Annotated in this window: 90 protein-coding genes, 1 pseudogene and 1 other annotated feature (2 of these 92 cut by a window edge); of the genes and pseudogenes, 37 read left to right on the top strand and 54 right to left on the bottom strand. The window is 51.7% G+C overall.

The features are described 5' to 3' along the window. Positions 1–2,510: the 5' portion of an aminopeptidase N gene (pepN, locus tag BJJ97_RS14470; RefSeq protein WP_095994390.1), read on the bottom strand. The gene continues 106 nt to the left of window position 1, outside the view; 2,510 of the gene's 2,616 nt are visible here — the first part of the coding sequence; the start codon lies at positions 2,508–2,510; its stop codon lies off the left edge, out of view. 223 nt (positions 2,511–2,733) lie between these two features. On the opposite strand from pepN, the gene pncB reads away from it, so the two are divergent. The 4 genes from pncB (at position 2,734) to BJJ97_RS14450 (ending at position 8,620) form a co-directional block, all read left to right on the top strand. Then, positions 2,734–3,939: a nicotinate phosphoribosyltransferase gene (pncB, locus tag BJJ97_RS14465; protein ID WP_095994389.1), complete on the top strand. Its 1,206-nt coding sequence runs from the start codon at positions 2,734–2,736 to the stop codon at positions 3,937–3,939. 392 nt (positions 3,940–4,331) lie between these two features. Further along, positions 4,332–5,732 carry an asparagine--tRNA ligase gene (gene asnS / locus BJJ97_RS14460; RefSeq protein ID WP_095994388.1) on the top strand — a complete coding sequence of 467 codons (1,401 nt, stop codon included), beginning with the start codon at positions 4,332–4,334 and terminating at the stop codon, positions 5,730–5,732. A 295-nt stretch (positions 5,733–6,027) separates the two neighbouring features. Beyond that, entirely contained in the window at positions 6,028–7,101 is a 1,074-nt protein-coding gene (locus BJJ97_RS14455; protein WP_095994387.1) for a porin, read from the top strand. 328 nt (positions 7,102–7,429) lie between these two features. Continuing rightward, positions 7,430–8,620 (top strand): amino acid aminotransferase, encoded by a 1,191-nt coding sequence (locus BJJ97_RS14450; RefSeq protein ID WP_095994386.1) that lies wholly within the window; start codon positions 7,430–7,432, stop codon positions 8,618–8,620. A 99-nt stretch (positions 8,621–8,719) separates the two neighbouring features. Here BJJ97_RS14450 and BJJ97_RS14445 read toward each other — a convergent pair whose 3' ends face one another. The 7 genes from BJJ97_RS14445 to cmoM all read right to left on the bottom strand — a co-directional run bounded on the left by BJJ97_RS14445 (position 8,720) and on the right by cmoM (position 19,769). Further along, positions 8,720–9,367, bottom strand: a complete 648-nt coding sequence (locus BJJ97_RS14445; RefSeq protein WP_095994385.1) for an MBL fold metallo-hydrolase — start codon at positions 9,365–9,367, stop codon at positions 8,720–8,722. Between the two features lie 83 nt (positions 9,368–9,450). After that, positions 9,451–9,999 carry a YcbK family protein gene (locus tag BJJ97_RS14440; protein ID WP_039481274.1) on the bottom strand — a complete coding sequence of 183 codons (549 nt, stop codon included), beginning with the start codon at positions 9,997–9,999 and terminating at the stop codon, positions 9,451–9,453. Between the two features lie 179 nt (positions 10,000–10,178). Beyond that, positions 10,179–11,915, bottom strand: a complete 1,737-nt coding sequence (gene ldtD / locus BJJ97_RS14435; RefSeq protein WP_095994384.1) for a L,D-transpeptidase — start codon at positions 11,913–11,915, stop codon at positions 10,179–10,181. A 436-nt stretch (positions 11,916–12,351) separates the two neighbouring features. Further along, positions 12,352–16,791, bottom strand: coding sequence for a chromosome partition protein MukB (gene mukB / locus BJJ97_RS14430; protein WP_095994383.1), 4,440 nt, complete (start codon positions 16,789–16,791; stop codon positions 12,352–12,354). A 167-nt stretch (positions 16,792–16,958) separates the two neighbouring features. Next, positions 16,959–17,681 (bottom strand): chromosome partition protein MukE, encoded by a 723-nt coding sequence (gene mukE, locus BJJ97_RS14425; RefSeq protein WP_095994382.1) that lies wholly within the window; start codon positions 17,679–17,681, stop codon positions 16,959–16,961. Continuing rightward, positions 17,662–18,987, bottom strand: coding sequence for a chromosome partition protein MukF (gene mukF / locus BJJ97_RS14420; RefSeq protein ID WP_095699264.1), 1,326 nt, complete (start codon positions 18,985–18,987; stop codon positions 17,662–17,664). The genes mukE and mukF overlap by 20 nt, the downstream gene beginning before the upstream one ends. Further along, entirely contained in the window at positions 18,984–19,769 is a 786-nt protein-coding gene (cmoM, locus tag BJJ97_RS14415; RefSeq protein WP_095699263.1) for a tRNA uridine 5-oxyacetic acid(34) methyltransferase CmoM, read from the bottom strand. The genes mukF and cmoM overlap by 4 nt, the downstream gene beginning before the upstream one ends. Positions 19,770–19,936: 167 nt before the next feature. Between cmoM and elyC the strand changes: the two genes are divergently transcribed. After that, positions 19,937–20,785, top strand: coding sequence for an envelope biogenesis factor ElyC (gene elyC, locus BJJ97_RS14410; RefSeq protein WP_095994381.1), 849 nt, complete (start codon positions 19,937–19,939; stop codon positions 20,783–20,785). Here the strand turns inward: elyC and BJJ97_RS14405 are convergent. The 9 genes from BJJ97_RS14405 to betC all read right to left on the bottom strand — a co-directional run bounded on the left by BJJ97_RS14405 (position 20,737) and on the right by betC (position 32,412). Beyond that, complete coding sequence (locus BJJ97_RS14405) at positions 20,737–21,630, bottom strand: YcbJ family phosphotransferase (protein WP_039481293.1); 894 nt, start codon at positions 21,628–21,630, stop codon at positions 20,737–20,739. The two genes, elyC and BJJ97_RS14405, sit on opposite strands and share 49 nt — an antisense overlap. A 324-nt stretch (positions 21,631–21,954) precedes the next feature. After that, the gene (gene pelN, locus BJJ97_RS14400) at positions 21,955–23,268 is read right to left on the bottom strand and encodes a pectate lyase PelN (RefSeq protein ID WP_039481296.1); all 1,314 of its coding nucleotides are present in this window, start codon (positions 23,266–23,268) and stop codon (positions 21,955–21,957) included. Between the two features lie 304 nt (positions 23,269–23,572). Beyond that, positions 23,573–24,325 (bottom strand): 3-deoxy-manno-octulosonate cytidylyltransferase, encoded by a 753-nt coding sequence (gene kdsB, locus BJJ97_RS14395; RefSeq protein ID WP_095994380.1) that lies wholly within the window; start codon positions 24,323–24,325, stop codon positions 23,573–23,575. After that, positions 24,322–24,504 carry a Trm112 family protein gene (locus BJJ97_RS14390; protein ID WP_005967647.1) on the bottom strand — a complete coding sequence of 61 codons (183 nt, stop codon included), beginning with the start codon at positions 24,502–24,504 and terminating at the stop codon, positions 24,322–24,324. The genes kdsB and BJJ97_RS14390 overlap by 4 nt, the downstream gene beginning before the upstream one ends. 111 nt (positions 24,505–24,615) lie before the next feature. Further along, a complete protein-coding gene (lpxK, locus tag BJJ97_RS14385; protein WP_095994379.1) occupies positions 24,616–25,617 on the bottom strand; it encodes a tetraacyldisaccharide 4'-kinase in 1,002 nt (333 codons plus the stop codon). After that, positions 25,614–27,362: a lipid A ABC transporter ATP-binding protein/permease MsbA gene (gene msbA, locus BJJ97_RS14380; RefSeq protein WP_095995379.1), complete on the bottom strand. Its 1,749-nt coding sequence runs from the start codon at positions 27,360–27,362 to the stop codon at positions 25,614–25,616. Before msbA ends, lpxK begins: the two co-directional genes overlap by 4 nt. A gap of 37 nt (positions 27,363–27,399) precedes the next feature. Further along, positions 27,400–29,673, bottom strand: coding sequence for a ComEC family protein (locus tag BJJ97_RS14375; protein ID WP_095995380.1), 2,274 nt, complete (start codon positions 29,671–29,673; stop codon positions 27,400–27,402). A gap of 247 nt (positions 29,674–29,920) precedes the next feature. Continuing rightward, positions 29,921–30,868 (bottom strand): choline ABC transporter substrate-binding protein, encoded by a 948-nt coding sequence (choX, locus tag BJJ97_RS14370; RefSeq protein WP_095994378.1) that lies wholly within the window; start codon positions 30,866–30,868, stop codon positions 29,921–29,923. After that, positions 30,868–32,412, bottom strand: coding sequence for a choline-sulfatase (betC, locus tag BJJ97_RS14365; protein WP_095995378.1), 1,545 nt, complete (start codon positions 32,410–32,412; stop codon positions 30,868–30,870). Before betC ends, choX begins: the two co-directional genes overlap by 1 nt. Positions 32,413–32,518: 106 nt before the next feature. Between betC and BJJ97_RS14360 the strand changes: the two genes are divergently transcribed. From BJJ97_RS14360 to BJJ97_RS14350, 3 genes are all read left to right on the top strand, one after another. Then, positions 32,519–33,442 (top strand): LysR substrate-binding domain-containing protein, encoded by a 924-nt coding sequence (locus BJJ97_RS14360; protein WP_095994377.1) that lies wholly within the window; start codon positions 32,519–32,521, stop codon positions 33,440–33,442. 110 nt (positions 33,443–33,552) lie between these two features. Then, a complete protein-coding gene (locus tag BJJ97_RS14355; RefSeq protein ID WP_095995377.1) occupies positions 33,553–34,404 on the top strand; it encodes an ATP-binding cassette domain-containing protein in 852 nt (283 codons plus the stop codon). Between the two features lie 9 nt (positions 34,405–34,413). Beyond that, positions 34,414–35,244: an ABC transporter permease gene (locus BJJ97_RS14350; RefSeq protein ID WP_095699256.1), complete on the top strand. Its 831-nt coding sequence runs from the start codon at positions 34,414–34,416 to the stop codon at positions 35,242–35,244. A 138-nt stretch (positions 35,245–35,382) separates the two neighbouring features. Here BJJ97_RS14350 and tmaR read toward each other — a convergent pair whose 3' ends face one another. The 5 genes from tmaR to BJJ97_RS14325 all read right to left on the bottom strand — a co-directional run bounded on the left by tmaR (position 35,383) and on the right by BJJ97_RS14325 (position 39,510). Further along, positions 35,383–35,700 (bottom strand): PTS system regulator TmaR, encoded by a 318-nt coding sequence (gene tmaR, locus BJJ97_RS14345; protein WP_005967626.1) that lies wholly within the window; start codon positions 35,698–35,700, stop codon positions 35,383–35,385. A gap of 132 nt (positions 35,701–35,832) precedes the next feature. Continuing rightward, the gene (locus BJJ97_RS14340) at positions 35,833–36,591 is read right to left on the bottom strand and encodes an iron ABC transporter ATP-binding protein (protein ID WP_010277081.1); all 759 of its coding nucleotides are present in this window, start codon (positions 36,589–36,591) and stop codon (positions 35,833–35,835) included. Continuing rightward, complete coding sequence (locus BJJ97_RS14335) at positions 36,588–37,595, bottom strand: iron chelate uptake ABC transporter family permease subunit (protein ID WP_095994376.1); 1,008 nt, start codon at positions 37,593–37,595, stop codon at positions 36,588–36,590. Before BJJ97_RS14335 ends, BJJ97_RS14340 begins: the two co-directional genes overlap by 4 nt. Beyond that, entirely contained in the window at positions 37,582–38,544 is a 963-nt protein-coding gene (locus BJJ97_RS14330) for an ABC transporter permease (RefSeq protein ID WP_095994375.1), read from the bottom strand. The genes BJJ97_RS14335 and BJJ97_RS14330 overlap by 14 nt, the downstream gene beginning before the upstream one ends. Positions 38,545–38,565: 21 nt before the next feature. Continuing rightward, on the bottom strand, positions 38,566–39,510 hold the full coding sequence (locus BJJ97_RS14325) for a siderophore ABC transporter substrate-binding protein (RefSeq protein WP_405083410.1): 945 nt from the start codon (positions 39,508–39,510) through the stop codon (positions 38,566–38,568). A gap of 303 nt (positions 39,511–39,813) precedes the next feature. Here BJJ97_RS14325 and sbcB point away from each other — a divergent pair, with 303 nt between their 5' ends. Further along, positions 39,814–41,241 (top strand): exodeoxyribonuclease I, encoded by a 1,428-nt coding sequence (gene sbcB, locus BJJ97_RS14320; RefSeq protein WP_095994373.1) that lies wholly within the window; start codon positions 39,814–39,816, stop codon positions 41,239–41,241. 76 nt (positions 41,242–41,317) lie between these two features. Here sbcB and BJJ97_RS14315 read toward each other — a convergent pair whose 3' ends face one another. From BJJ97_RS14315 to BJJ97_RS14265, 11 genes are all read right to left on the bottom strand, one after another. Further along, a complete protein-coding gene (locus tag BJJ97_RS14315) occupies positions 41,318–42,688 on the bottom strand; it encodes an APC family permease (RefSeq protein ID WP_095699252.1) in 1,371 nt (456 codons plus the stop codon). Next, positions 42,678–42,884, bottom strand: coding sequence for a hypothetical protein (locus tag BJJ97_RS14310; protein ID WP_095994372.1), 207 nt, complete (start codon positions 42,882–42,884; stop codon positions 42,678–42,680). Before BJJ97_RS14310 ends, BJJ97_RS14315 begins: the two co-directional genes overlap by 11 nt. Before the next feature lie 409 nt (positions 42,885–43,293). After that, positions 43,294–44,049: a flagellar brake protein gene (locus BJJ97_RS14305; RefSeq protein ID WP_095994371.1), complete on the bottom strand. Its 756-nt coding sequence runs from the start codon at positions 44,047–44,049 to the stop codon at positions 43,294–43,296. Between the two features lie 466 nt (positions 44,050–44,515). Then, entirely contained in the window at positions 44,516–45,421 is a 906-nt protein-coding gene (gene citG, locus BJJ97_RS14300) for a triphosphoribosyl-dephospho-CoA synthase CitG (RefSeq protein WP_095994370.1), read from the bottom strand. Continuing rightward, positions 45,399–45,926 (bottom strand): citrate lyase holo-[acyl-carrier protein] synthase, encoded by a 528-nt coding sequence (citX, locus tag BJJ97_RS14295; RefSeq protein ID WP_095994369.1) that lies wholly within the window; start codon positions 45,924–45,926, stop codon positions 45,399–45,401. The genes citG and citX overlap by 23 nt, the downstream gene beginning before the upstream one ends. Before the next feature lie 26 nt (positions 45,927–45,952). After that, positions 45,953–47,482 (bottom strand): citrate lyase subunit alpha, encoded by a 1,530-nt coding sequence (gene citF, locus BJJ97_RS14290; protein ID WP_095994368.1) that lies wholly within the window; start codon positions 47,480–47,482, stop codon positions 45,953–45,955. 53 nt (positions 47,483–47,535) lie between these two features. After that, the gene (gene citE / locus BJJ97_RS14285; RefSeq protein WP_095699246.1) at positions 47,536–48,411 is read right to left on the bottom strand and encodes a citrate (pro-3S)-lyase subunit beta; all 876 of its coding nucleotides are present in this window, start codon (positions 48,409–48,411) and stop codon (positions 47,536–47,538) included. After that, complete coding sequence (gene citD, locus BJJ97_RS14280) at positions 48,411–48,701, bottom strand: citrate lyase acyl carrier protein (RefSeq protein WP_095994367.1); 291 nt, start codon at positions 48,699–48,701, stop codon at positions 48,411–48,413. Before citD ends, citE begins: the two co-directional genes overlap by 1 nt. A gap of 23 nt (positions 48,702–48,724) precedes the next feature. Further along, the gene (gene citC, locus BJJ97_RS14275) at positions 48,725–49,789 is read right to left on the bottom strand and encodes a [citrate (pro-3S)-lyase] ligase (RefSeq protein ID WP_095994366.1); all 1,065 of its coding nucleotides are present in this window, start codon (positions 49,787–49,789) and stop codon (positions 48,725–48,727) included. An 87-nt stretch (positions 49,790–49,876) separates the two neighbouring features. Continuing rightward, entirely contained in the window at positions 49,877–50,761 is an 885-nt protein-coding gene (locus tag BJJ97_RS14270) for a fumarylacetoacetate hydrolase family protein (protein ID WP_095994365.1), read from the bottom strand. A 116-nt stretch (positions 50,762–50,877) separates the two neighbouring features. Further along, a complete protein-coding gene (locus tag BJJ97_RS14265) occupies positions 50,878–52,248 on the bottom strand; it encodes a 2-hydroxycarboxylate transporter family protein (protein ID WP_095699243.1) in 1,371 nt (456 codons plus the stop codon). A gap of 419 nt (positions 52,249–52,667) precedes the next feature. Between BJJ97_RS14265 and BJJ97_RS14260 the strand changes: the two genes are divergently transcribed. From BJJ97_RS14260 to BJJ97_RS14245, 4 genes are all read left to right on the top strand, one after another. Then, positions 52,668–54,263, top strand: coding sequence for an ATP-binding protein (locus BJJ97_RS14260; protein ID WP_095994364.1), 1,596 nt, complete (start codon positions 52,668–52,670; stop codon positions 54,261–54,263). Between the two features lie 92 nt (positions 54,264–54,355). Further along, positions 54,356–55,057, top strand: a complete 702-nt coding sequence (locus tag BJJ97_RS14255; RefSeq protein WP_095994363.1) for a response regulator — start codon at positions 54,356–54,358, stop codon at positions 55,055–55,057. 470 nt (positions 55,058–55,527) lie between these two features. Beyond that, on the top strand, positions 55,528–57,462 hold the full coding sequence (locus tag BJJ97_RS14250) for a methyl-accepting chemotaxis protein (protein ID WP_095994362.1): 1,935 nt from the start codon (positions 55,528–55,530) through the stop codon (positions 57,460–57,462). A 340-nt stretch (positions 57,463–57,802) separates the two neighbouring features. Continuing rightward, positions 57,803–59,755 carry a methyl-accepting chemotaxis protein gene (locus BJJ97_RS14245; protein WP_095994361.1) on the top strand — a complete coding sequence of 651 codons (1,953 nt, stop codon included), beginning with the start codon at positions 57,803–57,805 and terminating at the stop codon, positions 59,753–59,755. Between the two features lie 108 nt (positions 59,756–59,863). Here the strand turns inward: BJJ97_RS14245 and BJJ97_RS14240 are convergent, their stop codons facing one another. Both BJJ97_RS14240 and BJJ97_RS22000 read right to left on the bottom strand, forming a co-directional pair. Next, entirely contained in the window at positions 59,864–60,706 is an 843-nt protein-coding gene (locus BJJ97_RS14240) for an SDR family oxidoreductase (RefSeq protein WP_095994360.1), read from the bottom strand. 240 nt (positions 60,707–60,946) lie between these two features. Beyond that, positions 60,947–61,375 (bottom strand): hypothetical protein, encoded by a 429-nt coding sequence (locus BJJ97_RS22000; protein WP_125460907.1) that lies wholly within the window; start codon positions 61,373–61,375, stop codon positions 60,947–60,949. A gap of 556 nt (positions 61,376–61,931) precedes the next feature. Between BJJ97_RS22000 and hisL the strand changes: the two genes are divergently transcribed. The 9 genes from hisL to hisIE all read left to right on the top strand — a co-directional run bounded on the left by hisL (position 61,932) and on the right by hisIE (position 69,230). Next, positions 61,932–61,979, top strand: coding sequence for a his operon leader peptide (hisL, locus tag BJJ97_RS21995; RefSeq protein WP_106389040.1), 48 nt, complete (start codon positions 61,932–61,934; stop codon positions 61,977–61,979). Continuing rightward, positions 61,955–62,076: a sequence feature (His leader region), on the top strand. (Overlaps the previous gene by 25 nt.) 49 nt (positions 62,077–62,125) lie before the next feature. Beyond that, positions 62,126–63,025 (top strand): ATP phosphoribosyltransferase, encoded by a 900-nt coding sequence (gene hisG, locus BJJ97_RS14235; RefSeq protein ID WP_044204795.1) that lies wholly within the window; start codon positions 62,126–62,128, stop codon positions 63,023–63,025. 5 nt (positions 63,026–63,030) lie between these two features. Beyond that, entirely contained in the window at positions 63,031–64,359 is a 1,329-nt protein-coding gene (hisD, locus tag BJJ97_RS14230; RefSeq protein ID WP_095995376.1) for a histidinol dehydrogenase, read from the top strand. Continuing rightward, positions 64,356–65,429 (top strand): histidinol-phosphate transaminase, encoded by a 1,074-nt coding sequence (gene hisC, locus BJJ97_RS14225; protein ID WP_095994359.1) that lies wholly within the window; start codon positions 64,356–64,358, stop codon positions 65,427–65,429. Before hisD ends, hisC begins: the two co-directional genes overlap by 4 nt. Positions 65,430–65,444: 15 nt before the next feature. Continuing rightward, positions 65,445–66,512, top strand: a complete 1,068-nt coding sequence (gene hisB / locus BJJ97_RS14220; RefSeq protein WP_039481352.1) for a bifunctional histidinol-phosphatase/imidazoleglycerol-phosphate dehydratase HisB — start codon at positions 65,445–65,447, stop codon at positions 66,510–66,512. Beyond that, positions 66,512–67,102, top strand: coding sequence for an imidazole glycerol phosphate synthase subunit HisH (hisH, locus tag BJJ97_RS14215; protein WP_014915086.1), 591 nt, complete (start codon positions 66,512–66,514; stop codon positions 67,100–67,102). The genes hisB and hisH overlap by 1 nt, the downstream gene beginning before the upstream one ends. Before the next feature lie 6 nt (positions 67,103–67,108). After that, positions 67,109–67,846 (top strand): 1-(5-phosphoribosyl)-5-[(5-phosphoribosylamino)methylideneamino]imidazole-4-carboxamide isomerase, encoded by a 738-nt coding sequence (hisA, locus tag BJJ97_RS14210; RefSeq protein WP_095994358.1) that lies wholly within the window; start codon positions 67,109–67,111, stop codon positions 67,844–67,846. After that, positions 67,828–68,604 (top strand): imidazole glycerol phosphate synthase subunit HisF, encoded by a 777-nt coding sequence (gene hisF / locus BJJ97_RS14205; protein WP_095994357.1) that lies wholly within the window; start codon positions 67,828–67,830, stop codon positions 68,602–68,604. Before hisA ends, hisF begins: the two co-directional genes overlap by 19 nt. 62 nt (positions 68,605–68,666) lie before the next feature. Next, complete coding sequence (hisIE, locus tag BJJ97_RS14200) at positions 68,667–69,230, top strand: bifunctional phosphoribosyl-AMP cyclohydrolase/phosphoribosyl-ATP diphosphatase HisIE (RefSeq protein ID WP_264372093.1); 564 nt, start codon at positions 68,667–68,669, stop codon at positions 69,228–69,230. 104 nt (positions 69,231–69,334) lie between these two features. On the opposite strand, the pseudogene BJJ97_RS14195 reads toward hisIE, so the two are convergent. The 6 genes and pseudogenes from BJJ97_RS14195 to serC form a co-directional block, all read right to left on the bottom strand. After that, a pseudogene (locus BJJ97_RS14195) lies at positions 69,335–70,591 on the bottom strand (IS3 family transposase). Between the two features lie 114 nt (positions 70,592–70,705). Continuing rightward, positions 70,706–70,990: an integration host factor subunit beta gene (gene ihfB, locus BJJ97_RS14190; protein WP_005967571.1), complete on the bottom strand. Its 285-nt coding sequence runs from the start codon at positions 70,988–70,990 to the stop codon at positions 70,706–70,708. Positions 70,991–71,079: 89 nt separating this feature from the next. Then, on the bottom strand, positions 71,080–72,753 hold the full coding sequence (gene rpsA, locus BJJ97_RS14185) for a 30S ribosomal protein S1 (RefSeq protein WP_095701896.1): 1,674 nt from the start codon (positions 72,751–72,753) through the stop codon (positions 71,080–71,082). A 116-nt stretch (positions 72,754–72,869) separates the two neighbouring features. After that, on the bottom strand, positions 72,870–73,547 hold the full coding sequence (gene cmk / locus BJJ97_RS14180; protein WP_010277170.1) for a (d)CMP kinase: 678 nt from the start codon (positions 73,545–73,547) through the stop codon (positions 72,870–72,872). Positions 73,548–73,768: 221 nt separating this feature from the next. After that, complete coding sequence (aroA, locus tag BJJ97_RS14175) at positions 73,769–75,058, bottom strand: 3-phosphoshikimate 1-carboxyvinyltransferase (RefSeq protein WP_095994355.1); 1,290 nt, start codon at positions 75,056–75,058, stop codon at positions 73,769–73,771. Positions 75,059–75,139: 81 nt separating this feature from the next. Next, positions 75,140–76,225 (bottom strand): 3-phosphoserine/phosphohydroxythreonine transaminase, encoded by a 1,086-nt coding sequence (gene serC, locus BJJ97_RS14170; protein WP_095994354.1) that lies wholly within the window; start codon positions 76,223–76,225, stop codon positions 75,140–75,142. Positions 76,226–76,554: 329 nt separating this feature from the next. Here serC and ycaO point away from each other — a divergent pair, with 329 nt between their 5' ends. From ycaO to pflA, 4 genes are all read left to right on the top strand, one after another. Continuing rightward, positions 76,555–78,318, top strand: coding sequence for a 30S ribosomal protein S12 methylthiotransferase accessory factor YcaO (gene ycaO / locus BJJ97_RS14165; RefSeq protein ID WP_095994353.1), 1,764 nt, complete (start codon positions 76,555–76,557; stop codon positions 78,316–78,318). Positions 78,319–78,757: 439 nt separating this feature from the next. Further along, positions 78,758–79,618 carry a formate transporter FocA gene (gene focA / locus BJJ97_RS14160; RefSeq protein ID WP_039481374.1) on the top strand — a complete coding sequence of 287 codons (861 nt, stop codon included), beginning with the start codon at positions 78,758–78,760 and terminating at the stop codon, positions 79,616–79,618. A gap of 57 nt (positions 79,619–79,675) precedes the next feature. Then, the gene (gene pflB / locus BJJ97_RS14155; RefSeq protein ID WP_095699232.1) at positions 79,676–81,958 is read left to right on the top strand and encodes a formate C-acetyltransferase; all 2,283 of its coding nucleotides are present in this window, start codon (positions 79,676–79,678) and stop codon (positions 81,956–81,958) included. A gap of 269 nt (positions 81,959–82,227) precedes the next feature. Next, a complete protein-coding gene (gene pflA / locus BJJ97_RS14150; RefSeq protein ID WP_010277183.1) occupies positions 82,228–82,968 on the top strand; it encodes a pyruvate formate lyase 1-activating protein in 741 nt (246 codons plus the stop codon). A gap of 90 nt (positions 82,969–83,058) precedes the next feature. Here pflA and BJJ97_RS14145 read toward each other — a convergent pair whose 3' ends face one another. From BJJ97_RS14145 to BJJ97_RS14135, 3 genes are read right to left on the bottom strand one after another with little or no spacing between them, the layout of a single operon-like run. Beyond that, on the bottom strand, positions 83,059–84,627 hold the full coding sequence (locus tag BJJ97_RS14145) for a hydantoinase/oxoprolinase N-terminal domain-containing protein (protein ID WP_095994352.1): 1,569 nt from the start codon (positions 84,625–84,627) through the stop codon (positions 83,059–83,061). A gap of 10 nt (positions 84,628–84,637) precedes the next feature. Further along, positions 84,638–85,747, bottom strand: coding sequence for a DUF917 domain-containing protein (locus BJJ97_RS14140; protein ID WP_095699230.1), 1,110 nt, complete (start codon positions 85,745–85,747; stop codon positions 84,638–84,640). A 26-nt stretch (positions 85,748–85,773) separates the two neighbouring features. Further along, positions 85,774–87,105 carry a cytosine permease gene (locus tag BJJ97_RS14135; RefSeq protein WP_095994351.1) on the bottom strand — a complete coding sequence of 444 codons (1,332 nt, stop codon included), beginning with the start codon at positions 87,103–87,105 and terminating at the stop codon, positions 85,774–85,776. 273 nt (positions 87,106–87,378) lie between these two features. Here BJJ97_RS14135 and BJJ97_RS14130 point away from each other — a divergent pair, with 273 nt between their 5' ends. After that, positions 87,379–88,320: a LysR family transcriptional regulator gene (locus BJJ97_RS14130; protein ID WP_095994350.1), complete on the top strand. Its 942-nt coding sequence runs from the start codon at positions 87,379–87,381 to the stop codon at positions 88,318–88,320. Here BJJ97_RS14130 and BJJ97_RS14125 read toward each other — a convergent pair. The 6 genes from BJJ97_RS14125 to lrp all read right to left on the bottom strand — a co-directional run bounded on the left by BJJ97_RS14125 (position 88,306) and on the right by lrp (position 97,484). Continuing rightward, positions 88,306–89,460: an MFS transporter gene (locus tag BJJ97_RS14125; protein WP_095994349.1), complete on the bottom strand. Its 1,155-nt coding sequence runs from the start codon at positions 89,458–89,460 to the stop codon at positions 88,306–88,308. The two genes, BJJ97_RS14130 and BJJ97_RS14125, sit on opposite strands and share 15 nt — an antisense overlap. A gap of 306 nt (positions 89,461–89,766) precedes the next feature. Next, a complete protein-coding gene (serS, locus tag BJJ97_RS14120; protein WP_095994348.1) occupies positions 89,767–91,062 on the bottom strand; it encodes a serine--tRNA ligase in 1,296 nt (431 codons plus the stop codon). 103 nt (positions 91,063–91,165) lie between these two features. Further along, positions 91,166–92,509 (bottom strand): replication-associated recombination protein A, encoded by a 1,344-nt coding sequence (locus tag BJJ97_RS14115; protein WP_095701894.1) that lies wholly within the window; start codon positions 92,507–92,509, stop codon positions 91,166–91,168. A gap of 7 nt (positions 92,510–92,516) precedes the next feature. Continuing rightward, a complete protein-coding gene (lolA, locus tag BJJ97_RS14110; protein ID WP_095699227.1) occupies positions 92,517–93,128 on the bottom strand; it encodes an outer membrane lipoprotein chaperone LolA in 612 nt (203 codons plus the stop codon). A 249-nt stretch (positions 93,129–93,377) separates the two neighbouring features. Next, positions 93,378–96,875, bottom strand: a complete 3,498-nt coding sequence (locus BJJ97_RS14105; RefSeq protein ID WP_095994347.1) for a DNA translocase FtsK 4TM domain-containing protein — start codon at positions 96,873–96,875, stop codon at positions 93,378–93,380. 114 nt (positions 96,876–96,989) lie between these two features. After that, entirely contained in the window at positions 96,990–97,484 is a 495-nt protein-coding gene (gene lrp / locus BJJ97_RS14100) for a leucine-responsive transcriptional regulator Lrp (RefSeq protein ID WP_005967536.1), read from the bottom strand. Between the two features lie 583 nt (positions 97,485–98,067). Here lrp and trxB point away from each other — a divergent pair. The 5 genes from trxB (at position 98,068) to infA (ending at position 103,842) form a co-directional block, all read left to right on the top strand. Beyond that, the gene (gene trxB, locus BJJ97_RS14095) at positions 98,068–99,030 is read left to right on the top strand and encodes a thioredoxin-disulfide reductase (protein WP_010277214.1); all 963 of its coding nucleotides are present in this window, start codon (positions 98,068–98,070) and stop codon (positions 99,028–99,030) included. A gap of 237 nt (positions 99,031–99,267) precedes the next feature. Continuing rightward, a complete protein-coding gene (cydD, locus tag BJJ97_RS14090) occupies positions 99,268–101,034 on the top strand; it encodes a heme ABC transporter permease/ATP-binding protein CydD (protein ID WP_095994346.1) in 1,767 nt (588 codons plus the stop codon). Between the two features lie 17 nt (positions 101,035–101,051). Further along, complete coding sequence (cydC, locus tag BJJ97_RS14085; RefSeq protein ID WP_167385225.1) at positions 101,052–102,773, top strand: heme ABC transporter ATP-binding protein/permease CydC; 1,722 nt, start codon at positions 101,052–101,054, stop codon at positions 102,771–102,773. 33 nt (positions 102,774–102,806) lie between these two features. After that, positions 102,807–103,511 carry a leucyl/phenylalanyl-tRNA--protein transferase gene (gene aat, locus BJJ97_RS14080; RefSeq protein WP_095994344.1) on the top strand — a complete coding sequence of 235 codons (705 nt, stop codon included), beginning with the start codon at positions 102,807–102,809 and terminating at the stop codon, positions 103,509–103,511. Between the two features lie 112 nt (positions 103,512–103,623). Beyond that, on the top strand, positions 103,624–103,842 hold the full coding sequence (gene infA, locus BJJ97_RS14075) for a translation initiation factor IF-1 (RefSeq protein ID WP_002211347.1): 219 nt from the start codon (positions 103,624–103,626) through the stop codon (positions 103,840–103,842). Positions 103,843–104,023: 181 nt separating this feature from the next. On the opposite strand, the gene clpA is transcribed toward infA, so the two are convergent. Together clpA and clpS are read right to left on the bottom strand one after the other, a co-directional pair. Next, positions 104,024–106,297 carry an ATP-dependent Clp protease ATP-binding subunit ClpA gene (clpA, locus tag BJJ97_RS14070; RefSeq protein ID WP_095699222.1) on the bottom strand — a complete coding sequence of 758 codons (2,274 nt, stop codon included), beginning with the start codon at positions 106,295–106,297 and terminating at the stop codon, positions 104,024–104,026. A 29-nt stretch (positions 106,298–106,326) separates the two neighbouring features. After that, positions 106,327–106,647 (bottom strand): ATP-dependent Clp protease adapter ClpS, encoded by a 321-nt coding sequence (clpS, locus tag BJJ97_RS14065; protein ID WP_095699221.1) that lies wholly within the window; start codon positions 106,645–106,647, stop codon positions 106,327–106,329. Positions 106,648–107,069: 422 nt separating this feature from the next. Here clpS and cspD point away from each other — a divergent pair, with 422 nt between their 5' ends. Further along, on the top strand, positions 107,070–107,291 hold the full coding sequence (cspD, locus tag BJJ97_RS14055) for a cold shock-like protein CspD (protein WP_095699219.1): 222 nt from the start codon (positions 107,070–107,072) through the stop codon (positions 107,289–107,291). A 116-nt stretch (positions 107,292–107,407) separates the two neighbouring features. Here cspD and BJJ97_RS14050 read toward each other — a convergent pair whose 3' ends face one another. Next, positions 107,408–109,072 (bottom strand): ATP-dependent endonuclease, encoded by a 1,665-nt coding sequence (locus BJJ97_RS14050; protein ID WP_095994342.1) that lies wholly within the window; start codon positions 109,070–109,072, stop codon positions 107,408–107,410. 311 nt (positions 109,073–109,383) lie between these two features. Here BJJ97_RS14050 and BJJ97_RS14045 point away from each other — a divergent pair, with 311 nt between their 5' ends. The 4 genes from BJJ97_RS14045 (at position 109,384) to BJJ97_RS14030 (ending at position 114,955) form a co-directional block, all read left to right on the top strand. Then, a complete protein-coding gene (locus BJJ97_RS14045) occupies positions 109,384–110,283 on the top strand; it encodes a lysine exporter LysO family protein (protein WP_095994341.1) in 900 nt (299 codons plus the stop codon). 188 nt (positions 110,284–110,471) lie between these two features. Further along, complete coding sequence (hcp, locus tag BJJ97_RS14040; RefSeq protein WP_095994340.1) at positions 110,472–112,124, top strand: hydroxylamine reductase; 1,653 nt, start codon at positions 110,472–110,474, stop codon at positions 112,122–112,124. 139 nt (positions 112,125–112,263) lie between these two features. Then, complete coding sequence (gene hcr, locus BJJ97_RS14035; protein ID WP_095994339.1) at positions 112,264–113,289, top strand: NADH oxidoreductase; 1,026 nt, start codon at positions 112,264–112,266, stop codon at positions 113,287–113,289. Positions 113,290–113,518: 229 nt separating this feature from the next. Continuing rightward, positions 113,519–114,955, top strand: a complete 1,437-nt coding sequence (locus tag BJJ97_RS14030) for a DUF2867 domain-containing protein (RefSeq protein ID WP_095994338.1) — start codon at positions 113,519–113,521, stop codon at positions 114,953–114,955. Here BJJ97_RS14030 and BJJ97_RS14025 read toward each other — a convergent pair. Then, on the bottom strand, positions 114,952–115,343 hold the 3' end of the coding sequence (locus tag BJJ97_RS14025) for an N-acetylmuramoyl-L-alanine amidase (protein ID WP_095994337.1). Its footprint extends 436 nt past the window's final position; 392 of the gene's 828 nt are visible here — the last part of the coding sequence; its start codon lies beyond the right edge, outside the window; the stop codon is at positions 114,952–114,954. The genes BJJ97_RS14030 and BJJ97_RS14025 overlap by 4 nt on opposite strands.

Genomic DNA, 115,343 nt, shown 5'->3' with positions numbered 1-115,343 from the left:
TCATAGCGTTTCAAGCGGATCAACGGTTCGATCACCCGCGCCGCGACCTGCGGGTTACGGGTGTTCAAGTCGCTCAGGATCTCCGTCAGGAAGCGATAGCCGCTGCCGTCTTCAGCATGGAACGCCGACGGATTAGCGGCCGCAAACGCTCCCACCAGCGAACGCAGGCGGTTAGGGTTGTTCAGGCTGAATGAACGGTGCTGTAGCAGCTCACGCACACGGGTCAGTACATCGGCTGCCGGGCTGGTGGCTTGCAGCACAAACCATTTATCCATGACCAAACCATCCTGATGCCAGCGGTTATCAAACTGCGTCAGCAGGTCATCACGCACCGGCAGTTGAGCCTCAACCGCCGCCGACAACGCCGCCAGCGAATCTGTCATATTATCCGCCTGACGGAACTGCGCTTGCACCAGTTTATCCGCCTGATCGGCATCGTTGAATGCCAGATAATGCAGGCAGACGTTGCGTAACGCGCGTTTACCCATATCTGCGTGTTCGATACGATATTGCGGCGCATGATTCGCGTGGTATACCGCCAGCCACTCATCCGCCATCTCTTTCGCCATCGTACGCGTCATACTCTCACGCACGGCAGCGATCGCCGTCGGATCGATGATGTCAAACAGCTCAGCAATCTCGTTTTCGCTCGGCAATGTCAGAATCTGAGAAGCCAGCATCGGATCCAGCTTTTCATCCAGCAACACGCCACGGAAAGCATCCACAACATGCATCGGCACAGAAAGCGGCTGTTTCTGCTGATAGCGGGAAACGTTCAGACGGATATAGTTAGCCAGCAGGCTCTGTGCAGCATCCCAACGCGAGAACGCATTGCTGGCGTAGCGCATCAGGAATGTCAGCTGCTCATCGCTCCACGCATAGTTCAGTTTTACCGGTGCAGAGAACTCACGTAATAAAGAAGGAATCGGACGGCAAGGCACCTGATCGAAAATGAACGTCTGTTCAGATTCGGTCACATTAAGCACCGACGCCAGCAGTTGGCCGTCTTTCTGTAGCGGAATGACCTTCCCTTGCGGATCGTACAGTTCGATATCCAACGGAATGTGCAGCGGTAGCTTCGGCTGTTTATCGGCACCGACTGGGGTCGTTTGGCTCACACTCAGCAGATATTGTTGCGTCTGCGGATCGTAATCATCACGCACAGTCAGCACCGGCGTGCCCGACTGGCTATACCAGCGACGGAACTGCGTGAGATCGACTCCGGAAGCCTCTTCCATCGCCAGCACAAAGTCATCACAGGTCGCCGCGCTACCGTCGTGACGCTCAAAATACAGACGAATACCGGCCTGGAAGCCTTCTTCACCTAATAAAGTGTGCATCATGCGGATCACTTCCGATCCCTTTTCATAGACCGTCAGCGTGTAGAAGTTATTCATCTCGATCACCTGATCGGGACGAATCGGATGCGACATCGGGCTGGCATCTTCAGCAAACTGCGCACCGCGCATCACGCGCACGTTATCAATACGGTTCACCGGACGCGAACCCAAATCGGAGCTGAACTCCTGATCGCGGAACACCGTCAGCCCTTCTTTCAGGCTAAGCTGGAACCAATCGCGGCAGGTGACGCGGTTGCCTGTCCAGTTGTGGAAATATTCATGGCCGATCACCGCTTCAATATTCAGATAGTCTTTATCCGTCGCAGTTTCTGCCTTGGCCAGCACGTATTTAGAGTTGAATACGTTCAGCCCTTTGTTTTCCATCGCCCCCATGTTGAAGAAATCAACGGCGACGATCATATAGATGTCGAGATCGTATTCCAGACCGAAACGTTCTTCGTCCCACTTCATTGAATTCTTCAGCGAAGTCATCGCCCAGCCGGCACGATCGAGGTTGCCACGGTCAACATACAGCTCCAGCGCCACATCGCGACCAGAACGTGTCGTGAAGCGATCCTGAAGGACATCAAAGTCGCCAGCAACCAGCGCGAACAGATAAGCCGGTTTCGGGAAGGGATCCTGCCATTCAATCCAGTGGCGGCCGCCTTCCAGCTCTCCTTGCGCGATACGATTGCCGTTAGAGAGTAAATAAGGATAGCGAGCTTTATCCGCGATGATGCGCGTCGTGAATTTCGCCAACACGTCCGGTCGGTCGAGATAATAGGTAATGTGGCGGAACCCTTCGGCCTCACACTGCGTACAGAGCGCATCGCCAGAAAGGTATAACCCTTCCAGCGCGCTATTGGCGGCAGGATTGATTTCCGTTTCAATGCTGAGCGTAAAACGTGCGGGTAATTGCGTCAGAATCAGGCCATCGTCCTGCTGCTGGTAATGTGTCCACGGCTGACCATCAACGCTCAGGCTAATCAGTTTCAGCCCTTCGCCATCCAGCTTCAACGGCGCGCCAGCGTCCCCCTGCAGCACCACCTGACTAACGGCTTTTACGTGAGTTTTTTCAGCATGGAGATCGAAATCCAGTGCAATATCAGTAATGGTGTAATCCGGCGCACGGTAGTCATGGCGATATTTTATTTGCGGCTGTTGATTCATATAAAGTTTCCACCTCGTCATAAGCATCAAAGATCAAGTCTAAGCCTGTTATCTTAATGTTACCACGACAAAATAATGAGGATAATCATCGTATCGCGGTTCACTCCCGCACGTCTCGCTATGTTGTCGTAATGTAATAAACGGATAATCAAGGTATACTGGCCGAACATTGCTGATTGTCCCAATGGTGGATAGGCATCTTACAAGGATGCTGTAACGCATTATGACTTTGCACACTTCCCCGATTCTGCACTCATTGCTGGATACCGATGCCTACAAGCTGCACATGCAACAGGCGGTGTATCATCACTATTATGATGTCGACGTTGCGGCTGAATTTCGCTGTCGCGGTGATGAGTTATTAGGCACTTACGCTGATGAGATAGCGCATCAGGTCGATCTGATGCGTTTCTTGTCATTAAGTGACGATGAGTTCACCTATCTTTCTTCTCTGCCGTTCTTTAAGCCCGATTATCTCCACTGGCTGCAGGACTTCCGTTTTAATCCGCAGCAGGTTTCGATCAAGAATCATGCTGGCAAGCTGGATATCCGCATCACTGGGCCATGGCGTGAAGTGATTTTGTGGGAAGTTCCCTTGCTGGCCGTGATCAGTGAAGTCGTGCATCGCGATCGCTCGCCCAACGTCACGACTGAGCAGGCGCTTGCCCAACTGTCAGCCTCACTCGAGAGCTTCCGCCAGAACAGCGCGGATGTGGATCTCAGCCAATTCAAGCTAATGGATTTCGGCACGCGCCGGCGTTTCTCTCGTGATGTCCAGCAGACGATTGTTACGACGCTACGAGCCGACTTCCCTTATCTCATCGGCACCAGCAATTACGATCTGGCACGCCGTTTGGATATCACGCCTGTCGGTACGCAGGCGCACGAGTGGTTTCAGGCACATCAGCAGATTAGTCCGACGCTGGCAAACAGCCAGCGCGCCGCGCTACAAATGTGGCTACGGGAATATCCCACACATTTGGGTATTGCGTTGACCGACTGCATCACTATGGATGCCTTCCTGCGCGATTTCGATTTGCCGTTCGCCGAAGCCTATCAGGGGCTGCGCCACGATTCTGGCGATCCGGTCGATTGGGGCGAAAAAGCCATTGCGCATTATCAGCGCCTGAACATCGATCCGATGAGCAAAACGCTGGTCTTCTCCGACAACCTGAATCTGGATAAAGCGCTGACGCTGTATCGTCATTTCGGGCAGCGCGTGAATCTGGTATTTGGTATCGGCACGCGCCTGACGTGTGATATCCCCGGCGTGAAACCGCTGAATATCGTGATCAAGCTGGTGGAATGTAATGGCAAGCCGGTGGCAAAACTCTCCGATAGCCCAGGGAAAACTATCTGCCAGGATCAGAACTTCGTGTGTGAGTTGCGTAAAGCGTTTGACCTGCCCCGCGTGAAAAAGGCCAGTTGAAACGTCCCTCTTATCCCCTAATACCCTAAATAATTCGAGTTTCAGGCAGGCGGCAAGAGAAGGAATCCCGATGAGCTTACTCAGGTAAGTGATTCGGGTGACAAATCTGCCGGGAGCAGATTTGAACGCTGCTTGCAGCGGCCCTTCAGGGCGAGGCCCACGATGGGCCGAGTATTTGAACGCAGCCAACGCACATGCAACTTGAAGGATGACGGGTATTGACCAACTTTGCAGCAGATTCACCCGCATGAGCGAAAACTTCGCGCCATTCCGGTGATTTCTGCTTGTGTCCTGTTGCATCGCAAGTAACATAGCAAATGGCTCGGATTGGGCCATTTAGCGTTTTAACCACGATATTTTTCTTAAACACGATTAATTAAAGAGAGAATTTTATGAGCGTAGTGCCTGTAGTCGATGTACTGCAAGGCCGTGTCGCCGTTGACAGCGAAGTCACCGTGCGCGGCTGGGTACGTACCCGGAGAGATTCTAAAGCCGGTATCTCCTTTATCGCCGTTTATGACGGCTCCTGCTTTAATCCATTACAGGCTGTCGTTAATAATAATCTCTCCAATTATCAGGATGACGTACTGCACCTGACTACCGGCTGCTCCGTTGAAATCACCGGTAACGTCGTCGCGTCTCCAGGTGAAGGCCAGAGCTTCGAACTGCAAGCCACCAACGTCAATGTTGTCGGCTGGGTTGACGATCCTGATACCTACCCGATGGCGGCAAAGCGTCACAGCATCGAATATCTGCGTGAAGTGGCGCACCTGCGTCCACGCACGAATCTGATCGGTGCCGTTGCGCGCGTTCGCCATACGCTGGCGCAGGCGATTCACCGCTTCTTCCACGAGAACGGTTACTTCTGGGTATCTACCCCGCTGATTACCGCATCGGATACCGAAGGCGCGGGTGAAATGTTCCGCGTTTCTACTCTCGATCTGGAAAATCTGCCGCGTACCGAACAAGGTAAAGTGGATTTCAGCGAAGATTTCTTCGGTAAAGAAGCGTTCCTGACTGTATCCGGTCAACTGAATGGCGAAACCTATGCCTGTGCGCTGTCCAACGTCTATACCTTTGGCCCAACGTTCCGTGCGGAAAACTCTAACACCAGCCGCCATCTGGCTGAGTTTTGGATGATCGAACCGGAAGTCGCCTTCGCCTCTTTGGATGACGTCGCGGCGTTGGCCGAAAACCTGCTGAAATATGTTTTCCAGGCCGTCCTGAACGAACGTGCCGATGATATGGCGTTCTTTGCTGAGCGCGTTGATAAAGAAGCCATCACTCGACTGGAGAAATTCGTCAGTTCCGATTTCGCACAGGTGGACTACACCGACGCTGTCGAGATCCTGCTGAATTGTGGGCAGCAGTTCGAGAACCCAGTTTACTGGGGCGTTGACCTCTCCTCCGAACACGAGCGTTATCTGGCGGAGCAACACTTCAAAGCACCGGTTGTCGTTAAAAACTACCCGAAAGACATCAAAGCCTTCTACATGCGCATGAATGAAGACGGTAAGACCGTTGCTGCAATGGATGTTCTGGCACCGGGAATTGGTGAAATCATCGGTGGCTCTCAGCGTGAAGAGCGTCTGGCTCAGTTGGATAGCCGTCTGGAAGAGATGGGACTGAATAAAGAAGACTACTGGTGGTATCGTGATTTACGTCGTTACGGCACCATTCCACATTCCGGTTTCGGTTTAGGTTTTGAACGATTGATTGCCTATGTTACCGGTGTACAAAATGTGCGCGATGTTATTCCTTTCCCACGCACACCACGGAACGCCAGTTTCTAAATAAAAATTTAATATAAGTAAAACAAATATGTAGAAAAGAAGAGTCGGGTTTCCCGGCTCTTTTTTTTTAATTTTTGTTATGTCTCACAAAGTTCCCTGAATTTTACATTTAGATACACATTATTTCCATTTGTTACTCGATTGCGAACTTTGTAGCATCTTTAGGGTGGATTAACTGGCGAGTGAATGGAAAACTGCGTTCAGACACAGGAAGACACCAAACTTTCAGGAATAGTTCCGTAAAGAATTATTTATGGCAGTGGCAGGTGTCTAAATAACACCAATGAGGGTAATAATGATGAAACGCAACATTCTTGCAGTAGTAATCCCAGCTCTGTTAGTCGCAGGCACAGCCAACGCAGCAGAAATCTATAATAAAGACGCCAACAAGCTGGATCTGAATGGTCGTGTACATGCTGGTTATACTTTCAATAACCAAGACACAGACAACGAAGACAATACCTATGCACGTCTGGGCTTTAAAGGACAGACTCAGATCAACAACGATCTGACTGGTTACGGTACTTTCGAATACCAATTCGATGCCAAGAAAGCCGAAGATAGCAATGGCAGCGCAGGAAAAACCCGTAAAGCGTTTGCTGGTCTGAAATTTGGTGATTTCGGTTCTTTCGACTACGGCCGTAACACAGGCGTAGCTTATAACGGTATGGCTTATACCGACGTGCTGCCGGAAAACGGCGGTGACAGCAGCATCACCGATACCCTGACTGGCCGTATCGGTAACGCCGCAACTTATAACACCTCTAACTTCTTTGGTCTGGTTGACGGCTTAGGTTTCGGTCTGCAATACGTTGCTAAAGACGATACTTCTTCTACCGTTAGCGCAACTGGCAAGAACATCGAACGCAATCACGGCGATGCGTGGGCGACGTCTCTGTCTTATGATACTGATTTCGGCGTAGGCGCGGTTGCTTCTTACGGCTCTTATGAGCGTACCGCTGCTCAACGTGCATCAACTGCTGGTGGTGATCGTGCAGACGTATGGTCAACAGGCCTGAAATACGATGCAAATAACATCTACGTTGCAGCCACTTACGGCGAAGCTCGTAATTTCTATGCACCAATCGATGGCGTTATTGCTGATGAGAGCAAAATCTTCGAAGTGGTTGCACAGTACAACTTTGATTTCGGCCTGACTCCGACAATTGCTTACGTTTCTCGTAAAGACAAAATCAGCAATGTTGTAAACGACTATGGCGTTAAGTATGCAAGCATTGGTGCAACCTATGCATTCAACAAGAACTTCTCTACTTACGCTGAATACGACATTAGCCTGTTGGACAAAAACAACAATTATGGTATCGAAAACAACGATATCGTGAACGTGGGTGTTGTTTACCAGTTCTAAGTTGGCATTGCATAACGTAACGAGTTAATCGTTCGTATTGCATGAAAAGACAGGGCTTCGGCTCTGTCTTTTTTATTGCGTGCTGGGTAGCGATAGCTCTCCACTTTTACGAACCGTCGCCTGCAACGTTGAAAAACGCTCTCCCGCATTTTCTGTTTCTGCTTTACGCCACGCTGCGCCAATTATTCTCGCCTAACCAGTCTTTTATTTCGTCTCTCTCCTTCTCCCTGTTATTTCCCTTTCTTTTTGACATCAACGGTTGGCAAAGCCTTTTACTGACGGTACTCTGAGAATTCTTATTTCATCTCAGTTATGGAACATTCTGGCAATGTTTGAAAATATCTCTGCCGCACCGGCCGATCCTATTCTCGGGCTGACCGATCTTTTCCGCGCCGATGACCGCGCGAATAAAATCAATCTGGGTATTGGTGTCTATAAAGATGAAACCGGTAAAACTCCGGTTCTGACCAGCGTAAAAAAAGCAGAACACTATCTGCTGGAAAATGAAACCACCAAAAATTATCTGGGCATTGACGGTCTGCCAGCATTCGGTCAGTGCACGCAGGAGCTGTTGTTTGGCAAGCAGAATGCCATCATTGCCGACAAACGTGCCCGCACGGCGCAAACGCCAGGCGGAACAGGTGCGTTGCGCGTAGCCGCTGATTTCATTGCAAATCAAACGTCTGCAAAACGCATTTGGATCAGCAATCCAACCTGGCCAAATCACAATAACGTCTTCTCTGCTGTCGGTTTGGAAGTATGTCAGTATGACTACTACGATGCCGCGAACCACGCGCTGGATTTTGATGGCCTGCTGAACAGCCTGAATGCCGCACAAGCCGGTGACGTGGTGCTGTTCCACGGCTGTTGCCACAACCCAACCGGTATCGATCCTACCGCTGAGCAGTGGGCTACGTTGGCCGAACTGTCTGTAGCAAAAGGCTGGCTGCCGCTGTTTGACTTCGCCTATCAGGGCTTTGCTCGTGGGCTCGAAGAAGATGCGGAAGGCCTGCGACTCTTCGCCGCGAAGCACGATGAACTGATCGTATGCAGCTCGTACTCTAAAAACTTCGGTTTGTACAATGAGCGCGTCGGTGCCTGCACGCTGGTTGCTGCAGATGCCGCAACAGCAGACACCGCATTCAGCCAGGTGAAAGCGGCTATTCGTGCAAACTACTCCAACCCACCGTCACACGGCGCAACCGTTGTTGCGACCATTCTGGGCAACGATGCACTGAAAGCCGTCTGGGAACAGGAATTAACGGCGATGCGTGAGCGTATTCAACGCATGCGTCAGCTGTTCGTGAATACCTTGCAGGAAAAAGGGGCAAATCAGGATTTCTCCTTCATCATCAACCAGAATGGGATGTTCTCATTCAGTGGCTTGACCAAAGAGCAGGTTCTGCGTCTGCGTGATGAATTCGGCGTTTACGCGGTGAATTCTGGCCGTATCAACGTTGCAGGAATGACGCCGGAAAACATGGCTCCACTCTGCGAAGCGATTGTTGCCGTACTCTAATCGTTCTGCGATTAAAAAAGCCGACACACTGTGTCGGCTTTTTCATTTCTACCTTTTATTGATAAATTCCTGTCATTTACTGATAAAAGAGTACAGAAATTACCAAATCGCGGCATCTTCACGCAGGAAAGGGTTGGTCTTGCGTTCATGTCCTAACGTCGACATCGGGCCATGTCCTGGAATAAACGTCACATCGTCACCCAGCGGCAGCAGCTTATTTTTGATAGACGCAATCAACGCCTGATGATCCCCCTGTGGGAAATCGGTACGCCCTACGCCACCGTTGAAAATAACATCGCCTACCTGTGCCAGGCTCGATTCTGCATCAAAGAAAACAATGTGGCCCGGTGTATGGCCTGGGCAGTGGAAAACCGCCAGCGTTGTCTCGCCCACGCTAACCTCATCACCTTCCTGTAGCCAACGCGATGGCGTCAGCGGCGCGCATTCTTCCAGACCAAACATACGGCTCTGTGCCGGCAGCCCTTCTAACCAAAAAGCATCTTCAATCTGTGGACCAATAATCGATACCTGATAGTGCTCGGCCAATTCCGCCGCTGCACCCACATGATCCAGATGGCCGTGCGTCAATAGAATCTGCTTAACTGAAATGCCTGCATCCGCGACGGCACGTTTGATTTTTTCTGCATCGCCACCGGGATCGACAATCGCCGCTTCATTCGTTTTTTCACACCATAACAATGTGCAGTTCTGGCTAAATGCCGTCACCGGGACAATTTGATATTTCATATCACTCCATGTTGAATAAACTGAGCGGTTCACTCTGCATTAGCGAACCGTATCAGAAAAAAATTTAACGCTGTGGTAGCGAATTACCAGGTGCGGACGGGGCCGGTATCGATGTGAACGAAATCACTGCGTGGGTAGTAGCCAACGCCGCCGGCACGCATTTTCATCGCCGCTTTACGAATGTTAGCGAGTTGAACGCCTTCAATATGGAAATCCATCGCCTGCCCTTTCGTGTGGTAGCTCTGCTTTGCCACACCTCTGCTATGCGCGCGTAATTCGTTATTCGTATCTATCGCGCGATAACCAGAAATCAGCTGTACGGGCTTGTTGGTGCCCAACATGACCTGTAAGCGATAGAGCTGATCGAAAAGTTGAGGATCAATCGTTTTGACTTTATTGGCGCGATAGTCGCGGAAAAAGTGATTCAGGCGGGAAAGTTCTGACTTGTTATACCGTTTGCCATCAAAGAATTCCGTTTTCAGCAGCTCTCCGGTATTCAGATTGTTCAGCGTCAAAATTCGTGGTCGGGGTGTAGATAACGTCGCAAATGCCTGACCGGGAAGGAGTGCGATACCCAACGCGGCACCACCCAGTGCAAGCCACTTACGGCGATGATTGTCAATGTGATCCATAGAACAAGTACCCTGGCTAAAGAACGGTATAAAAGGAGGCACAAAACGTGCCGCCTTGAACCTTAACTGCCAGAGAAAAGTGAGTCAACCCGCTTTGCTTACGGGTTTGCGGGAGATCGCATCGATCCCCCGCAAAAACGATAAAATACCGATACCGCTAATGCCCGTGTTTTCAATACTTACTGAAGCAACAGCCCTGCTCTGGACAGCACTTTCGTCCCGGCACGAGCGGTGTCATCATAATTGTAAATATCTGTTCGGAACTGTGGTCTGCCATCTTCGGCCACCCACGCGGTCAGGTAATAGAGGTTGACCGGAATCCGATGTTTCATTGACACAAAGGTGGTATTTCCCTGATCCAGCGTGGAAGAAATACGGTTATTATTCCATCCCGCATCCTGCAATAGCATGCTAGCCAGTTCCGATGCCTTATTAACCCGCACGCAGCCGGAGCTCAGCGCACGGATATCACGCTGGAATAGATTGTGATTAGGCGTGTCGTGCAGATAAATCGCTTCTGAATTCGGCATATTAAATTTGTAGCGTCCCAGCGAGTTATTCGCACCTGGGGCCTGACGCAGGCGATAGGGGAAGCGCTCTGCTGAGACCATCGGCCAATCGATCATGGAAGGATCGATCGCTTCAGCATCCTGACTCCAGCCGGACAACACCGTGTAGCCATGGCGCTGTAGATAACCGGGGTCGCGCACCACTTTCGGAATGATGTCCTGCCGAGTCAGCGTCGTAGGAACATTCCATGGCGGATTGACCACGACGTTATACAGCGAGCTGCTCATCAATGGCGTTTTGCGTTTAGGCTGCCCAACAATCACGCGCGATGATAAGCGTTCAGCGCCATCTTGATAATAGATCAGTGAATAATTGGGGATGTTCACCATGATACCGGTGTGAACATTGTCCGGTAACAGGCGCAGACGCTGGATATTCAGCGCTAGCAGCGTTGCGCGCATTTGCGGGGACACATTGAGCCAATCGCGCGTACGCTTACCAATAACGCCATCACCCTCCAGCCCTTGCCAATGCTGGAAGCGTTTAACCGCGTCAACCAGTTCGCCAGTATAACGATCGTCGATAGCGGCGCCCTCGACCAGCGGAGCCTGTCCTGTCGATACTGTCGTCACTGCGGTATTTTCGTTAAATAGCGTAATGCTCTCCGTTGAAGACAGCATGCCAGTACGTTGCAGAATTTCACGCAGTACCGCCAGTTCCCGACTCTGCTGTTCCGGGCGCAAAGACTCCGCCAGATTCAGGCTCGGCCACGGGCGATTGTCCGTCAGCATGGTCTTCAGCGCTTCATGCATTTTGGCGTATTGCGAATGCTGGGGTGCCAGCGAAACGACATAAGCCGCGCTGGTGCCGGATTTCACGGCCTGTTGCCATTGCGCAACGATATTGAGCGCCGGTGATTGCAGACGGTAAGGTACGCTGCTGTACAGCCAGTCGTTACCGCTGCGTTCTACACCCGAGACGAACTGCAAATAGCCCAGCATCGCATCCGATAGTACGACATCACGCGCAAATCCGGTCAATTGCGGATCGGTCAGCCAGGTTACCCACGTAGTGAACTGCGGCTGTACGCCAGCTATCGCCAATTCGGCCAGCTGTTGTTGAAACTGTTGAACCGCACGGTTATCTGCCCACATAGGTTGCATCTGATGTTGGGCATAAAGCGATGATAAATCAGAGAGATAATGTAACGACATACCGTGCGGCAGCGCGGCCAGAAGCCCTGCACGGCTATTTTCTACAGACACCACGCCCGAGCTTTGCGATAAGCCGGATACCACCGTCGGAGATGCTGCCAGCACCGAAAACGAAGGAGACAGGCTTCCGACCCAAATACAACCCACGCGTAACAGCAGCCTGACCATTTTTCGTTTATGTAACAACAACATCCATTTATCCCCTGTACTCATTAATCACTATGCTTTCACGACAATCCACGTTGGATATGGAAATAACAAACCGAATTCGCTCGTATACGGTCATACTGGCGTAAGCACATTCTTTAGGTTTTCTTGTGTAGAAAATGAGAAAGAATGAAATATGATCATTTTTATATCGCGTCCGTTATTACGGTACGCCACCTTGCAACATAAAACCGCAAATCCTTCTACGGTCTGTAATCGCTTCATCGTCAGTATATAAAGAGAAAAATATTTTTGCTTCTTCTTCTGGTTATTATCTTACGCGTTTGATGAAGCTATTCGTATTCAACATTCCCTTTACGCAACGCTTTACGAAAAAAATAAAGCCGCTTAAAAAAGCGGCTTTATCATTATAGAGGAAAATAGCGGCAAGGTTTACAACGATAAAATTTACCGCTCCCCGCTATGAGGCTTGCTCTTGTGTCTCTGGCGCTTCCGTTCCGAAGCCACGCAGCCCGACCACATGGACGTGCTCGTTGTTCTGGTAGACTTTACGCACCAGCTTATAGGTGGTTCCCTTCTCGGGGCTGATATTTTCCGGTGCAGCGATGACCAGCTGCATTTCCAGACGATCGCAAAGCTCGAACAGCGTCGCGATCGACTTGGCATCCAGACGCGCCGCCTCATCGAGGAAGAGCAGACGACACGGAATAATATCTTTGCCACGCAGGCGCTTCGACTCTTCTTCCCAGCTCTGTACCACCATGACCAGAATCGACATCCCGGTTCCGATGGCTTCCCCGGTCGACAGCGCCCCACTTTCTGCTCGCAGCCAGCCATCCGCGCCACGGTTAACCTCAACTTCCATTTCAAGATAGTTTCGGTAATCCAGCAGCTCTTCACCGATGGTTTGCGGCGTGCGCTGTCCCATATCAATTTCAGGATTCAGGCGCTGATACAGTTTTGCCAACGCTTCCGAGAAGGTCAGACGGTTGCTGTTAAACAGATCCTGATGCATTTCCTGCTGTTCGGACAACACGTTGAGTAGCGTGGTATGCGTTTCGCGCACGTTAACGTTGAGGCGAACACTCTTCACCTGACCAAACGCGACCGCTTGCAGCCCCTGATTCAGCATCCGAATACGGTTCTGCTCACGCTGGATCGTTTTACGGATGATGTTTGCCACGCTACGAGAGCTGATGGCCAGCATCTGTTCACGCGCCGTCAGTTCTTCAGTCAGGCGGTTAAGCTCGATTTCCATCTGCTCAATGGCTTCTACCGGATCATCGGTGCGAATAATATCCTGACGGATACGCTCGCGCAGATGCTGGTAAACGGCGATATAGAACTGGATTTTGCGTTCGGGCCGCTTCGGATCTTCCGAAAGCCGCAACACATCGCGCAGATGTTCGTTATCCGCAACCGCCAGACGCAGCGCACCCAACGCCTTATCCGACATGGAACGCAGTTCATCGCCTTCCATATATGCGAGTTCACGACGGTGCAGACGACGCTCGACGCCGTTGTCTTTCACCAAACGCATGACGGCACACCAGCCGGCTTTCGCCGTAACAACCTGCTCACGCATCTGGTGATAATCACGTTCCAGTTTGCGCAGTTTCTTCTGCAAACTGTCCATTTCTGCTTCACAGAACGTAATCTGTTTTTCCAACTGATTACGCCGCGAGCGGTTGGTGCTTAATGCCGCATGCAGCTCATCACGGCGCTGACGGGCGCGCACTTCGGCATCAGCGTCCGCACGTACACCGATATCCTGAAGCTCTTGCGTCAGTTCCTTCAGCATGTCCTGCTTGGCATCGTAAGAGCTTTTCAGCGATGCCTGAACCTGGCTGTACTGCGTCAGCTGTGCCTGATGCTGACGTAGCTGTTCACGTGCTTTTGTCCGTTCTGCCTCAGCCTGTTCCAAACGATGGCGCAGTTTGTCATTCAAGCCAGCATTCTCACCCAGCATTCCAGCCGAATCGGCATAGCTGAAGTGCGCGCGACGCTGCACCACCTCAGTCAAAGCAAACGCCTGCTGTTTTGCCTGCCGCTGTGCGTTCTGCGCCTGCGTATAATCTTCCTGCAACTGCTCATGCTGCTGCGGATCGCTTTGCAGGACAGAAACCAACGGTTCCAGCTTAGCCAGCGTTGTACCGTGCTGCTGAATGAAGCGAGCAGACTCTTCGGTTTCATCCAATTCCGCACGAATCTCTTCCACGCGATCCTGCAATGTCTCATCACAAAGCAGGCTAATGCGCGGAATCAGTTTATTCAGCTGTGCGCTGGCTTCTTTCGCTTGTTCGTACTGCTGACGCTGCTGCTGATTTTCGCCATCAAAGCTGGCCATCGCACGATCCAGCTCGCCGCGACGGGAACTGAGCGTACGGATTTCCACTTCGGGATCGTCATCAAAAACGACTGCCAGATGGGTACCGATAAAGCGACCAAAAGACTGGTGCAGGCGCTGCGTTTTCTGCACGTCAAACGACAGCGTTGCGTACTGTTCCGCCAGCGCTTCGCGCTCATCACGCAGGCTTTCCAGGCGCATTTCCCGCGCGGCGCGGCCAAACAGCGGCACCTCAGGGAAACGAGAATAACGCCACTGACGCTCCGCGACTTTCACCACGACAGCACGTTCCAGCTCGTCAACGGCAAATACGCTGTCATCAAACGACTGTGGGTCCCCCTCGATCAGATACAGATCTTCAGGACAGTCTTCGAGACCAGCAAGCTGATCGCGCACCAGCGAGAGATCGGACACCACAATCGCATGGCGGGAAGGACCATAAAGCGCCGAGAAGTACGGCGCATCATCCAGTGTCACATCATCATAAATTTCAGACAGCAGCACGCCGCCAAAACGTTCCGCCAGCGCGTTCAGGCGCGGGTCTTCTGAACCGCCAGGCTGGCTGAGTCGCTCAACCTGCGCTTCAATCTGGCGTTTGCGGGCGGCGATGTCATCACGTTCAACCGTAGTTTCACGCTCGCGCTCCAGCAGTTGCTGCATGAACTCCGTTACCTGACGGCTATCTTCAAACGTTTCGCCGCTCTGCTCGCTCAACTGCGTCAGCATTTCCTGTGCGGCCAGCCAGACTGGCGCTCGCGCCGTCAGCTTCTGAATGCGCTGCTGGGTTTGCTCCAGCTCTTGGCGTAGCGCCATACGGCGCTCGCCCGCTTCTGCCACCAGCGATGACAGCGTTTCGATGCGGGCATCAAGTTCTTGCTGGAGGGATTCCAGCTCTTCCGGTTGATAATCCTGACCGTTGCGTTTGCTGAAATCCTGCAATAACCGCTCGGCATCCTGCTGTTCGCGTAGGCGCTGTTCCAACTCAGACAGACGCATCCGCAGCGGCTGTACCCGCTCCGCCTGATAGCGTTGTGAAGAGCTGTCACGCAGCAAATCGCGCGCAACCTGCCAAGCTTCGTTGCGATTCACCGCACCGGCAATCTTAGTCACCAGTTGATAGGCTTGTTCAAACTGGCCGTGCGCCGCATCGGCCACGCTCAGTTTCTGCTCCAGCATCAGCAGAATTTCTGTCGCTTCCTGCTCTTTCGCCTGATAGCTGTCCAGCCACTCATCCGCATTGTCTGCCGTTAAATCTGGCAACTGACACAGCGTGCGGGCACGTTCCAGCGCCTGCTGAGCCTGCTGGTACTGAATGGCACGTGTTTGCTGCACGTCCAGCGCCTGCTGATAATCGGCAAGCTGGCTTTTCAGCTCATCCACTTCCAGCTCGGTCGCATCGGCGCGTTCTTCATTTTCCGCCTGCTGCTCCCGCGCTTCTTCCACCACCTCGTTCTGTTCTTCGAGGCGATAGCTCAATTCTTCCAGGTCGGCGTTATAGCGCTCGATTTTTTCCTGCTGGCGCATGGCGGTCTGCACCAGATTCAGGTGATCGCTGGCCGCCTGATAATCTGTTTCCAGATCGCCTTCGGCACCACTCTGCTCCGCCAGTTCTCGCGCCATTTCTACATGGCGATATTGCTCGCTCGACAGTTGCTTACGGCTGGAGAACAGGTCACGACGCAGTTCCAACGCCCCATCCAGATGAATACGGCGCTCATTGGCGTGCCGCATGTAGTCAGCAGCAACATAGGACGTCGCTTCAGAGATCAGGTGCTTAAACAGATCGCGATCGGACTGAGTAACGCGAATCGCTTCCAGCGTCATGCGGTTTTCACGCAGCGCCGCTTCCATATCCTGAAACGCTTTACGCACGCCGCTATTTTCCGGCAGCAGGTAGTCACGCAGCGAGCGAGTAATCGCACTGGAAATACCGCCGTACAGCGAAGCTTCGATCAGACGATAGAACTTACTGCGATCGGAAGCAGAACGCAGGCGACGCGGCACCACGCCCAAATCAAACATCAGCGAGTGATAGTCGGTGATGGAGTTAAACTGCTTGAACTGAACGCCTTCCATCTCCTCGACGCGATCTTTCAGCTCCTGCAATGAGAGCACGCGCGCCTGACGATCGCCGACCACCTGCGTCAGAATTTGCGTCGGCTGTATCGCCGTCGGTAATCCCTGAATGGTAAAAGGTTTGATATCGACTTTACGGTCGCGTCCTGCAACCTGCTGGAGACGAACCCCAACCAGCACGCGCTGATGACGCGAGTTGACGACATCCAGCGTGGAGTAGCAGACGCCGGCGCGCAATTTACCGTGCAGGCCTTTATCGCGCGAACCGCTGGTGGCACCGGCTTCGGTGGTGTTCCTGAAGTGCAACAGCGTCAGGTCAGGGATCAGCGCCGTAATAAAGGCGGCCATCGTGGTGGATTTCCCAGCACCGTTACCGCCGGATAGCGTGGTAACCAGTTCATCCAGATCGAAGGTGCGGGCGAAAAAGCCGTTCCAGTTGACCAGCGTTAGTGAGCGAAATTTACCGCGTTCAATCATTCCTGTTCATCCTCAACACGTAGAGCCCATCCCAGTAGGCGTTATTGGTGCAGTCAGTTTGGACACGGACAGCGCGCAGAAACCGGAGCGTACACGTAGCACGTGAGGATTTCGAGCACTGCCCAGGTTCAAAATGGCAAATGAAATAGCTCTAATGGGATAAGCTCTTATTCATCCTCGCCCGTTTCTGGCGCGGTATCATCGGTGCGATCATTGTCGTCGCTGTCATCTTTCAGCGACAAACTACCTTCAACAGGCATCGCTTCACCATCGCGAATCATGCGTAGCTGTGCTTCGCGGGCATCATCGCCGCTGCGCACATCAGCTCCGAAGCGGAACACCGATTCAGTAATTCTGAATTTGCTGCTGTCATTGCCCATAAAGTAGATCATGCCTAACCGACGTAAGCGGTTAAGCGACGTTCTGACTTTTTCCTGCAATTTTTGGCGATCCAGATCGGAACCGGTAGAACGCTGGTTAACCAGCTTCAGCAGTTTGCTTTCATCCGCCAGACTCAGCAGCTCTTCATACAGCTCCTGCTGGCTGAAAATGCCTTCGTGCGCCAAACGCTCTGGGCTCAGATAGAGATAGCAGAGAATTTTCCCTACCATCATATCCAGCTCAGACAGTACCGAGCGCGGGATCAGCGTGGTAGAACGCGGACGCAGATAGAAGAATCCTTCCGGCGCGCGAATCAGCTCTACGTTGTAACGGCTGTAGAACTCTTCCAGCACGTCCTGGAAATCCATCAAAAATACATGGTTCTCCAGTTCTTCAATGCCAACATGACGCCCGGCGCGCAAGTGGCTGTCCAGCGCAGGAAAGAGGTTATTCGACAGCGCGGTTGCCAGCTTCACTGGCATAAATTGTTCAATATTTGTCGATGACATGGGCCTGTACCTTGGCTCCGTAATCATTGATCGCCTGCCACAATGCAGGCAATCCGGTGAAATCTGTTTCGGCTACGCCCAGACGTACTGCCTGGTCGACCACGATTCGGGCAACATCAAAATGCCGCGAGCGAGGATGCTGCGCGAGGTACTCACGCATCACTTCACTCAAATCCAGCGGAATCTGTTGCGCTTTATATTTATGCAACGCCTGCTCGACTAGCGCGATCAGCTGCTCGCGCATTTCACTAAATTCTTCGTATTCCAGTTCCGGCGGCAGTTCACCGGTGACTTCTTCACTACGCAGCGTCAGTTCTTCGTCGCGCATATCCAGCAGGCGATCCGCGTTGGCGAACGTCAGCGCCCAAGGGCTATCGAAATAGCTCTGCACCGACTGACGCAACCGCTGGGCAAAGACGCGGTTTTTATCCATATCAATCGCGGTACGGATAAACTTATGTACGTGGCGGTCGTAACCAATCCACAGATCTATCGTCTGCTGTCCCCAACTCACAATGCGGTCGAGTTTGTTTTGCAGGTCAAACACCAGCTTGTCGACAAACTCCAGATTATGCGGATTATTCATAATCGCATCCTGAATGCTCAACAGGCTCGTCTGCAATTTGTCGCCTGCGGCTTCCAGCGTATCCTGTAGCTCACGCAGCGTCGATGACGTTTCCGTCAGCAGTTGTTCACAGCTACTGATCGCGGCTCGCCAGTCCTGATTTAACAGCGCGGCGATATCATCTTTAACGCCCTGCTGCTGCTCATCCATCACACGCTGTGACAGATCGATACTGTCAAAAATTTCTGCAACGGAATATTTCAGTGGCGCAAATACGTTGCGGTGCCAGTGAAATTCATCGCCGTCTTCCTCCGCCGCATCGGCTGCGCGACTGAGTTCTTGCGCCACGATAGAGAGCTGCATGGAAAGGCGCAGCGTCGAGAACTCACGCTGCCGAATGTAATAATCGGTAATGCCAATCCCCAGCGGCGTCAGACGATAAATCGCATTACCTTCGGCCTGCTCGCTGGTAAAGCGGTTAAGCAAGCGCTGGCGCACCAGATCGTTAATCGCGTTATTGGCGCGAAGGGTAATGGTTTCGTTCGTCTGATCAAATCCCTGACTCACATGACGGAAGGCATCAATCAGCTCACCTTCACTCATTTCACCATCCATGCGTTCGCCGTTAAGCGTGGCAATCGCCATCAAAAACGCCAGGCGTTCGGTGGGAAGGGAAATGGAGAAATCGTTTTTTCGTGCCCAGGCGACCAGTTCGGGTACAGTCTGGGAAAAATCACTCATAATGCATCCTTCAAATGGGGTTTATGCGCCATGACATGGATATAACGGCCCAAACTCACAAAAGGCTCTTGCCGACAATACCGCTGTTCAATCTCCAGAATGTCGTCAAATTTCTCAACTTGCTGCTGTTTGTTTTTCAAGTAGTCATGAAACACGCGCACGCCCGTTTTCCCGCTAATGGTCAGCCCCATCTCATCAAGCCAGCCGTACACGTCTTGCGGGTTCAGCGGGTGATCTGGCGAGAGCGAGCGCCGTTTGCCCTTAGGCATTCCGGCCTGAACATAATCAAAGTTGCCCACCACCATGTTACGCATCAACAGCCCATGATGGTTATAGAACATCAGGGACAATGCGCCACCCGGCGACAGGCTATCGTACAGTGTTTTCAGCACCTGCTGCGGTTGCGCGACCCATTCCAGCACCGCATGGAACAATATCAGATCGGCGGGGCTATCCATATATTGCGCGATATCCTGTGCGGCACACTGCACAAAACGCATATTATGGGTAACGCCCTGCTCCGCTGCCGCATTTTTGGCGCGCTGAATCATCTCACCGGAAACATCGCACAACAATACCTGATGTCCTAAAGCCGCCAAACGACAGGCCATCTGCCCTTCACCGCCTCCCGCATCAAGGATGCGCAAAGGCCGTGCCGGGAGTCGGGTCAAAAGATCGCTAAGATCCTGCCACAATACCGCCAGCCGAAGTCTCCCCTTCGTCGTGCCATAGATATTCTGAGCAAATTTTTCGGCGATATCGTTAAAATTGCGATCCTGCATCAGTCATTGTTCCGCATCATATAAACGGGGATCTCGTGCAGGACATGTCTGCGCGATGCGATTTTTTTCCAGCCTGCCATTTTGGCACAGGCTGGCTTAGAATAAATGGCCTTACCGCATGATATCTTCCCGGATGCGGTTTTTTCACTCAAAAGGAATGCAATTTTATGCTTTTCACACTCAAAAAGTTCGCCGGTGGCCTTCTTCAGCCCCTGCCATTGCTATTACTTCTGATGGGTGTTGGTCTGTTGCTGCTTTGGTTTACCCAGCGGCAGCGCACGGGAAAAGCGATAATATTAGCCAGTTGGCTGATGCTTATTCTGCTCAGCCTACAGCCTGTTGCCGATCGACTGTTGTTACCACTGGAATCACACTACCCAACCTGGCGGCCAACGCCGCAGACGAGCAAAGCCGAATATATTGTCGTGTTAGGCGGGGGATATACCTATAACGCGGAATGGGCACCCAGTTCTAATCTCATCAGCAACAGCCTCCCGCGCGTCACGGAAGGCGTTCGCCTTTATCATGCCAATCCCGGCGCAAAGTTGATTTTTACCGGTGGAGCCGCACAGGGTAACCCTGTTAGCAGTGCGAAAACCGCGGCGCTGGTCGCCGAAAGTTTGGGTATTCCCCAGCAGGATATCGTCATTCTGGATACGCCAAGAGATACGGAAGAAGAAGCGGCTGCAACCGCTAAGATTGTTGGCGATCGCCCTTTCTTGCTGGTGACCTCAGCCAACCATTTGCCTCGCGCCATTCGATTCTTCCAGACTCAGGGGTTAGCGCCGATTCCTGCGCCAGCAAATCAGATGGCGATTACCTCTGCGCTTAACCCGTGGGAAAAAGTATTCCCTTCCGCTTACTATTTATCGCACAGCGAACGAGCCTGGTACGAAACGCTCGGTCGCCTCTGGCAGGCACTGAAGGGAACCTCGGCAGCACCCCACGACGCGGAACAACCGCAGGCTCACTCCAACCAGGGAGATAGCTCTCGGGAAGCCACATCAAATAGCTGACGGTCTAGCTGTCCCGTGTGGATATAGCGGGAGACGGCTTCCCAAATGACATATAGCCAGCGCCGGTAGACAAAGGACTCTGATACTGGTGCCTGTTTCAGATAGTGATAAAGCAGCTGCTCCGGCATACCGGATTCACAAAGCCGGAAGAGTTCATACTCTCTCGGTGCCCACAGCATCATTCCCGGATTGATCATTGCCAATAGCTGATCGCTACGTGCATCCTTCAACATACTGCGCAGCGACAGGTTACCGTGAACCAACACACAGCCATCTTCGAAATCGTCAAACAACATCTCTAAGCACTGGCGCGAACGATAAAGTACGCTCCGATCCTGCTGCGTAAGCTGCGGCGCATTGACATTGAGCAACGTGGACCACAGGACTTCCAGACGCTGTTGGTACCAGCTGAACCAATCATTGTCCTGCGTACTGTCCACGGAACCGACGCAGCCATGGCTATCAATTCGGTGCCAAGCCAATACATTCTCAACAATTTGGTCCATCAGCAGCGTCCAGCGCTGGCCGTTTCTTGGCGGCGCTTCCACCGACACGCCGCGCAAGCGCTCAATCAGCAGCAGTTCCCGATAAGGCTGCTGTTGCGTCAACACCAGTCCATAAACGGTTGGCAAACGTACGTCGCCTTCACGCGCCAGCATCGAAAGTTTGTAGGCTTCCTGCTGCGCCACGCCCTGACAAACATAACTTTTAGCCAACAAAGGCATCGCGTTGCCTTCTTTATCATACAAGGCATACAGATCCGCATAGGGCTGTTCGCTTATGCGCTCAAGCCGGCTGAGGCTTTCCCCCAACACCGTACTGAGTTCCGATTTCAATTGTTCCATAAACGGCTATACCTGAGTTGAGCCAAATAGCTCCATTCACCATGATGCGGCGAGCGGATGACAAATACTTCAACGCAGATCAAATATACTCGTCATACTTCAAGTTGCATGTGCGTTGGCATCGTTCAGTCACCCGAATCACTTACCTATGTAAGCTCATCGGGATTCCTTCGCTTGCCGCCTGCCTGAAACTCGAATTATTTAGAGTATAAGCGAGGAGTAATGACGGCAGGCGCACGCTCTGTTGAGGTTGTTGCAGCGATATTCCCTGCTCGTCAGCAGGGAATATCGTGAGTGACAGGCTAGTGCGTTAACACACTGCCATTATTCGCGTTCGAAGGCACCCAGGTCTGGGGCTGAACCTTTGTAAGGTAGTTTGACATCCCCACCCTTGTTGATCAGCGCACTGCCTGAAGCAAGACGCAGGCTCTTCAGTACTGGCAAACTGCCGTCAGCCTGACGCGGTGCGTCCCATCCGGTCACGGAAACGCTCTCGAAGTCAGAATCTGATACCGCAATTTTCAGATCCCACGAGTTATAGCGCATGTTCGCGCCATCAGAGAACGACAGGTCTTTCCCACCGTGAGAAACGTTGTTGCGTAGCGTACCCAGCCCAATCGCTTTTCCGTTTGCATCGATGCCGCGGATATTAAAGTTCGGGTTATTTTTATAGCCCGTGTTGTTGAAGAAATCGTTCGCTACCGGATGGTGATTGGCATAAAAACCGGCCGCTTTATTTAAAAATGCAACCGAGTTACGCACGGTATGTTTCACCGCATTCGCCACATAAACGCCGCCGTAGCCACCGATTTTAAAACCATTGCCGTTACCCGCAGCCAGTGATTGTGTCGTCCCCGGTAAATAACCGTGTGACCAGGCCCAGGAATTTTCAATCAATACTGGAGAATAGGCATTAATTAAATCGAAGCCATCATCCGAGTTTGACCATGCCCGGCAACCGCGGAAAATATTACCCGGTTGGTTAGCTGGGATATGCGCACCAAAACCATCTCCGCTTTGGCCAGCACCATTAGAGGTCAATGGATCGTAATTATGGTGAGAGTCACTATTCAATACCAGGTTATTCCCCCCACGCTGGATGAACAGCCCCGTTCCCATAATATGGTGAATATTCAACTGCTCGAATATATTATTGCTGCCCCTTATCCACACACCCCAGGACTCATGGTTAAGGTTATTACGCTGTGGGACACCGGTTATTTCCAGTCCTTTTACGGAAACCCAATCTGCAACGACGTTGAACCCTTTAACTCGGCAATCATCCTGCATCTGGCTGAAATCAAAAATCGGCACTTCCCCGCTAGATGCCCAATACTCAATACGCTTACCTTCAGTGCCGCTCTTACTCAGCGTAATCGCATTCACCACATCGGTACGCGTCGTACAGACGTTTAGCCCTTTGGTAAACACGTATTTACCGCCACGGATCCACAGGCGGTCGCCAGGGTTTAATGTTTTCTGTGCGCGGTCGATTGTTTTCCAGGGGGAATTTTTACTGCCGTTATTCGCGTCGTTGCCGTTGGGGGCCATGTAATAAACCGCCGCGCTGCTGCCCGCGGCAGCCCCCATTAACATACCGCCGAGAAGAATTTTTGCGATGTAACGTTTAGCATTCATATCATTACCGTCCTTAGTTGAAATAACAAAAACGCCATGCGAAAACATGGCGAATTGATAGTAGCATTTAACTATGAAAATAAAAGTTCCACTCGCGACGATTTAATTCATCATGGGAATAAGCCATCCGCATGAATAAAGCGACGTAGCGTAATTTGAGAATTTTTAAGAATACTTATCTAAATAAGTGCTAAATAATTTAAAAGATAATATGTCGTATTAAGACAGACGTTATAGGGAAAATCTATTCCGGAAAGAATAGATTCCCCCATGACGTGCTTATAACAGGCGGGTGTGGCTGGTGTTACTGACCTGCCATGACCTGCCGTACACGGGCTAAATCTTCTGGGGTATCCACGCCGACGCTAGGAACGGCTTTGGCTACCGCAACATGAATCTTCTCGCCGTACCACAGCACGCGCAGTTGCTCCAGTAGCTCGATTTGCTCCAGTTGACTCGGCGCCCAAGTGACATAACGACGCACAAAACCCGCACGGTAAGCATAGATACCGATATGACGCAGGAAGTGATCGCCAATGGTTTCCTTAGACTGAGCAAAACGCTCTCTGTCCCAGGGAATCGTCGCTCGGGAAAAATACAGAGCGTATCCCTCAGCGTCAGTAACGACTTTTACCGCATTCGGGTTAAATGCTTCTTCGCTGGTTTCAATCGGCACCGCCAGCGTTGCCATTCCTGCTTTACTGGCAGCGAGATTTTCTGCCACCTGACGAATGATAACGGAAGGAATAAGCGGCTCATCGCCCTGAACGTTCACGATGATGTCATCATCGGTAAAACCGTAACGCTCGATGACTTCAGCCAAACGCTCTGTACCAGAATTATGATCGGCGCGGGTCAGGCACACTTCGCCACCAGCTTGCTGTACGGCAGCCGCGACGTCGGGATGATCGGTGGCCACAATAACGCACTGTGCTCCCGACTCCAGCGCCCGCTCCATCACATGGACGACCATCGGTTTGCCATTGATGTCCGCCAACGGTTTACCCGGCAGTCGGCTTGACGCAAAACGCGCAGGAATGATCACAGTAAAGGTCATTGTGTTATCTCATCAGCCCCGAGTTTACGCGCTTCGTTTTCCAGCAGCACAGGAATACCATCACGAACCGGATAGGCCAAACCATCGACCTTGCATATCAGTTCCAGTTTCTCTTTATTAAAGTACAGCCGACCATTACAAACAGGACAGGCAACAATCTCAAGTAAACGGTGATCCATGCTTCCTCCATCTTTGACCGATCTATGACCGATATTTTCTTTCTCGCTACAGCAGCGATCTAATAAGGTGATACCCACAAGGGATATCTGAAACCGTGGTAGCAGACCAATTTATGTTCTACTGCCCGCATTCCGATTAAGCACATTTTCCAGTTTGTCGAGCAATTGCGCGCCGTAGGGCTCAGCCAGCACGGCATCGACGGGCAGATACCACCAGTTATCCTGAGCAAATGCCTTACATTTTACGGCATCTTTTTCCGTCATCAGCAGCGGCTGCATCGCATCCTGAGTCAGCGGTTCTAGCTGTTCTGGCTGGTACGATTGATGGTCAGCAAAGGCGACTTCACGTGCAATGCTAACACCGGCATCACGCAGCGTCGCAAAAAAACGCGGGGGATGTCCGATGCCCGCCATCGCAACGACATCATGCAGTTGGCGCAGCGGTCGTGATTCACCAGAAAGCAAGTTAACCGCCATACCCGCCGTTAATGTCATGCCTATCTCGTTTGCTCGCGGCGTACCGCCGTTAACAATGACTGCATCCACTGACGCCAGACGGCTTTCTCTTTCCCGCATTGGGCCAGCAGGCAGCCACCATCCATTGCCAAAACGCCGCATCCCGTCAATCACAACTAGCTCGATATCTCTTTCCAACGCATAGTGCTGTAATCCATCGTCGGTGATCACCACATCTAGCGTGTGCTGTGCCAATAATGCGCTCACCGCATCCCGCCGACGCGGGGCGACCGCAACAGGCGCACCAGTACGCTGAAAAATCAGCACCGGCTCATCACCGGCCTGCGCCGTCGTTACCGACTCATCCAGCAGCAGCGGATAACGTTCAGCTTTCCCACCGTAACCGCGTGACACCACACCGACACGATAGCCTCTGCGTTGCAGCTGTTCGACGAGCCAAATGACGACCGGTGTTTTCCCATTCCCGCCTGCCGTCAGATTCCCCACAACCACGACGGGAACAGGAGATCGCCAGCTTTTCCGCCACCCCAGTCGATAGCTCTGGCGAATCAAGAACGTGATGAGCCCGTATAGCCACGCAAGCGGCAGCAGCAGGTAATAGAGCCGCGACCGCCCAGACCAGATGCGCTCAATCATTCGCCAAACTGCATTCTATGCAACTGAGCATAAGCACCGTTCGCCGCCAGTAACGCAGCATGGTTACCACGCTCAATGATTCTGCCATCTTCAACCACCAGAATCTCATCTGCTTTTTCAATCGTGGAAAGACGGTGTGCAATCACAACCGCAGTACGATCTTTTTGCAGCTCGTCTAATGCAGCCTGAATCGCACGCTCAGATTCCGTGTCCAGCGCCGACGTCGCCTCATCCAATATCAGGATCGGGCTATCCCGCAACAGCGCACGGGCAATCGCAATACGCTGCCGTTGTCCGCCGGAAAGCATGACACCATTTTCACCAATGACCGTATCCAGACCGTGATCCATCTTATTGATGAAATCCATCGCATACGCCATTGTCGCCGCACGCTCAATTTCCTCACGGCTATAGTGCTCATTACGGGCATAGGCGATGTTGTTCGCTATCGTATCGTTGAACAGATGGACGTTTTGAGAAACCAGTGCCACCTGATTACGTAAGGACGACAGGTGATACTCACGTAGATCGTGACCATCGAGCAGAATCTCACCTGACTGAATATCGTAAAAACGCGTGATCAAACTGGCAATCGTTGATTTACCCGAACCAGAACGACCAACCAATGCCACCGTTTTTCCTGCTGGAATATGCAGATTGATATTCTTCAGCGCCAGATTTTCTTTCCCAGGATAAGCAAAATTCACCTGACGGAATTCGAGTTCGCCTTTCGCTCGCTCAATTTCCCGTTTACCGGTGTCACGCTCTTGCTCCATATCCAGAATCGCAAACAGCGTCTGGCACGCGGCCATACCACGCTGGAACTGTGCGTTCACGTTGGTCAGTGATTTTAACGGGCGCATCAATGCGATCATGGAAGAGAACACGACCGTGATTGTCCCAGCCGTTAGCGTTTCCATCACGCTAGGGAAACTGGCGGCATACAGCACAAAGGCCAATGCCAGCGAAGCGATTAACTGAATGATAGGATCGGAAATTGAAGAGGCGGAAACCAGCTTCATGCCTTGTTGACGCATCCGGTTGCTAACCTGATCGAAACGTTTAGTCTCAACGTCCTGGCCGCCAAACATCAGCACTTCTTTGTGGCCTTTTAGCATTTGCTCCGTGCTGGTGGTGACATGCCCCATCGTGTCCTGCATATTTTTACTGATATTGCGGAAGCGCTTGGATACCACGCGCATAGCGATCGACACGATCGGCGCAATCACAATCAGAATGATGGACAGCTGCCAGCTATAGTAGAACATCAGAATGAACAGGCCGATAATCGATGCCCCTTCCCTGACGACCGTCACCAATGCGCCGGAAGCAGAGGCCGCAACCTGCTCTGAGTCATAAGTGATGCGGGAGAGCAGCGTCCCGGTTGATTGCTGATCGAAGAACGACACCGGCATGCCCATGATATGGGAGAAGAGACGGCGGCGCATATTCATCACCACTTTGCCTGAAACCCAAGCGACGCAGTAGCTGGATATAAACCCTGACACGCCACGCAGTATCATAAGACCAATGACAACCAGCGGCATCCAGATTAATACGGCACGTTCCGCCTTGCCAAATCCGTCATCCAATAAGGGTTTAAGCAGAGAGAGCATGAGTGTATCGCTAGCTGCATTAATGATGAGTGCAATTGCAGCAACAGCAAGCCCTGCTTTAAAAGGAGAGATCATCGGCCAGAGGCGACGAAAGGTCTGCCAAGTGGAGAGATCTTTATCATTCAGCATGTAGTAAACCTGAATCGGGAAGAAATAGCCGACCATTTTACTCATTATACCGTCCTACGCCAAACCACTGATGATACCAACGAGGCGATATGTGATCCCTGAACCGCAGAATGTGCCATGAATCGCTGAAAAAACGTGCACTTAACTGCCCGAATGACGCAGTATCCAGCCATGAGTAACCGTATTGCTGGTATCGCTCAACAATTTTTACAGAAGGCAGTCGCCACGGGTTATAGCGCGCCGCTGAAGCCATAGCAAACTCGGCATTAACCGCACGAATAAAGGAAGGCGACGAGGATGTCTTACTGCCATGGTGAGGTATTTGTAACAAATTCGCACGCAGGGTACTGCGATCTAACCTAATCAATGCCTTTTCCGCATCTGACTCCAGATCGCCCGTCAGTAGAACACTGTATTTTCCATCATCAACGCGAATAACGCAGGAGTCGTTATTTTCCGCTCGTTCTACGAGCGCCAACGGCCACAGCACGGTAAACGTGAGATCTTGCCAGCGCCAACGTTCGCCGCGTTGGCAAGAACGATGATTCATCGCATTGGTCGCGCTATATATCGTTGCTTCAGGGTAAGCAAGCTGTAGCGTTTCCAGCCCCCCAATATGATCCATATGGCTATGGCTCAGGATAATGTTTTCCACGTCGACACCCCGCCATCGCAGGTAAGGTAGAATTTCTCGCGTCGCCATATCGCTCCCTTCCCAGCGGTTTCCCGTGTCGTATAACACCGCTTTCCCACGCTGTTCGATCACAATCGCCAGACCATGACCGACATCCAACATGTCCACACGCCAATCCGGTTCATCACTCTTTATGCGAAAGACCAGTAAAACCACAATCAGAGCACCGACACTCGCGGGATAAATTCGCCACCAGCTAAAGCGCCATATCACAACCGCGCCCCAGCCCGCGACGCTCGCGAGCAGCAGCGATGCATCAAGATACACCCACCCCGTTTGTAGATACGTCAACGGGGCGAATACCACTCGTAGCGAAATATCCGCCAGCCACCAGAGCATTTCACTCAGCGGCGCGAATGCCAGCGTGCTCAATGCCAGCAAAATGAGTGGTGTGGTAACGAAGGACACCAAAGGCACAGCCCAAAGATTTGCGGGCAGCGAAGTGATACTGAAACCGTGAAAAATATGAAGCTGCAAGGGCATCAGTAGCAGCGTGATTCCGGTTTGCAGGTGGATCCAGCGCATCCAGAACCAACGCCGTCGGGTCTGTAGACGATGAGGAAGCGGTGCCCATTGAAACCAGAAAATCAGCGACGCAACGGCAAGGCAAGATAGCCAAAAACTGTCTGACAGTACGCTCAATGGATCGCTGACCAGAATCAACGCGACACACCATAGCCAGACCTGCCAGGCTGAGCCATTGACGTTCCACACTTTTAGGCAAATCCATACGCTAAGCGCCAGTGCCGATCGCACAGCAGGCGGATTTCCTCCTGCTAACCAGACATAGCCCCAGGCAACCACAGCGCTCGTCAGTAATGGGAAGCGATAGCCAATCCACTGCACGGGAAAGCCATACTGTAACGCCCGCGCCATTCCCCAACCAACCAGACCCGCAAGCACGATATGGAGGCCAGAGATCGCCATCAGGTGCATCGTCCCGGTATTCTGAAGTAGCGCCTTGAGTTCCGGGCTAACCGTTTTCATCTCACCAAACGTCAGCGCCAGTAAAATAGAACGCCACGCTAATCCCTGCACCTGCCGCTCCGCCTGTACGATCGTGCGCTGGCGAAAGTCACAATGACTATCAACCGCCTTTGCCGTAAGCACACGACCCGACAACGGTTGCCGTTTGGCTATCGCCCAACGCTGACTATCAAAGCCGCCTTCATTGAGTCGACTGTGAATGGGTCGCAAACTGGCGGTGATTGCCCAACGTTGACCACCACACCAGTTTTCCATAGCCGGAGATAAGGTCAGTTGGGCATATAATGGAGGGAAGATCCGGCGCTGATTGATCTCTTCCAGCCGAACCGTGATCCAATCATCATCATGCTCATTGAATCGTATGCTGCTGATCGTCACGACAGCGTTAACCTGACCCTGCGTAACGCGCTCGATTTGTAGCAGTAAGGTTTGAGCATTCAACGATGCCCAGCAAAAACTCATGACAACCAGCGCCACACAACGTATCCCCGCGTGACGATATCCAACGAGCATCACGCAGGTGGATAGCCCAATGCCCCACCACAGCAGCATTTGCGCGGGAATCTGCGGTAAGAAAAGCAACGGCAGAATACCCAGCACGCTCGCCCAAGCCAGACTATTTACGGACATCATCCCTTTGACTAGCATCGTCCCTTGCCATAACACACCCTTCCCTCTTTCCCTGTGGTTCGTCCTGGCATGTTGCAGTAACTCAAACTGATGCAACAGAACGAAAATTTCAGGTGGGGAAACGCTTCGCAAGAAAACGGCTACATGTCAGTAAATGACATCCGCGCTGTGAGCCTGATTCCATTTTCTGCTTCCTGCGTTTCCCCCAGACGGTGCGATGACAACAATCTGGCTGCGGCGTACCACATTAAATCCCGAGCGCTTTTTTCACGACAGCTTCGGCAGGCTGGCCTTCGCGGTTGGTTACGCCGTTAAGCCAGCTTGAAAGCCGTTCTGGGTGCTTCGCCAGTTCTGCGCGCGCGGCTTCTTCGGCAGTTTGTTTATCATCCAGAATGCGGGTAATGATGGCATTCTCCAGCGCGACATCAAACGTTAACTGACTGAAAAAACGATTAATATTCGGACACTGCGTGGCGAAATCCTTACGCGTCACCGTATTCACCGTAGCGCTACCGTAGTTAGGGCCGAAATAGGCATCCCCACCACTTAAATACTTAAGTTTGAAGCGCGTATTCATCGCGTGCGGTTCCCAACCGAGGAAAACGACCCACTGATTGCGGCTCGTCGCACGGGTCACCTGCGCGAGCATCCCGCTCTCGCTGGACTCCACGAGGTTCCAGCCTTGCAGCCCAAAATCCTGTTTATCCAGCATCTTTTTAATATTTTGGTTAGCTGGCGCACCCGGTGCGATACCGTATATTTTGTGGTCGAACTTATCGGCGTATTTTTGTAAATCGGCAAAGTCTTTTACACCTGCCTCTGCAACATATTCCGGCACCGCCAGTGTGAATTTAGCGGCCGGGAGATTCGCCCCGAGCACCTTGATTGAACCATCCGCAATATATTTGCTGATAACCGGTTCCTGCGCGGGCATCCAGTTACCGAGAAACACATCAACCTGCCCGGTTTTCAGCCCCTGAAAAGCCAGCGCCACGGAAAGATTCTGCACCTTTTGCTGATAGCCCAGCGCCTTGAGCACCACGCCAGACACGGCGTTGGTTGCCGCGATGTCTGTCCAGCCGGGATCGGATTGCGTAACCACCGCACAGCGTGGGTCTTCCGCGGCGAAACTGGTCACAGGCAGTAGCGCAGCACTGGCCAACAGCATGAATACCGACAATGATTTCTGCTTCATTATTCTTCCCCGATTGGTTTTTTTAACGGCTGTGGGTAGCGAGCAAAGGCTTCCTGCTCATCCAGTGTTTGATGGTTGCGAATATAGCGTTGCGAGGCTGCCTGATGAGGCTGAAAATCCCATTTAGGAATCGCGTCACGGCCTGCTATACGGGTTAAAAACAGTCTCTTTTGCTGGCTCGCCAGCACCTGTTGATTCAGGTCGTCCAACTGCCAGCGCTCGGCCACTTCTTTAACAAAATCCTGAACGATAGCCTGATATTCGCTGTCTGCCGCAAGATTGCGCTTTTCATCCGGGTCTTCTTGCAGATTAAACAGCTGTGGCGCTTCACTCAGGGAGTGAATGTATTTCCACGTCCCACGCCGTATCATCACCATTGGGCCTATTGCCCCCTCAGCCAGATACTCGCTGTATACACCATCTGGGCCAACGTCTCCACGCAGATGCGGTACTAAGCTGCGTCCATCCAGCGGCGCAATCGCCTGCGCTGAGCGATCCTCACCGCTCGCCAGTTCGCAGAGGGTGGGCAGCAAATCGACCAGCGAAACGTTCTCTGTGACACGACGCGGCGCGAAGCGTTTCGGGTTATGCACAATAAACGGAATGCGAACCGCATTTTCGAAAAACGTCATCTTGTACCACAGACCGCGTTCGCCCAGCATTTCACCGTGATCGGCAACCACAAAAACAATGGTGTCTTCTGCAAGCCCGGTTTCTTCCAGCGTGCGCACAATCTCACCAAAACAGTCATCCACGTAGGCCATCGCGCCGTAATAGGCATGACGCGCCCGGCGAATGTCATCTTCGCTAAGCAGCCCCTCCTCCAGTTGATACATTGCCCGCAGGCGGGTGGAATGGCGATCGTCCTCAACGTCGCCAGCCTGTGTTTTCGGCAAATCGATGTCCTCGGCGTTGAATCGGTCGAGATAGCGGCGGGGAATGGCGAACGGGTCGTGTGGATGCGTCAACGACAGCAGCAACAGGAACGGCTGATCCTCGGGGCGACGAGCGGCGTCATACAGCCGTTGTCGCGCTAAAAACAGGGCTTCATCATCAAAATCAAGCTGGTTGGTTCGCACGCATTCGCCCGCCTCCAGCACTGAACTCATATTGTGATACCAGTCCAGACGCCGCTCGGGATGACGCCAGTCAGGCGTCCAGCCAAAATCCGCAGGATAGATATCCGTCGTCAGCCGCTCATCGAAGCCGTGTAGTTGGTCGGGGCCGCAGAAATGCATCTTGCCGGAAAGCCAGGTACGGTAACCCTGTTCGCGCAGATAGTGGCATAACGTCGGCGAATCGGCGTGAAACTCGGCTGCGTTATCGAATACGGCATTCCGCGAGATGAGCTGGCCCGTCATCAATGATGCCCGCGACGGCGCACACAACGGACTGTTGCAATATGCGGATTCAAATACCACGCCTTCACGCGCCAGCCTGTCAATATTCGGGGTCAGGCTGACATTATTTCCATACGTTCGTAATGCCGATGCCGTTAATTGATCGGCCATGAGAATAACGATATTCGGTTTATTTATAAGCATAATTAACCAGAAATTAAAATTGATTAAATGAATCGTGATATTTTTATCGCACGCCCCTTTCATTCTGTGAAGGGGGTATTTTATTATCATGGGATAAGGTCAGGTTATGGCAAATAAATTACAGTTACCGCCGTTACAAGTATTAGTAGTGTTTGAGGCGGCGGCGCGCCATGGCAATTTTACCGCAGCGGGAAATGAACTTAGCCTTTCTCAACCTGCCGTGAGTCAGCGCATTCAACTGCTTGAAAATCTGTTGAATACACCGTTATTTGAACGTCGTCACCGTGGTGTAGAACTCACCGAATCAGGTAATGGGCTTTATCAAATTGTTCGCTCTTGTCTTAACGATATCAGTGAACAACTGGAACGCACGCGCTACCAGCGGAGCACATTGCGAATCGATACCGATATGGGGTTCGCCAGTTACTGGCTGCTGCCACGCCTGAACGACATTCAGGCACTGATTCCCGGTGTAGAGGTACAAATTTCCACCTCGCCCAACGACTACAACTTCCGCGACAACAACGCCCATCTGGCCATCTATTTTGGCAACGGAAACTGGCCGGGTACGCAGGCGCAGCGCCTGTTTCCCGAAGACGTCGTTCCCGTTTGCAATCAAAATCTTATCGATGAAATCGGAGCCAATGCCTCGCCTGACAAACTACTGGGATATCCGCTAATAAAACTGCCAGAAACGCATCCGCAGCGCTGGTTAACGTGGGAAGACTGGTTCCGACAGCATCAGGTTGTCAGCCAGCAGCATACGGCATCGCGTACGTTTAACGCTTACTCTCTGGTGATTCAGGCCGCGATTGAAGGTCAAGGCATTGCCCTCGGCTGGCGCCCCTTAATTGACTCGTTTCTCGCCAGCAAACAGCTTTTCCGCTGCGGGCCAGAAATGCGAACCGAGCGGGGATATTACTTAATCTCTGCCAGTGGAAAACCGTCATCAGCTCAGCAGGAAAAAGTAAAAGCGTGGTTATTAGATGAGGCATGGAATTTCCACCTCAAAAAAAGTGCATTGCAATAATATCGCTAAACTAATGCGGAATACTTCTATTCTCTGCAATGAAATCTTTAACTTGGCCTGGTTATTTTAGGTTAGCGTATAATGATTCTCAGAAAATAGGTGATATGGCCATGTCAGAGCCAATTATCGAATTGCGTGCAATAAATAAAAATTATTCCAGAAAAGAAAAAGGCAGTCTTTTTTTTCGCGCTAAACAGCAACCGTCGGTTAATGCCTTGAATAATATTAATCTGCAAATTTATCCGGGCGAAATTTTTGTCATCGTTGGCCTTTCAGGTTCAGGAAAATCAACGCTTTTACGCACGCTGAATTTTCTAATTCCCCCTACTGACGGTTCGGTGTTATTTGACGGCCAGGAACTGGCGTCGCTCTCGTCCGCCCAAATGATCGCCCTGCGTCGTCAAAAAATGGGCATGGTCTTCCAGTCTTTCGCGCTTTTCGATGAGCGCACGGTATTGGATAACGTGGCATTCGGTCTGGAAGTCGCCGGAGTGAGTCGTGTAGCACGTCATCAGAAAGCACAGGACATGCTGGAACAGGTCGGGCTCGGTCAGGTCGCAAGCCACTATCCCCACCAGCTTTCCGGTGGGATGCAACAGCGTGTCGGGCTTGCCAGAGCGCTGGTGGTGAACCCGTCAGTGCTGCTAATGGATGAGGCGTTTTCCGCGCTGGACCCCATCATTCGTCGGGAAATGCAGTCGCTATTGCTGACATTACAGGCGCAGCAGCGACGCACCATCGTGTTTGTCACTCACGATATGGAAGAAGCGCTACGGCTGGGAACACGCATTGCCATCATGGAACAGGGCAATCTGGTGCAGGTCGGTCAGGCGGAAACCCTTATCAATACCCCAGCGACACCCTACGTGCGCCATTTTTTCTCCGGCGTGGACACCTCACGCTGGCAACTCGCGGAAAATTATGCGGAAAGCTACGCCGATACCTCGGCAACGCACCGATAAGGTCAATGTATGCGTTATCCACTCGATTTTAGTCGCCAGATTGACAGCGCGATCCACACACTCTTGTCACAAAGCGGGGGCTTTTTTGACGCGCTGGCAGCGAGTATTGATGCCTTCGCGGGGGGCATGGAGACGCTCACAGGATGGTTAACGCCGTGGGGACTGGTGATCCTGTCCGTGGGTATCGGGTTCTGGCGCATCGGAAAAGGGTTCGCCCTGTTCGCATTGCTTGCCACGCTCTACATCATCTATAGCGGATATAGCGAACACGCATCGATCACTCTCGCGCTGACGCTCTCTTCCACGTTTTTCAGCCTGCTGTTCGGTATTCCTCTGGGCATCTGGAGCGCACGCCGCGCGGTAGTGGGCAGCATAGTGCGTACGCTGTTGGATTTTATGCAGACCATGCCCGCCTTTGTTTATCTGATTCCCGCGACGATCTTGTTTGGGCTGGGTCGACCGCCCGGTATTTTCGCCACCATTTTATTCTCCATGCCGCCAGTCGTACGTCTGACCGATTTAGGGATCCGTCAGGTAAATGCTGCCCGCATTGAAGCGGGTGTCGCCTTTGGCTGTACGCCGTGGCAACTGCTGTGGAAAGTACAGTTACCTGCCGCTCAACCATCGATCATGGCGGGGGTGAACCAGACCATTATGATGGCGATGTCGATGGTGATCATTGCCTCCATGGTCGGTGCAGGCGGGCTTGGCAATGACATTCTCAGTAGCATTCAGCAGCTTGATATCGGCTTGGGTTTACAAAGTGGAATGGTAGTGGTGCTGATGGCAATTTTACTCGACCGGCTTTCCGCCAGCTTTGTTCGCCATAGGGAGCGCTAGCGTGCTGCTTTAGTCAGGCTCGCAAACAGGCTTTGTTAAGCGCCTGACGCACTGAAAAAGAAAAAGGACCGCAGAAGCGATCCTTTTACAGCAGAGCCGTTTACCGTAGCTGTTTACCATAAGAAATGGCGCGTCAGGTTACTTAACTTCGCCCATCGCTTTCAGCTTTTTAGACAGTTCACGGCGCTCTTTCGACAGATCGGCGTTTTTGATGATGTAGTCATCAACGCGGTCTTCATAATCACCGCGCATGTTGGCGATGATATTCTGTACGTCCTCAATGGACATGCCAGGTTTAAGATATTCGCTCAGGTTGTCCAGCAGCAGAACGCGCTTCTGGTTATCACGAATTTTCTTCTCGTTGTCGACGATTTCACGCTGAAGTTTGTTTTTACGACGAAACATGCGCACGAATTCCAGCACATCCTGGAAACACGGCTTAGTGTCCTTATCCATCTTTTACCCTTACCTTAAGTCATACATAAATTTTTTATGTATTCACCATACAGGTTATACCCAGCGTCTTTCAAGCAGTGCTTGCGCCCTTTGCGCAAACACCTCGCTGAGCGGATAATCTGTCATCAACCATCAACGATAATATACCGCGATACGCTGATTATGAACCTGCTCGATGGCCACTTCCGTATCGAAAATATCTTCCAACACCTCGGACACCATAATGTCTTCCGGTTTTCCCGTGTAGATAATCTGCCCTTTGCGCATCGCAATAATGTAATCCGAATAGGCGGAAGCAAAGTTGATATCGTGGATAACCAGCACGATGGTTTTACCTAGCTCATCGGCCGCACGGCGAATCTGTTTCATCATCGCCACCGCGTGCTTCATATCCAGATTATTCAGCGGTTCATCCAGTAGTACATATTCCGTGTCCTGACATAGTACCATCGCGACATAGGCTCGTTGACGCTGGCCGCCGGAAAGCTCATCTAAAAAGCGATCTTTCAATTCGGTCAGGTTGAGGAATGCCAGCGCGGCGCTGATGCGTTCACGATCGTCAGCATTCAGCCGCCCTTTGGTATAAGGGTAGCGGCCGAAGCCCACCAGCTCTGCTACCGTTAAGCGGCTGGTAAACTGGTTTTCCTGCCGCAACACGGACAAACACGTCGCCAGCTTATCGCTTGGCGTGGTCATCACGTCCATGCCATTAACTTTTACCTGTCCGCGATCCGCGTCCAGCAGGCGACTAATGATGGACAACAATGTCGACTTCCCTGCACCATTCGGGCCGATAATCGACGTGACGCCACCGCGGGGCACCGTCGCGGTGACATTATCTAATACCTTAACGTTATTATACGCTTTGGTTACATTGCCGATCTCAATCACACGGAAACCTTTTTCAGTAGCAACACAATAAACAGCGATCCACCCACAAATTCGATCACGACCGACAGCGCCCCAGACATATCCAGCAGATGCTCAAGCACCAGTTGTCCACCAACCAGTGAAATAACGCCCAGCAGGAAAGCCGCGGGCAGCAACAGGCGATGCTGGCTAGAACCAATCACTAAATAGGCAAGGTTCGCAACCATGAAGCCCAAAAAGGTGAGCGGACCGACCAATGCCGTTGAAATGGCAACCAGCACGGAAACCAGCAGCAGAATGATCGTGACGCTGCGTTTGTAGTCGATACCTAGGTTAATCGCGTTATTACGCCCCAGCGCCAATACATCAAACCGAAAGCGCATACGCCAGATCACCACCGCGACCACCAGCGTAATTCCAACCGACAGCGCCACCAGTTCAGGCACGGTACGGGTGAAGGTGGCAAACATCCGCCCCTGTAAGATGGCAAACTCGCCGGGCGTAAGCAGACGCTGCATTAAGCCCGCCATGCTGCGAAACAGCGTGCCGCAGATAATCCCGACCAGTAAAACCAGATGCAGGTTATTGCGGCTGCCGGTAAACAGCCAGCGGTACAGCAGCGCGGAGAAGAGAATGAGCAGCAGCGTCTCAAGAACGAATTTGCCTTCAACGCCCAGCCCCGGAATGCCACTAATGCCGAAAACAAATACCAGCGAGGTCTGAATCAGGATAAACAGGGCTTCAAACCCCATAATCGACGGCGTCAGCACTCGGTTATTCGTCACCGTTTGGAACAGCACGGTCGACGCACTGGCGGCAAACGCCACCAGCAGCATCGTCGTTAGCATCAGCCCGCGGTGCTTCAAAATGTAGCGCAGGTTACTGCCTAAATTGATGGTCATAAACAGCACGATCACCACAGCAGCCGCAACAGCCAGCCACATCAACCGCTGCGTCGGCGATAACCCCGCACGTTTTTCGCTGACGGGTCCGGTCAGCACCGTATTACGTTCATTGACTGACATGGCGTTTCTGGCTTAGCAATAAGAGAAGGAAAACGGCAGCGCCAATGACGCCAAGAATCACACTCACTGGAATCTCGAAAGGATAGCGAATCACGCGGCTGATGATATCGCAGCACAGCACCAGACCACCGCCGAGCAGGCACACCCACGGGATCGTTTTGCGCACATTGTCGCCCATCATCATGCTGATCAGGTTCGGCACGATCAGTCCGATAAACGGCAAGCTGCCGACCACCACGACGACCACGCCACTGACGATGGCGATAATGCTCAGCCCCATCATCATCACCTGCCGATAGTTAAGGCCGACATTAACGGAGAACTCGCGCCCCATGCCCGCAACCGTGAAACGGTCAGCGATCCAGCAAGCCACCAGCGTTAACGCACCGACCAACCAGAGCAGCTCATAGCGCCCCTGCAAGACACCGGAGAAATCACCGGATTCCCAACTGCCAAGCGCCTGTAGCAGATCAAAATACATCGCGCCAAACGTGGTAATTGAACTGATAACTGCACCCAGCATAATGCCGACCAGCGGCACGACTAGCGCGGATTTCAGCACAATCCGCTGGAGCAGCATCATGAACAGGAAAGTACCCGCTAAAGCGAACAGGCTCGCCACCACCATCTTGGTGAAGATCGTCGCACCGGGCACGGCGATCATCACCACCAGCAAACCTAAGCTAGCCGACTGTGTGGTCCCCGCCAGAGACGGTTCAACAAAACGGTTTTGCGTCAGCAACTGCATGATGAGGCCAGCCACACTCATGGCGCTGCCTGCCAGCAGCAAAGCTAGCGTGCGAGGAACGCGGCTGATAAAGAAAATATCGCGCATTTCCGGGTCGTTCCACACAGCCTGCATATTCAACTGCCCTGCCCCAACAAACAGGCTGACAACGATCATGCAGGTCAGAAAGACAAGACCCAGCGAATAGTAAAAAGACTTCATTGATTCTGCCGTAACCTGCCGTTATTGCTTATCTAACGCGTCACTGACGGTAGTCACGAGGTTTTTATAGCTTTGCAGCCCCCCAGCGATATACAGCGATGCAGAATCCAGATAGATCACTCGATTATTTTTCCAGGCGTTGGTTTTGTGAATCAGCGGATTATCCAGCACCTGCTGGGCCGACTCGCCACCAGGGCGACCAATCGCACTGTCACGATCGAGAATGAACAGCCACTCTGGGTTTACGCTCAGCAAGAATTCAGAGGTCACCACGTTGCCATGACGGCCAGAATCAGGGAACTCGGTCGCCGGTTTAAAGCCCAGCTCATCAAACACGAAACCAAAGCGCGATTTAGGACCGTAGGCAGACATTTTGCCGCCGCTGACCATCAGAACCAGCGCATTGCCTGCATTTTCCGTTTTAGCGCGCGTTTGGGCGATCTGCTGTTTGAAATCATCAATCTGTTTCTTCGCTTCATCTTCTTTACCGAAGATGGTGCCCAGTTGCTCAATGCGTTGGATAAAGCTCGTCATAAACTGGTGCTCATCCACGTCCATTGAGATCGTCGGCGCAATACCGCTCAACTTGTCGTAGGCGTCGCGCGTACGTCCACCAGCAATAATCAGATCGGGTTTCGCGCTGCTGAGCGCTTCATAAGCAGGTTCAAACAGCGTCCCGGCGTTCAGGTAAGTATCGCTGTTGTATTTTGATAAAAACGCAGGCAGCGGCGTGCTGCTTTTCGGTACACCGGCAATCCCTTCGACCTTCAACGCGTCCAGCGTATCCAATGAGGCAGGATCAAACACAATCACTTTTTTCGGCGGCTGTGGAACCTGAGTGGTGCCCTGCGCATGCTCAATGCTGACCGTGTGACTTCCTTCTGAAGACGATGCCTGCTGATCGCAGCTGGCCAGAACAAACATAGATGCCAATAACGTCGCCTTCACTGCAAACGTTGCATTCAATCGCACCGCATTTAACCGCATAAGTGTGTTCTCCATTTCGCTGTTTGTTGCCGAATGCCACCCCGCAGAGTGATCTACGAGGCAATAAAGAATTTAATTATCATTCGCATTAGAACGAAAATTGTAACCGAATGGACACAGTCATGCCTAGCGATTATGTCTACCCTCCTATTGATGTAAGTCAGGGAAGTGATGCAAATCAGGAAAGCGCCACAGAAAAGTGGATTCAATGGTATCCTTGCCGTTTTCCAGATTGTTTTGCCTGATTTCAGGCTCAGCGCGCACACGTAGCTAACTGCATATATGGCCGAGAAAACACAACCCACTTTTTTCATTCATGACTACGAGACGTTCGGTAAACATCCGGCGCGCGATCGCCCCGCGCAGTTTGCGGGTGTCCGTACCGATATGGATTTCAATATTATCGGTGAGCCGCTCGTCATTTATTGTCGTCCGACGGATGATTACCTGCCGGAACCGGAAGCGGTGATGATCACCGGAATTACGCCGCAGGTCGCGCTGGCAAAAGGCGTCAATGAAGCGGAATTTGCCCGTCAAATCCATGAAGCGTTCAGCGTGCCCGGCACCTGCATTATGGGCTACAACAACATTCGCTTTGATGATGAAGTCAGCCGCAATATTTTCTATCGCAACTTCTACGATCCTTACGCCTACAGCTGGCAAAACGGTAATTCTCGCTGGGATTTGCTGGATGCACTACGCGCCTGCTATGCCCTGCGACCGGAAGGTATCGTGTGGCCGGAAAACGATGACGGCTTGCCTAGTTTTCGCCTTGAGCATCTGACGAAAGCCAATGGTATTTCGCACGAGCAGGCGCATGATGCGATGTCCGACGTTTATGCCACTATTGCTATGGCAAAATTGTTTAAGCAGGCGCAGCCCAAGCTGTTTGAGTATCTGTTCCCGCTGCGTAACAAAAACAAAATTTCCGCGCTGATTGATATCCCACAAATGAAGCCGCTCGTTCACGTGTCTGGTATGTTTGGCGCGGCGAGGAGTAACACCAGTTGGATTGTACCGCTCGCCTGGCACCCAGATAACCGTAATGCGGTCATCATGTGCGATCTGGCTGGCGATATGACGCCGCTGCTGGAGCTGGACAGCGCAGCATTACGCGAGCAGTTATATACCCGCCGTGATGCGTTAGAAGCGGATCAGAGCGCAGTTCCACTCAAGCTGGTGCACATCAATAAATGTCCGGTCTTAGCACCGGCCAATACCTTACGGCCTGAAGATGCGGAAAGATTGGGCATCGATCGTCAACGCTGTCTGGACAATCTCGCGCTGCTGCGTAACAACGCGAACGTCAGAGAAAAAGTAGTGGAGCTGTTTGCTGAAGCCCCCGCGTTCACCGCATCTGATGATGTCGATTTACGACTTTATGATGGCTTCTTTGGCGATGCCGACCGCATGGCGATGAAAATTATTCAGGAGACCGCCCCGCAGAACCTCCCCGCGCTGGATCTCACGTTTGCCGATAATCGCCTGGAACCGCTGCTCTTCCGCTATCGCGCCCGTAATTTCCCCGGCACGCTGGACGACCGCGAACAGCAGCGTTGGTTACAGCATCGGCGTGCGGTATTTACGCCGGAGCGCTTGCAGGACTATCTGTCAGAACTCAGCAACCTTTATCAGCTCCATGAAGACGATAAAGAGAAGATGGCACAGCTAAAAGCGCTGTACGCCTATGCACAGGAACTGGTGGGCTAAGATAGCCGCCTAAAGCCATAAAAAAAGCGGAGCACATGGGCTCCGCTTTTTTCTTTCATGCAAGTCGTCGGTTTACTTAAACCGGTTCTTCGCTACATTGCGGCACTGGCTGACGGAAACTGCGCGTCACAAATGCCAGATAGAGCAATCCAATTGTTGCCCACACCAGACCCAGCGTCATCGAGCTGGCTTCCAGATTCACCCACAGTGCACCTACCGTCAACGCGCCCAGCACTGGCATCACGAGGAAGTTAATGGTGTCTTTCACGGTGCGGTTACGGCGCTCACGAATATAGAACTGTGAAATGACCGACAGGTTCACGAACGTAAACGCCACCAGCGCACCGAAGTTGATCAGCGCAGTGGCCGTCACCAGATCGAACGACACCGCAGACAGTGCAATCACGCCAACCAGCAAGACGTTCAAAGACGGCGTACGCCATTTCGGGTGGATATAGCCGAAGAAACGCTCTGGGAATACGCCATCACGACCCATGACATACATCAGGCGAGACACGCCTGCATGTGCCGCCATACCGGATGCCAGTACGGTGACGCAGGAGAACACCAGAATAACGGACTGGAAGAATTTACCCGCAACGTACAGCATGATTTCCGGCTGAGACGCATCCGGCTCTTTAAAGCGAGAAATATCCGGGAAATACAGTTGCAGGAAGTACGCCACGGCAACAAAGATCACGCCGCCGATCAACGCCGTCAGGAAGATGGCTTTTGGAATCACCCGACCGGCATCCTGCGTTTCTTCCGACAGCGAACTGATGCCGTCGAAACCCAGGAACGAGAAGCAGAGAATGGTTGCACCGGTAATCATCGGCACCACGTGGGCGTTCTCAGACCAGAACGGACGCGTACTGGTCAGCGTACCGGCCCCTTCGCCCAGATAAACACCGTGAATCACCAGACCGAGGAATACCGCCATGATCGCAACCTGCACAACCACGATAATGGAGTTCAGGTTAGCAACCAGACTGATGCCACGCAGGTTAAACAGCGTCATCAAACCGACCAGCGCCGCGACAAAAATCCATGACGGTACGCCGGGGAAGATCGCTTCAAGATAGATTTTCGCCAGCAGGATGTTGATCATCGGCATGAACAGATAGTCCAGCAGTGACGACCAGCCGACCATAAACCCGACGTGCGGGCTGATCGCTTTTTGCGCGTAGGTATAAGCAGAACCCGCAGATGGGAAACGTTTTACCAATTTGCCATAGCTCAGCGCCGTGAACAGAATGGCGACCAGCGCAAACGCATAGGCCGTCGCCACATGACCGTCGGTCAGGCCAGACACGATACCGAAGGTATCAAAAATGGTCATCGGCTGCATGTACGCCAGCCCCATCATAACGACAGGCCACAACGTGAGCGTTCTTTTTAATTGAGCACGTTTTGCGCCAGCATTAGGCAGCTGAGAATCAAGCGACATGGCGCACACCTCCGTTCATCACGGCAGGCGCATACGCACCGAAAACAAATGAATGGATACAGGACTCGCCTGAATCACGATGAGAAGAGGTGGCTGTAACAGCACCAGAGATAACTTGCGACTGCGTCGCGCCATAACCAATACCTTTGCAGCACAAACCGGCGGGCACCGGTGCGAAACGTGTTAATTGCCCCATCTTTCCTTTCCTCACTGTGCTCACAGGCACACACAAATTATCTATCCGGATCGTTGTCCGGCCTCTTTGGTTGAAGACCCTATACCCAGCAAACCTGAGTCACAGAGAAAGGCAAAAAACCACACCAATACCCCTGTAACCTGAAGTATGACGAGCATAAATGTAAAAAAATAACCGACGCTATTAGACGTCGGTTATTTGCAAGGCGCGTATTCTGCACCACTCGATCTCATCTGACAAGGCTCTGAGAACGTTGGAAACCATTTATTTATCCCCACCCTTCTTCGTGCTGCCTATACGTTGGCTTTTCGCATGAATTATGGGTAATAAGTAGGATAAATAAGCGAATACTCGTTATAAAAACGTTGCTGTTATGTGTAAAGCCCAAACAAAAAGCTGTGCTTAAAAATTACAACTCCTGGAACCGCTTTTTCTTTTCGTTTTGTAATCTTTCCAACTCAAAAATCACCTGCTGAAGATCGCGTTCCTGCGCCGCGTTCAGTGAAGGGAATTTGAAACTCAAACGCTGCGTCAGCTTAAATTCACCTTTGTTGTCGACGATCTTCACCATTGCCTGACCGACGAACTGCAAATCAACGCAGAAGAAACCGTGGTCAGCCAGGTCCATCTCCACGCTCTTAATGATATCACCGTCAGTCAACAGCCCCGTGGTATCACGGTCGGTATACAGGCTCAATCCACCCAGAGAGAGATCTTTGATGGTGAACAGGAAAACACTCTCATCCGGCAGTTCGCCACGGCACGTCAACGGCGGCCACAGCGGCGTGTTGATGCGGAAATAGGTTCTACGTTGGATAAGATAAAGCAGTTCAGGAATCTGCGCGCTAAAGGCTGGCAGCCCGTCGTAAGTGACCGTCTTCGCAATTTCAGCATTAAATTCAACTTTTGCACCGGCAGGCTCAGCAACAAAAGACAGCGCTCCCGCATACAGTGCGCGGTTGTTTTCACGCTCAATGCCGCCTAAATCGAAGACAAACAGGTTGTTATCGGGTACAACGTCAAGAATTTTACTGATGAACTGTCCGTGAGGATGATGAACCATCAGAGACGTATCATTCTTCTTTAACTCGCGCAGTGTTGCACAGATGGCCAGTTTGTTGCGCTTAACAAACTGCTCTTTCAAATTTTCATTCACCGCTTTCATCCCCACCATTGTTTACACAGAATATGTGTCAATGGCTTATATTGATGCACGCCTCTTCGTTATCTTTCAAGTCCCATGTGTGCCAACACGATGCACTGCACTGGCTGCATATTGAAAACGATTACTCGGAGTACCTGAAACAGCATGAAACCTACCTTAAATACCTCGAGTGACAGGACAAAACGCTCTCGTTTTGAACAACGTAAACGTTGGCCCTTAGGGCGAGGCACACTTATGCGCCTCGTCACGTGACAAGCGAAGAACAAACTCGTGGAAAGGAATTTGAGCAGCCAGCACGTACGTAACTTGAAGTATGACGGGTAGAAGTTGGTGAAAACGATATCGGCAATTTTCTCAATAACTTTAGTGGAACAAGAGGAAAAGTGTTAAGGCGCGGTCAAATAATAAAATGCACCGCGCCCCCATCGCAAGGCCTGCCGCGCCTTTTATCGCACCCGTTCATTTGCTATTCGGCAGGATAGTGATACAGCAGCCAGGTTAACGCCAGTAAATCGGCGCTGCCGCCGGGGCTAAGATTTCTGGCAATCAGCGCGTCGTCCATCTCTCTCAGCGCCTGACGATCCAGCGGACCAATCAGCAATCTCCGTGCGTAATCCTGCACAAACGCTAATCCGTCCATGCCGCCGCGTGAAACGACATTGGTATCAGGATTGTGAGCCATCAGTACCAGCAACGTCCGTAACAGCGCGGTGTCGTCATCTGCTCCGGCAGCAATCGCCTGCTGCAAGGCAGGCAACGCATACTGGCATACGGTACTAAAACCGCTGGCGGCTTCTCCCCTCGCCCCTGTCAGGCCATGGCGCTGATAGAGATGTTCGCCCGCCGTCGCCGCACCAGAACACGTCTCCAGCTCATTTCGCACCAAATCGTGACACATTGCCGCGACGCTATCGCACAGGCTGCGCTGTGTTACACGCTCTCCCCGCCCTGCCAGCCAACCGGCTGCGGTACACAGCAGGCCAAATGCGAAAATCCCACCTTTATGGGTATTCACACCTTTCGTCGCTGACAGCATCGCCTGTTCACAGGCGATGCCGATAGGTCGAACCTGAGACAGCAGCTGCGCTAGTGGTGTGTTAGCGTGCTGATAACCCGCGTTGGTAAAATGCCGAAACCAGGGGGAAATCGCCTGAATGCTGATCTGAAACAGCGCGACATCCATATCGCGGTGAGATCCGTTATTGGCGCGATCCACCAGTCCAGGCTTCGGCGTCAACATCACTTCCATCGTCAGCGCATTCGCCACGCGCCGGTCGATATCCGGTAGCGCGTCGCGCTCCCGATAATCACCGACTGCGGAACGGGATACCGCAGCCGACAGTACACCGTCAGGCTGGCGTAAAGTAGGCATTAACCTTTTCCTCAATGTGCTCAAGTAGCTCAGGCAGCGAATGACGGCGTGAACGGCTACAGGCGTGTGCCATCTGGTCGCACAATAGGCACGTTCGCCCGCTGTGCGCCAGCATCGACCGGCCAATCGATCCCTCTTCCGGGCTGAAGATGTCGAAATCCCATAGCCGTCCCAGTTCATGACTATCTTCCAGCGCAATGGTCGCTGCCTTCACGGACAGCGCATCTTTGGTGATCGCCCACAGCCCTTCCGCCCCCGTTGCCAGCCAGCATGTCTGCTGTTCCAGCACCGTCCAACCTCTGGTCTGACATAGAAACGTGAATGCCTTGATAGCTTCGGCCATCACCTGCCGATAGCCTTCGCTATCTTTTACCGGCCCCGGCGTGACCAGCGTCAGCGACACCAGCGTCGCACCGTGGCGGGCAAGCCATTCTTGTTGGCGAACTGCGCGGCGTTCCTTCGCCGCGAGTAAGGTTTCCAGCGAGATGGAAACAGTCTTTGTCATCGTCGATTCCCTCATGCGTTTACCGCTTATTCGTCGGCTTCTTTCACCTGACGAACGACGTCAATCACGCTGCCATCGCGATAGCGAATAACGCCGACGATGCGATCGTGAAACTCGATAGCACGTGGTTCACCCACCAACGCAATCGCACGCTGATACAGCGCTTCAATCGTCATCACCGTCAGCCCCGCCTGTTTCAGACGTTCAGCAACCTCAGGTCGAGCTGGGTTGACCGCAATCCCATGATCGGTCACCAGTACGTCAATACTTTCTCCCGGCGTAACCCGCGTCGTCACCTGACGCACCACGGTAGGGATGCGGCTACGAATCAGCGGCGCAACAACGATGGTCAGGTTTGCTGCCGTTGCGACGTCACAGTGTCCGCCGGACGCACCGCGCATCACACCATCTGAACCGGTGATCACGTTGACATTAAAGTCGGTGTCAATTTCCAGCGCGCTGAGAATTACCATATCCAGTTGATCGCAGCAGGCCGCTTTAGAGCTGGGGTTGGCGTAAACGTTAGTGGAAATCTCGACGTGATTCGGGTTCTTCGCCAGCGATGCGGCCGCATTGGCATCGAAACATTGGGTATCGATCAGTTTTTCGATCAGCCCTTTTTCGTGCAGATCGACGATACCGCCCGTGATGCCGCCGAGGGCAAAGCGCGCCACGATGTTCTGCTGACGCATTTTATCTTCGAGGAAACGCGTACAGGCCGTCGAGGCTGCGCCGGAACCGGTCTGGATCGAGAAACCATTTTTGAAATAACCAGCATGTTCAATCACGTCTGCCGCAGAACGAGCAATCAACAGCTCGCGCGGGTTGCTGGTGACGCGTGCCGCGCCTACGCTGATTTTGGCCGGATCGCCAACTTCATCGACCTGAACGATGTAGTCCACCTGATCCTGCACAATGCTGGCCGGCATGTTCGGGAACGGCACCAGCGCTTCGGTCAGCAACACCACTTTACGGGCAAACTGCGCATCGACCATCGCATAGCCCAACGAGCCGCAGCTTGATTTCCCTGCGGTGCCATTGGCGTTGCCAAATTCATCGCTGCACGGAACCCCCAAAAAAGCGACGTCGATATTCAGTTCGCCGCTTTGCAGCAAATGAACGCGACCGCCGTGGGAATGAATTTGTACCGGTTCTTTCATTAATCCGTGAGAAATGGCATCAGCCAGCTTGCCGCGCATCCCCGAGGTGTAAATCCGGCTGACTACGCCCGCTTTAATATGGTCGATCAGCGACGCGTTACAGCTCATCAGCGAGCTGGATGCCAGCGTCAGATCGCGAAACCCCATCCGTGCCAGCGTATCAATCACCCGATTAATGACTTTATCGCCTTCGCGGAAATGGTGGTGGAAAGAGATCGTCATCCCGTCTTTCAGTCCGCTGTGACGAATCGCCTCTTCCAGATCGGCGCACAGTTTGCGTTCATGTTTTTGTGCGACATCATTCAGCCACGGCGTATGTTGATTAGCGTTGACGAAGGGTTGCAGATGGCGTTTTTCTGGGTACTGCTTTTGCAGTGCTTCAATAAAATGACTCATTGTCTAATCCTGTGATTCCTGAAAGCGGCAATTGCGGTGCAATCACGCAATGGCTATTTGCGAACGCCGGAGGCCTGAGCACGTCCCAGCACGCTTCTGGCGTGGGCGATAATCGGCCCGTCGATCATTTTCCCGTTCAGGGAAATAACGCCCAGACCGGCACGTTCGCCCTCGTCGGCGGCTTTGATCACCAGATGGGAATAGTCCACTTCATCCTGTGTTGGGGCATAAGCGTTGTGTAACAGCTCAATCTGGCGTGGGTTGATCAGGGATTTGCCGTTGAAGCCCAGTCTGCGGATCAGATCGACCTCTTTCAGGAAGCCCGCATCGTCATTCACGTTGGGATAGACCACGTCGAAGGCGTCGATACCGGCAGCACGAGCCGCGTGCAGCACCGCGCAACGAGCATAAAACAGCTCTGTGCCGTCACCGCGTTCCGTCTGCATATCCATGACATAGTCGAACGCCGCCAGCGCAATCCCAATCATGCGCTCGGAAGAGCGTGCAATCGCAACGGCGTTAATCACGCCCACCGCCGACTCAATCGCGGCCATGATGCGCGTAGAGCCAACTTCACGGCCACAGGCTTTCTCGATACGAACCAGATGGTGTTCCAGCTCATCGACATCGTCGGTGGAATCGGTTTTCGGCAGGCGAATCACATCGGCACCGCCGCGCACAGCCGCTTCCAGATCCAGCAGGCCAAACGGCGTACTGAGTTGGTTGATGCGTACCACGGTTTCAATATCACGGTACATCGGGTGTTGGAGCGCATGGAAAACCAGCAGGCGCGCGGTATCTTTCTCGCGCAGGGAAACGGCATCTTCCAGATCGAACATAATGGAGTCAGGCTTGTAGATAAACGCATTGGACAGCATGGCGGCGTTCGCGCCCGGGAGGAATAACATACTGCGGCGAAGTTTATTCATTACAATTTCTCCCATTCAATCTGCTGTCCGTCTGCGGCGCGCAGTACCGCGCTTTGCACGCGAGCACGGATGACACAATCCAGCGCGCCTTTGTCATCCACAATGATCGTCCCTTCCTGTACGCCCAGCTCTTTCAGCGTGTCATTCACGACCTGTTTGATTTGGTGACCGAACTGCTTCATCACTTCACTGTTGATGATCACGGTGAGTTTCCCGTCAGCCGGTGCCACTTTGACCAGCAAATCGCTGGATTCAAAGGTACCCGCTAAGGACTCCTTAACAATCTTCATAGACTTATCCTGATTAATTTTAATTACGCGTATTCGGGTTCGTAATAGCGCTGTAAATGCGCAAAGGTTGAGGCTGGCACGATGTCCTGAATACGGCTGTACTGCCGAAGTTTGAGTAATTTCCTGACTTCCGAGGCGGAAATAGCCAGTCCTGAGGTTTGCCGTTTACGTTCAATTTCAACCACGTTTAACGCCGGGGAAGACACCGTCTGGTCTTTCTCCAGCCAGTAGTGCATGTCCTGGTTGTACTGATACGTCACCGGGCAAAAGGGTTCGGTGCCGACAAAGCGCTGGGTAATGCCGAGCGCCGGTGCGATATACTTCCTGAAAATGATTAAATCCAGCGCCGCATGGGCACGGGTGATGAGTTTCTCTTCCTTCAGGAAATAGCCGGGAAAGGTCGCCTTAGAGATCATGTAGTTCGAACCGGCATGTACCGTCACATTGCGGATGTGTTCCACGCCACGCTGCACCATCTCCAGACGTTCACTGAATGGGAAAAAGGACACGTCTTCCCGCACTACGAATACGTGCAGCCAGTCACACGACTGTGCAGCATGCTCCGCCAGATAGCGGTGACCCAGCGTGAAGGGGTTCGCGTTCATCACGATCGCGCCGATGTTTTTATCTGTTCGCGTGGCAAGCGGTTCAGGGTGCGCAAAGGCTGCCAAAGACTGGCAATACTGCTGGATGCCAATCGGCGTGTTTTCCATCAGCACCGCGCTGTCCTGATAGCACGCCAGTGGGTAGAAGCCACATCCGCGAAAGATGTCGACATTTTCCGGTCGGGTATAGAGAAACAGGTGGAAGTGACCGCGCTGCGCTGCCTGCTGCATCACTTCATTCACCACCTGCACGCCCAGATTGAGGTGTCTGAATTCCGGATCGACCGCAACACACTTAATGGTGTTGGCGGCCAGTCCCGCGCAGGCAATCAGCCGCCCGCCCCGTTTACCAACCACCACGATGTCAATATCGTCATCCATGCCGAGCTGGCAGTGTGCAAGGAACTGGCGCACCGCGTCCCTCTCCTGCTCCCGAAGGCGCACATCCAGCGTGTCAAAAAAGACGGAATCATTGGCATACATCGCGGTTCTTCCTGCAACTCGAATTATTTAGACAATCTATTGCAGGCTGCCGATTTAGTGCCGGCAGCCTGGTACTGACACGGATATTCAGTGCGCGACGGCTTCAGCGGCTGCCGGAACTGATTTCACCGGCGCAGCGGCATCCACTATCGTGTTACGCAAATGGCCAATGTTTTCGATTTCAACTTCAATACAGTCACCCGCTTTCATAAACAGCGGCGGATTGCGTTTTTTACCCACGCCGCCCGGTGAACCGGTAATGATCACGTCGCCTGCGCTTAGCTCGGTGAAGGTGCTGATGTATTCAATCAATTCCGCAACTTTGTGGATCATGCTGCTGGTATTGTCGTCCTGCACCATGCGGCCATTCAGATACGTACGGATTGCCAGCACATGCGGATCGGGAATTTCATCCGTGGTAGTCAGATAGGGGCCGAACGCACCAGTTTTCTGCCAGTTCTTGCCTGCGGTAAACCAGCTGTGCTGCCAGTCACGCGCAGAACCATCCATGTAGCAGCTGTAGCCTGCAACATGAGAGAGCGCGACATCCTGAGCAATATTCTGTCCACCTTTACCGATAACGACCGCCAGCTCGCCTTCATAATCGAACTCGCTGGAATAATGCGGTTTGATCACCGGCGTCGCATGTCCGGTTTGTGAATCCGCAAAGCGCACAAATAAGGTTGGCGCGGGATTCTCTTCATTAAATTCCTGACGCTTAGCGGCGTAGTTCATCCCCACGCACAGTATTTTCCCTGGTGCGGTAATAACCGGTAAGAACGTCACATCCGCGACCGGAATATCCGGCGTGCTCATACTGAATTCGTGTGCCACGTGTAGCGCATTCTGCGCCAGCAGTGTTTTCAGATCGGGGTAACGGTGGCCAATTTTACCGCCGAGATCGATTAATCCCGTTGGTGTATAAATGCCGTAACTGTCCTTACCGTTATAACGATAGCTTGCAAGTTTCATAATATTTCCTGTGCAAAATAAACCCACGTGCAGTGGCGGTTTTTATTCTGTTAGCTCAGCTCATTTTTCAACGTAATACTTATTTAGCTCCGCGCCTTTTTATTTTCTGAATGACATCAGACTAAAAAGTTGGCGAGCACGAGCAGTGAAATCGAAACGTTAATCGCACCGCCGATACGCGTCGCAATCTGCGCGAATGGCATCAGCACCATACGGTTGCCTGCCGTCAGAATCGCGACGTCACCAGTACCACCCTGTCCGCTTTGGCAGCAGGAAATAATGGCAACATCAATCGGATGCATACCGATTTTTCTACCCACAAAGAAGCCGGTCGCGACCAGCGTCACTACGGTAGAAATAATCACCAGCAGGTTTTGAATCGTAAAAGCGTTCACCAGCTCCTGCCACGGCGTAATCGCCACGCCAACGGCAAACAGAATCGGATACGTCACAGAGGTCTGGAAGAACTTGTAAACGACCTGAGAACCTTCCAGCATTTTCGGTGAAACACCGTGAGCCAGCTTCACCAGCACCGCCGCGAATAGCATGCCAACCGGTGCAGGCAGGCCAATGACTTTGTGACCAAGCATACCCACCATATACAGCAGGATGGCCAGCAGTGCGCCAGAGGCAATCGTCGTGACGTCGGCTTTGCCGCTAAAGGCAGAAACCGGTGTGCTGCTTGCGCCACCGCCCAGATTATTGTCTTTATTCGGCATCAGTTCGCCTTCACCAGTCAGGTGTGGAAAGCGTTTACCCAACTGATTCAGAACACCGGCAAGGATGATCGCGGTCAGGCTACCCAGCATAACGATAGGCAAGACGCGCCCCAGTGCAACGCCCTGATCCATATGCAGAATCGTGGCATAGCCGATGGACAGCGGGATAGCGCCTTCACCCACCCCACCTGCCATAATCGGCAGAATCAGGAAGAAGAAGATTTGGAATGGATCCAGGCCGAGCGCAATACCGACGCCCATGCCCACCAGCATCCCAGCGATTTCACCGCACAGCATAGGGAAGAAAATACGCAGGAAGCCCTGAATCAGCGTCTGCCGATTCATACTCATGATGCTGCCGACAATAATGCAGCAGATGTAGAGATACAGGATGTTGGTACTTTTATAGAACTTGGTCGTGGATTCAACGACAACGTCCGGCAGCAGGCCATAATGCACCATCGCCGAGGGGATAAAGGTCGCACAGATTGCCGCCGCCCCCATCTTGCCGATAATCGGCAGACGTTTACCAAACTCGCCACAGGCAAACCCGAAGAATGCCAGCGTCGCCACCATCACGACGATGTCGCTCGGCAATTTGCCACTCAGGCAGTCGATGCCGATTAATACCCCCGCCAGCACAAAGAGTGGCACAGGGATAATACCTACTTTATAGGTATCCAGAACGTGCCACCATTTTTCCTTTAATGAGGCCTTCCCAGCCGCCTCATTATTTACCACAATATATGAATCATCAGTCGTACTCATCACTCTGTCCCCGTTTTATTTTGTCCGCGAATGATAGGGGGCGATTACCTATTATTATGTGATTCCCTTCAAATTAAAAAACGAGTTTTAAAGGCGTTTATGGTTTTTATGATTTATATTCAAAAATCGTTTATTACGCAGGCGGTTAGCTGATTTTACGCTCAAAATAAACTTTACGGTTTCTATGGAGTTTATGGTTTTTATTTCCTAAAAATGACTATGTTGATAAAACGTAATTAAGTTGTTTATTAAAGAAAACAGATGCGTTTAATTTTATCTATTTATTACCATCATCATATTGGTAGCAACATATTTAAACGTGTTATTGCTCACAAGTTTTTTCCTCTCAGCCCATTCTTATTACCATTCGTGATAAATTCATCAGCTATTTTTCGTTCACCAGCAGGCTACCGCACATCATGAGAGTGAGACTTTCCTTTCATATCAAATTATTTATCTATTTGATCGTCTTCTTCTCTTCGTTACTTCTGATGACGGGTATTTATTATTATCACGATATCGATAAGCAGCTCTATTCCGAGCTGGGTACACGAGCGCAGGTACAGGCCAGAGAAATCGCCATCATTCCGTCCCTAATTGAGTCGGTGAAGAATAAAGACATTAAGCAGATAAGCACGCTCGTCCAGCAATTGAAGCTGCGCAGCGACGCCAGCTATATCGTGATCGGGGATAATCAGGCGCATCACCTGTTTCATTCTGAAGATGCCAGCCTTGTCGGCACGCAGATGGTGGGCGGTGATAATGTTGAGGTTCTCGCTGGGAAAAGCACGATCACCGTGCGCCGGGGCGGTATTGGCATTTCTCTACGCAGCAAAGCGCCGATCGTGGCTGACGGTCAGGTTATTGGTATTGTCTCCGTCGGCTATCTGAAAACCCATATCGATAACCTGACATTCAGTAAACTGGCGCATATCCTACTGGCGATTCTGGCAATGTTTGTTGCTCTGTTTATCTTCTCCTGGTGGTTCTCGCGTAATCTGAAGAAACAGATGTTTGGCCTCGAACCGCTTGAGATTCGTATGCTGGTCAGGCAGCAGAAGGCGCTGCTTGAATCGATCTATGAAGGGGTGATCGCCATCGATAAGCAGCACCGCATTGCCGCCATTAACCATGCCGCCAAAGAAATCCTAGGGCTGAACGAACCGTCCTATCTGTTGCGCGGCAAGCCGATTGATACCGTCATTAAACCCGTGCCCTTCTTCTCCGGCGAGACCATGTGGAACAGCGACACCCACGATGAAATCTGTCGTTTTAACCACGCCACCGTGATTGCCAGCCGGGTGCGGATTATGCTGGAGGATGAACTTCAGGGTTGGGTCATCAGCTTCCGCAGTAAAAACGATATTCATACGCTTAGCATGCAACTCAGTCAGGTGAAACGTTACGCGAATAGTCTGCGCATTTTGCGCCACGAGCAGCTGAACTGGACGGCGACGCTGGCCGGACTGCTGCACCTAAAACGCTATGACGAAGCCATCAAATATATTGAAGCGCAGTCGGAAAGCGCGCAGGTGGTGTTGGATTTTGTTTCGCGCCGCTTCTGTTCGCCGGCGCTGTGCGGGCTGCTGCTGGGCAAGTACGCGACAGCACGGGAAAAAGGCATTGAGATTGTTTTCGACCCACGCTGCCAGCTCACCCACATTCCCCCCGCGCTGAGCGAAACGGAGCTGATGTCCATCATTGGTAATTTGCTGGATAACGCGATGGAAGCCACATTAGCCACCACCGCGCCACACTATCCTGTCGAGGTGTACATCTATAACAGCGAACAAGAGCTGGTCATTGAAATCGCCGATCAGGGAACGGGTATCGATCCGGCCATTGCCGATAGCCTGTTTGAAATGGGCGTGACCAGCAAAACGCAGGGCGATCACGGGCTGGGGCTGCATCTGGTCGCCAGCTACGTCAATCAGGCTCAGGGAATGATCGAAGTCTCGGCCAACCAGCCGAATGGCAGCATATTTTCCCTATTTATTCCGATGTCCCCCCCATAATTTGAGCGGCAGCGTATTGAATAACGCACAGACCGCTTGAGGTATAGCGGACACACTATTTTATAATTCAGAGACTAACAGGGATTTACACCATGCAGCACACTGAACATTTCGATGTTTTAATCGTTGAAGATGAAAGTAAGCTGGCAAATATTCATGCTGAATTTATTGAGAAACATTTCAATCTGCGTGTCGTAGGGATTGCCGCTACGCTTTTTGAAGCCAAAAAGCTCCTTCAGCAGCACAGGCCGCGCCTGATCCTGCTGGATAACTATTTGCCTGACGGCGAAGGGGTGTCGCTGATTGAAAGCCAACTACTAAAAGGGATGGATTGTTCCGTCATCTTTATTACCGCCGCCAGCGATATGAATACCTGCGCTCAGGCGATTCGCTGCGGGGCCTTTGACTACATTATCAAACCGCTTTCCTACCCACGGCTGCGCTCTTCGCTGGAGCGATTTATTCAATTCGTGAAAACCCAGCACACTTACAAAATTGTCGATCAGCAGAACGTCGATATTCTCTATCAGCTGCAATCGTCCGGCACAGCCACCTCCTCATCAGCAAAAGGCATTGAAGAGAACACGCTGGGGCTGATCAAGCAGATTTTTGCCAACGATGGCGGCGATACACTCTTTTCTGTCGATGATATCGTCGAAAAAACCGGACTCAGTAAAACGACGGCGCGCCGTTACCTAGAGTTCTGCGTTGAAAATCAGTTCCTCGATATCGAAATGCGTTACGGCAAGATTGGTCATCCACGTCGGCTGTATCGCACAAAAAGCAGCGGCTAGATCTTGTAGCCCTGTCCTATGACGGCGAGGTTAGCCGTCATAGGGCATCCAGCGCAGCCAGACGATGATGTACGATAAAAATTGAGATAAAAGTCAGATAAAGTAATAACGTCATTCACTACTTGGGTACGCGTCAGCAATATTACGTCCAAACTTAACTATTCGTTATTTTCATCCTACTTATATTTCAATATATGTCTAAATTAACCCATTTCCTCTCAAGTTTTTAAAAATTAAAAAAACAATCACGATTTTCTGTGTTTATTCTTATAACGGTTAACATAACGCAGATTGGTAATTCAACCGGTGCCTGCTGTGCAGTTGTCCAAAAATAAGAGAGAAGCCTCACAAATTATTATTAGTTTCTTCACTCACACTAAAAAAAACCACTATAAATCCGATAAGCATTATGGGTCATACCTTGATTGATTTTTTACCTGACACCAGTAATTCATCCCCGGAGAGACGTCATGTTCTTAGCCAAAAAAATTAGAAATCTTAAAATATCCCAAAAGCTGTATCTTGGGTTTGGGGTGATCCTGCTACTGGTCATCATTGCATCGCTACTGAGCGCAGGTCGCTTCAGAGAAATTCGTGATATCTATGAAAAAACCAATCTTATTTACAACATCAACATCGAAGTCTTTCAGGCCAAAATAAACCGCCTGAAGTATTTTTATTCGTATGAAGAGAAGTCGCGTGAAACCATGGCGGGCTTCGTTAAACATGCATCGGAGTTAACCACGGAAGCGAAAACGCTCTCATGGAGTCCAGAAGGCGCGCCCCTCGTCAACGATCTCGGCCAGAATCTGACCGAATTCCAGAACGCGATCACCGAGATGGGGAAAGCCACGCAGCGCGTGGTAGAAAATCGCGACAAAATCAGCGCCGCCAACGGTCAAAACATTACTACGGATTTTTACGCCAAACTGCGCCAGCAGCCTTCTGATAGCACGACGCAATATCAGGCTGAAGATTTGGCAGCGCAGGTTTCAGAACTCAAGCAGTTATCCTATGAACTACAGCTTAAGCAAAATGCCGATGCCGCGAAGAAGCTTGATGAGGCTTTTGGTCGCTTTGACAGCAGCTATCAGGCCGCCACTGCGGCACTGACGCCTGAACAACAGGTCGCCGCCGAGGGCCTGCGAAGCTATGTCACCAGCTATAAAAAGCTCAACGCTGACTACTTCCAGAGCATCAACGGCCTGAAAAAAGCCGAAGACGGCGTGAAGGTCGGCGGAGATAAAAGCAGCGCCTCCATTAAAGCGCTTATCGCTATCGTCAAAGAGAAGAATGACGCACTGGCATACGGTTCCGCGACTATCACGATGATCATTGGCCTCATCGCCATCGTGATCGGCATTATCATCTCGCTGCTGATTACCCGCCAAATCACCCGCCCTGTGATTCACAACCTTTCTCTGGCGGAAAAAATCGCCGCAGGCGATCTAACCTCAACCATCGTGGCCGATCGCGATGATGAGCTGGGTCAGCTAACGGCCGCCATGGGGAGAATGAACGAAAAGCTGCGCCATATGATCAGCGATGTGCGTGACAGCGTGGACAGCGTGTCAACCTCTGCGGCCAAGATTGCCGCGGGTAATAGCGACCTCTCCTCGCGCACCGAGCAGCAGTCTGCCGCCGTAGTAGAAACCGCCGCCAGTATGGAAGAACTGACGTCGACCGTGAAAAACAACGCCGAGAACGCCAAACAGGCGAGCCAAATCAGTACCGAAGCCTCGCAAAATGCGCACAAAGGCGGCGAAGTGGTTCGGAATGTGGTTGATACCATGTCAGGCATTTCAGACAGCTCACGGAAGATTGCCGACATTACTGCCGTTATCAACAGCATTGCGTTCCAGACCAATATTCTGGCGCTGAACGCCGCGGTAGAAGCCGCGCGAGCCGGTGAGCAAGGCCGTGGATTTGCCGTGGTTGCCAGCGAGGTGCGGACACTTTCTCAACGCACCTCGCAAGCCGCAAAAGAAATCGCCAGCCTGATATCTGAATCAGTGTCGCGTATTAATGTGGGTACGCAGTTAGTCGCCAATGCGGGAACGGCGATGGATCAGATTGTCTCCTCTGTCTCGCGGGTTAACGACATCATGGGGGAAATTGCCTCCGCCTCCGATGAGCAAAGCCGCGGCATTGAGCAAATCTCCCGTGCCATCAGCGAACTGGACACCACCACACAGCAGAATGCAGCGCTGGTGATGGAATCCTCGATCTCCGCTAACTCGCTGGAAGAACAGTCTGCGATACTGGAAAGCATGGTAGCGAATTTCCGCCTATCCGATCACGAAGGGCGCAAATCCAAAACAAGTCTCTCAGGTTTACCGCCACAGCAGAAACGCCTGCCGCCTGCATCAAAACAGTCGCAGGACTCAGGCTGGACAACGTTCTAACTCCTAACTTCTAACGTTCGATCCCTCAGCCCTGATATGACGTCAGGGCTGAATTCACCAATAGAATATTATTTCAATGATAAATAAATCGTTAAATAATCAGTAAGCTACGTTATTTTGGCCGTATTCCCATAAAAGACTATGCATTTGCACAGCCCGCTTTGATACCCATCACAAAATGTTATTATCCCCTACTTTGGCTCTAACATCGTGATAAGAAAACCCGATAACTCATAGTAGTTACAGTAGTTAGAAACGACATCGTCGTTAACAGTGAAATAATCGTTAGCAATAAAACCGTAGTCATTATTACTAAAATCGTTATACATGGAGAGTTATAATGCAGAATCTTGCTAGTCGAATCCGTAACACAAAAATCGCACATAAACTGTATGCGGGATTTGGCATTATTTTATTACTCGTTATTGTTGCCTCATCGCTTAGTACAAAAAGATTTAAAGACATCAAAGATATCTATGAAAAAACCAATCTTATTTACAGCATCAATATTGAGGTATTTCAGGCAAAAATAAACCGCGTGAAATATTTCTACGCCCCCGATGAGAAGACAAAAGATATTCTGGCGAAATTTGTTAAAAGCGCGACAGACTTAACAGACAGCGCAAAAACTCTGGCCTGGAGCGCCGATGAGTTAGGCCACATCAATAGCTTAAAAGAAAACTTAGAGGGCTTTCAGACATCGGTATCCGGTATGTCTGTTGCAACACAAAAAGCGGTTGGGATTCAGGGAAAAATGAATCAGCTGCATGCACAAGCCACGCTGGAACCTGTTGCACAGACCATTCATAGCACCAGCTCATTCCCCGATAACGATGCTTATTACGCGATGAGCAGATTGGCTTTCTTGTTAAGTGAAGTGCAAAAGCTGAGTTATGAGCTGCAAATAACAAAAGATGAGAAAACAATCACTGCACTGAATAACCGTTATGCGGAAACGGAATCAGCCTATCAGGCCTTACCGATTTTACCTGCCGATCTGAAAGGTCAGGCTGACGCATTGCGAAATTACATCAAGCAATATCAACAGATTAATGCAGACTATTACACCGCTTTTGATGACGTGAAAAAAGCAGAATATCTGGTCATGAGAGCAGGAACGAAAAGCAGCGCAGACATCAACGCGCTGACGGCCATTATCAAAGCGAAAAACGATGAACTGGCCTATAACTCCGCCACCATTACCATGATTATCGGTCTCATCGCCGTCATCATCGGTATCATTATTTCGATCTACATCACCCGGATTATCACCAGACCCATCATCCATAACCTGTCGCTGGCGGAACGTATTGCCAGTGGCGATCTAACCACCTCAATTCAGACCGATCGCCACGATGAACTGGGGCGACTCACTCACGCGATGGGGACGATGAATGAACAGCTGCGTCACGTTATCTCCGAAGTGCGGGATAGCGTCGGTAGCGTCAGCCAGTCGGCAAGCAAAATTGCCACAGGCAATAGCGATCTATCATCGCGCACCGAGCAGCAGTCGGCAGCCGTCGTTGAAACCGCGGCTAGCATGGAAGAATTGACGTCAACGGTGAAAAACAACGCCGACAACGCCAAACATGCCAGCCAGATCGCTGCCGATGCCTCCAAGAATGCGCTGAAAGGCGGCGAAGTCGTGAAACAGGTTGTGACGACCATGGACAATATCGCGGCCAGCTCCAAAAAAATCGCCGATATTACTACCGTCATCAATAGCATTGCTTTCCAGACCAACATTCTGGCGCTGAACGCGGCGGTGGAAGCCGCGCGTGCCGGTGAACAAGGACGTGGTTTTGCCGTGGTCGCAGGCGAAGTTCGCAGTTTATCGCAGCGCAGCTCTCAGGCCGCCAAAGACATTGAGTCCCTGATCGCAGAGTCCGTTGAGCGCACCAATGCGGGGAGTCATCTTGTGGCGGTTGCAGGAGAAACCATGGAGCAAATCGTCGATTCCGTTTCCCGCGTGAACGACATCATGGGAGAAATTTCCTCCGCCTCTGAAGAACAGAGTCGGGGAATTGGGCAAATTGCACAGGCGATCAGTGAACTGGACACCACGACGCAGCAGAACGCCTCGCTGGTAATGGAATCCTCCATTTCTGCCAACTCGCTGGAAGAACAGGCCGTGCTGTTGGAGAAGCTGCTTGAGCACTTCCGAGTGTCCCAATCGGATAACCGCGCGGGCTCACGCCCATCATCCTCTACGTCACGACACGCGCTGCCAAAACGTGTGTCAACGACAGACAAAAAAGCCGCATCGTCAGAAGGCGACTGGACGTCGTTTTAACACCTCTCGCCCGGATGCTTCACACACATCCGGGCGTATCAGAACCCCTGTTGCGGTATCAAAAAATCGTGGCAAACATCGTGGCAAATAAAGCAGCACGCATTGCGGTTAGCGCGACAAACCCTCGTTCAGCGGCATCGTTGAAGGATTAGGGTACTGATACTCAAACCCAAGTTCATGGCAGATACGCTGCCCATCAACAATCTTCCCCTGATCGCTGTCGGTTACGGGTGCAAACTGCGGCGGAGACAGGTGCAATCTGCGCGCCTGCTCAGGGTAAAAATCCTGTTTGGCCGGATGTTCTGGCGCACACAGGTTATAGATATGCCCACCGTTTGGTAGCTTAAGTAGCAGCAGGATCGCCGCCAGCACATCTTCCTGATGCACCAGATTCACGCCCTGGTTACCGCGCGGCAGATTGGTTTTGCCCGCAAGGAAACGCCCAGGATGGCGTTCACCGCCGACCAGCCCCGCAAGACGCAAGATATCCACGGAGGTATCAGGTAGATGCTGCAACCACTGTTCGAGGGACACCAGCGTTTTCCCTGCTACCGTCGTCGGCTGTAGCGGCGAGTTTTCTTTTGCCGTGCCGCTGCTATCGCCATAAACCGAGGTTGAACTGGTGAAGATAATACGCGGGACATGAAACACACGCGCCATATTCACCAGTTGCTGTACCGCTTGCGCATACCCTTCGCCCCCTTCCGCCGTTCGGCTGGCGGGCAAGGTCACGATCAACACGTCAACCTGTAATAGCGCGCTAAGCTCGTCTGCGTCGCATTCCAGTTCCGGCGTCAGCGCCAGTTGATAGCACTCAATGCCGCTCATTCGCGCCGCTTCCACGCCATCCTGAGTGGTTTTCGTCCCTGTCACGTGGTAGCCGTGCCCATTCAGCGCCAGAGCCAGTGGCATACCCAACCAGCCCAATCCAACAATCGATACTTTTTTCATTGCCATCCCCCTCATGAGGAATCATCTTACTTCGGCTATCGTGGTGCTAATAAGATAAACGATGCTCACCCTATGATGCTAAACCGTCATTATAGCTGTTCATCACCTTTAGCAGGAGAGCGATAATATTTGATGGGACAAGAGACAACAACTTGATGGGATAACATGCAGCGGTTAATCAGAGAAAACGTTGGGGCGTGCATTAGCATCCCCAACGTGAATAGAATGAACGATTAATCATTAAAACATTGATATGTCCATAGTGAATTCGTATGGTTTGCTATATCGAGGATAGATGCTAATTGAGCAATATGCACCTGACGTTAGTTTCTCTGCCGAAGAACTAAACACTGGGCCAATATTATTTAACACATATCCCGCTGTAAATTTACATTTCTCTCCAGCTTTGTTTTGATATGTAACATTTGTCGAATATTGGCTGTAGGTATTGTACATCGGAAAAGAGCCTGTTTGCGTGGCACCTTTAGTTACTAAAGATGGGAATGTTGCATTCCAATCCTGTGCGACTCTTACCAGTTCTTCACCTCCATAAACAGAATATTTAATTACTGCTGGCCTTGTTGTTTCAGCGATAACATCAGCAATGGAGAAAGAACCATAGAGCGCCAGCGCTCCTATCATTAAGCAAGATCGTACACTGTATTTCATTTCTATATCCTTATATTAATCACATAAATTAACTTCTACTTTTTATTAGCAATGGGAAATATTTCTCCACACTACGACCTTAACGTTATAAAAAACCAATCACACTATTAGTTTGATAGCTATATCATTCCAGCAATAATTTAAATACACATTTCAGACAGTGACTATTATGTCGCATCACTAATTTTTCTCGTTCTCACAAGAATCATTAAATTAGTGATGCGTATAAGACCAACTCTTATGAAATATCTTACAACTTCCCCAAAGAGAATTAAATTAGCATTTAATAAAAAAACAAAATCATGCATTCATAGAATTATCATTTATTATCCTTATCGTTAACTTCAATATAGTTTATATCCATTATTATCTATTAGATTTTGATACTCATGTGCTTTGTTCGCCCCCCGCTCTTTCAACTCAACTGCTCACACAACAATGCGTACCCCCAATCAGCGCTAAAAAAGAGTTGCACGAGGGCCCATACATGGTTTAGGTTATCTAGTAAGCAGCAGCTATTGATTTAACAATCATTGACACAACAAAGAGACAACTTATGACACGCGTTCTGTTTAACCACCATCATCACCATCATCCTGATTAGTCTTTCGGGCAGTTGGTGCTGGAAGACGTTAAGATCTTCCAGTGGCGCAGAACACAAAGAGAGCCCTCGGAAGATCAACTTCCGAGGGTTTTTTTATGCGCGCTCTATTTCCAAAAATTTAAATTTGACAGGTTAATGAGGTTTCCATGCTGGATAAAACACGTTTACGGATAGCAATGCAGAAGTCAGGCCGCCTGAGCGACGATTCACGCGAACTGCTGGCACGCTGTGGGATCAAAATCAACTTACAGCAACAGCGTCTGATCGCGTTCGCAGAGAATATGCCGATTGATATCCTGCGCGTACGCGATGACGATATCCCCGGTTTGGTGATGGATGGCGTGGTCGATCTGGGCATCATCGGCGAAAACGTGCTGGAAGAAGAGCTGTTAAACCGTCGTGCACAGGGCGAAGATCCGCGTTACTTCACGCTGCGTCGTCTGGATTTCGGCGGTTGCCGCCTGTCGCTGGCGATGCCGCTGGACGAAGCCTATACCGGTCCTGAATGTCTGCAAAACAAACGTATCGCCACCTCTTATCCTCACCTGCTCAAACAATATCTCGACAGACAATCTGTCAATTTCAAATCCTGTCTGCTCAACGGTTCCGTCGAAGTAGCACCGCGTGCCGGTCTGGCCGATGCTATCTGCGATCTGGTATCAACCGGTGCCACGCTGGAAGCCAACGGACTGCGCGAAGTCGAAGTTATTTACCGTTCCAAGGCCTGCCTGATTCAGCGCGACGGTGAAATGCCAGCAGAGAAACAGCAGCTAATCGACAAACTGCTGACCCGTATGCAAGGCGTAATTCAGGCACGTGAATCAAAATACATCATGCTGCACGCGCCTAGCGAACGTCTGGACGAAATCATTGCCCTGTTGCCTGGTGCCGAGCGCCCGACCATTCTGCCGCTGGCCGGCGATCAGCGTCGTGTTGCCATGCACATGGTCAGTAGCGAAACGCTGTTCTGGGAAACCATGGAGAAGCTGAAATCATTAGGTGCCAGCTCCATTCTGGTCCTGCCTATTGAAAAAATGATGGAGTGATGACGATGGCTGACAACACCAAAAGCACTGGCAGCTTCAGCACGCTCGTTGACTGGCAGCGCTGTTCAGTAGAAGAGCAGCGTCAGCTACTGACTCGTCCGGCGATTTCCGCGTCAGATCGCATTACCGCTGTCGTGAGCGATATTCTGGCAAACGTGAAAAGTCGTGGTGATAACGCCTTACGCGACTACAGCGCGCAGTTCGATAAGGTTCAGGTGAATGCGATTCGCGTCACCGAGGCTGAGATCGCTGCCGCCTCCGCCCGTCTGGGCGATGAAGTAAAACAGGCGATGGCGATCGCCGTGCGTAATATCGAGACATTCCACAACGCGCAAAAGCTGCCAGTTGTCGATATCGAAACGCAGCCAGGCGTACGTTGCCAGCAGCTCACTCGCCCCATCGCAACCGTCGGACTGTATATTCCTGGGGGCTCTGCCCCGCTGCCGTCAACCGTGCTGATGCTGGGAACGCCTTCACGCATCGCTGGCTGTGGTCGCGTGGTGCTGTGCTCACCGCCGCCGATTGCCGATGAAATTCTGTATGCCGCACAGCTGTGTGGCATTAAAGAAGTCTTTCAGCTCGGTGGCGCGCAAGCGATTGCCGCGATGGCGTTTGGCACCGAGAGCGTGCCAAACGTGGATAAGATTTTTGGCCCCGGCAACGCATATGTGACGGAAGCCAAGCGTCAGGTTAGCCAGCAGCTTGATGGCGCAGCCATTGATATGCCCGCTGGGCCATCCGAAGTTCTGGTGATCGCCGACAGTGGTGCAACGCCTGCGTTTGTCGCTTCCGACCTGTTATCACAGGCAGAGCATGGCCCGGACTCACAGGTCATTCTGCTCACGCCTGACGCAGCAATGGCTAAGGCCGTGGCGGACGCCGTTGAAGAACAGCTCAAGCAGCTGTCCCGTGCAGACATCGCGCGTCAGGCGCTTGCCAGCAGCCGCGTCATCGTTGCGCGTGATTTGGCACAGTGCATTGAAATCAGCAATCAATATGGCCCAGAGCACCTGATCATCCAGACGCGCGACGCCGAGTCACTGGTTGATAGCATCACCAGCGCAGGTTCCGTGTTCCTTGGCGACTGGTCACCGGAATCCGCTGGCGACTACGCCTCCGGCACCAACCATGTTCTGCCGACCTATGGCTATACCTCGACCTATTCAAGCCTGGGTCTGGCAGATTTCCAGAAGCGCATGACCGTACAGCAGCTCACGCCGCAGGGGTTACTGCAACTGGCGCCGACCATAGAAATATTGGCACAGGCCGAACAGCTGACCGCCCACAAAAACGCCGTTACCCTGCGTGTTGCAGCACTGAAGGAGCAAGCATGAGCAGCATTGAAGAACTGGCACGTGCCAACGTCCGTGCGTTGACCCCCTACCAATCTGCCCGTCGTCTGGGTGGGAACGGCGATGTCTGGTTGAATGCCAATGAATATCCTCAAGCGCCGGAATTTCAGTTAACGCTGCAAACGCTGAACCGCTACCCAGAATGTCAGCCGGTCACCGTGATCAGCCGTTACGCCGAGTATGCTGGCGTAACGCCGGAGCAGGTTCTGGTCAGCCGCGGTGCCGACGAAGGTATCGAGCTGCTGATCCGCGCGTTCTGCGAACCGGGGAAAGACGCCATCCTGTTCTGTCCGCCAACCTACGGCATGTACGCCGTCAGCGCCGAAACATTTGGCGTGGAACGTCGCACCGTAGCCAGTAAAGCAGACTGGCAGTTGGATCTCGACGCGATTGAAGCGCAGCTGGATGGCACGAAGGTCATTTACGTGTGCAGCCCGAACAACCCGACCGGGAATCTGATTGCACGGGAAGATTTACGCCAGTTGCTCACGCTGGCACAGGGCAAAGCGCTGGTCGTTATCGATGAGGCCTATATTGAATTCTGTCCGCAGGCGACCACCTCAGTCTGGCTGGCCGAGTTTCCTCATTTGGTGATTCTGCGTACCTTGTCAAAAGCCTTTTCACTCGCTGGGCTGCGCTGTGGCTTCACGCTGGCAAACCCTGAAGTGATTCAGCTTCTGCTGAAGGTGATTGCCCCTTATCCGCTGTCCACCCCAGTGGCCGATATCGCCGCACAGGCGCTGAGCCACGAAGGGATCGCTAAAATGAAGGCGAATGTTGAGGAAATTACCTCCGCTCGCCGCTGGCTAAGCGGTGCCTTAAAAGACATTCCCTGCATTGAAGAAATCTTCCCCAGCGAGAGTAACTATCTGCTGGTGCGCTTTACCGCCTCCCCTTCTGTATTTAAAACGCTGTGGGATCAAGGCATTATTCTGCGTGACCAAAATAAGCAACCGAGCCTCGCTGGCTGTTTGCGCATTACTATCGGCAACCGCTACGAATGTGAACGCGTTGTTGCTGCATTACAATCATTGCCGGGCATCAACGCTTAATTTTAAGGAGCTCACGTGGGCCAGAAATACCTCTTTATCGACCGTGACGGAACATTGATTGCTGAACCGCCTGAGGATTTTCAGGTTGACCGTCTGGATAAACTGGCGCTGGAACCAGATGTCATCCCCTCACTGCTGGCGCTGCAAAAAGCGGGCTATACGCTGGTGATGATCACCAATCAGGATGGTCTGGGAACCGATAGTTTTCCGCAGGAAACCTTCGATCCACCGCACAACCTGATGATGCAGATTCTGACATCACAGGGTATCCATTTTGAGCACGTGCTGATTTGCCCGCATTTACCGGCGGATAACTGCACCTGCCGCAAACCCAAAACCGAACTGGTGACCGCCTATTTGAATAATGGCCTGATGGATGTGGCGAATAGCTACGTCATCGGCGACCGCCAGACCGATATTCAACTGGCGCAGAATATGGGCATAACCGGCCTGCTCTACCAACGCGGTGGACTGAACTGGCAAGCGATTACCAACCAGCTGACCAAGCGTGACCGTCATGCGCACGTCAACCGCGTCACGCGTGAAACCGCGATTGATGTGAACGTCTGGCTGGATCAGGAAGGCGGCAGCAAAATCAACACCGGCGTCGGCTTCTTCGATCACATGCTGGATCAAATCGCCACACACGGCGGGTTCCGCATGAACATTGAAGTGAAAGGTGACCTGTACATTGACGATCACCACACGGTGGAAGATACCGGTCTGGCGCTGGGCGAAGCCTTGAATAAAGCGCTGGGCGACAAACGCGGCATTGGTCGCTTTGGCTTCGTCCTACCGATGGATGAGTGTCTGGCACGCTGTGCGCTGGATATTTCAGGCCGTCCGCATCTGGAATACAAAGCGGAATTCAGCTACCAGCGCGTCGGCGACCTGAGTACGGAAATGGTCGAACACTTCTTCCGCTCGCTGTCTTATTCCATGGCCTGTACGCTGCACCTGAAAACCAAGGGGCGTAACGATCATCACCGCGTGGAAAGCCTGTTTAAAGTCTTCGGACGCACGTTGCGTCAGGCCATTCGCGTCGAGGGTGATACGCTGCCGAGCTCTAAAGGAGTGCTCTGATGAAGGTCGTCATTCTTGATACCGGCTGCGCTAACCTCTCTTCGGTGACCTACGCCGTGCAGCGGTTGGGGTATACGCCCGTTGTAAGCCGCGAGGCCGAGATTGTCCTGCAAGCGGACAAGCTGTTTCTGCCGGGCGTTGGTACTGCGCAGGCCGCGATGAATCAACTGGAAGAGCGTGACCTGATTGCGTTGATCAAGGCCTGTACCCAGCCCGTTCTCGGCATTTGCCTCGGCATGCAGTTGCTGGGCACAAACAGCGACGAAAACGGCGGCATCCCTACACTAGGGATTGTCGATACGCCAGTGAAAAAGATGGTTGACCACGGCTTGCCGCTGCCGCATATGGGCTGGAATCAAGTCATTCCAAAGGCCGGACATCGCTTGTTCCGCGATATCGATGACGGTGCCTATTTCTATTTCGTTCACAGCTATGCCATGCCGGTCTGCGAAAACACGATTGCACAAGCCAACTATGGCGAAGCCTTCACCGCCGCGCTGGAAAAAGATAACTTCTTTGGCGTGCAGTTCCACCCTGAGCGTTCGGGTGCTGCGGGCGCGCAGCTGCTGAAAAACTTTCTGGAGATGTAGAACGTCATGATTATTCCCGCATTAGATCTGATTGATGGACAGGTTGTCCGTCTGCATCAGGGTGATTATGGCCAACAGCGCCAGTACGGCAGCGATCCGCTCCCCCGCTTGCAGGATTACCAGCAACAAGGTGCAGGTGTACTGCATTTGGTGGATTTGACCGGTGCAAAAGATCCTTCTGCCCGCCAGATCCCGCTGTTAACCACGCTGCTGGCTGGCGTTAGCGTACCGGTTCAGATCGGCGGCGGTATCCGCACCGAGCAGGACGTAGAAGCGCTATTAAAAGCCGGTGCCAGCCGTGTCGTTATCGGCTCCACCGCGGTTAAGCAGCCGGAACTCGTTCAGCAATGGTTCACCCGCTACGGTGCAGAAGCGCTGGTGCTGGCCTTGGACGTGCGTATCGACACCAACGGCACGAAGTTCGTCGCCATCAGCGGCTGGCAGGAAAATTCAGACGCCACGCTTGAGCAGGTCGTCGAACAATATCTGCCGTTTGGCCTGAAGCATGTACTCTGTACCGACATTTCCCGTGACGGTACGCTGAGCGGCTCCAATGTCGAGCTCTATCGTGAAATCAGCCAGCGCTACCCGCAGATTGCCTTTCAGGCATCCGGCGGCATCGGTAATCTGACAGATATCGCCAATTTACGCGGCAGCGGTGTGCAGGGCGTGATCGTGGGTCGTGCGCTGCTGGAAGGTAAATTCAACGTCGCGGAGGCTATTTCATGCTGGCAAAACGGATAATTCCCTGCCTGGACGTGCGTAACGGTCAGGTTGTTAAAGGCGTACAGTTCCGCAATCACGAAATCATCGGTGACATCGTCCCGCTGGCGCAGCGCTACGCGCAGGAAGGGGCCGATGAGTTAGTCTTTTATGACATCACCGCCTCTTCCGATGGCCGTGTGGTCGATAAAAGCTGGGTATCCCGTGTCGCGGAAGTGATTGATATTCCTTTCTGCGTGGCAGGCGGCATTAAAAGCGTGGAAGAAGCAGGTCAAATCCTCTCTTTCGGCGCGGATAAAATCTCCATCAACTCACCGGCGCTGGCCGACCCTGAGCTGATCACTCGCCTGGCCGATCGCTATGGTGTGCAGTGCATCGTCGTCGGGATTGATACCTGGCACGATGCGGCGACGGGCCTCTACCATGTCAATCAATACACAGGCGATGAAGCGCGCACCAAAGTCACCACCTGGGAAACGCTGGATTGGGTAGAAGAAGTGCAGAAGCGCGGTGCGGGTGAGATTGTCCTGAACATGATGAATCAGGACGGCGTGCGCAACGGCTACGATTTACACCAGTTAAATCTGGTGCGTGATGTCTGCAATGTCCCGCTTATTGCTTCCGGCGGCGCAGGCACCATGGAACATTTTCTGGATGCATTCCAAACCGCCCACGTTGATGGCGCGCTGGCCGCATCGGTGTTTCACAAGCAAATTATTAATATTGGCGAACTGAAACAATATCTTAAGCAACAGGGTGTGGAGATTCGAGTGTGTTAAGCGAAGCAGTTTTTCTAAACGACGAACAACGAAACCAACTCGATTGGGAAAAAACAGACGGCATGCTGCCAGTTATCGTGCAACATGCGGTGTCCGGTGAAGTGTTAATGCTGGGCTACATGAATCAGGATGCCTTACAGGCCACAGAAGAAAGCGGTAAGGTCACGTTTTTCTCGCGTACCAAGCAGCGGTTGTGGACGAAAGGCGAATCTTCCGGCCATTTCCTGAATGTCGTCTCTATCACGCCAGACTGCGATAACGACACGCTGCTGATTCTGGTTAATCCTATCGGCCCAACCTGTCACCTTGGCACCAGCAGCTGTTTCTCGCCTGCTGCCAGCGACTGGACGTTCCTCTATCAGTTAGAGCAACTGCTGGCCGAACGTAAGCATGCTGACCCGGATAGTTCTTACACTGCACGTCTGTATGCCAGCGGCACCAAACGCATTGCGCAGAAAGTCGGTGAGGAAGGATTGGAAGCGGCATTAGCAGCGACGGTGCATGACCGCGAAGAACTGACCAACGAAGCCGCTGATTTAATGTACCACCTGCTGGTGCTGTTGCAGGATCAGGATTTAGATCTGGCGACCATCATCAATCGCCTCAAAGATCGCCACAATAAGTAAACCTGTTCCCGCGTTATCAGTCGTTGATAGCGCGGGATGATATATCCGATGTCAGATAACCACGTCATAACGACGGAAGTGCGGAGAAGATGATGGTTATAAGACTAGTCCTGATATAGATTGACAGTTTTCTGCCTGTAAAACGCCTGATGAACCTCATCGGGCGTTTTGTATTTCAGGGCCAGATGTGGCCGCTCATGGTTATAAATCGCCACAGATTCTTTTACCATTTTCCTCGCTTGTGCCAGATTAGCTGGGCGCGAGAGTAAAAACTCATTTTTCAGGATGCCGTTTATCCGTTCAGCCAGCGCATTCTGGTAGCAGTCATAACCCTCTGTCATTGAACAGGTTATCCCATTGCTCTCATGTACCGACTGGTAAAGCGCTGAACAGTATTGTAGCCCTCTGTCAGAGTGGTGTATCAACAGCCCTTTTGTTTTTCTTTGTCGTAATGCCTGTTTGAAGGCTTTTACCACATTTTCAGTTTGCAGATTATCCCCTACATGGTAACCCATGATTTTTCTGGAACAGGCATCTGTGACCAAACTCAGGTAGACCGTGCCACTGCGTACTGGTAGATAAGTAATATCGGCGACCCAGACTTGCTCCGGCTGAAGGGCAGTAACCTGTTCGGGGCCAGGCTTCAGCAAGTTCGGATGCCGGTAAAAACGATGATGGCTGTTGGTCGTTTTGTGGTATGCCTGCTTTACGGGTACCAGAAGCCGGTGTTTACCCAGCAGGCTAAACAGGCGGTCACGCCCGATATTGAGTGTTTCACCTGCCTGACGGTTCAACAGAGAGTGGAGTTTGCGTGTGCCTATACGTGGCTGACGGCACCGAACTCGGGCAATAAAATCAAGAACCTGACTATTGTGTTCATGTCGTTTATTGCACCTTGCATTATGCTGGTACCATGCCTGTCTGCTGTGCCCCAGGAGCTGGCATGCGCGTGTCACGGTGACTTTTGGGACCTGACTCTGCGCAAGGACTTGCCGGGCCGCTTTTTTACGACACTTACCCCGTAATCATTTTTCAGGACGTTGATAACAGATTCAAAAAACTCAGCTTTCTGAGTTCGCCAGCTTAAGCTGCTCTTCAAGTTCTTTGATTCTTTGCTCGGGTGTAAGTGGGGTATTTGTCTGAGCCACAGGCAGTTTCCTCTTCATCAGGTCAGGAAGTCCGGGACTCCAGTCAAGCTGGCCATATTTACGCAGCCAGACAAGAACGGTGGAGCGCCCCTGAATGCCATATCGCTGCTGGGCCTGTTTATAGGTCATCTCGCCTTTTTCGACCTGTTCAACGACGGCTATTTTAAAGGATAGAGGATAATCACGTTGGGTACGTTTGAACTCAGTCATCATCACGTTCTTCGTATTTAAATCAGGAACGTGTCAACGCTATTCAGGACGGGTCAATAAATGTAAAAAAGCACCCTAGATGGGTGCTTTTATAAGGCTGGTATTTAAGACTAACGATTAGCCGTAAATATTAGCGCGGTCGCGGAGTTCCTTGCCCGGTTTAAAGTGAGGGACGTACTTACCTTCCAACTCAACTTTGTCACCCGTTTTCGGATTACGACCTACACGCGGTGCACGGTAGTGAAGTGAAAAACTGCCAAACCCACGGATTTCAATACGGTCGCCTTCGGCTAGCGTAGAAGCCATTTGTTCGAGCATTTCTTTCACTGCATCCTCAACCACTTTGGCTGGGATATGAGATTGCTGTCCAGCAAGCCTTTCAATAAGTTCAGACTTGGTCATAGCTCCTCCAAGTGCGGTTATCAATAACCAGGATAACTGACTACCGTTACAAGAATGAGCAACTTACGTTGCTCATTCCACCGTAGTGATTACTCGCCTTTAGCTGCTTTGAACGCTTCTGCCATCGCGCTGGAGAAATTGTTTTCTTCCGGCTTGTTGTTAACAGTTGCGATTGCATCTTTCTCGTCAGCTTCGTCTTTCGCACGAACAGACAGGCTAACAACGCGGTTTTTACGATCAACACCGGTGTATTTCGCTTCAACGCTGTCGCCAACGCTCAATACCAGTGTTGCATCTTCAACGCGGTCACGTGAAGCGTCAGAAGCACGCAGATAGCCTTCAACACCGTCTGCTAATTCAACTGTAGCACCTTTGGCGTCAACTGCTGTAACTTTACCAGTAACAATAGCACCTTTCTTGTTAACAGACAGGTAGTTATTGAACGGGTCTTCAGACAGTTGTTTCACACCCAGGGAGATACGCTCGCGCTCTGCGTCAACTTGCAGAACAACAGCGGCGATTTCATCACCTTTCTTGAATTCGCGAACGGCTTCTTCGCCAGCAACGTTCCAAGAGATGTCGGACAGGTGAACCAGACCGTCGATGCCGCCGTCCAGACCGATGAAGATACCAAAGTCAGTGATAGACTTGATTTTACCTTCAACGCGGTCGCCCTTGTTGTGGGTTTCTGCGAACAGCTGCCATGGGTTAGATTTGCACTGTTTCAGGCCCAGAGAGATACGACGACGTTCTTCGTCGATGTCCAGAACCATAACTTCCACTACATCACCAACGTTAACAACTTTGGATGGGTGGATGTTTTTGTTGGTCCAATCCATTTCGGAAACGTGCACCAGACCTTCAACGCCTTCTTCGATTTCAACGAAGCAGCCGTAGTCAGTCAGGTTGGTTACGCGGCCAGTCAGACGCGTGCTTTCTGGGTAACGCTTAGCGATAGCGACCCATGGATCTTCGCCCAGCTGTTTCAGACCCAGAGACACACGGGTACGTTCGCGGTCGAATTTCAGCACTTTAACAGTGATTTCGTCGCCCACATTGACGATTTCGCTTGGATGTTTAACACGTTTCCAAGCCATATCAGTGATATGCAGCAGGCCATCAACGCCGCCCAGATCAACGAATGCACCGTAGTCAGTAAGGTTCTTAACGATACCTTTAACTTCCATGCCTTCCTGCAGGTTTTCCAGCAGTTGATCGCGCTCAGCACTGTTTTCAGATTCGATAACTGCACGGCGGGAAACAACAACGTTGTTGCGTTTCTGATCCAGCTTGATAACTTTGAACTCAAGCTCTTTGCCTTCCAGATGCAGCGTGTCGCGAACCGGACGAACGTCTACCAGAGAACCTGGCAGGAACGCACGAATGCCGTTCAGCTCAACAGTGAAACCGCCTTTAACTTTACCGTTGATAATACCGGTAACCGTTGCAGCTTCTTCGTAAGCTTTTTCCAGCGTCAGCCATGCTTCATGACGTTTAGCTTTTTCGCGAGAAAGCAGCGTTTCACCGAAGCCATCTTCGATAGCGTCCAGAGCAACGTCAACTTCATCACCGACCTGAATTTCCAATTCGCCTTGTGCGTTCTTGAATTGCTCTACCGGAATGGCAGATTCAGATTTCAGACCGGCGTCAACCAGTACGACATCTTTATCAATAGCAACAACAACACCACGTACGATGGAACCAGGACGGGTTTCGATTTCTTTCAGGGATTCTTCAAAGAGTTGAGCAAAAGATTCAGTCATGTTTGATAATCTTAAGGGTTTCAATTTAACGTCCATCTGGCATCCTGCTCGATGGGGTTGTTTAACATGCCCCGCTGTGCATCCTTACAGCGAGGTAAAAATTCGGTTTTCTGTGATTACGCTAAAATTTCGCGGGCATAAGCCAACGCGCGCGCTATCACTTCATCGATTGTCATTTCCGTTGAATCCAGCACCAACGCATCGGCAGCAGGCACTAACGGCGCAACGGGGCGGCTACGATCGCGCTCATCCCGTTCTTTTATCTCAGACAAAAGACGTTCAAAGTTAACATTAAAGCCCTTCCCCTGCAACTGTAGCATGCGACGTTGTGCACGTTCTTCCGCACTGGCATCCAAAAAAATCTTCACTGGGGCATCAGGAAAGACTACCGTTCCCATGTCTCGGCCATCAGCAATCAACCCCGGAGCCTCGCGAAATGCACGCTGCCGACGTAATAATGCTTCACGAACGCGAGGGAAAGCCGCGGCCTGAGACGCCGTATTGCCTACCGCTTCAGTACGAATTTCATGGCTAACGTCTTCGCCTTCCAGGATAACTTTCAGCTGCCCGTCTTCTGCAACAAAACGCACATCAAGATGAGAGGCCAGCGGAACCAGCGCGTCTTCCGAACCGATATCCACATGGTGGTGCAATGCCGCCAGAGCCAAAACACGATAGATAGCCCCCGAGTCCAGCAGGTTCCATTGTAAAGCTTCAGCCAATGCCTTACACAAGGTACCTTTGCCTGCGCCGCTCGGTCCGTCAACCGTAATTACCGGTGCCATCACCGTCATCTCTCTCTCCTTTAATACTGGGAAGTTCCGCTTATGCCGTTTTATGGCATCACGGAGCGTCATTATACGCATCAATACGGAGAAAGGTTACCCCAATGCCGGAATGGCGGGAAAAATAAGGCATTCTCTGAACGCGGTACGCAATTTCAGAAGAAAAGCTGAGCGTTGCTCGGAGAAATCGATAGAGAAAAAAGGCACGGAAACCGTGCCTTAGAGAGGAATCAAGCCAGCTCACTGAGGCGTGCCAGCTGTTCGAAGTAGTCAGGGAAGGTTTTAGCCGTACATTTCGGATCCAGAATCGTAACTGGCGTATCCGATAGCGCCACCAGCGAGAAACACATCGCCATACGGTGATCGTTGTACGTGCCGATTTCTGCCGCTTTCAGCTTGGTCGGCGGCGTAATGCGAATGTAGTCATTGCCCTCTTCCACTTCCGCGCCAACTTTACGCAATTCAATCGCCATTGCCGCCAGACGATCGGTTTCTTTCACGCGCCAGTTGTAGATATTACGCAGCGTAGTGGTGCCACCTTGAGCGAAAAGCGCCGCCGTTGCGATAGTCATCGCCGCATCAGGAATGTGATTCATATCCATGTCGATCGCGTGCAGATCACCGCGTTCGCATTCAATATAATCCTCACCCCAGCGCACGGTTGCGCCCATTTTTTCCAGCACATCAGCAAAGCGAATGTCGCCCTGTACGCTATTACGGCCTACGCCGGTCACACGCACAACACCGCCTTTAATCGCCGCTGCGGCCAGGAAGTAAGAAGCCGATGACGCATCGCCTTCCACCAGATAATCACCCGGTGAACGATACTGCTGACGACACGCCACGAAGAATCGCTGATAGTTTTCATGACGCACTTCAATGCCAAACGCTTTCATCATATGCAGCGTGATATCGATATACGGTTTGGAAACCAAATCGCCCTGAATGCTGATTTGCGTATCCTGCGCGGCCAGAGGTGCAGTCATCAACAGCGCGGTCAGGAATTGGCTTGATACGCTGCCATCTACGCTGATTTCGCCGCCCTGAAAACCGCCGTGCAGACGAAGCGGTGGGTAGTTTTCCTGCTCCAGATAGTCAATTTTCGCCCCGCCCTGACGCAGTGCATCGACTAGATGCCCGATCGGGCGCTCTTTCATCCGCGGTTCGCCTGTCAGCACAATGTCGCCATCGGTCAGACACAGCGCGGCAGCCAGTGGACGCATCGCTGTACCCGCATTCCCTAGAAACAGTTCCAGCGGTTGCGATGCTGTAAACGCACCACCCAGCCCCGTAATCTCACACACGGTCCGGTCAGACGACAGATGATATTCCACTCCCAACGCCGTTAGAGCGGTAAGCATGTGGCGGACATCGTCACTGTCTAACAGGTTAGTCAGCCGGGTCTTTCCTTCAGCCAAGGCTGCCAGCAAAAGCGCACGGTTAGAGACACTTTTTGAGCCAGGAAGGTTAAGAGTACCGTTAATCAGTTTGATGGGTTGTAGCGTCAGGGATTCCTGCATGTAAAGCCTATTCTTTGAACGTGGACATAAAAACCCCGGAAAGTCCGGGGCTGATCAAAATGTATCGAGGGGCGGTCTTAATCAACCGTGGCGACGAGCGAAGTCAGCCATGAATTCCGTCAGCGCTTTCACGCCTTCCAACGGCATCGCATTGTAGATAGAAGCACGCATGCCGCCTACTACGCGATGGCCTTTCAGCGCATGCAAACCTGCAGCGACTGATTCTTCCAGGAAGACTTTATCCAGCGCAGAGTCCGCCAGCAGGAACGGTACATTCATGCGAGAACGGTTCGCTATCGCGACGTCATTTCGATAGAAATCGTTACCGTCAATCGCGCTATACAGCAGGTCGGCTTTCTCTTGGTTACGTTTTTCCATTTCAGCCAGACCGCCGTACTCTTTCAGCCATTTGAAGACCATACCGGACAGGTACCAGGCAAAGGTCGGTGGCGTATTGAACATGGAGTCATTGTCCGCCAGAACCTGATAATCCAGAATCGATGGCAGCTCACGGCGCGCTTTGCCCAGCAAATCTTCACGTACGATAACCAGCGTCAGGCCAGCTGGGCCGATATTTTTCTGTGCGCCAGCATAGATCACGCCATAGCGGCTAACGTCAATACGGCGAGACAGGATGCTGGAAGAATAGTCGGCGACCACAATTTTATCGCCAAAATCCGGCTCTTCTTCGATCGCAATACCGTCAATGGTTTCATTTGGACAGTAATGTACAAACGCCGCATCATCAGACAATTTCCATTCGCGCATCGGCTTAATGCCGCGCAGATCGCCTACGCGCGTTTTCACATCAATCACGTTAGGCGTGCAGTACTTTTCTGCTTCATTGATTGCGCTGTGTGCCCAATATCCGCCGTCGATGTAGTCGGCCGTTGAGCGTTCGCCCAGGAGATTTAATGGCACTGCGGCGAATTGCGCACGAGCACCACCGTGGCAAAAAAGCACTTTGTAGTTGGAGGGGATTTTCAGCAAATCACGCAGATCTTGTTCGGATTCAGCGGCAACCTGCATAAACTCTTTACTGCGGTGGCTGATTTCCATAACCGATGTGCCCAGGCCATTCCAATTACACAATTCCTGTTCAGCACGACGCAGTACTTCAACCGGCAGCATTGCTGGACCGGCGCTAAAATTAAAAATCTGAGTCATTTCCCCTCACCACACCTGAAAAATAGCGGCTCTTTTTATCACCGTTGTTACAAATACCATTTTTATAAACCTGACGGTTATAAAAATACCGCTGTTACAAGATAGTAGTTATAACGGAACGACCGCCATAACCACACTACTTTTACCCTGCTATCGGTTTTATCACTCGTCAATCGCGGCTGCAACGCTTATTGCGCTTTCATTATGCAAAACGGCACGTTACGCAGTCTGTTCTTTTTCACTGTTGCCGATCGGTTATGAATAAATAGAGTCTGAACAGAAAAATCCGTATCATGCCGCTTCCGCTAATCTCGATAAGAGTGAACACCATGACTCAAACGTTTATCCCAGGCAAAGACGCCGCCCTGGAAGATTCCATCGCCCGTTTTCAACAACAGCTCCAGGACCTGGGGTTTAACATCGAAGAAGCGTCATGGCTGAACCCGGTGCCAAACGTCTGGTCTGTCCATATTCGAGACCGCGATTGCCCGCTTTGCTTCACTAACGGTAAAGGTGCCAGTAAGAAAGCGGCGCTGGCCTCTGCGTTAGGCGAGTATTTCGAGCGTCTGTCCACCAACTATTTCTTTGCTGACTTCTATCTCGGCAAAAACATCGCTAACGGCGATTTCGTTCATTACCCGAATGAAAAATGGTTCCCTATTCCAGAAGATGATGCATTGCCAGAAGGTATTCTGGATGCCCGTCTGCACCAGTTTTACGATCCTGAGCAGGAACTGAGCGCCAGCGATCTGATCGATCTGCAATCCGGCAATGCCGACAGAGGCATTTGCGCGCTGCCATTTACGCGTCAGTCCGATCAGCAAACCGTCTATATCCCGATGAACATCATCGGTAACCTGTACGTTTCTAACGGGATGTCCGCAGGTAACACCGCCAACGAGGCCCGCGTTCAGGGGCTGTCTGAAGTGTTTGAGCGCAGCATCAAGAACCGCATCATTGCCGAATCCATCAGCCTGCCAGAAATTCCGCAAGAGGTGCTGAACCGCTATCCTGGTGTGGTCGAAGCGATTGCAACGCTGGAAAAAGAAGGTTTCCCAATTTTCTCTTACGATGCCTCACTGGGCGGGAAATATCCGGTTATCTGCGTGGTGCTGTTTAACCCCGCTAACGGTACCTGTTTTGCCTCCTTCGGCGCACACCCTGACTTCGGCGTAGCGCTGGAGCGTACCGTTACCGAACTGCTGCAAGGTCGCGGCCTGAAAGATCTGGACGTGTTCACCCCGCCGACGTTCGATGATGAAGAAGTGGCCGAGCACGCCAATCTGGAAACCCACTTTATCGATTCCAGCGGTCTGATTTCCTGGGATACGTTCAAGAAAACAGCGGATTATGAATTTGCCGACTGGAGCTTTAAAGGATCGACGGAAGAAGAATTCGCTACATTGATGGCGATCTTCAAGCAGGAAGATAAAGAAGTCTACATTGCTGACTATGAGCATCTGGCCGTTTATGCCTGCCGCATCATCGTGCCGGGAATGTCGGACATCTACCCTGCTGACGATCTGTTGTTAGCCAATAACAGCATGGGCGCTCACCTGCGTGACACGCTGCTGGCGCTGCCTGACAGCAAGTGGGAACAAGAAGATTATCTTGCCCTGTTGCAGCAGTTGGACGACGAAGGGCTGGATGACTTCACCCGCATACGCGAGCTGCTTGGTATTGCCACTGGCAAAGATAATGGTTGGCTCACTCTGCGCGTTGGCGAATTGAAAGCCATGCTGGCTCTGGCTGGCGGCGATCTGGATCAGGCGCTGACCTGGACAGAGTGGACGCAGGATTTCAACGACTCTGTCTTTACGGCACAGCGCAGCAACTACTACCGTTGTCTGCAAACGCTGTTGTTACTGGCGCAAGAGCCTGATCGCGATCCGGCAGAATACTACGATGCCTTTACCAAAATGTACGGCAGTGAGACGGTCGATGCCGCCAGTGCCGCAGTTGCTGGCGAAGCGTGCTTCTATGGTCTGTTTGCCGTAGATGACACCTTTGCTTCTTTACCTGCGCACCAATCGCTGCTGGCCGCCTATGAAAAACTGCAACAGGCGAAACGTCGTTATTGGCAAGCAAAATAATGCCAGAGTGATGCCGTCAGCACGCATCTTATATTGATGAGTGCGTCCGAGTACAAATAGCAACCGACAAATAGCCCTTTATCTTAAAGGGCTATTTTATTGTCCAAAGGGCAACATTTATTATTCGTAATGCATAATCAGGACATTGTTATTGAATGGTGAATTTTTAATTAAATTACATCGACAAGGTGGTACTGAAATTCTACAAAACATGATTTTTATTAACGCTAAATCGGTAGGTTTAACGTATGCCATTCAACTCTTTTTGTAAAATTTAAAATATTTTTTCATTATAAAATTCAATAGATTAACCATAAAACCCCGGTATTCCACCCTCCCCACCAACCTGTTAATTTCTTGCAATATGATCCACGTCAAATTTTACCGTATACTGCTTTGTTAGTATCTCAACGCTGATAATTTTTAAGAGAGAGTTAGTGTGAAAGCTGACAACCCCTTTACTCTATTACTCCCGGCCGCGATGGCAAAAGTTGCTGAAGACGCCGGAGTCTATAAAGCTACCAAACAACCGTGTACGACGTTTTATTTAGCGATCACAGCGGGTGTGTTTATTTCGATCGCCTTCGTCTTTTATATTACGGCCACCACGGGAACCGCGACGATGCCTTTCGGTATCGCGAAATTGATCGGTGGTATCTGTTTCTCCCTTGGCCTCATGTTGGTGGTCGTTTGCGGTGCGGACTTGTTTACCTCAACCGTTCTCATCGTGATTGCCAAAGCCAGTGGACGTATTACCTGGAAGCAACTAGCCTGTAACTGGGCAAATGTCTATGTCGGCAACCTGATTGGCGCGCTTTTCTTCGTTGGGCTTATCTGGTTCTCGGGAGAGCATATGGTCGCAAACGGTGCGTGGGGGCTTAACGTCCTGCAAACAGCTGAACACAAACTTGAACACACGTTTGTTGAAGCGCTGTGTCTGGGGATTCTAGCCAACCTGCTAGTTTGTCTGGCCGTGTGGATGAGCTATTCCGGCCGTACGCTTACAGACAAAATGTTTGCCATGATTCTGCCTGTCGCCATGTTCGTTTCCAGCGGCTTTGAGCACAGTATCGCCAACATGTTCATGATTCCTATGGGCATCGTTATCAAAAATTTTGCGGCCCCGGAATTCTGGAATGCCATTGGCATGGTGCCGTCTCAGTTTGAACATTTAACCGTTAGCCACTTCATTACCGATAACCTGATTCCCGTCACCCTGGGGAACATCATCGGCGGCGGCGTAATGGTCGGTTTGACATATTGGGTAATTTATTTGCGCGGTGGAGACAAGCACCACTAAGGTGCAATCGGCCGCAACGTCGGGTTTTAAGAAATCCATATCAAAGGTAGGTGTAAAATGACCGAGCTGAATGAAAAATTGGCCAATGCATGGCAAGGCTTTAGCAAAGGTGAATGGCAGGATAACGTCAATGTTCGTGACTTTATCCAGAAAAACTACACGCCGTATGAAGGTGATGAGTCTTTCCTGGCTGGCGCAACCAAAGCGACCTCAGCGCTGTGGGACAGCGTCATGGAAGGCATCAAACAGGAAAACCGTACTCACGCGCCTGTTGATTTTGATACCAATGTTGCTGCAACTATCACGTCTCACGACGCGGGATACATCAACAAAGGTCTGGAAAAAATCGTTGGTCTGCAGACTGACGCTCCGCTGAAACGTGCGTTAATTCCGTTCGGCGGCATCAAAATGGTTGAAGGTTCATGCAAAGTTTACGGTCGTGAACTGGATCCTCAACTGAAAAAAATCTTTACCGAATACCGCAAAACGCACAACCAGGGCGTGTTTGATGTTTATACCCCAGACATCTTGCGTTGTCGTAAATCAGGCGTTCTGACAGGTCTGCCAGATGCCTACGGCCGTGGCCGTATCATCGGTGACTACCGTCGCGTTGCGCTGTACGGTATCGACTACCTGATGAAAGACAAGTTTGCTCAGTTCACGTCTCTGCAATCCAAACTGGAAAACGGCGAAGATCTGGAAGCAACAATCCGTCTGCGTGAAGAAATTGCCGATCAGCATCATGCACTGAGCCAAATTAAAGAAATGGCCGCTAAATATGGCTGTGACATTTCTGGCCCAGCTGCGACAGCTCAGGAAGCCGTGCAGTGGACTTATTTCGGTTACCTGGCTGCGGTGAAATCACAGAATGGTGCGGCAATGTCCTTCGGACGTGTCTCTACCTTCCTGGATATCTACCTTGAGCGCGACCTGGCAGCAGGCAAAATCACTGAAGATGAAGCTCAGGAAATGATTGACCACCTGGTCATGAAACTGCGTATGGTACGCTTCCTGCGTACGCCTGAGTATGATGAGCTGTTCTCTGGTGACCCAATCTGGGCAACCGAATCTCTGGCTGGTATGGGTCTGGATGGTCGTACACTGGTGAGCAAAACCAGCTTCCGCTTCCTGAACACCCTGTACACCATGGGGCCGTCTCCAGAGCCAAACATGACCATTCTGTGGTCTGAAAAACTGCCACAAAGCTTTAAAAACTATGCGGCTAAAGTCTCCATCGATACTTCTTCTCTGCAATACGAGAATGACGATCTGATGCGTCCTGACTTTAACAACGATGACTACGCTATTGCTTGTTGCGTAAGCCCAATGATCGTTGGCAAACAAATGCAGTTCTTCGGTGCTCGCGCAAACCTGGCGAAAACCATGCTGTATGCGATCAACGGCGGCGTGGACGAAAAACTGAAAATGCAGGTCGGTCCGAAATCAGAACCGATCAAAGGTGACGTTCTGAACTTCGACGAAGTGATGGAGCGTATGGATCACTTCATGGATTGGCTGGCTAAACAATACGTCACCTCCCTGAACATCATTCACTACATGCATGACAAATACAGCTACGAAGCGGCGCTGATGGCACTGCACGATCGTGACGTGTTCCGTACTATGGCGTGTGGTATCGCGGGTCTGTCTGTTGCCGCTGACTCCCTGTCTGCCATCAAGTATGCCAAAGTTAAACCTATTCGTGATGAAGATGGCTTGGCTATCGACTTTGATATCGAAGGCGAATATCCGCAATTCGGTAACAACGATGCTCGCGTAGATGAACTGGCTTGTGACCTGGTTGAACGTTTCATGAAGAAAATTCAGAAACTGAATACCTACCGTGGCGCAACACCAACGCAGTCTGTTCTTACCATCACCTCTAACGTGGTATATGGTAAGAAAACGGGTAACACGCCAGACGGTCGCCGTGCAGGTGCTCCGTTCGGACCAGGTGCTAACCCAATGCACGGTCGTGACCAGAAAGGCGCGGTTGCTTCTCTGACTTCTGTTGCCAAACTGCCGTTTGCTTACGCGAAAGATGGTATTTCTTATACCTTCTCCATCGTACCTAACGCGTTAGGTAAAGATGACAACGTGCGTAAAGCTAACCTTGCTGGCCTGATGGATGGTTACTTCCACCACGAAGCCAGTATCGAAGGCGGTCAGCACCTGAACGTTAACGTCATGAACCGTGAAATGCTGCTTGATGCGATGGAAAACCCGGAGAAATATCCGCAGTTGACTATCCGTGTATCTGGCTACGCAGTGCGTTTCAACTCACTGACGAAAGAACAGCAACAAGACGTCATCACCCGTACTTTCACCCAGTCAATGTAATTTCCATGACTGTCTGAAAAGGCGTAAAATAAAGGCTCCACGTCAGTGGGGCCTTTTTCTCACCCTCGCTTGTCGTTCAGATTGTTAGCCTGTTTTGCCAGCCCGCTATGTTGCTCCCTTCATGTGGATGGCTCGCAAAACAGATTCGACGCAGCATCTGTCACACGGTGTTCTTCTGTCAGAAATTCTTGTCAGAGCAGCATCTGCCTTCTTATGACTGCGCTCATAAAGACCGCTATTGTTCGGTCAAATTTGGAGAAAACCTCGCAATGTCACTTATCGGTCGCATCCACTCCTTTGAATCCTGTGGCACCGTCGATGGCCCAGGCATCCGTTTCATCATCTTCTTTCAAGGCTGCCTGATGCGCTGCCTGTATTGCCATAACCGTGATACCTGGGATACGCACGGCGGTAAGGAAGTAACGGTTGAAGAGCTCATGAAAGAAGTCGTGACCTACCGCCACTTTATGAATGCATCCGGCGGCGGCGTAACGGCATCCGGCGGCGAGGCTATTCTCCAGGCCGAATTTGTGCGCGACTGGTTCCGTGCCTGTAAGGCAGAAGGCATCAACACCTGTCTGGACACCAATGGTTTTGTGCGTCGTTACGACCCCGTCATTGACGAGCTATTGGACGTCAGCGATTTAGTGATGCTCGACCTGAAGCAAATGAATGACGACATACACCAGAATTTAGTGGGCGTATCCAATCACCGTACTCTGGATTTCGCTCGCTATTTAGCAAAGCGCAACCAACGTACCTGGATACGTTATGTGGTCGTTCCCGGCTGGTCTGACGATGATGCGTCCGCACACAAGCTGGGCGAATTCACCAAAGACATGACGAACATCGAGAAAATTGAGCTTCTCCCCTACCATGAGCTTGGCAAACACAAGTGGATTGCGATGGGTGAAGAGTACAAATTAGACGGCGTTAAACCGCCGAAGGCCGATACGATGGATCGCGTTAAATCGATTCTTGAAAGCTACGGTCACAAGGTCATGTACTAACTTCTGACGCTTTCTAGAAAAATAGCGCGCCGTGAGCGCGCTATTTTCATTTTGGCGGGTACACAATTTCTGCAATGTTAATACGCTGCGCTAAGCCAGATTTCCTGCTGCCTTAATTTTCACCTGTACCGCATTCCCCGGCAGATACGCCAATGGAATTTCCTGATAGTCGATGATTTCAACGCTGCCCGGCCTGGCACCCATCTCTTCTGCAAGACAAATGGTTTGCTGCTGCAATTCGTTTTTTATCTTTTCACGATCGCTATCCGGCATTTTAACCACACGTTCGATCTGTGCGCCCACCGCCCCTAACGCCACACCAACCGCATTGGCCGCATCAAAGTTCTGCGGACGCATCACCTGACTGACACCGGATAAAACATCAGGCAGTAAAATGCTGCCACCGCCCACAAGCACCGCGGGGATTGCTGCGCTTGACGATTTAATCCGATCGATAGCGCTTTCCACTTTCTCAATCATCTGACGATAAGCCTGCTGGCAAAATGCATTATCCAGCTTGGGTAGCGGACGAGGAAGATCCGCAATCCATCGTTCACGATGAAGTTGTAGCATGATATCGCTGAGCGTTAACGTCTCCCCGCCGAAACTGACGCTCTGTTCAAGCAGGCGATAGCCGACACTGTCAGGCCCAAGGGTAAGACTCCCATCCTGTGATTGCCGAACACAGGTTCCACCGCCAATGCCGATAGAAATAATATCCGGCATTCTGAAATTCGTCCGTACATCCCCGACTTCAACAGCAATTGCCGATTCACGCGGGAAGCCATTCACCAGCACGCCAATATCCGTTGTCGTGCCGCCAACATCGATAATCAACGCATTATCCAGCCCGGAAAGGTGGCATGCTCCGCGAATCGAGTTCGTTGGCCCGCAGGCCATCGTCAGAATAGGGTATTGCTTCACCATACTCTCGGACATCAATGTGCCATCGTTTTGCCCGAAGAATGGCGTAGCCTTGATACCGTGCCGAACTAACGCTTGCGTAAAGCCGTTAACAAAACGGTTCGCGGTGCTTTGCAACGATGCATTCAGGATTGTCGCGTTTTCCCTTTCCAGTAATCCTGTGCTGCCTATCCGGTGGGATAGCGACAGGGATACATCCGGTAATGCCGCATTCACCCACTGGGCAACCAGCAGTTCCTGCTCATTATTTACGGGAGAAAACACGCCACAGATAGCCACGCTATCGACATGCCCGCGCATCTTGTCACAAACCGCGAGTACTTCATCCCGCAGTACAGAGTGAATCTCTCGGCCATCAAACTCATAACCGCCATGAATCTGGTAGAAATGCTCGCCTAATGTCCTTTGCCATTCGTCATCCCAGCCACACAGCGGCGGGACGCTATCGCTACTTGGCAGACTCAGGCGCAATAATCCGACGCGATCCAGCCCTTTCCGCTCAACAATCGCATTGGTACATTGGGTTGTACCCAACATCGCATAGCGAATATGCTGCGGTGCGATGCCAGACTGCGCCAGTACCTCAGCAATCACCCGTTCGATGCCGCTGTAGATATCCATACTGGTAGGAAATTTGGCCGTCGCAATGCAGCGCAGGTTAGCATCTAAAATTGCCGCATCCGTGTTGGTGCCGCCGACATCAATCCCGAGTCGGTAATCATTTTTATGTAACATCGGGAAAGCCTCAGCGATTCGCAAGCAGTTCTATCGGTACATACTGCACCGGATAACCGAAATACTCCGGTCCCGCAACGTCAATCCCTTTTGGCGTTCGCCACTTGTCATTGCACGGATAGGCAATCACATCAACTCGCTGCCCATAACGTAAATGTTCCGTGATGATCGGACGTCCGGTTTCACTATCAACTATGGAGATTAAATCAGGCACAACGGCCAGCAGATTATCCTGCGTAGGTTCTGTTGTCTGTGAAGAACGATAAGCCAGCAGGAGCTCATTCTGGAAAAGCACCGTAAACGATTCGCCTTTGTCGCTCCCCAAGCCATCCAGCACCACTTTGCCCCGAGCAAAACCGCCCGTTGTGCGACGGGCTACATCAACAATTTTTCCTGATGCCACGATATGACCATTCAGCACAGTAAGCAGGGACTGCACTGGATGACTACCTGACTGATGAGCCTGACGCAGCATTCTTCCGATATCCTGCGCCAGCGTCAGCGTGCCTTTGATAGCGCTACGCTTAAGTTGACTACCGCGTAAGGGGTAATCGCACATCGCGCAAGCTGCGCCCATTTGTTCAACAATCGCGCGGGCCAACCGTTCCGACCACATACCATCTATGGGATTCAGAATGACGGCATTGCCCTTCTCATCTGCCAATGTATTCGGTGCGGAGGTTAAATCATCGAGGAAAAAAGTCACCATCTGCGCTTCGGGGAAGGCTCTCCCCATCGCATCGCAATCGATAACAGGCAGCCCTTTTGCGGCTGCAACAACTAAGGGTATTAGTGAATTGATGCCGCCGACTTCGATAGAAAAAGTCCCAGATGCTGATTCTGCGAGATAATTCTCCATTGTTTCAAATGCCAAGAGAATTTGCCGCGGTGAAATGATTTTTTCTACGGAAACCGTCGGCGCACCCATCGTACTGCACGGGATAAAGAGCTCGTTATCCTTTACGTCATCCAGATTGCACAACGTTACAGGCTTTCCATGGCGCAAAGCATTTTTCGCAATTAGCGACCCTAAATAAGGATCCCCACCGCCACCAGTGCCAAGGATTGACGCTCCCAGAGCGATATCATCTATCATTTCAAAATCAATATAGCGGACCATTACTTATCCAATAACCACTGAACAACCTAGGATTTAGAGAACGAATGGGCAGACTCTGCCAACTGCGGGAACATTTTCCGCATAGCGATATACATCACCAGGCTGATTATTATGCCATCCAATGTAGAAACGGATGTGATCGTAAACAAATCAAAGAAATCTGTAGCGGTTAATAAGCTTACAAAACTGCCGCATAACCATGCGATAGAGGCACAAATATTCAGTAAAGGTGGTTGTGATGCATCCTGCTTTAGGCGCGAGGAATCAAAAAAGTAATATTCAGCAAGGTAAACCCCTGCAATAGGGGAAATCAGAACACCGAGTAACGACAGAAACTGGGTGAAGTTATTAATCATCCCGTAATAGGCCAGAAACAGACCCGCAAATGCCATCAACACAACGAGTATTGGCCGAGATATTACTCTGATAACAACAGATAAACCTAATGAGGCGGAAATTAGATTAGAACTATTCGTCGTCCATTGCGCAAAAATTAAAATCACAATCGCTGAAATACCGAGTCCAATGCTAAAAAATATTTCGACTAAATCGTCGCTACCAACCATATGGGTCAATATGAGTGCAACAAGAATCGTAGCGCTGTTTCCCAGTAAGAACCCTAAGCCTGAGCCTAATATGGCATCTTTACGTGTTCTGGAATAGCGTGCAATATCAGGCGATACGATACTTGCTGCCACTATCCAGATAGAAACCACGTAAGAAATAGCACTTCCTAAACTTATCGGATTTTTAATGACAACTTCAGCAGGAGAAGAATGGCCGTTAGCGGCGAGAGATATTCCTGAAACGATGAGTATAAGCATTAGCGGGACACTTAATACGCTTAATTTCCCTAACGCCCTAACGCCCCAAATGGCCGTCAGTGCCATTAATATCATGCCGAAAAGCAGGATAAAAAAACGTCCAGGTTCAAATTGATAATGTAACAGTGCTTTTTGCAGCATCACGCCAAAGAAATCGAGTTGAAAGGCAAACCATCCAACCAGTGAAACAGCGGAGAATACGCCGATTACTTTCCCACCTAGTCGCCCAAAAACAGAGATACTCAGTAGCGTTGTTGATAGCCCACAGCCATAACCAACATTCGCACATAATGCAGCAAGAATACCCAGTAAGGCGGAGCCAATAAGTGTCGCACTGACAGCCTGAGAAAACGGCAATCCGCTACTTAGAAAAGATCCTAGAAACAAACCAGAAATGTCGATCCCTACGGCCAGCCATATTAAGGCAATGACATACCAACTTTTCCTTGCTTCGACAGGAACTTTTTCGTATTCGTAATCATAGATTTGCCGCTCCTGTTGTTCTTTTTCAGGTACAGCTTTCCCTTGAGACATATTTCCTCCATTAAATAAGCAGCAAATAATTATTGTATCGTTGTGATATTTTATAGAGGTTGCCTGGCGGCGTATAGAACAATGGTGCCGTCAGCAAGCTAACAACACCATTGTGCTTATGAGAGACCCTGATGTGACGCATAAAACCACACTTTTTGTGGTAACCACATCAGTGATGTGGCGTAACAACACGATAAATGGGTTTCATATCGATTAATACAGATATATTTTGATGTTAACATTCAGATATGTGATGTATGCGAAGGACATGCTATGCGCTTAGATAAACTGGAGATTCGCTGGTTAAAACTTTTCTGTAAAATTGTTGAAAAACAAGGGATTACTAATGCACAAGCCGCAACAGGCTTAAGCCAGCCCGTACTCAGTCACTACTTGTCTCGCCTTGAGGATACACTCGGGCTTGTCTTGTGTGAACGTGGACGTGGTGGTTTTGCCTTAACAACCGAAGGTGAGGTTGTCTACCAGGAAGCAAAATCTGTCATTTCCACACTTGATGACTTTGCTAACAGACTAGCCCGTATCAAGCATCAGTTGATAGGTAAAGTCAAATTAGGCTGTCTGGATAACATTGCAACCCACCCCAATAATGTTGTATCTCAGGCGATAACCCAGCTTTATGCCCAAAGTCCGGAAGTTAATGTCGAACTTGAAATTATGGAATACCTTCCACTCATGGAGCGGTTAAAAAACGGACATCTCGACATTGTTCTCAGTGCCCTGCCCGATGATATTCCCTCAGACATTTTTTATGAGCCTGTATTCGTTGAACACAGTTACTTTTATTCACTAGCAGAAAATGCTGAAATTATAGAACGTGAATGGATCAATGGTGAATTAAATCCTCGTCGACTGCTAATCGGTGGACACGCCTTCAACGAAATATCTAAACAGTTAGGTCCTGTATCAAAGCAAGGTTTCCACCAAACGGCCTGGCATCTTGAGGGAAGCCTACTGCTTCTGCTGGCAGGAACCCATATTGGTTTTCTTCCCGATCATTATGCCAACACCTGGGTTGAAAAAGGAAAGCTTGCTGCGGTCGCTCCAGACCGTTTAAAGCTCACCAGCATATTTTATCTGGTGCGAAACGCGAAACAGCGCCTTAGCCCAGTAGCTGAAGCGCTGTGGAATAATATGGTAGAAGCTGGACAAAGTTCGCTGGCCAGCCTCGATGCCGCTAGCTCAAGCAGCAGCTAATGGCGTTGGGTGGTGATCGGCCTTTCTGAGCAACAGCATCAGGTAGATCATGGCAACAACAGCGATCAGAACAAACAGCAATCGATCGGAGTAGTTCTGCATCAGCACCGCAGCAACGCTTGGACCGCAAAGACTGCCAAGCGTATAGCTGAGGAGCAGCGCCTGATTCATCGCGACCAGTTCGTCAGGGCGCACTTTTTCACATGCCCAAGACATAGCAACGGGATACAGCGTAAACCCTGCACATCCCAGCAGGAATAGCGATGGTGCCATGGCATAGTGGCTAATACTTAGCATGGCAATACAGCCAATAATCACCACAAAGACTAATACCCGCAGAACCAGCAATCGGCCATAACGATCGGCCATACGTCCAACAGGCCATTGACCGATAATCCCAGAGCTGATCAACAGCGCCATCCAGTATCCAACCTGCGCATCATTCATCCCCTGATGAGAGAGGTACAGCGGCATTAGGCCATACAGCGATCCTAAAATTGCGCCGGAAATAATACAGCCATGAACGCCTAAACGGGCACTGCGATACGTCAGCATTTTCCACATATTGATATGCTTTTCTTGCTGCTCTGGCGGTGTAGGAAGACGAGTAAACAGCAGTGGTAATACGGCCAAAGTCACTAGCGCAACCATCCACGGCAGCACGCCCAGCAACGCAGCTGGCAATACGCCAAGCAGAAGTTGTCCAATCACGCTACCGAGATAATAAGCGATCATATAAGCAGCCAGCAGTTGCCCTCTCTGCGTTGGCGTTCCGCTGCATAACAAGGCGCTTTCAACCACGACCCAGATTAACGCACAGCCGATTCCGGCAAGGAAACGCCAGAACAGCCAGCTGCCGATATCCGCAGAAATACCGAGGCCAACGATCGCAATGCCAAACAATAAAGCCGCGAAATAATAGCTACGGTTAAATCCATAAAGTTTGATTAACTTACCAGCTAATAACGTGCCAACGAGATTGCCGCCGAAGTAGGATGACCCAACAAGGCCAACCTGCCAGACAGGAAGAGATTGATAACTCAGCCACAGTGGTACCAGGGTATTTAATACCGCAATACAAACTGTCAGCAGCAAAAGTCCGCAGAGCAATAACAGCACTGGGCGGGAATAAGCAGACATAGCGAAGTGGATAACCAAACAACCGGAGAAGAGTGAGCGCATCATGCCACTGCGTATATAAAAGTCAATCCGGGCAAAAAGTGCTAAAAGTCCTTTCTCAAATGATGGATTGAAAGTATTCATCAACGTCCATAGGAAGGCCGTCACGCTTAAAAAAAAGGACACTGCTATTTCACTGATTTTAAATCAGTTTTAACTTAAAAATTAAGTGATACGAGTTGATACGCTACTTTTACGATGAAAAAATATTACCGACGCTATGGCATAAAAAAAGCGCCCTTAGGCGCTTGATTCAGGTAACTGCGATTAGCCAATAAATTCCAGCCCGCCCATATACGGACGCAGCACTTCAGGAACTTCAATACGGCCATCAGCCTGCTGGTAGTTTTCCAGAACGGCAACCAGTGTACGACCGACTGCCAGACCAGAACCGTTCAGCGTATGAACCAGTCGAGTCTTCTTATCGGACTTACTGCGGCAGCGAGCCTGCATACGGCGCGCCTGGAAATCCCACATGTTTGAGCAGGAAGAGATTTCACGGTAGGTATCCTGCGCCGGCAACCAGACTTCCAGATCGTAAGTTTTGGTGGAGCCAAAGCCCATATCACCCGTACACAGCAAGACCTTACGATAAGGTAATTGCAGCAGTTGCAGTACGGTTTCAGCGTGAGTCGTCAATTCTTCCAACGCCTGCATGGAATCTTCAGGACGGACGATTTGTACCAGTTCAACCTTGTCAAACTGGTGCATACGAATCAACCCACGCGTATCACGACCATACGAGCCAGCTTCTGAACGGAAGCACGGCGTGTGTGCAGTCATTTTCAACGGTAAGGATTCTTCATCAAGAATCTCGTCACGCACCAGATTGGTCAACGGAACTTCAGCCGTCGGAATCAGCGCATAGCTGCTGCTTTCTGCCTCTTCGCTCAACGGAGTGGTATGAAACAGGTCTTCACCAAACTTAGGCAGTTGGCCTGTACCGTATAGCGTGGCGTGGTTGACCAGATAAGGGACATACGCTTCCTGATAGCCATGCTGCTGTGTGTGCAAATCCAGCATGAACTGGGCAAGCGCACGGTGCAGACGGGCAATCTGTCCTTTCATCACAACAAAACGTGCACCGGTTAATTTCACCGCAGCGGCAAAATCCAGCCCGGCAGCCATCTCTCCGAGTTCAACATGATCGCGTACGGGGAAATCGTACTTACGTGGCTCACCCCAGCGAGTCACTTCCTGATTCTGCGTGTCATCTTTTCCAAGCGGCACAGAGTCGTCCGGCAGGTTCGGGATCGTTAACGCCAGATCGCGAATGTCATTCTGCAACTGATCCAGCTCGGCTTTCGCGGCATCCAGTTTTTCGCCTAATGTGTTAACTTCACGACGCAAAGGCTCGATATCTTCACCGCGTGCTTTCGCTCCACCAATCTCTTTCGATCGGGAGTTACGCTCTGCCTGCAGGTTTTCGGTTTCTACCTGCAATACTTTACGACGTTCTTCCTGCTTACGCAGGGTCTCAACATCCAGCTTAAAGCCTCTGCGAGCCAGTAACTTTTCGGCAACTGCGTCTAGCTCATTACGCAGTAAATTGGGATCGAGCATGCTAATCCTGTGCTTATGATTATCAGATGAAATAGTGGCGTACACGGCGCGCTACGCGGCCGGTTTCAGAAAATACCGTAATAACCTTACCGCAACGCTTAGTTCAACGGTAGCGTTTTGTCGGGCTATTTTGATCCTGAGTGGCAAGCCAGGCGAGCTTTTCACCAATTTTGCCCTCAAGGCCGCGTGAGGTCGGTGCGTAATAGTGCGTATCGGCCATTTCCGGCGGAAAATAGCTCTCGCCGGCGGCGTAGGCATTGGGTTCATTGTGCGCGTAGCGATATTCTGCGCCGAGCCCCATTTCTTTCATTAACCGGGTAGGCGCATTGCGCAAATGCTCGGGAACATCATAGTCTGGCTTCTCGCGCGCATCCTGCATCGCGGCTTTAAACGCGCTATACACAGCGTTACTTTTAGGGGCACAGGCCAGATAAACAATCGCCTGAGCAATGGCGCGCTCCCCTTCTGCTGGGCCGACACGAGTGAAGCAATCCCAGGCGGAGATAGCCACCTGCATCGCACGCGGGTCTGCATTGCCGACATCTTCCGACGCGATCGCCAACAGCCGTCGGGCAACATACAGCGGATCGCCACCGGCAGTAATGATTCTGGCGTACCAATAAAGCGCCGCGTCCGGTGAGGAGCCTCTTACCGATTTATGCAACGCAGAAATCAGGTCGTAATAGCGGTCACCTTTGTTATCAAAACGGGCACTACGCTCGCCAGCGATTTCGTTGAGGAGTGCTGGCGTCAGAACACGCATGCCCTGCGCGTCGATTTCCGCCATGTCGGCCATCATTTCCAGACTATTCAGCGCACGTCTGGCATCACCATTGACCAATTCGGCCAGCATTCGCGCGGTGTCGGCAGGCAGAACAATATTCTGTCCGCCATATCCTCGCTCGCTGTCGCTCATGGCCTGCAGCAAGACCTGTTCGATATCTTCCGCCGTCAGCGCTTTTAGCAAATAGACGCGGGCGCGAGATAACAATGCAGAGTTGAGTTCGAAAGAGGGATTTTCGGTTGTTGCGCCAATGAAGGTGATCGTTCCATCTTCGATATGTGGCAGAAACGCATCCTGCTGACTTTTGTTGAAACGATGGACTTCATCGACAAACAAAATAGTGCGGCGCCCCGCATTGCGATTTTGTCGGGCACGCTCAATCGCTTCGCGAATTTCTTTAATGCCGGACGTCACGGCAGAAATACGTTCAACATCAGCCTGCCCGTAATGCCCAATCAGTTCTGCCAGCGTGGTTTTTCCCGTTCCTGGCGGCCCCCAGAGAATCATCGAGTGCAACTGCCCTGCCTCAATGGCTCGTGGCAGAGGCTTACCGGCCCCTAACAGGTGCTGTTGGCCGATATACTGTGCCAATGTCGCTGGCCGCATACGCGCGGCCAGCGGTTGGAATTCATTATGGGAAAAATCAAGTGACAGGTTGCTCACTTTGGCCTCACTGACGCTGGTCATCCAGCGTGACGCCTTTCGGCGGTGTGAACGTGAATTGCGCGGCATCAACAGCGCCGTTTTGCTGGTTTTTCAGCACATAAGTGCTTCGCTGCCCATCTTGTTCCGTCGCGGTAAACTGCTTGATTGTGCCGCTTGTCGTCACGTTAATCGCGAACTGCTTCAGATTACCGCTCGCTGATTTCGGCGTAAGCTCAAAATCATCGCCTTTCTGGCGCACATCGTATTTATTCCAGTCGCTGGTGTCGTTACGCGTGATCAGAATGAACGGCGTATTGCCTGTTGCATCTTTCAACCAGGTTGCCGTGACTTGTTCAACAAACGGATTGTAGAACCAAAGCGTTTTACCGTCAGAAATCAACGCACTTTCGTCAGGTGATGTGGTTTTCCAGTTAAATAGGTTAGGACGTTTCAACCACAGTTCGCCTTCCCCTTCCTGCACCGCTGCGCCATCGGCGCTGGTGACTTTCTGGCTGAAATTGGCGTGGAAACTGTTTACTTTATTGAGGCGACCCTGCAAATCTTTTGCCGCGTCCGCATAGACAGCGGTTGAGGTAACACCTGCAATCAGGCAACTGATAGCTAACCACTTTTTCATACGCATAATCCTTTGAATTTCTTAATATAACAAATCTTCATCTATCGAGGTCAGACGCTTTGCACAGCGCCTATGTTCTTTACAGATCGGTGTTATTCGTCGAGCTACGTTATCTATAGATCTATGTTATCTGAACCCACTCGGACGGTGATAGGTGAATTATCTGCTTATTGCCGCTTTTACGCTTCTTTGCATAAGGGCTGCTCGCGCAGCCCTTATCATGGTGTGACGTCAATCAGTACAGCATGCTTATTCCATCGATGGCGGTGCCAATACCTCGCGGTTACCGTTGTGTCCTGGAGAGCTGACAATACCCTGCGCCTCCATTTGCTCAACAATTCGCGCGGCGCGGTTATAGCCGATTCGGAACTGACGCTGTACGCCCGAGATTGATGCACGACGCTTATCGACGACAAACTCTACCGCCTGATCGAACAGCGGATCGAGTTCTTCATCGCCATCAAGACCGAGGCTTCCGCCTTCAGCATCGTCGCCACCGCTGACAATATTATCGATATATTGAGGGCGACCGCGTGCTTTCCAATCCTGAACGACGGCGTGAACTTCCTCATCACGCACAAAAGCGCCATGAACGCGGACAGGTATCGAGGAGTTAGGTGCCATATACAGCATATCCCCCATCCCCAATAGCGACTCCGCACCACCTTGATCGAGGATAGTCCGTGAGTCGATTTTGCTGGAAACGGTAAACGCAATACGTGTCGGAATGTTTGCTTTGATCAATCCGGTGATGACATCAACCGAAGGACGCTGCGTTGCCAGCACCAAGTGAATCCCCGCAGCACGCGCTTTTTGCGCTAGTCGGGCAATCAGTTCTTCAACTTTCTTACCCACCGCCATCATCAGGTCAGCAAATTCATCGACCATCACGACAATATACGGCAGTTTTTCCAGCACTGGCGGTGTCATATCCATACTGTCGCCCGGCTTCCAGAACGGATCGGGAATCGGACGCCCCATTGCATTTGCCGTCATCACCCGTTCGTTGTATCCCGCAAGATTACGTACGCCAAGCGCTGACATCAGCTTGTAACGGCGTTCCATTTCACCGACACACCAGCGTAGCGCATTGGCCGCATCCTTCATGTCGGTCACGACTTCCGTCAACAAATGTGGAATGCCTTCGTACACCGAGAGTTCCAGCATTTTCGGGTCGATCATGATAAAGCGTACGTCTTCCGGCGTGGCTTTATACAACATACTGATGATCATGGCGTTGACGCCGACCGATTTACCCGACCCTGTTGTACCCGCAACCAGCAGGTGTGGCATTTTCGCTAAATCGGCAACGACAGGTTCGCCCGCAATATCTTTACCCAGCACAATCGACAGCGGCGATGGATTATCCCGGAACTGATCGCAGTCCAGAACTTCTCGCAGGTAAACCGTCTGGCGATGCGCATTCGGCAACTCCAGTCCGACGTATGGTCGGCCGGGGATAACTTCAACAATACGCACCGCGACAACCGACAGTGAACGTGCCAAATCGCGCGATAAATTCGAGATACGTGCCGCTTTAACGCCCGGTGCCAGATCCAATTCAAACCGTGTGATCACCGGCCCAGGAGAGTGATCGACCACATCAGCTTTTACCCGGAAATCAGCCAGACGCGCTTCAATCAGTCGCGCCGTCTGTTCCAGTGCAAAATTATCAACAGGGGCTTCGCTAGCCGGCGGTGGCGTCAACAAATCCAACGTTGGCAGCGGCGTAGTCGGCTTCTGTAGCGGTTGTTCATTACGCATCAGGAACGGGTGAATCAAGCCATCCATTGCCGGATGATGCGTTGGTGTTGCCACAGTTTCCTGTTTCGCAGCCTCAACAGGCGCTGACGTCGGCTCCATTGGCTGCATTGGCTGACTAAATGCCAACGGGTTGCGATCATCGTCGTCGTCCTCATCTTCACCAGCATGCATCGACGGAAGCTCTGGCTCGGTGTTATAGGACGGCTGCGAATAAGCAGACTCACTGAACGTATGCGGTTCAGGTTCGCGCTCATTCTCTGCACTAAACGGCGAGAATGAAAAAGCGTTATGCGATGTGACAGGATTTGGCTGAACGGGCTCACTGACCGCAGGCGGTGCGATCGGAGCAGGGATTTCCTCATCGCGCTGCAACGCACTGTCGTCATAACGTGACTGCTGCTGCGCTGCGAAATCTCTGGCTAGCTGCGCTTGCAGAAGCGCGTCTTCATCGTCTTCTTGCAGTGGGTATTCATCACCATAACGCTGACGTTGCTGATCCAGATACGCTTGCTGCAATACCGCTTCCTGCTGGGCGATGTCATCCGGTGTCTCTTCCTGATACACGTCGTTCGCCAATTCTGCTTCTGCGCTACCGTTCTGCGCCTGCAGCCTTGCTTGTTCTTCAGCCAATCGCTGCGACGGCAGTTTGATTCCGTATGACGCCAGCTCGCGGCGAGTAGGAATGCGTACCGGGTTAGGACGCGGCAGTTCAGGCCCTACGCCGCGTTTAATCTGCGGATTATCATCGCCATCGGCACTGAACGCAGGCATAAACGTGCTGTTCGTATTGAAATCCGTATCGCGTGCAGGTTGTGGCGGCTCAGCAAACGGTTGAACCACAGGTGCCGTGACAATCGGCGGTACAGCACTCTCTCCGTAACTATTTCCGTAAGGTGCATACACACTGCTATGGAGTTCAGGCGAGGTTGCGATCTCTGGCATTGTCGCTGGCGTTTCAGGGACTTCAAACGAATATAGCGGTGGATTTAGCGACGGCGTCGAATCAATCGCAGAGGGGGAAACGGGTGGCACCATGCCAGACGATGAAGCAGAGAAGACTGATTCTGGTAATGCTGAATCAGACACTGCCACATCAGACGATGTTGACCCTGCCACTGGCGTTTCTGCAGAGAGTACCGGTTGTGTCGCTGTCGGTGCGTTCTCAGCTAACGGCGATGACACTTCTGTTTTATTTTCTGCCGCCGTGTCGTTTACCGCATCAGCAACGGAAGATGCAGAAAACAGAACGTCATCGTCATCACGCTGTTGTGTTATTTCCTCGCCCGACGCTTCATCGTGGCGCAGATTAAGCACATCGCGCTCATCCTCTTCACGATCGTTTTCTTCACGATAGTCCTCGTCGCGGCGCGAACGGTTTGACATAAACGTCAGACAGCCCAACACACCTGCGCCAATTTTTTCAGCAATCGTCAACCATGACCAGCCGGTAAACAGCGTTAACCCTGCCCCCCACACGCACAGCAGAATCAGCGTTGCACCCATGCTATTGAAACGTGGGATCATTGAGCTGCTCAACAGGCTTCCCAAAACACCACCGGAAGCAAAATAGTAGAGATCGTCAATATTCAACGCAGCCAAACCGCAAGAGGTCAGGATCAGCGCCAATGTCCCAATCAGGCGAAGTGAAAAGGTAAAATATTCAATAGATTGTTGGTTATCACGCTGACGGAAAGCCGCCCAGCACAGGGATAACATGATCGGTGGAATGGCATAGGCCAGAACGCCAAAAATGAAGAACAGCGTATCCGCCAGCCAGGCACCCGCCACACCACCAAAGTTGTGGATAGGCTCATGCCACGCAGTTTGTGACCAACTAGGATCGGAGGGGCTGAAACTGAGTAGTGCGACACCGAGATAAACCGCAAAAAGTGCCACAACGATTAAAATCGCTTCGAGCAAGCGACGCGTTCCGCTGAGTTTCTTCAGGGTAACGTCTTTGTCTTCTGTATATTCCTGGCTCAAGAGTCTCTCCAGGGGCCTGTAAGGTTTATGACAAAGCGCCGAGAAAACCCGGCGCTGGGACTGTATAAATTCACAGGAGTGTAGCTGAATTTATCGGGTTTTGCACCCACACGTTTACCGGGTCTTAATGACCAGACGGTTGCTTTGCTTCACTTCTTCCATCACCACGTAAGTACGGGTGTCGTTTACGCCCGGCAAACGCAGCAGCGTTTCGCCCAGGAGCTTACGATAAGCAGACATGTCCGGCACGCGTGTTTTCAACAGGTAGTCAAAATCACCGGAAACCAGATGACACTCCTGAATTTCTTCCAGCTTCTGCACCGCAGAGTTAAACTGTTCAAACACATCAGGCGCACCGCGGTTTAGCGTTATTTCAACAAAAACCAGCAGTGACGCATCCAGATAATGCGGGTTTAGCAGCGCTGTGTAGCCATTAATAAAACCCTGTCTCTCCAGACGACGCACACGTTCCAGACAAGGCGTTGGCGACAGCCCAACACGTTTGGAAAGCTCGACATTGGAAATACGCCCATCTTTTTGCAATTCGTTCAGGATGTTACGATCAATACGATCGAGATCTTTTCCTGGCCGTTTTTTAGTGTCTACCATTATTATTGTCTCTCTTCACTTTTCCCTGCACCCGCTTTACCCCGATAGACCTCATGTATCAGAGCTACCCTTAAAGAAGACACGCTGCCTATTTTGTATATCAACAGTCATTAACTTCTCGTTCTCGCCCCACGTATTGCTTACCCGCGAAGAAGACCATCACGTCATATCCGTGGCCCAAAGGCCTACCTGCGCAAAAACGAATAAAAAGCCGAGCTTTTAACTGTTCACATACAAAAAATTTCCTCTTACCCAGATGTTTTCGCAAATGCACAGCCGATTGTCAAAGCAAAACAACGAAAATCAGAAGAAACTGCCAGATTGGATAAGCTAGAGCCCTTCGCCGAGGTGACTTCAATCATTTTACTTATGAATGTGGCTGATTTTTCAGCGATTTGTCGTCACCATCGCCATTAACGATTAAACAAATAGCCAGCAACTTTTCTGCATACTTTTTTTACTCTTGTAATTTCCTTACAATCATTCGCATTGTCCGTGGTAGAGACGGTTCGTAGTAAAGAAACGTGTTTGTCGTAGAGACCGTTCATATGAACCTTATCCGCCGTCATGAAATGAGGAAAGCATGGGTACTGTTAAACATCACAAGTTATTGATTCTGGGTTCAGGCCCGGCTGGCTACACTGCCGCTGTTTATGCTGCACGGGCGAATTTACAGCCAGTATTAATCACTGGTATGGAAAAAGGCGGTCAGTTGACGACCACGACCGAAGTAGAAAATTGGCCGGGTGATGCCGATGATTTAACTGGCCCGCTGTTAATGGAGCGTATGCATGCACACGCGACCAAATTCAATACTGAAGTGATCTTCGATCATATTGAACGTGTTGATTTGCAGAACCGTCCCTTCCGTTTATTCGGTGATAGCGCCGAATACACCTGTGACGCACTGATCATCGCTACCGGGGCATCAGCGCGTTATCTCGGTCTGCCATCTGAAGACGCGTTTAAAGGCAAAGGGGTTTCTGCCTGCGCAACCTGTGACGGGTTCTTCTACCGTAACCAGAAAGTCGCCGTGGTTGGCGGCGGGAATACCGCGGTAGAAGAAGCCTTGTATTTGTCTAACATCGCGGCGGAAGTGCATTTAATTCACCGTCGCGAGACGTTCCGCTCAGAGAAGATTCTGATCGATCGCCTGATGGACAAAGTTAAAAACGGCAACATCATCCTGCATACCAATCGTACGCTGGACGAAGTGCTGGGCGATGACATGGGTGTAACCGGTGTGCGTATCCGCGATACACAGAGCGACGCTGCAGAAGAGCTGGAGCTGGCTGGCGTGTTTATCGCTATCGGCCACAGTCCGAACACGGCCGTGTTCGGCGGTCAACTGGAACTGGAAAACGGTTATATCAAAGTGCAGTCCGGTATTCACGGCAACGCAACACAAACCAGCATTCCTGGCGTCTTTGCCGCAGGCGACGTCATGGATCACATCTACCGTCAGGCCATTACCTCCGCAGGTACTGGCTGTATGGCGGCACTGGATGCTGAACGTTACCTTGACGGACTGACCGTCAACAAGTAATACGCTGCTGATAACGGAGCGGCGACGGCCGTTCCGTTTTCTTCACTTCTGGCTTACCTTCCGCAACACAAAATTGATCGCCTCACCCATTTCCCCTCTCCTTTTCGTTTGCAGCGCGCCCCTGTCGCGGTAACATGGCGTCATTCTGCGTGATAGAAGATAATTTTGTTAACTAACAGTTGCATGAGAGTTATTTTCTGTTAAGTCCATTTCTGCAATATAACGAACTGGTGCCTGATGAAAAAAACCAGACAGCAAGAACTGACCGCCTGGCTGAAACAGCAGAGTAAGCTGGCGCAACGTTGGCTACGGATTTCACTCCTGCTTGGATTCCTGAGCGGTGCGTTAATCGTGGCGCAAGCCTGGCTGTTAGCTACGCTGCTTCATGCCTTGATTATCGAGCATGCTACTCGCGAATCCCTGCTCTCCCCCTTCCTTCTGCTGATCGGCACATTTATTCTGCGCGCACTCAACAGTGTGTTACGCGAGCGTGTTGGCTTCCTTTGCGGACAAGCCGTTCGACAGCAAATTCGTAAGCTGGTACTGGATCGATTACAACAGCTTGGCCCTGCCTGGGTACAGGGCAAACCCGCTGGCAGTTGGGCAACGATGATTCTTGAGCAGGTTGATGACATGCAGGATTATTACGCCCGCTACCTGCCGCAGATGTATCTTGCCGCGCTGATTCCGCTGCTTATCTTAATCACGATTTTCCCGCTCAACTGGGCCGCAGGCCTGATTCTGTTTCTCACTGCCCCGCTTATCCCGCTTTTTATGGCACTGGTTGGCATGGGCGCAGCGGATGCCAACCGACGTAACTTTCTGGCGCTGGCACGCCTGAGCGGACACTTCCTCGATCGCCTGCGCGGGATGGAGACGCTACGTCTGTTCCATCGTGGCAAGGCTGAAATCGAACAAATCCGTCATGCTTCCGAAGATTTCCGTAGTCGCACGATGGAAGTGCTGCGCATGGCGTTTCTCTCCTCGGGCGTGCTGGAGTTTTTCGCTTCCATTTCAATCGCCGTGGTCGCCGTTTATTTCGGTTTCTCTTATCTCGGGGAACTGGATTTTGGTCATTACGGCATGGGTGTGACGCTCTTCGCTGGTTTTCTTGTACTGATTCTGGCACCGGAATTCTTTCAGCCTTTACGCGATTTGGGCACCTTCTATCATGCCAAGGCTCAGGCTATCGGCGCAGCGGAATCGCTGGTGACTTTTTTGTCAGAGGAAGGTGAGACGGTCGGCTTTGGCACACACGAATTCAGCAGCAATACCGCCATTGCTATCCGAGCGGAAGATCTGGTTGTCCTCGCGCCGAATGGCACACCGCTGACCCAACCGTTGACGTTCGATATTCGCGCAGGTGAACGTATCGCGCTGGTCGGCCTCAGCGGAGCAGGGAAAAGCTCACTGCTTAATGTGCTGCTGGGATTCCTGCCCTATCGCGGTTCACTCACCGTCAACGGTCAGGCATTGAACATGCTAACGCCTGAATCATGGCGTAAGCAGTTAAGCTGGGTCGGACAAAATCCCCACTTGCCGGAACAGACGCTACGCAGCAATATTCTGCTGGGTAATCCGCAGGCCAGCCCTTTGGAATTGCAGTATGCGATTGAGCACGCGTATGTACAGGAATTTTTACCGCAGCTCCCGCAGGGTCTGGAAACGACAATCGGTGACGGTGCGGCACGCCTTTCTGTCGGACAAGCACAGCGCGTCGCCGTTGCCCGTGCGCTCATTCATCCTTGCAACTTACTGCTGCTGGATGAGCCGTCAGCCAGTCTGGATGCCCATAGCGAGGATCTGGTCATGACGGCGCTGAACGACGCGGCACGTTCGCAGACCACGCTGCTGGTCACGCATCAGCTCACCGAGATTGCCGGGTATGACACGATCTGGGTCATGGACGGCGGTCGGTTAGTTCAACAGGGTGATTATCAAACACTCCGAGCCGAAGCGGGTCCCTTCGCGACACTGCTGGCACAAAGACAGGAGGCGCTGTAATGGCTCAGATGAAAACGATGCAGGTATTAAAACCGTTTCTGGCGCTTTATCGTCAGCACTTCTGGTATTTGAGTCTGGGCGTGATATTAGCCATTGCTACGCTGCTGGCCAGTATTGGTCTACTCGCCCTATCCGGCTGGTTTCTGGCGGGTGCTGCGCTGGCAGGGATCGTCGGGCTACTCACCTTTAACTATATGCTGCCCGCCGCTGGCGTGCGGGGCGCAGCGATTGCACGTACGGCCGGACGCTACGGGGAAAGAGTCGTCAGCCACGATGCCACCTTCCGCGTTTTGCTACGCTTGCGTGTTTTCACCTTTTCTCGCATTCTGCCGCTCTCTCCGGGGGGACTAGCACAATTTCGTCAGGCTGAACTGCTAAACCGGCTCGTGGCAGACGTGGATACGCTCGACCACCTCTATCTCCGCGTGATTTCGCCCATCGTCAGCGCATTCGCCGTCATTCTTATCGTTTGCTATGGCCTGAGTTTCATTGATGCCTCACTCGCTCTGACGCTGGGTGCCATTATGCTGGCACTGCTGCTGTGTCTGCCGATTGTCTTTTATCGAGCAGGAAACGGCATCGGACAAGATTTGACCGCGCTGCGTGCACAATACCGCCTTCAGTTAACGACCTGGCTGCAAGGTCAGGCGGAACTCACCGTCTTCGGCGCACTCAGTCGCGTCCGTCAACAGTTGGCTCTGGTGGAAATTAACTGGCTGCGCCGCCAGCGCCAACAGGCCAACCTTACCGGCCTATCTCAGGCGGTGATGATTTTATGCAGCGGACTGACCGTTACGCTGATTCTATGGCTGGCAGCAGATGGCGTTGGCGGTAATCCGCAGCCCGGTGCGTTGATTGCCCTGTTCGTGTTCGCCTCGCTTGCGGCTTTCGAAGCGCTGGCACCCGTCACGGTGGCCTTCCAGCATATGGGACAAGTGATTGCCTCCGCTGCTCGGGTCGATCAAATCATTCGCCAGCCTGTTGATGTCACGTTCCCAGAGAGTGGGCCAGAAACCTCACGCGAGGCGTCTCTCGATGTCTCACATGTCGGTTTCACCTATCCCGGTCAACCACTGCCCGTGTTGCAGAATATTACCCTTTCCATTCAACCGGGCGAGCATCTGGCGCTGCTGGGACGTACCGGATGCGGGAAATCGACGCTATTGCAATTGCTGACCCGGGCATGGAATTGTGAATACGGCGAGATTACGCTGAATGGACATCCCCTTGCCGATTGGCGGGAAGACGATCTCCGCGCCATGATGAGCGTGGTGCCGCAGCGCGTGCATATTTTCAGCGCAACGCTGCGTGATAACCTGTTGCTGGCAGCACCGACCGCACGAGATGAAAAACTGGCCGAGGTATTACAGCAGGTTGGGTTAGAAAAACTGCTGGAAAACGAAGGGCTGAATGCCTGGCTGGGCGAAGGCGGTCGACAGCTGTCCGGTGGCGAACAGCGCCGTATCGCATTAGCACGTGCCTTATTGCACGACGCACCGCTCGTTCTATTGGATGAACCGACTGAAGGGTTGGATGCAGAAACCGAAAAGCGTATTCTGCAACTGCTCCGCCAGCACTGTGCCAATAAGACGCTGATCGTCATCACTCATCGGCTATACGGCTTAGAATCGATGGATCGCATCTGCATTCTGGACGATGGAAAAGTGATCGAACAGGGCAGCCATCAGGCTTTAATGGCACAACAAGGTCGTTATTGGCAATTCCGCCAGCACGTTTAAGGCAATTTCCGTGAAATACAACGTTTGAAAAACATGCGCCTATACCAGCTTTCGTCTCAATCGCTTCAGTTTCCTGATCCGAATCATGCATTGGATGACCCCAACGGCCTGCTGGCCGTTGGCGGCGACCTCTCCGTCGCCCGGTTAAACGCAGCTTACCGACAGGGAATTTTCCCTTGGTTCTCTCCCGGTGAGCCGATCTTATGGTGGTCACCAAACCCACGCGCGGTCCTGTTTCCTGATGAACTCCATCTCAGCCGCAGCATGAAAAAATTTCTGAAGCGCCATACGTTTCACGCGACGCTGAATCAGGCATTTGATGATGTCATTCACGCCTGCGCGCATGAGCACCATGACGGCACTTGGATTACGCCGGACATTATCTCGGCTTATCGCCAGCTTCATCAGGTCGGAAAGGCACATTCTGTCGAAGTGTGGCAGAATGGCGCACTGGTGGGTGGGCTCTATGGTATTGAGCAAGGACGATTATTTTGCGGCGAGTCGATGTTCAGCCGTACGGATAATGCGTCAAAATACGCGCTGCTGGCGTTTCAACAACATTTTATTCGCCATAGTGGTCATCTGATCGACTGTCAGGTGCTAAACTCCCATACCGCTTCTCTCGGCGTGAGTGAAATACCCCGAGATCGCTTTCTGCAACAGCTTTCTCAGTGGCAGGATATTGCGGTCGATGACGGCTGCTGGCGACCACAACAGCTCGCAGAACCCGCATTCTGATAGAGAAATCGGGTAAATAACGCCCCAAACGTGAACGCTTCTTTACATAATGTCGGTTTTTCGGCATTATCTTGCGGTTAAAAAATAAAGGTAGTTAGACCTAGAGGATTCGATGGCCAAAGAAGACAATATTGAAATGCAAGGCACCGTGCTTGATACGCTGCCCAACACCATGTTCCGCGTTGAATTGGAAAACGGGCACGTGGTTACCGCTCATATCTCCGGTAAAATGCGTAAAAACTATATCCGCATCCTGACGGGTGACAAAGTCACTGTAGAGTTAACCCCGTACGACCTGAGTAAAGGCCGCATTGTCTTCCGCAGCCGCTAACCGGTTCGCTCATCGCTGATCACAGCGATATATGAGGATGTGACTCCCTCCCCAGCCCTTCCCTTCATGGCAAGGGCTTTTGTTTTTTAAAACAGTTTTTGGGGAGCCATACTATTCAGTACGGGCCAAGAACGTAAAAAGGGATGCCTCAGCATCCCTTTTAGATAACACAGAATATTGATTAATTAACGCTTTCTGCTTTCCGCTTCTGCGCGCTCTGGAAGCCGTACGTCAGCTGTTGCGTCTCTTTATCCAGTTCCACCGTAACCGAGCCGCCGTCCACCAACGAACCAAACAGCAGCTCGTTAGCCAGCGGTTTCTTGAGGCTTTCCTGCATCACGCGAGCCATTGGTCGAGCACCCATTGCTTTGTCGTAGCCTTTTTCTGCCAGCCAGTCGCGCGCTTCATCGCTCACTTCCAGCGACACACCTTTCGCATCCAGCTGTGCCTGAAGCTCTACAATAAACTTATCGACAACCTGCTGAATGACATCGGTCGACAGATGGTTGAACCAGATAATGCCATCCAGACGGTTGCGGAACTCCGGCGTAAAGACCTTCTTGATCTCTTCCATCGCATCCGTACTGTTGTCCTGATGGATGATACCAATCGATTTACGCTGTGTTTCACGCACGCCTGCGTTGGTGGTCATGACGACAATGACATTACGGAAATCCGCTTTGCGGCCATTGTTGTCCGTCAGCGTACCGTTATCCATCACCTGCAACAGCAGGTTAAAGACGTCAGGATGCGCTTTTTCGATCTCATCCAACAGCAGCACCGCATGAGGATGCTTAATCACGGCATCCGTCAGCAGACCGCCCTGATCGTAGCCCACATAACCTGGAGGCGCACCAATCAAACGGCTAACCGTATGGCGCTCCATGTATTCGGACATATCAAAGCGCAGCAGTTCGATATCCAGTGCTTTGGCCAGCTGTAACGTGACTTCCGTCTTACCCACACCGGTAGGACCGGCAAATAGGAAGGAACCGACCGGCTTACGCTCCTGACCCAACCCTGCACGGCTCATCTTGATAGACTCGGACAGTGCTTCGATTGCCTTGTCCTGCCCAAACACCAGCATTTTCAGGCGGTCACTGAGATTTTTCAGCACATCGCGATCGCTGGCAGAGACGGTTTTTTCTGGAATACGGGCGATGCGGGCGACAACCGATTCAATATCACTCACGTTGACCGTTTTCTTGCGTTTGCTGACCGGCATCAGACGGCTGCGCGCACCCGCTTCATCGATCACATCAATCGCTTTATCCGGCAGATGGCGATCGTTGATATATTTCACTGCCAGCTCTACCGCAGCACGAACCGCTTTTGACGTATAGCGAACATCATGGTGAGCCTCATATTTCGGCTTCAAACCATTAATGATTTGTATAGTTTCTTCCACGCTAGGTTCAGTGATATCGATTTTCTGGAAACGACGCGCCAGCGCCCGATCCTTTTCAAAGATATTGCTGAATTCCTGATAGGTAGTCGAACCGATCACGCGAATCTTGCCGCTGGAAAGCAGCGGTTTAATCAGATTAGCGGCATCAACCTGACCACCGGATGCTGCACCCGCGCCGATAATCGTGTGGATTTCATCAATGAACAGAATACTATTTTTATCCTGTTCCAGCTGTTTCAACAGCGCCTTGAAGCGTTTTTCAAAGTCACCGCGGTATTTGGTGCCTGCCAGCAGCGCGCCGATGTCCAGCGAGTACAGGGTGCACTCCGCCATCACTTCCGGTACATCGCCCTGCACAATACGCCAAGCCAGCCCTTCAGCAATCGCGGTTTTACCGACGCCAGATTCGCCGACCAGCAGCGGGTTATTTTTACGACGGCGGCACAATACCTGAACCGTGCGCTCCAGTTCTTTTTCCCGGCCAATGAGCGGATCGATACCGCCAACGCGAGCCAGCTGATTCAGATTGGTGGTGAAGTTTTCCATACGATCTTCCCCTCCTGCCTGTTCTTCATTGACGGGACTTTCAGGGTTCGGCGCCTGATCGGATTCTTCTTTACGCGTGCCGTGAGAAATGAAGTTCACCACATCCAGACGGCTGACGTCATGCTTGCGCAGCAGGTAGGCGGCCTGAGATTCCTGTTCGCTAAAAATCGCGACCAGAACGTTGGCACCAGACACTTCGCTGCGGCCGGAGGACTGCACGTGGAAGACGGCGCGTTGGAGTACGCGTTGGAAGCTGAGCGTGGGTTGCGTTTCTCGCTCGTCGTCACTCTGCGGTAATGTTGGTGTGGTTTGCTCAACAAACGCTTCCAGTTCCTGGCGTAGCGCGGCTAAATCTACCGTGCAGGCTTCCAATGCTTCACGGGCGGCTGGGTTACTGAGCAGAGCCAACAGCAGGTGCTCCACGGTCATAAACTCATGTCGGTGCTCACGCGCTCTGGCGAAAGCCATGTTGAGACTGAGTTCCAGTTCTTGATTGAGCATAGGCACCTCTCCCAATAAATCGCCTGACTTCAGGCTTTTTCCAGCGTACAGAGCAGCGGGTGCTCGTTTTCTCTGGCATAACGATTGACTTGTACGACCTTGGTCTCAGCCACTTCAGCGCTGAATACGCCACAAATTGCTTTGCCCTGATAATGCACGCTTAACATAAGCTGTGTGGCACGTTCAATATCATAAGAAAAGAACTTTTGCAGAACGTCAATAACAAATTCCATCGGGGTGTAATCATCGTTATTCAACACCACGTTATACATCGATGGCGGCTGCAATTTTTCTTTCTGTTTATCGGCGGTCAGGTTCTCAGATTGTGACCACGTACTGTTGTTTCCCATTCTCTATCCACATCATGTAACGAATATCGCGACTCACGACATCGGTCTGTTTATTCCCAATAGATCCGAGAAGCAGGAAATGAGCGCCTGCGACTTGAAAGATGACGGGTATCTCTACATTTACAGTAGCACGTCTGCTTTTTATTTTACCACCTGAGGGATTAAATGGTTCCCGGAAAGCAAAATTCAAGGCCTGTAACCGATATCTTGATTACGCAACGCGATCGTAGGTTCATCAATAGCGTTATCTGCATCAAACTTTGACAAACTGCTCTCCTCACCACACGGTGGATCGCTTGACGCCGAGATCGATTTCACTAAAGTGTACGGATGAATTGATGGGGTTTTAATCAATTCGTATTCGTAGTAACCAAATAACCACACCTTACTGAAAAGAATACTCTTGCGAAGGATGTCAATGCATGGAGACAGGTACTGTTAAATGGTTCAATAATGCCAAAGGGTTTGGTTTTATCTGTCCAGAAGGGGGCGGTGACGATATCTTCGCGCACTACTCAACCATTCAAATGGATGGCTACCGGACTCTGAAAGCCGGGCAGGTTGTCAGGTTTGATGTTCATCAAGGGCCAAAAGGCAATCATGCCTGCCTGATCGTGCCACAAATCGCCGAGGCCGTATCCTGACCCTTTCTACACCCTACACATCGACTCAGAACACACTACGCTAAACCGTAAAATGACTATAATGCGACAAATGCCGTTCGTTATATCGAGCGGCATTTTTTTATTTGTAGAGACTGTTAATCTGCACGCCCGCGGGCCAACCACAGCACGCGGGAGAACATGCTGCGAATAAGCGGTGGGATTGCCTCGTTGCCCATCGCTGCGGCTTCCATCGCCACTTCAATCGCCAAATCGGGCTTGGATGAACGATGGATCGCCTTGATGATGATTTTATGCATCGAGAGCGGCACTTTCTCCGGTAACTGCGCGATGCGGTGATAAACGTGGCTGAATCCCTCACGATACATGTAGTGTTCCATGTCCGATGCGGGCAAGACGGTCAAATGATCGCGCTCGCTTTCGCCCTGTGCGGTTAACATGCTTTTTGCCGTTGCGGCATATTTTTTCCCCGCGTCGTCACCATCAACCAGCACATGCCATTCAATCCCCATATGACGTGCGAACCTCAGCAATGGCCGGAGCCCTGACTGGGCAAATTCAATCACTTTCACCCCTTCCGCCTCAAAATGGTGTCCGCATTGGCGCGCCAGTTCATTCAGCATCCAGACTTCGGTTTCCCCTTCCACCAGCAGCCAGCAGCGGGCAAAGAGTGATGCGGGTCTATTCATACGAATGTGAAACGCAATGCGTCGGCTGTCTTCCGCATTCATCCCCTGACGACCAATGCGGTATGTCGCCACCCGTGAGGATTCACGCACCAGACGGCACACCTGCTCCATCGGCACCAGCGACAGCAGCTCGCCTGAATTCGTTGTGGTGACCTTTTGGAGTGGCAACTGCACCAGAAGCCCCCAGGCGACGGATAGCATAATCGGGTGCAGCCGGGTTTCTGGATCTTCAATCAGCAAGAGCGGACGCGCATGGGGATCTAACGCAACTGACCCTTTCGCCTGTAACAGCGTAGAAAACAATTCCAGCAGGATAATTCGGCGACTGCGGCTATTAGGATCGGCAATCAGGCGATTGATGTTATCCAGCGATCGCCACGATTTACCGTTGTGCGTTCGTGCATGCCGATGATGGCGTCGGTCGTTACCCGTGGCGTTCTGCTCGGAAAAATAGTGCTCCAGCAGTTGCCGCATCGCCACCAGCCCCTGACGCAGTTCTTTATCCGTCAGCTTCTGCGGATTTTGTACCAGCTCGCGCATCAGTTGCTCGAACTGCTGAGCCAGCTTTTCATTGCTGTTATCTAACGTCGCGGCCAACGTCCCGGAACGCAGGCGCCGCATAAAACGCGCATCACGCAGCCGCAGCACCGGATGCAGGCGGATAATCTCTCTGGCCAGTTCATCAATATCATCCAGCGGTATCGGGTGCCCGTCAGCGTCCAGAAAGCTGCGCCAGGTGAAGACCGACTGGCTTTCGTCCACTTCACCTTCCAACCGATAAAAAACGCGGTATAGCGACGCATCGCCTTCCACCCAAACGGGACTAAGCGAACGGTAGCGAGGAGATAAATGATGGCCGGGTGCCGTCTCGCAAAACGTGAAAATAACCTGAAGATGCTTTTCCCGACTATTTTCATCTCCCGGCGTGAAGTGAAAATCCTGCATATCAAAATGATAAAGTGGTAGCGTCGGTGCCAGCAGCAGCGAGAGCGCATCCAGCAGGCTTGATTTCCCCCAGGCGTTCTCACCAATCAGTACGTTGTTCTCGTCTAGCGTCAGCGACAGACGATTAATTCCCCGAAACCCCAGGATTTCAATACTTTCCAGATGCATCTTTCCCTCCTTTAGCAGCGGCCTGCGCGTTTCTGCTGCAAAAATGCTCACTGTATAGAATATCCTGCCAGACAGCGCTTTACTCACCCCGATAATTTGTTTAATTTTAATAGATTATCGTTTTTCTTCCCGCCAAGTGTAGCCGATGAATCCCGCGATGTTGTCAACACACGGTTTGTGTTTCCGCCGTGTCGATGCCTATCGGGGTAGAACTGAAGAAGAAAAGCCTCATGGTTTAACTACGGCAATCCCCGCCAATCCTAAAATACGGGTTAGCGCCGTTTTTCTCGCGTAAGGACATCAATTCTGTGATGTATTCAGGATTATTAATTATTTTATTACCGCTCATCATTGGCTATCTGGTACCGCTGCGCGGCAAAAAAGGATTACAGCTGATTAACCAACTGCTGAGTTGGATGGTGTACGTTATTCTGTTTTTGATGGGCATAAGCCTGGCTTTTCTGGAAAATCTCAGCAGCAATTTGTTACTGATCTTCCGCTACACCGCCGTCTTCGCCTTCTGTATTGTCGCGGCAAACGGCATTGCCTTGTGGCTGTGGGAAAAACGCAGCGCATGGCGTAGCAAGTACAAAGACGCGACTCCGCCGTCCAGACTGCGGATGATCCTTGAATCGTTCAAACTCTGTGGCGTGGTATTCGGTGGTTTTTTGCTGGGCTTAACGCAATGGCCGGGATTCACCTACGCCAGTAAAGGCAGCGAATATGCCCTGATCTTCCTGCTCTTTCTGGTGGGCATTCAACTGCGTAACAGCGGGATGACGCTGCGCCAAATCGTATTAAACCGTCGCGGTCTGGTCATCGCGCTTATCGTCGGTATCAGTGCGCTCGGTGGTGGCCTGCTGGCCGCGTGGATTCTGGGTCTGCCGCTGAAAACCGGTCTGGCGATGGCATCCGGCTATGGATGGTATTCACTGTCAGGCATTTTGCTGACCGATGCCCTCGGGCCCGTCATCGGCAGCACCGCGTTTTTCAACGATCTGACTCGCGAGCTATTGGCGATTATGCTGGTTCCCGTGTTGGCACAGCGTAATCGCTCCAGTGCATTAGGCCTTTGTGGTGCAACCTCGATGGATTTCACGCTGCCCGTTTTGCAGCGCAGCGCGGGTATTGATGTCGTGCCTGCTGCCATCGTACATGGTTTCTTATTAAGTCTCGCGGCTCCCATATTGATGGCGTTATTTTCTTCATAAGCGCACACTGAACACCGTTTCTCCCCTCGTTTATGGGCTGTGATTGAGAGTGATTTTCATTGCCCATCACCAAACTTGCGCTAAATCAAATTTACCTAAAGTTGCAGTAAAAAAGCCTTTTTACCTGCCTCGGCTAACACTATGCTTTAAACAAGCATTTAAAATGCAACTTAAAAAAGGAAGTCATTATGTTTTGTGTGCAATGTGAACAAACGATTCGTACCCCTGTTGGAAACGGCTGCTCTTACGCGCAGGGCATGTGCGGCAAAACCGCAGAAACCTCCGATCTGCAAGACCTGCTGGTCGCTGTGCTGCAAGGGCTTTCTGCCTGGGCGCTGAAAGCGCGCGAGTTGGATATCATCGATCACGATGTCGACAACTTTGCGCCACGCGCCTTCTTCTCTACGTTGACCAACGTTAACTTCGATTCACAACGCATTATTGGCTACGCACAGGAAGCCATTACACTGCGTGAGTCGCTGGCTGTTCGCTGCCGTCTGCATGACGCGACCGCGACCGTGGATCATCCAATGGCAGCCCTGCAACTGGCGGGCAACGATATTCCGACCTTACTGCAACAGGCAGCAGATTTTGCGCTGGACAGCGATAAAGCCAGCGTCGGTGACGACGTTCATGGCTTGCGCATGCTCAACCTTTACGGCCTGAAAGGCGCAGCGGCCTACATGGAACACGCCCACGTTCTCGGTCAGTATGACAACGCGATCTATGCCGAATACCATGCTTTCATGGCATGGCTGGGTACACAGCCATCCGATGTTGACACCCTGCTGAACAACGCAATGGGCATCGGTAAAATGAACTTCAACGTCATGGCGATCCTTGACCATGGCGAGACTAATGCTTACGGCCATCCACAGCCGACCTCCGTTAACGTCCGCCCAATTGCGGGTAAAGCGATTCTGATTTCGGGTCATGACCTGAAAGATCTGCGCATGCTGCTGGAGCAAACCGAAGGCACTGGCGTAAATATTTATACCCACGGTGAAATGCTGCCTGCGCACGGTTACCCAGAGCTGAAAAAATTCACGCATCTGGCAGGCAACTACGGCAGCGGCTGGCAGAACCAGCAGACTGAGTTTGCCAAATTCCCTGGCGCAATCGTCATGACCTCCAACTGTATTATCGATCCAAACGTGGGTAACTACGGCGACCGCATCTGGACGCGCAGCATCGTTGGCTGGCCGGGCGTGAACCACCTGGAAGGCGACGATTTCAGCCCAGTTATCGAACAGGCACAGGGTCTGGCCGGTTTCCCATACAGCGAAATCGAGCACATGATCACCGTCGGTTTTGGTCGTGAAACACTGTTGAGCGCCGCGGATACCGTTATCGATCTGGTTGCACAGAAAAAGCTGCGCCATGTCTTCCTGGTTGGCGGATGTGACGGTAGCCGTGAAGAACGTAGCTACTTCACGGACTTTACGCTGAACGTTCCGCAAGATTGCCTGATCATGACGCTGGCCTGTGGTAAATACCGTTTCAACAAACTGGACTTCGGTACGCTGGAAGGCCTGCCACGTCTGCTGGATGTCGGCCAATGTAATGACGCCTACGCGGCAATTATTCTGGCCGTTAAGCTGGCGGAGAAACTGGGCTGTGGCGTGAACGACCTGCCGCTGAGTCTGGTGCTGTCTTGGTTTGAACAGAAAGCAATTGTCATCCTGCTCACCCTGCTGTCCCTCGGCGTGAAGAATATCTACACCGGGCCAACGGCACCGGGCTTCCTGACGGAAAACCTGCTTGCCATTCTGAACGACAAATTCGGTATGCGAGCAATTACCACCGTTGAACAGGACATGAACACCATTCTGGCCGCTTGATGAATCAATGCGGACGGAGGAGCGCGTTCCTCGTCACGCAGCGTGAGGTGTCGGCATTGATGCCTCACGCTCAGCCCAGTGTCTTATGGGCCGCCATTTTTACACGCTTCACCGTACCCGTTTGTTATGGAGATTGATTATGACCATGCCCGCACTACAGATTGGGCCGACACCGCTTTGCTCTAACCGCATGCAGGTACATTCGATTACTCGGGAAACGCCTGATGTCTGGACGATTTCACTGGTTAATCATGATTTTTATCCGTATCAGCCGGGTCAGTATGCGTTAGTCAGCATTGCCAACAGCGCGGAGACGCTACGGGCTTATACGATTTCTTCTTCACCGGGCCTCAGCCGCTTTATTACCTTGACGGTAAGAAGACTGGACGACGGTGTCGGCTCCCGTTGGCTGACCCAAGCGTTGAAAGTCGGTGACTATCTGTGGCTGTCCGATGCACAAGGCGAGTTTACCTGCGCCAACGCAATCAGCGATCGCTACCTGATGGCGGCGGCAGGCTGTGGCGTCACGCCGATTATGTCGATGTGCCGCTGGCTGCTGGCAAACAAACCGCAAACCGATATTCACGTTATTTTCAACGTGCGCAATCCGTTGCAGGTGATCTTCGCCAAAGAATGGCAGGATCTGGTGCAGCGTTATCCGCAGCAACTGCATCTGACGCTAATGGCAGAGTTTGACGCTACGCCCGGTTTTCTCTCTGGACGCATCAGCGGCGACCTGCTGATCGAACACGTGCCGGATATCGCCAGCCGCACCGTGATGACCTGCGGCCCAGCGCCGTACATGAATCAGATTGAGACCCTGAGCCAGCAGCTTGGTGTTGCCTCAAACCGCATCTTCAAAGAACAATTCCGCCCGGCAGATGAAGTACTGGATGAAGATGCCGATCAGCTCACGCTGACCATCAGCCGTCCGCTGAAAAACCTGCGCGTTCCGGTAGGTATCAGTCTGCTGGCCGCACTGGAAGCCAATAAGGTGCCGGTTGTCGCCGCCTGCCGCGCCGGTGTTTGCGGGAGCTGTAAAACCCGCGTGCTATCCGGTAATTACACCACCAGCAGTACCATGACGCTAACACCAGCCGAGATCGAACAGGGCTATGTTTTGGCTTGTAGTTGCCAGTTGCAAGGCGACACCGTTCTGGCCTGATACGCCCTCGCTTTACCCCTTCTGCCCGGTAGCCTCGGCTATCGGGCAGGTAGGCCGTGTTAAATTACGCGTGGTTTCAGGCGAGTATTAATCCCTATTTTTCATCGCTTTTTGCCCTTTCCCCATTTGTCTTTTCCCGATTCGTCTTTTCTCGATTTGTCTTTTCCAGATTTGCCTTTTCCCGATTATAGTAAGCCATGGTTATATCTTGCTGTGGAGCCGCTGGCACATGACATCCCCCTCAGCCCCGATCTTGATTCTGGGCGCAACTGGCTACATTGGCCGCCATTTAACCGAGCGGTTGAGCAAACAAGGCAATCGAGTCATCGCTGCCGGTCGGAATATCGAATCCCTCGCGTCACGAAATTGGCCAGGCGTCGACTGCCAACAGGTTGATCTCGCTAAGCCAGAAAACCTGCCTGATGGTCTGTGGGGCGCGGAGACGATCTATTATCTGGTGCACAGCATGGGCGACGGTGCGAATTTCGTCGCAAGAGAACGAATGACCGCTATGAACCTGCTGCTAGCACTGGCCTCCAGCCGCGTAAAACAGATTATCTATCTGGGATCGCTTCAGGCGAAAGACGATACCTCACCGCACATGCAAGCACGCCAGATCACGGGAGATGTTTTACGCAGCAGCGGTATTCCCGTCACAGAGCTGCGTGCGGGCATTATTATCGGTACCGGTTCGGCGGCGTTCGAGATTATGCGCGATATGGTCTATAACCTGCCGATACTGACGCCGCCACGCTGGGTGCGTTCTAAATCGTCCCCCATTGCGCTGGAAAACCTGCTGGTGTATCTGATCGGCATCGCGCAGCACCCCGCGACAGAAAACCGCATCATGGACGCCGCAGGCCCCGAATACATCAGCTACCAGACCATGTTCGAGCGTTTCATTCAGATCAGCGGCAAACGCAGATTGCTGATTCCCGTTCCCATGCCGACGCATCTGGTATCTGTCTGGTTCTTACATCTGGTGACATCAGTCCCTCCATCCATCGCCCGCGCGCTGATTCAGGGGTTAAAACACGACTTACAGGCCGATGGCCGCGAACTCCAGGCATTGATCCCACAAACGCTGATGAGCTTTGATGACGCCGTGCGTCTCACGCTGCAAAGCGAAATGGAGAGCGTACAGCGTGCGGACTGGGGCGATGACACCGAGGTTCGCGCGCGCTGGAAGCCAAATTACGGTTTTTACCCCAAACAGGCGGGCCATACGATGGAGACGCCCGCGTCCAGTCAGGCGCTCTGGCAGGTCATCCAGCAGGTCGGTGGCAAAGAAGGCTATTTTTACGCCAATACGCTGTGGAATATCCGCGCCCGGCTCGACGATCTGTGCGGCAACCGTGTCACTTACGGACGCCCCGAGCGCCCAACGCTGGAAGTGGGCGACAAGATTGATGGCTGGAAGGTTATCTCGATCAAGCCACAGCGTCAGCTAGTGTTGTTATTCGGCATGAAAGCACCGGGACTGGGTAAACTCAACTTTACCATCACCGATAAGGGCACCCACCGAACGGTGGATGTGCGCGCCCGCTGGCACCCTTCTGGGTTCAACGGACTGGTCTACTGGTTTCTGATGATGCCCGCTCACCTGTTTATCTTCCGTGGTATGGCGGCGCGTATTGCGAAACTGGCAGAGAAGGAAACGGTTTAGCGGCTGCCGTATTTCTCCAGCAGCGCGTCGACAATCGCTTCACTCTGCGCATCTGGCTGACCTTGATAGTTCTCGGGGCGGAAATGCATCTGGAAAGCGGCAATCACCTGCCGCTTCTCACGCGCGGTCATCGTGTCCTGCACCGAGTAGCCATAGCGCCCCAGCTTTTCCAGTAGAACCGCTTCATCTACTGGCTGCAATGGCAGCCGTCCGTTCAAATAGAACGCGACCTGCTGCGCATCCGGCCAGGCACCAATGCCCGCTTGTGCCAGAGTCTGCCAGGGGAACAACGGCCCAGGGTCTTGTTTCCGCTGTGGGGCAATATCGCTGTGTGCCACCACGTTCCGCGGCGCAATCCGATAGAGATCGACAATATCGCGGGCGATCG

The sequence above is a fragment of the Pectobacterium polaris genome (assembly GCF_002307355.1).
Classification (GTDB): Bacteria; Pseudomonadota; Gammaproteobacteria; order Enterobacterales; family Enterobacteriaceae; genus Pectobacterium; species Pectobacterium polare.
Note: the sequence above shows the minus strand (reverse complement) of the source record. Positions and strands in the feature narration are given on the sequence as shown.

Excerpts from the sequence above, each read along its gene's own strand:
- pncB (WP_095994389.1), top strand. The coding sequence starts at position 2,734 with ATGACTTTGCACACTTCCCCGATTCTGCACTCATTGCTGGATACCGAT.
- asnS (WP_095994388.1), top strand. The coding sequence starts at position 4,332 with ATGAGCGTAGTGCCTGTAGTCGATGTACTGCAAGGCCGTGTCGCCGTT.
- BJJ97_RS14455 (WP_095994387.1), top strand. The coding sequence starts at position 6,028 with ATGATGAAACGCAACATTCTTGCAGTAGTAATCCCAGCTCTGTTAGTC.
- BJJ97_RS14450 (WP_095994386.1), top strand. The coding sequence starts at position 7,430 with ATGTTTGAAAATATCTCTGCCGCACCGGCCGATCCTATTCTCGGGCTG.
- BJJ97_RS14445 (WP_095994385.1), bottom strand. The coding sequence starts at position 9,367 with ATGAAATATCAAATTGTCCCGGTGACGGCATTTAGCCAGAACTGCACA.
- BJJ97_RS14440 (WP_039481274.1), bottom strand. The coding sequence starts at position 9,999 with ATGGATCACATTGACAATCATCGCCGTAAGTGGCTTGCACTGGGTGGT.
- ldtD (WP_095994384.1), bottom strand. The coding sequence starts at position 11,915 with ATGTTGTTGTTACATAAACGAAAAATGGTCAGGCTGCTGTTACGCGTG.
- mukB (WP_095994383.1), bottom strand. The coding sequence starts at position 16,791 with ATGATTGAACGCGGTAAATTTCGCTCACTAACGCTGGTCAACTGGAAC.
- mukE (WP_095994382.1), bottom strand. The coding sequence starts at position 17,681 with ATGTCATCGACAAATATTGAACAATTTATGCCAGTGAAGCTGGCAACC.
- mukF (WP_095699264.1), bottom strand. The coding sequence starts at position 18,987 with ATGAGTGATTTTTCCCAGACTGTACCCGAACTGGTCGCCTGGGCACGA.
- cmoM (WP_095699263.1), bottom strand. The coding sequence starts at position 19,769 with ATGCAGGATCGCAATTTTAACGATATCGCCGAAAAATTTGCTCAGAAT.
- elyC (WP_095994381.1), top strand. The coding sequence starts at position 19,937 with ATGCTTTTCACACTCAAAAAGTTCGCCGGTGGCCTTCTTCAGCCCCTG.
- BJJ97_RS14405 (WP_039481293.1), bottom strand. The coding sequence starts at position 21,630 with ATGGAACAATTGAAATCGGAACTCAGTACGGTGTTGGGGGAAAGCCTC.
- pelN (WP_039481296.1), bottom strand. The coding sequence starts at position 23,268 with ATGAATGCTAAACGTTACATCGCAAAAATTCTTCTCGGCGGTATGTTA.
- kdsB (WP_095994380.1), bottom strand. The coding sequence starts at position 24,325 with ATGACCTTTACTGTGATCATTCCTGCGCGTTTTGCGTCAAGCCGACTG.
- BJJ97_RS14390 (WP_005967647.1), bottom strand. The coding sequence starts at position 24,504 with ATGGATCACCGTTTACTTGAGATTGTTGCCTGTCCTGTTTGTAATGGT.
- lpxK (WP_095994379.1), bottom strand. The coding sequence starts at position 25,617 with ATGATTGAGCGCATCTGGTCTGGGCGGTCGCGGCTCTATTACCTGCTG.
- msbA (WP_095995379.1), bottom strand. The coding sequence starts at position 27,362 with ATGCTGAATGATAAAGATCTCTCCACTTGGCAGACCTTTCGTCGCCTC.
- BJJ97_RS14375 (WP_095995380.1), bottom strand. The coding sequence starts at position 29,673 with ATGTCCGTAAATAGTCTGGCTTGGGCGAGCGTGCTGGGTATTCTGCCG.
- choX (WP_095994378.1), bottom strand. The coding sequence starts at position 30,868 with ATGAAGCAGAAATCATTGTCGGTATTCATGCTGTTGGCCAGTGCTGCG.
- betC (WP_095995378.1), bottom strand. The coding sequence starts at position 32,412 with ATGCTTATAAATAAACCGAATATCGTTATTCTCATGGCCGATCAATTA.
- BJJ97_RS14360 (WP_095994377.1), top strand. The coding sequence starts at position 32,519 with ATGGCAAATAAATTACAGTTACCGCCGTTACAAGTATTAGTAGTGTTT.
- BJJ97_RS14355 (WP_095995377.1), top strand. The coding sequence starts at position 33,553 with ATGTCAGAGCCAATTATCGAATTGCGTGCAATAAATAAAAATTATTCC.
- BJJ97_RS14350 (WP_095699256.1), top strand. The coding sequence starts at position 34,414 with ATGCGTTATCCACTCGATTTTAGTCGCCAGATTGACAGCGCGATCCAC.
- tmaR (WP_005967626.1), bottom strand. The coding sequence starts at position 35,700 with ATGGATAAGGACACTAAGCCGTGTTTCCAGGATGTGCTGGAATTCGTG.
- BJJ97_RS14335 (WP_095994376.1), bottom strand. The coding sequence starts at position 37,595 with ATGTCAGTCAATGAACGTAATACGGTGCTGACCGGACCCGTCAGCGAA.
- BJJ97_RS14330 (WP_095994375.1), bottom strand. The coding sequence starts at position 38,544 with ATGAAGTCTTTTTACTATTCGCTGGGTCTTGTCTTTCTGACCTGCATG.
- sbcB (WP_095994373.1), top strand. The coding sequence starts at position 39,814 with ATGGCCGAGAAAACACAACCCACTTTTTTCATTCATGACTACGAGACG.
- BJJ97_RS14315 (WP_095699252.1), bottom strand. The coding sequence starts at position 42,688 with ATGTCGCTTGATTCTCAGCTGCCTAATGCTGGCGCAAAACGTGCTCAA.
- BJJ97_RS14310 (WP_095994372.1), bottom strand. The coding sequence starts at position 42,884 with ATGGGGCAATTAACACGTTTCGCACCGGTGCCCGCCGGTTTGTGCTGC.
- BJJ97_RS14305 (WP_095994371.1), bottom strand. The coding sequence starts at position 44,049 with ATGAAAGCGGTGAATGAAAATTTGAAAGAGCAGTTTGTTAAGCGCAAC.
- citG (WP_095994370.1), bottom strand. The coding sequence starts at position 45,421 with ATGCCTACTTTACGCCAGCCTGACGGTGTACTGTCGGCTGCGGTATCC.
- citX (WP_095994369.1), bottom strand. The coding sequence starts at position 45,926 with ATGACAAAGACTGTTTCCATCTCGCTGGAAACCTTACTCGCGGCGAAG.
- citF (WP_095994368.1), bottom strand. The coding sequence starts at position 47,482 with ATGAGTCATTTTATTGAAGCACTGCAAAAGCAGTACCCAGAAAAACGC.
- citE (WP_095699246.1), bottom strand. The coding sequence starts at position 48,411 with ATGAATAAACTTCGCCGCAGTATGTTATTCCTCCCGGGCGCGAACGCC.
- citD (WP_095994367.1), bottom strand. The coding sequence starts at position 48,701 with ATGAAGATTGTTAAGGAGTCCTTAGCGGGTACCTTTGAATCCAGCGAT.
- citC (WP_095994366.1), bottom strand. The coding sequence starts at position 49,789 with ATGTATGCCAATGATTCCGTCTTTTTTGACACGCTGGATGTGCGCCTT.
- BJJ97_RS14270 (WP_095994365.1), bottom strand. The coding sequence starts at position 50,761 with ATGAAACTTGCAAGCTATCGTTATAACGGTAAGGACAGTTACGGCATT.
- BJJ97_RS14265 (WP_095699243.1), bottom strand. The coding sequence starts at position 52,248 with ATGAGTACGACTGATGATTCATATATTGTGGTAAATAATGAGGCGGCT.
- BJJ97_RS14260 (WP_095994364.1), top strand. The coding sequence starts at position 52,668 with ATGAGAGTGAGACTTTCCTTTCATATCAAATTATTTATCTATTTGATC.
- BJJ97_RS14255 (WP_095994363.1), top strand. The coding sequence starts at position 54,356 with ATGCAGCACACTGAACATTTCGATGTTTTAATCGTTGAAGATGAAAGT.
- BJJ97_RS14250 (WP_095994362.1), top strand. The coding sequence starts at position 55,528 with ATGTTCTTAGCCAAAAAAATTAGAAATCTTAAAATATCCCAAAAGCTG.
- BJJ97_RS14245 (WP_095994361.1), top strand. The coding sequence starts at position 57,803 with ATGCAGAATCTTGCTAGTCGAATCCGTAACACAAAAATCGCACATAAA.
- BJJ97_RS14240 (WP_095994360.1), bottom strand. The coding sequence starts at position 60,706 with ATGAAAAAAGTATCGATTGTTGGATTGGGCTGGTTGGGTATGCCACTG.
- BJJ97_RS22000 (WP_125460907.1), bottom strand. The coding sequence starts at position 61,375 with ATGAAATACAGTGTACGATCTTGCTTAATGATAGGAGCGCTGGCGCTC.
- hisG (WP_044204795.1), top strand. The coding sequence starts at position 62,126 with ATGCTGGATAAAACACGTTTACGGATAGCAATGCAGAAGTCAGGCCGC.
- hisD (WP_095995376.1), top strand. The coding sequence starts at position 63,031 with ATGGCTGACAACACCAAAAGCACTGGCAGCTTCAGCACGCTCGTTGAC.
- hisC (WP_095994359.1), top strand. The coding sequence starts at position 64,356 with ATGAGCAGCATTGAAGAACTGGCACGTGCCAACGTCCGTGCGTTGACC.
- hisH (WP_014915086.1), top strand. The coding sequence starts at position 66,512 with ATGAAGGTCGTCATTCTTGATACCGGCTGCGCTAACCTCTCTTCGGTG.
- hisA (WP_095994358.1), top strand. The coding sequence starts at position 67,109 with ATGATTATTCCCGCATTAGATCTGATTGATGGACAGGTTGTCCGTCTG.
- hisF (WP_095994357.1), top strand. The coding sequence starts at position 67,828 with ATGCTGGCAAAACGGATAATTCCCTGCCTGGACGTGCGTAACGGTCAG.
- hisIE (WP_264372093.1), top strand. The coding sequence starts at position 68,667 with ATGCTGCCAGTTATCGTGCAACATGCGGTGTCCGGTGAAGTGTTAATG.
- ihfB (WP_005967571.1), bottom strand. The coding sequence starts at position 70,990 with ATGACCAAGTCTGAACTTATTGAAAGGCTTGCTGGACAGCAATCTCAT.
- rpsA (WP_095701896.1), bottom strand. The coding sequence starts at position 72,753 with ATGACTGAATCTTTTGCTCAACTCTTTGAAGAATCCCTGAAAGAAATC.
- cmk (WP_010277170.1), bottom strand. The coding sequence starts at position 73,547 with ATGACGGTGATGGCACCGGTAATTACGGTTGACGGACCGAGCGGCGCA.
- aroA (WP_095994355.1), bottom strand. The coding sequence starts at position 75,058 with ATGCAGGAATCCCTGACGCTACAACCCATCAAACTGATTAACGGTACT.
- serC (WP_095994354.1), bottom strand. The coding sequence starts at position 76,225 with ATGACTCAGATTTTTAATTTTAGCGCCGGTCCAGCAATGCTGCCGGTT.
- ycaO (WP_095994353.1), top strand. The coding sequence starts at position 76,555 with ATGACTCAAACGTTTATCCCAGGCAAAGACGCCGCCCTGGAAGATTCC.
- pflB (WP_095699232.1), top strand. The coding sequence starts at position 79,676 with ATGACCGAGCTGAATGAAAAATTGGCCAATGCATGGCAAGGCTTTAGC.
- pflA (WP_010277183.1), top strand. The coding sequence starts at position 82,228 with ATGTCACTTATCGGTCGCATCCACTCCTTTGAATCCTGTGGCACCGTC.
- BJJ97_RS14145 (WP_095994352.1), bottom strand. The coding sequence starts at position 84,627 with ATGTTACATAAAAATGATTACCGACTCGGGATTGATGTCGGCGGCACC.
- BJJ97_RS14140 (WP_095699230.1), bottom strand. The coding sequence starts at position 85,747 with ATGGTCCGCTATATTGATTTTGAAATGATAGATGATATCGCTCTGGGA.
- BJJ97_RS14135 (WP_095994351.1), bottom strand. The coding sequence starts at position 87,105 with ATGTCTCAAGGGAAAGCTGTACCTGAAAAAGAACAACAGGAGCGGCAA.
- BJJ97_RS14130 (WP_095994350.1), top strand. The coding sequence starts at position 87,379 with ATGCGCTTAGATAAACTGGAGATTCGCTGGTTAAAACTTTTCTGTAAA.
- BJJ97_RS14125 (WP_095994349.1), bottom strand. The coding sequence starts at position 89,460 with ATGTCTGCTTATTCCCGCCCAGTGCTGTTATTGCTCTGCGGACTTTTG.
- serS (WP_095994348.1), bottom strand. The coding sequence starts at position 91,062 with ATGCTCGATCCCAATTTACTGCGTAATGAGCTAGACGCAGTTGCCGAA.
- lolA (WP_095699227.1), bottom strand. The coding sequence starts at position 93,128 with ATGAAAAAGTGGTTAGCTATCAGTTGCCTGATTGCAGGTGTTACCTCA.
- lrp (WP_005967536.1), bottom strand. The coding sequence starts at position 97,484 with ATGGTAGACACTAAAAAACGGCCAGGAAAAGATCTCGATCGTATTGAT.
- trxB (WP_010277214.1), top strand. The coding sequence starts at position 98,068 with ATGGGTACTGTTAAACATCACAAGTTATTGATTCTGGGTTCAGGCCCG.
- cydD (WP_095994346.1), top strand. The coding sequence starts at position 99,268 with ATGAAAAAAACCAGACAGCAAGAACTGACCGCCTGGCTGAAACAGCAG.
- cydC (WP_167385225.1), top strand. The coding sequence starts at position 101,052 with ATGCAGGTATTAAAACCGTTTCTGGCGCTTTATCGTCAGCACTTCTGG.
- aat (WP_095994344.1), top strand. The coding sequence starts at position 102,807 with ATGCGCCTATACCAGCTTTCGTCTCAATCGCTTCAGTTTCCTGATCCG.
- infA (WP_002211347.1), top strand. The coding sequence starts at position 103,624 with ATGGCCAAAGAAGACAATATTGAAATGCAAGGCACCGTGCTTGATACG.
- clpA (WP_095699222.1), bottom strand. The coding sequence starts at position 106,297 with ATGCTCAATCAAGAACTGGAACTCAGTCTCAACATGGCTTTCGCCAGA.
- clpS (WP_095699221.1), bottom strand. The coding sequence starts at position 106,647 with ATGGGAAACAACAGTACGTGGTCACAATCTGAGAACCTGACCGCCGAT.
- cspD (WP_095699219.1), top strand. The coding sequence starts at position 107,070 with ATGGAGACAGGTACTGTTAAATGGTTCAATAATGCCAAAGGGTTTGGT.
- BJJ97_RS14050 (WP_095994342.1), bottom strand. The coding sequence starts at position 109,072 with ATGCATCTGGAAAGTATTGAAATCCTGGGGTTTCGGGGAATTAATCGT.
- BJJ97_RS14045 (WP_095994341.1), top strand. The coding sequence starts at position 109,384 with ATGTATTCAGGATTATTAATTATTTTATTACCGCTCATCATTGGCTAT.
- hcp (WP_095994340.1), top strand. The coding sequence starts at position 110,472 with ATGTTTTGTGTGCAATGTGAACAAACGATTCGTACCCCTGTTGGAAAC.
- hcr (WP_095994339.1), top strand. The coding sequence starts at position 112,264 with ATGACCATGCCCGCACTACAGATTGGGCCGACACCGCTTTGCTCTAAC.
- BJJ97_RS14030 (WP_095994338.1), top strand. The coding sequence starts at position 113,519 with ATGACATCCCCCTCAGCCCCGATCTTGATTCTGGGCGCAACTGGCTAC.